The 113010-nt window shown below is 74.5% G+C and carries 112 protein-coding genes and 1 tRNA gene (2 of these 113 only partly in view); 29 read left to right on the top strand and 84 right to left on the bottom strand.

Annotation, left to right across the window (positions count from 1 at the left end; genetic code table 11):
* The 8 genes from J3473_RS07360 to J3473_RS07325 all read right to left on the bottom strand — a co-directional run.
* Positions 1-2387, bottom strand: partial view of an Ig-like domain-containing protein gene (locus tag J3473_RS07360; protein ID WP_207022510.1) — the 5' portion only. Its footprint begins 3802 nt before the window's first position; the window shows 2387 of its 6189 coding nt (coding positions 1-2387); its start codon is at positions 2385-2387; its stop codon lies off the left edge, out of view.
* A 207-nt stretch (positions 2388-2594) separates the two neighbouring features.
* Positions 2595-4649, bottom strand: coding sequence for a PhoX family phosphatase (locus tag J3473_RS07355; RefSeq protein WP_207022509.1), 2055 nt, complete (start codon positions 4647-4649; stop codon positions 2595-2597).
* Between the two features lie 132 nt (positions 4650-4781).
* Positions 4782-5150 carry a DUF2568 domain-containing protein gene (locus tag J3473_RS07350; protein WP_207022508.1) on the bottom strand — a complete coding sequence of 123 codons (369 nt, stop codon included), beginning with the start codon at positions 5148-5150 and terminating at the stop codon, positions 4782-4784.
* On the bottom strand, positions 5147-5728 hold the full coding sequence (locus tag J3473_RS07345; RefSeq protein ID WP_030526734.1) for an NADH-quinone oxidoreductase subunit B: 582 nt from the start codon (positions 5726-5728) through the stop codon (positions 5147-5149). Before J3473_RS07345 ends, J3473_RS07350 begins: the two co-directional genes overlap by 4 nt.
* A gap of 13 nt (positions 5729-5741) precedes the next feature.
* Positions 5742-6107: an NADH-quinone oxidoreductase subunit A gene (locus J3473_RS07340; protein ID WP_207022507.1), complete on the bottom strand. Its 366-nt coding sequence runs from the start codon at positions 6105-6107 to the stop codon at positions 5742-5744.
* A 46-nt stretch (positions 6108-6153) separates the two neighbouring features.
* Positions 6154-6714 (bottom strand): LppA family lipoprotein, encoded by a 561-nt coding sequence (locus J3473_RS07335; protein WP_207022506.1) that lies wholly within the window; start codon positions 6712-6714, stop codon positions 6154-6156.
* A gap of 26 nt (positions 6715-6740) precedes the next feature.
* Positions 6741-8471, bottom strand: a complete 1731-nt coding sequence (locus tag J3473_RS07330; RefSeq protein WP_030526731.1) for an alpha/beta hydrolase — start codon at positions 8469-8471, stop codon at positions 6741-6743.
* Positions 8468-8773 (bottom strand): hypothetical protein, encoded by a 306-nt coding sequence (locus J3473_RS07325; protein WP_207022505.1) that lies wholly within the window; start codon positions 8771-8773, stop codon positions 8468-8470. The genes J3473_RS07330 and J3473_RS07325 overlap by 4 nt, the downstream gene beginning before the upstream one ends.
* A 229-nt stretch (positions 8774-9002) precedes the next feature.
* Here J3473_RS07325 and J3473_RS07320 point away from each other — a divergent pair, with 229 nt between their 5' ends.
* Genes J3473_RS07320 through rarD form a run of 3 tightly spaced genes read left to right on the top strand, consistent with a single transcriptional unit; the run spans position 9003 to position 12939 of the window.
* Positions 9003-10868: a 2-oxoacid:acceptor oxidoreductase subunit alpha gene (locus tag J3473_RS07320; RefSeq protein WP_242525740.1), complete on the top strand. Its 1866-nt coding sequence runs from the start codon at positions 9003-9005 to the stop codon at positions 10866-10868.
* A gap of 17 nt (positions 10869-10885) precedes the next feature.
* On the top strand, positions 10886-11953 hold the full coding sequence (locus J3473_RS07315) for a 2-oxoacid:ferredoxin oxidoreductase subunit beta (RefSeq protein ID WP_207022584.1): 1068 nt from the start codon (positions 10886-10888) through the stop codon (positions 11951-11953).
* On the top strand, positions 11950-12939 hold the full coding sequence (gene rarD / locus J3473_RS07310) for an EamA family transporter RarD (protein WP_207022504.1): 990 nt from the start codon (positions 11950-11952) through the stop codon (positions 12937-12939). The genes J3473_RS07315 and rarD overlap by 4 nt, the downstream gene beginning before the upstream one ends.
* A gap of 31 nt (positions 12940-12970) precedes the next feature.
* Here rarD and J3473_RS07305 read toward each other — a convergent pair whose 3' ends face one another.
* The gene (locus tag J3473_RS07305) at positions 12971-13663 is read right to left on the bottom strand and encodes an alpha/beta fold hydrolase (protein WP_242525738.1); all 693 of its coding nucleotides are present in this window, start codon (positions 13661-13663) and stop codon (positions 12971-12973) included.
* Between the two features lie 87 nt (positions 13664-13750).
* Between J3473_RS07305 and J3473_RS07300 the strand changes: the two genes are divergently transcribed.
* Both J3473_RS07300 and J3473_RS07295 read left to right on the top strand, forming a co-directional pair.
* On the top strand, positions 13751-14038 hold the full coding sequence (locus tag J3473_RS07300; protein WP_242525737.1) for a hypothetical protein: 288 nt from the start codon (positions 13751-13753) through the stop codon (positions 14036-14038).
* Between the two features lie 84 nt (positions 14039-14122).
* The gene (locus J3473_RS07295; RefSeq protein WP_207022502.1) at positions 14123-15130 is read left to right on the top strand and encodes an ATP-binding protein; all 1008 of its coding nucleotides are present in this window, start codon (positions 14123-14125) and stop codon (positions 15128-15130) included.
* A gap of 18 nt (positions 15131-15148) precedes the next feature.
* Here the strand turns inward: J3473_RS07295 and J3473_RS07290 are convergent, their stop codons facing one another.
* The 4 genes from J3473_RS07290 to J3473_RS07275 form a co-directional block, all read right to left on the bottom strand.
* Positions 15149-16039, bottom strand: a complete 891-nt coding sequence (locus tag J3473_RS07290) for an SDR family oxidoreductase (RefSeq protein WP_030526723.1) — start codon at positions 16037-16039, stop codon at positions 15149-15151.
* Positions 16036-17220, bottom strand: coding sequence for a zinc-dependent alcohol dehydrogenase (locus J3473_RS07285; protein ID WP_207022501.1), 1185 nt, complete (start codon positions 17218-17220; stop codon positions 16036-16038). The genes J3473_RS07290 and J3473_RS07285 overlap by 4 nt, the downstream gene beginning before the upstream one ends.
* A gap of 222 nt (positions 17221-17442) precedes the next feature.
* Positions 17443-18747 (bottom strand): D-arabinono-1,4-lactone oxidase, encoded by a 1305-nt coding sequence (locus J3473_RS07280; RefSeq protein WP_242525736.1) that lies wholly within the window; start codon positions 18745-18747, stop codon positions 17443-17445.
* Positions 18744-19910: an alanine racemase gene (locus J3473_RS07275; protein ID WP_242525735.1), complete on the bottom strand. Its 1167-nt coding sequence runs from the start codon at positions 19908-19910 to the stop codon at positions 18744-18746. Before J3473_RS07275 ends, J3473_RS07280 begins: the two co-directional genes overlap by 4 nt.
* Before the next feature lie 29 nt (positions 19911-19939).
* Between J3473_RS07275 and J3473_RS07270 the strand changes: the two genes are divergently transcribed.
* Entirely contained in the window at positions 19940-21259 is a 1320-nt protein-coding gene (locus J3473_RS07270; RefSeq protein WP_207022499.1) for an MFS transporter, read from the top strand.
* On the opposite strand, the gene J3473_RS07265 is transcribed toward J3473_RS07270, so the two are convergent.
* The 16 genes from J3473_RS07265 to J3473_RS07190 all read right to left on the bottom strand — a co-directional run bounded on the left by J3473_RS07265 (position 21243) and on the right by J3473_RS07190 (position 39502).
* Positions 21243-22253, bottom strand: coding sequence for a polyprenyl synthetase family protein (locus tag J3473_RS07265; protein WP_207022498.1), 1011 nt, complete (start codon positions 22251-22253; stop codon positions 21243-21245). The two genes, J3473_RS07270 and J3473_RS07265, sit on opposite strands and share 17 nt — an antisense overlap.
* Before the next feature lie 11 nt (positions 22254-22264).
* A complete protein-coding gene (gene nuoN / locus J3473_RS07260; RefSeq protein ID WP_207022581.1) occupies positions 22265-23824 on the bottom strand; it encodes an NADH-quinone oxidoreductase subunit NuoN in 1560 nt (519 codons plus the stop codon).
* The gene (locus tag J3473_RS07255; protein WP_207022497.1) at positions 23824-25365 is read right to left on the bottom strand and encodes an NADH-quinone oxidoreductase subunit M; all 1542 of its coding nucleotides are present in this window, start codon (positions 25363-25365) and stop codon (positions 23824-23826) included. Before J3473_RS07255 ends, nuoN begins: the two co-directional genes overlap by 1 nt.
* Positions 25362-27275, bottom strand: a complete 1914-nt coding sequence (gene nuoL, locus J3473_RS07250; RefSeq protein WP_030526715.1) for an NADH-quinone oxidoreductase subunit L — start codon at positions 27273-27275, stop codon at positions 25362-25364. Before nuoL ends, J3473_RS07255 begins: the two co-directional genes overlap by 4 nt.
* Before the next feature lie 41 nt (positions 27276-27316).
* Positions 27317-27616: an NADH-quinone oxidoreductase subunit NuoK gene (gene nuoK, locus J3473_RS07245; protein ID WP_207022496.1), complete on the bottom strand. Its 300-nt coding sequence runs from the start codon at positions 27614-27616 to the stop codon at positions 27317-27319.
* Positions 27613-28383, bottom strand: a complete 771-nt coding sequence (locus tag J3473_RS07240; RefSeq protein WP_030526713.1) for an NADH-quinone oxidoreductase subunit J — start codon at positions 28381-28383, stop codon at positions 27613-27615. Before J3473_RS07240 ends, nuoK begins: the two co-directional genes overlap by 4 nt.
* A complete protein-coding gene (nuoI, locus tag J3473_RS07235) occupies positions 28380-28997 on the bottom strand; it encodes an NADH-quinone oxidoreductase subunit NuoI (protein WP_207022495.1) in 618 nt (205 codons plus the stop codon). The genes J3473_RS07240 and nuoI overlap by 4 nt, the downstream gene beginning before the upstream one ends.
* Positions 28990-30366 carry an NADH-quinone oxidoreductase subunit NuoH gene (nuoH, locus tag J3473_RS07230; RefSeq protein WP_207022494.1) on the bottom strand — a complete coding sequence of 459 codons (1377 nt, stop codon included), beginning with the start codon at positions 30364-30366 and terminating at the stop codon, positions 28990-28992. Before nuoH ends, nuoI begins: the two co-directional genes overlap by 8 nt.
* The gene (locus tag J3473_RS07225) at positions 30363-32837 is read right to left on the bottom strand and encodes an NADH-quinone oxidoreductase subunit G (protein ID WP_207022493.1); all 2475 of its coding nucleotides are present in this window, start codon (positions 32835-32837) and stop codon (positions 30363-30365) included. Before J3473_RS07225 ends, nuoH begins: the two co-directional genes overlap by 4 nt.
* The gene (gene nuoF, locus J3473_RS07220; protein ID WP_030526709.1) at positions 32834-34159 is read right to left on the bottom strand and encodes an NADH-quinone oxidoreductase subunit NuoF; all 1326 of its coding nucleotides are present in this window, start codon (positions 34157-34159) and stop codon (positions 32834-32836) included. The genes J3473_RS07225 and nuoF overlap by 4 nt, the downstream gene beginning before the upstream one ends.
* Entirely contained in the window at positions 34159-35343 is a 1185-nt protein-coding gene (nuoE, locus tag J3473_RS07215) for an NADH-quinone oxidoreductase subunit NuoE (protein ID WP_256437930.1), read from the bottom strand. The genes nuoF and nuoE overlap by 1 nt, the downstream gene beginning before the upstream one ends.
* Positions 35343-36722: an NADH-quinone oxidoreductase subunit D gene (locus tag J3473_RS07210; protein ID WP_207022492.1), complete on the bottom strand. Its 1380-nt coding sequence runs from the start codon at positions 36720-36722 to the stop codon at positions 35343-35345. Before J3473_RS07210 ends, nuoE begins: the two co-directional genes overlap by 1 nt.
* Positions 36722-37552 (bottom strand): NADH-quinone oxidoreductase subunit C, encoded by an 831-nt coding sequence (locus tag J3473_RS07205; protein ID WP_084696536.1) that lies wholly within the window; start codon positions 37550-37552, stop codon positions 36722-36724. The genes J3473_RS07210 and J3473_RS07205 overlap by 1 nt, the downstream gene beginning before the upstream one ends.
* Positions 37549-38148, bottom strand: a complete 600-nt coding sequence (locus tag J3473_RS07200; RefSeq protein ID WP_030526705.1) for an NADH-quinone oxidoreductase subunit B family protein — start codon at positions 38146-38148, stop codon at positions 37549-37551. The genes J3473_RS07205 and J3473_RS07200 overlap by 4 nt, the downstream gene beginning before the upstream one ends.
* A gap of 40 nt (positions 38149-38188) precedes the next feature.
* On the bottom strand, positions 38189-38551 hold the full coding sequence (locus tag J3473_RS07195; RefSeq protein ID WP_030526704.1) for an NADH-quinone oxidoreductase subunit A: 363 nt from the start codon (positions 38549-38551) through the stop codon (positions 38189-38191).
* Positions 38552-38797: 246 nt separating this feature from the next.
* Positions 38798-39502 (bottom strand): demethylmenaquinone methyltransferase, encoded by a 705-nt coding sequence (locus J3473_RS07190; protein ID WP_207022491.1) that lies wholly within the window; start codon positions 39500-39502, stop codon positions 38798-38800.
* A 60-nt stretch (positions 39503-39562) separates the two neighbouring features.
* Between J3473_RS07190 and J3473_RS07185 the strand changes: the two genes are divergently transcribed.
* The gene (locus J3473_RS07185; RefSeq protein ID WP_207022490.1) at positions 39563-40882 is read left to right on the top strand and encodes an isochorismate synthase MenF; all 1320 of its coding nucleotides are present in this window, start codon (positions 39563-39565) and stop codon (positions 40880-40882) included.
* 141 nt (positions 40883-41023) lie between these two features.
* Here J3473_RS07185 and J3473_RS07180 read toward each other — a convergent pair whose 3' ends face one another.
* From J3473_RS07180 to J3473_RS07165, 4 genes are read right to left on the bottom strand one after another with little or no spacing between them, the layout of a single operon-like run.
* Positions 41024-42259 carry a geranylgeranyl reductase family protein gene (locus J3473_RS07180; RefSeq protein ID WP_207022489.1) on the bottom strand — a complete coding sequence of 412 codons (1236 nt, stop codon included), beginning with the start codon at positions 42257-42259 and terminating at the stop codon, positions 41024-41026.
* A gap of 47 nt (positions 42260-42306) precedes the next feature.
* The gene (menD, locus tag J3473_RS07175) at positions 42307-44037 is read right to left on the bottom strand and encodes a 2-succinyl-5-enolpyruvyl-6-hydroxy-3-cyclohexene-1-carboxylic-acid synthase (RefSeq protein ID WP_242525734.1); all 1731 of its coding nucleotides are present in this window, start codon (positions 44035-44037) and stop codon (positions 42307-42309) included.
* A complete protein-coding gene (locus tag J3473_RS07170; protein ID WP_207022488.1) occupies positions 44034-45209 on the bottom strand; it encodes a hypothetical protein in 1176 nt (391 codons plus the stop codon). Before J3473_RS07170 ends, menD begins: the two co-directional genes overlap by 4 nt.
* The gene (locus J3473_RS07165) at positions 45206-45469 is read right to left on the bottom strand and encodes a hypothetical protein (protein ID WP_207022487.1); all 264 of its coding nucleotides are present in this window, start codon (positions 45467-45469) and stop codon (positions 45206-45208) included. The genes J3473_RS07170 and J3473_RS07165 overlap by 4 nt, the downstream gene beginning before the upstream one ends.
* A gap of 136 nt (positions 45470-45605) precedes the next feature.
* Between J3473_RS07165 and J3473_RS07160 the strand changes: the two genes are divergently transcribed.
* Positions 45606-47003 carry a mycothione reductase gene (locus tag J3473_RS07160; RefSeq protein ID WP_207022486.1) on the top strand — a complete coding sequence of 466 codons (1398 nt, stop codon included), beginning with the start codon at positions 45606-45608 and terminating at the stop codon, positions 47001-47003.
* 27 nt (positions 47004-47030) lie between these two features.
* Here J3473_RS07160 and J3473_RS07155 read toward each other — a convergent pair whose 3' ends face one another.
* From J3473_RS07155 to J3473_RS07145, 3 genes are read right to left on the bottom strand one after another with little or no spacing between them, the layout of a single operon-like run.
* Positions 47031-47807 (bottom strand): VOC family protein, encoded by a 777-nt coding sequence (locus J3473_RS07155; RefSeq protein ID WP_207022485.1) that lies wholly within the window; start codon positions 47805-47807, stop codon positions 47031-47033.
* Positions 47804-48802, bottom strand: a complete 999-nt coding sequence (locus J3473_RS07150) for an o-succinylbenzoate synthase (RefSeq protein ID WP_207022484.1) — start codon at positions 48800-48802, stop codon at positions 47804-47806. Before J3473_RS07150 ends, J3473_RS07155 begins: the two co-directional genes overlap by 4 nt.
* 32 nt (positions 48803-48834) lie before the next feature.
* A complete protein-coding gene (locus J3473_RS07145; protein WP_207022483.1) occupies positions 48835-50106 on the bottom strand; it encodes an Nramp family divalent metal transporter in 1272 nt (423 codons plus the stop codon).
* Between the two features lie 68 nt (positions 50107-50174).
* On the opposite strand from J3473_RS07145, the gene J3473_RS07140 reads away from it, so the two are divergent.
* On the top strand, positions 50175-51122 hold the full coding sequence (locus J3473_RS07140) for a 1,4-dihydroxy-2-naphthoyl-CoA synthase (protein WP_030526693.1): 948 nt from the start codon (positions 50175-50177) through the stop codon (positions 51120-51122).
* A 28-nt stretch (positions 51123-51150) separates the two neighbouring features.
* Positions 51151-52581, top strand: a complete 1431-nt coding sequence (locus J3473_RS07135; RefSeq protein WP_207022482.1) for a short-chain fatty acid transporter — start codon at positions 51151-51153, stop codon at positions 52579-52581.
* 11 nt (positions 52582-52592) lie between these two features.
* Here J3473_RS07135 and J3473_RS07130 read toward each other — a convergent pair whose 3' ends face one another.
* Positions 52593-53048 carry a hypothetical protein gene (locus J3473_RS07130; protein WP_207022481.1) on the bottom strand — a complete coding sequence of 152 codons (456 nt, stop codon included), beginning with the start codon at positions 53046-53048 and terminating at the stop codon, positions 52593-52595.
* A 103-nt stretch (positions 53049-53151) separates the two neighbouring features.
* On the opposite strand from J3473_RS07130, the gene menE reads away from it, so the two are divergent.
* Genes menE through J3473_RS07115 form a run of 3 tightly spaced genes read left to right on the top strand, consistent with a single transcriptional unit; the run spans position 53152 to position 55490 of the window.
* The gene (menE, locus tag J3473_RS07125; protein WP_207022480.1) at positions 53152-54312 is read left to right on the top strand and encodes an o-succinylbenzoate--CoA ligase; all 1161 of its coding nucleotides are present in this window, start codon (positions 53152-53154) and stop codon (positions 54310-54312) included.
* A gap of 4 nt (positions 54313-54316) precedes the next feature.
* On the top strand, positions 54317-54598 hold the full coding sequence (locus tag J3473_RS07120) for a PLDc N-terminal domain-containing protein (protein ID WP_207022479.1): 282 nt from the start codon (positions 54317-54319) through the stop codon (positions 54596-54598).
* 7 nt (positions 54599-54605) lie between these two features.
* Positions 54606-55490 carry a 1,4-dihydroxy-2-naphthoate polyprenyltransferase gene (locus J3473_RS07115; protein ID WP_207022478.1) on the top strand — a complete coding sequence of 295 codons (885 nt, stop codon included), beginning with the start codon at positions 54606-54608 and terminating at the stop codon, positions 55488-55490.
* A 370-nt stretch (positions 55491-55860) separates the two neighbouring features.
* On the opposite strand, the gene J3473_RS07110 is transcribed toward J3473_RS07115, so the two are convergent.
* The 8 genes from J3473_RS07110 to J3473_RS07075 all read right to left on the bottom strand — a co-directional run bounded on the left by J3473_RS07110 (position 55861) and on the right by J3473_RS07075 (position 62765).
* Positions 55861-56196 carry a DUF4229 domain-containing protein gene (locus J3473_RS07110; RefSeq protein ID WP_051750097.1) on the bottom strand — a complete coding sequence of 112 codons (336 nt, stop codon included), beginning with the start codon at positions 56194-56196 and terminating at the stop codon, positions 55861-55863.
* A gap of 13 nt (positions 56197-56209) precedes the next feature.
* Positions 56210-57196 (bottom strand): c-type cytochrome biogenesis protein CcsB, encoded by a 987-nt coding sequence (ccsB, locus tag J3473_RS07105; protein ID WP_207022477.1) that lies wholly within the window; start codon positions 57194-57196, stop codon positions 56210-56212.
* Complete coding sequence (locus J3473_RS07100; protein ID WP_242525732.1) at positions 57193-58800, bottom strand: cytochrome c biogenesis protein ResB; 1608 nt, start codon at positions 58798-58800, stop codon at positions 57193-57195. The genes ccsB and J3473_RS07100 overlap by 4 nt, the downstream gene beginning before the upstream one ends.
* The gene (locus tag J3473_RS07095; RefSeq protein ID WP_030526684.1) at positions 58797-59558 is read right to left on the bottom strand and encodes a cytochrome c biogenesis CcdA family protein; all 762 of its coding nucleotides are present in this window, start codon (positions 59556-59558) and stop codon (positions 58797-58799) included. Before J3473_RS07095 ends, J3473_RS07100 begins: the two co-directional genes overlap by 4 nt.
* Complete coding sequence (locus J3473_RS07090) at positions 59555-60154, bottom strand: TlpA disulfide reductase family protein (protein WP_207022476.1); 600 nt, start codon at positions 60152-60154, stop codon at positions 59555-59557. The genes J3473_RS07095 and J3473_RS07090 overlap by 4 nt, the downstream gene beginning before the upstream one ends.
* Positions 60151-60825 (bottom strand): histidine phosphatase family protein, encoded by a 675-nt coding sequence (locus J3473_RS07085; protein ID WP_207022475.1) that lies wholly within the window; start codon positions 60823-60825, stop codon positions 60151-60153. Before J3473_RS07085 ends, J3473_RS07090 begins: the two co-directional genes overlap by 4 nt.
* 107 nt (positions 60826-60932) lie before the next feature.
* Positions 60933-62261, bottom strand: coding sequence for a glutamate-1-semialdehyde 2,1-aminomutase (gene hemL / locus J3473_RS07080; RefSeq protein WP_207022474.1), 1329 nt, complete (start codon positions 62259-62261; stop codon positions 60933-60935).
* Between the two features lie 15 nt (positions 62262-62276).
* The gene (locus J3473_RS07075; protein ID WP_207022473.1) at positions 62277-62765 is read right to left on the bottom strand and encodes a MarR family winged helix-turn-helix transcriptional regulator; all 489 of its coding nucleotides are present in this window, start codon (positions 62763-62765) and stop codon (positions 62277-62279) included.
* 101 nt (positions 62766-62866) lie between these two features.
* On the opposite strand from J3473_RS07075, the gene J3473_RS07070 reads away from it, so the two are divergent.
* The 3 genes from J3473_RS07070 to J3473_RS07060 all read left to right on the top strand — a co-directional run bounded on the left by J3473_RS07070 (position 62867) and on the right by J3473_RS07060 (position 65475).
* Positions 62867-63403 (top strand): YceI family protein, encoded by a 537-nt coding sequence (locus J3473_RS07070; protein WP_207022472.1) that lies wholly within the window; start codon positions 62867-62869, stop codon positions 63401-63403.
* 242 nt (positions 63404-63645) lie between these two features.
* Positions 63646-64092 (top strand): hypothetical protein, encoded by a 447-nt coding sequence (locus J3473_RS07065; protein WP_207022471.1) that lies wholly within the window; start codon positions 63646-63648, stop codon positions 64090-64092.
* Positions 64093-64194: 102 nt separating this feature from the next.
* Positions 64195-65475: a hypothetical protein gene (locus J3473_RS07060; RefSeq protein WP_242525731.1), complete on the top strand. Its 1281-nt coding sequence runs from the start codon at positions 64195-64197 to the stop codon at positions 65473-65475.
* A 97-nt stretch (positions 65476-65572) separates the two neighbouring features.
* On the opposite strand, the gene hemB is transcribed toward J3473_RS07060, so the two are convergent.
* The 11 genes from hemB to J3473_RS07005 all read right to left on the bottom strand — a co-directional run bounded on the left by hemB (position 65573) and on the right by J3473_RS07005 (position 76203).
* Positions 65573-66571, bottom strand: a complete 999-nt coding sequence (gene hemB / locus J3473_RS07055; RefSeq protein ID WP_242525730.1) for a porphobilinogen synthase — start codon at positions 66569-66571, stop codon at positions 65573-65575.
* Positions 66568-68187, bottom strand: a complete 1620-nt coding sequence (locus J3473_RS07050; RefSeq protein ID WP_207022470.1) for a bifunctional uroporphyrinogen-III C-methyltransferase/uroporphyrinogen-III synthase — start codon at positions 68185-68187, stop codon at positions 66568-66570. The genes hemB and J3473_RS07050 overlap by 4 nt, the downstream gene beginning before the upstream one ends.
* Complete coding sequence (gene hemC, locus J3473_RS07045) at positions 68184-69134, bottom strand: hydroxymethylbilane synthase (protein WP_030526676.1); 951 nt, start codon at positions 69132-69134, stop codon at positions 68184-68186. The genes J3473_RS07050 and hemC overlap by 4 nt, the downstream gene beginning before the upstream one ends.
* Positions 69131-70441 (bottom strand): glutamyl-tRNA reductase, encoded by a 1311-nt coding sequence (locus J3473_RS07040; RefSeq protein ID WP_207022469.1) that lies wholly within the window; start codon positions 70439-70441, stop codon positions 69131-69133. The genes hemC and J3473_RS07040 overlap by 4 nt, the downstream gene beginning before the upstream one ends.
* The gene (locus tag J3473_RS07035; protein ID WP_207022468.1) at positions 70438-71103 is read right to left on the bottom strand and encodes a redox-sensing transcriptional repressor Rex; all 666 of its coding nucleotides are present in this window, start codon (positions 71101-71103) and stop codon (positions 70438-70440) included. The genes J3473_RS07040 and J3473_RS07035 overlap by 4 nt, the downstream gene beginning before the upstream one ends.
* Positions 71104-71269: 166 nt before the next feature.
* Positions 71270-71554, bottom strand: coding sequence for a glutaredoxin family protein (locus tag J3473_RS07030; RefSeq protein ID WP_207022467.1), 285 nt, complete (start codon positions 71552-71554; stop codon positions 71270-71272).
* A gap of 19 nt (positions 71555-71573) precedes the next feature.
* Entirely contained in the window at positions 71574-73106 is a 1533-nt protein-coding gene (locus J3473_RS07025; protein ID WP_207022466.1) for a lysophospholipid acyltransferase family protein, read from the bottom strand.
* Entirely contained in the window at positions 73106-74155 is a 1050-nt protein-coding gene (locus tag J3473_RS07020) for an SDR family oxidoreductase (RefSeq protein WP_242525729.1), read from the bottom strand. Before J3473_RS07020 ends, J3473_RS07025 begins: the two co-directional genes overlap by 1 nt.
* Before the next feature lie 159 nt (positions 74156-74314).
* Positions 74315-74413, bottom strand: coding sequence for an AURKAIP1/COX24 domain-containing protein (locus J3473_RS07015; RefSeq protein ID WP_003792170.1), 99 nt, complete (start codon positions 74411-74413; stop codon positions 74315-74317).
* A gap of 156 nt (positions 74414-74569) precedes the next feature.
* The gene (locus J3473_RS07010; RefSeq protein WP_030526670.1) at positions 74570-74770 is read right to left on the bottom strand and encodes a helix-turn-helix domain-containing protein; all 201 of its coding nucleotides are present in this window, start codon (positions 74768-74770) and stop codon (positions 74570-74572) included.
* A gap of 242 nt (positions 74771-75012) precedes the next feature.
* A complete protein-coding gene (locus J3473_RS07005) occupies positions 75013-76203 on the bottom strand; it encodes an acetoin utilization protein AcuC (protein WP_207022464.1) in 1191 nt (396 codons plus the stop codon).
* A gap of 74 nt (positions 76204-76277) precedes the next feature.
* Here J3473_RS07005 and J3473_RS07000 point away from each other — a divergent pair, with 74 nt between their 5' ends.
* Complete coding sequence (locus J3473_RS07000; protein ID WP_207022463.1) at positions 76278-76943, top strand: TrkA family potassium uptake protein; 666 nt, start codon at positions 76278-76280, stop codon at positions 76941-76943.
* A gap of 15 nt (positions 76944-76958) precedes the next feature.
* On the opposite strand, the gene J3473_RS06995 is transcribed toward J3473_RS07000, so the two are convergent.
* From J3473_RS06995 to J3473_RS06980, 4 genes are all read right to left on the bottom strand, one after another.
* Positions 76959-77489: a GNAT family N-acetyltransferase gene (locus J3473_RS06995; protein ID WP_030526667.1), complete on the bottom strand. Its 531-nt coding sequence runs from the start codon at positions 77487-77489 to the stop codon at positions 76959-76961.
* 73 nt (positions 77490-77562) lie between these two features.
* Positions 77563-78081 (bottom strand): GNAT family N-acetyltransferase, encoded by a 519-nt coding sequence (locus J3473_RS06990; protein WP_207022462.1) that lies wholly within the window; start codon positions 78079-78081, stop codon positions 77563-77565.
* Positions 78074-78874 (bottom strand): pyrroline-5-carboxylate reductase, encoded by an 801-nt coding sequence (proC, locus tag J3473_RS06985; RefSeq protein WP_207022461.1) that lies wholly within the window; start codon positions 78872-78874, stop codon positions 78074-78076. Before proC ends, J3473_RS06990 begins: the two co-directional genes overlap by 8 nt.
* Before the next feature lie 43 nt (positions 78875-78917).
* Complete coding sequence (locus J3473_RS06980) at positions 78918-79868, bottom strand: proline dehydrogenase family protein (protein ID WP_207022589.1); 951 nt, start codon at positions 79866-79868, stop codon at positions 78918-78920.
* A gap of 133 nt (positions 79869-80001) precedes the next feature.
* On the opposite strand from J3473_RS06980, the gene J3473_RS06975 reads away from it, so the two are divergent.
* A complete protein-coding gene (locus J3473_RS06975; RefSeq protein ID WP_207022460.1) occupies positions 80002-80736 on the top strand; it encodes a M15 family metallopeptidase in 735 nt (244 codons plus the stop codon).
* Positions 80737-80749: 13 nt separating this feature from the next.
* On the opposite strand, the gene J3473_RS06970 is transcribed toward J3473_RS06975, so the two are convergent.
* Positions 80750-81490, bottom strand: coding sequence for an ABC transporter permease (locus J3473_RS06970; RefSeq protein ID WP_030526663.1), 741 nt, complete (start codon positions 81488-81490; stop codon positions 80750-80752).
* Positions 81487-82260 (bottom strand): ABC transporter ATP-binding protein, encoded by a 774-nt coding sequence (locus J3473_RS06965; protein ID WP_207022459.1) that lies wholly within the window; start codon positions 82258-82260, stop codon positions 81487-81489. Before J3473_RS06965 ends, J3473_RS06970 begins: the two co-directional genes overlap by 4 nt.
* Before the next feature lie 91 nt (positions 82261-82351).
* Here J3473_RS06965 and J3473_RS06960 point away from each other — a divergent pair, with 91 nt between their 5' ends.
* From J3473_RS06960 to J3473_RS06950, 3 genes are read left to right on the top strand one after another with little or no spacing between them, the layout of a single operon-like run.
* Entirely contained in the window at positions 82352-83086 is a 735-nt protein-coding gene (locus J3473_RS06960) for a response regulator transcription factor (protein WP_242525728.1), read from the top strand.
* Positions 83083-84384 (top strand): HAMP domain-containing sensor histidine kinase, encoded by a 1302-nt coding sequence (locus J3473_RS06955; protein WP_207022457.1) that lies wholly within the window; start codon positions 83083-83085, stop codon positions 84382-84384. The genes J3473_RS06960 and J3473_RS06955 overlap by 4 nt, the downstream gene beginning before the upstream one ends.
* 52 nt (positions 84385-84436) lie before the next feature.
* A complete protein-coding gene (locus J3473_RS06950; protein ID WP_207022456.1) occupies positions 84437-85147 on the top strand; it encodes a DUF4232 domain-containing protein in 711 nt (236 codons plus the stop codon).
* A 39-nt stretch (positions 85148-85186) separates the two neighbouring features.
* Here the strand turns inward: J3473_RS06950 and J3473_RS06945 are convergent, their stop codons facing one another.
* Positions 85187-86014 (bottom strand): sugar phosphate isomerase/epimerase, encoded by an 828-nt coding sequence (locus J3473_RS06945; protein WP_207022455.1) that lies wholly within the window; start codon positions 86012-86014, stop codon positions 85187-85189.
* 2 nt (positions 86015-86016) lie between these two features.
* Complete coding sequence (locus J3473_RS06940; RefSeq protein WP_207022454.1) at positions 86017-86943, bottom strand: Ppx/GppA family phosphatase; 927 nt, start codon at positions 86941-86943, stop codon at positions 86017-86019.
* A gap of 77 nt (positions 86944-87020) precedes the next feature.
* Between J3473_RS06940 and J3473_RS06935 the strand changes: the two genes are divergently transcribed.
* Together J3473_RS06935 and J3473_RS06930 are read left to right on the top strand one after the other, a co-directional pair.
* The gene (locus J3473_RS06935; protein ID WP_242525727.1) at positions 87021-87959 is read left to right on the top strand and encodes a hypothetical protein; all 939 of its coding nucleotides are present in this window, start codon (positions 87021-87023) and stop codon (positions 87957-87959) included.
* Positions 87956-88654, top strand: a complete 699-nt coding sequence (locus J3473_RS06930) for a class I SAM-dependent methyltransferase (RefSeq protein WP_207022453.1) — start codon at positions 87956-87958, stop codon at positions 88652-88654. The genes J3473_RS06935 and J3473_RS06930 overlap by 4 nt, the downstream gene beginning before the upstream one ends.
* Before the next feature lie 88 nt (positions 88655-88742).
* Here the strand turns inward: J3473_RS06930 and J3473_RS06925 are convergent, their stop codons facing one another.
* Entirely contained in the window at positions 88743-89207 is a 465-nt protein-coding gene (locus J3473_RS06925; RefSeq protein WP_207022452.1) for an NUDIX domain-containing protein, read from the bottom strand.
* A complete protein-coding gene (locus J3473_RS06920) occupies positions 89207-89836 on the bottom strand; it encodes a flavin reductase family protein (RefSeq protein WP_207022451.1) in 630 nt (209 codons plus the stop codon). The genes J3473_RS06925 and J3473_RS06920 overlap by 1 nt, the downstream gene beginning before the upstream one ends.
* A gap of 51 nt (positions 89837-89887) precedes the next feature.
* Here J3473_RS06920 and J3473_RS06915 point away from each other — a divergent pair, with 51 nt between their 5' ends.
* Positions 89888-90250 (top strand): hypothetical protein, encoded by a 363-nt coding sequence (locus J3473_RS06915; protein ID WP_207022450.1) that lies wholly within the window; start codon positions 89888-89890, stop codon positions 90248-90250.
* A 4-nt stretch (positions 90251-90254) separates the two neighbouring features.
* Here J3473_RS06915 and nadC read toward each other — a convergent pair whose 3' ends face one another.
* From nadC to J3473_RS06895, 4 genes are all read right to left on the bottom strand, one after another.
* On the bottom strand, positions 90255-91148 hold the full coding sequence (gene nadC, locus J3473_RS06910; RefSeq protein ID WP_207022449.1) for a carboxylating nicotinate-nucleotide diphosphorylase: 894 nt from the start codon (positions 91146-91148) through the stop codon (positions 90255-90257).
* On the bottom strand, positions 91145-92884 hold the full coding sequence (locus tag J3473_RS06905) for an L-aspartate oxidase (RefSeq protein WP_207022448.1): 1740 nt from the start codon (positions 92882-92884) through the stop codon (positions 91145-91147). Before J3473_RS06905 ends, nadC begins: the two co-directional genes overlap by 4 nt.
* Positions 92877-93806: a pantoate--beta-alanine ligase gene (gene panC, locus J3473_RS06900; RefSeq protein WP_207022447.1), complete on the bottom strand. Its 930-nt coding sequence runs from the start codon at positions 93804-93806 to the stop codon at positions 92877-92879. Before panC ends, J3473_RS06905 begins: the two co-directional genes overlap by 8 nt.
* 67 nt (positions 93807-93873) lie before the next feature.
* Positions 93874-94758, bottom strand: a complete 885-nt coding sequence (locus J3473_RS06895; protein WP_030526649.1) for a Rossmann-like and DUF2520 domain-containing protein — start codon at positions 94756-94758, stop codon at positions 93874-93876.
* 43 nt (positions 94759-94801) lie between these two features.
* Between J3473_RS06895 and J3473_RS06890 the strand changes: the two genes are divergently transcribed.
* From J3473_RS06890 to J3473_RS06875, 4 genes are all read left to right on the top strand, one after another.
* Positions 94802-95758: an SAM-dependent methyltransferase gene (locus tag J3473_RS06890; RefSeq protein ID WP_207022446.1), complete on the top strand. Its 957-nt coding sequence runs from the start codon at positions 94802-94804 to the stop codon at positions 95756-95758.
* 113 nt (positions 95759-95871) lie between these two features.
* Positions 95872-96975, top strand: coding sequence for an NADH-quinone oxidoreductase subunit D (locus J3473_RS06885; protein WP_242525753.1), 1104 nt, complete (start codon positions 95872-95874; stop codon positions 96973-96975).
* A 281-nt stretch (positions 96976-97256) separates the two neighbouring features.
* A complete protein-coding gene (locus J3473_RS06880; RefSeq protein WP_207022444.1) occupies positions 97257-98072 on the top strand; it encodes a DUF6801 domain-containing protein in 816 nt (271 codons plus the stop codon).
* A gap of 5 nt (positions 98073-98077) precedes the next feature.
* Complete coding sequence (locus tag J3473_RS06875) at positions 98078-98758, top strand: class F sortase (protein WP_207022443.1); 681 nt, start codon at positions 98078-98080, stop codon at positions 98756-98758.
* Positions 98759-98858: 100 nt separating this feature from the next.
* On the opposite strand, the gene J3473_RS06870 is transcribed toward J3473_RS06875, so the two are convergent.
* The 9 genes from J3473_RS06870 to J3473_RS06830 all read right to left on the bottom strand — a co-directional run bounded on the left by J3473_RS06870 (position 98859) and on the right by J3473_RS06830 (position 108114).
* Positions 98859-99353, bottom strand: a complete 495-nt coding sequence (locus J3473_RS06870; protein WP_030526645.1) for a DUF3180 domain-containing protein — start codon at positions 99351-99353, stop codon at positions 98859-98861.
* On the bottom strand, positions 99350-100258 hold the full coding sequence (gene folK / locus J3473_RS06865; protein WP_242525726.1) for a 2-amino-4-hydroxy-6-hydroxymethyldihydropteridine diphosphokinase: 909 nt from the start codon (positions 100256-100258) through the stop codon (positions 99350-99352). The genes J3473_RS06870 and folK overlap by 4 nt, the downstream gene beginning before the upstream one ends.
* A complete protein-coding gene (gene folP / locus J3473_RS06860; protein ID WP_242525725.1) occupies positions 100255-101094 on the bottom strand; it encodes a dihydropteroate synthase in 840 nt (279 codons plus the stop codon). Before folP ends, folK begins: the two co-directional genes overlap by 4 nt.
* 8 nt (positions 101095-101102) lie before the next feature.
* Complete coding sequence (gene folE, locus J3473_RS06855) at positions 101103-101702, bottom strand: GTP cyclohydrolase I FolE (protein ID WP_207022575.1); 600 nt, start codon at positions 101700-101702, stop codon at positions 101103-101105.
* Positions 101703-101715: 13 nt separating this feature from the next.
* Positions 101716-103815 (bottom strand): ATP-dependent zinc metalloprotease FtsH, encoded by a 2100-nt coding sequence (gene ftsH, locus J3473_RS06850; protein ID WP_207022441.1) that lies wholly within the window; start codon positions 103813-103815, stop codon positions 101716-101718.
* Between the two features lie 159 nt (positions 103816-103974).
* Positions 103975-104526, bottom strand: a complete 552-nt coding sequence (hpt, locus tag J3473_RS06845; protein ID WP_030526640.1) for a hypoxanthine phosphoribosyltransferase — start codon at positions 104524-104526, stop codon at positions 103975-103977.
* A 36-nt stretch (positions 104527-104562) separates the two neighbouring features.
* Entirely contained in the window at positions 104563-105561 is a 999-nt protein-coding gene (gene tilS, locus J3473_RS06840) for a tRNA lysidine(34) synthetase TilS (RefSeq protein ID WP_207022440.1), read from the bottom strand.
* A gap of 33 nt (positions 105562-105594) precedes the next feature.
* Positions 105595-106635: a zinc-dependent metalloprotease gene (locus J3473_RS06835; RefSeq protein WP_207022439.1), complete on the bottom strand. Its 1041-nt coding sequence runs from the start codon at positions 106633-106635 to the stop codon at positions 105595-105597.
* Positions 106636-106656: 21 nt separating this feature from the next.
* Entirely contained in the window at positions 106657-108114 is a 1458-nt protein-coding gene (locus J3473_RS06830) for a D-alanyl-D-alanine carboxypeptidase (RefSeq protein WP_207022438.1), read from the bottom strand.
* A gap of 84 nt (positions 108115-108198) precedes the next feature.
* On the opposite strand from J3473_RS06830, the gene J3473_RS06825 reads away from it, so the two are divergent.
* On the top strand, positions 108199-108831 hold the full coding sequence (locus J3473_RS06825; RefSeq protein ID WP_030526636.1) for an inorganic diphosphatase: 633 nt from the start codon (positions 108199-108201) through the stop codon (positions 108829-108831).
* A gap of 108 nt (positions 108832-108939) precedes the next feature.
* Here J3473_RS06825 and J3473_RS06820 read toward each other — a convergent pair whose 3' ends face one another.
* The 5 genes from J3473_RS06820 to tmk all read right to left on the bottom strand — a co-directional run.
* On the bottom strand, positions 108940-109437 hold the full coding sequence (locus J3473_RS06820) for a DUF427 domain-containing protein (RefSeq protein ID WP_207022437.1): 498 nt from the start codon (positions 109435-109437) through the stop codon (positions 108940-108942).
* Positions 109438-109637: 200 nt separating this feature from the next.
* Positions 109638-109714: transfer RNA gene (locus tag J3473_RS06815), tRNA-Thr, on the bottom strand.
* Positions 109715-109896: 182 nt separating this feature from the next.
* Complete coding sequence (locus tag J3473_RS06810; RefSeq protein WP_207022436.1) at positions 109897-111444, bottom strand: alpha/beta hydrolase; 1548 nt, start codon at positions 111442-111444, stop codon at positions 109897-109899.
* A 79-nt stretch (positions 111445-111523) separates the two neighbouring features.
* Positions 111524-112663, bottom strand: a complete 1140-nt coding sequence (locus J3473_RS06805; RefSeq protein ID WP_207022435.1) for a DNA polymerase III subunit delta' — start codon at positions 112661-112663, stop codon at positions 111524-111526.
* Positions 112660-113010, bottom strand: partial view of a dTMP kinase gene (gene tmk, locus J3473_RS06800; protein ID WP_207022434.1) — the 3' portion only. It continues 303 nt past the right edge of the window; 351 of the gene's 654 nt are visible here — the last part of the coding sequence; the start codon falls outside the window, past its right edge — the gene reads right to left on this strand; its stop codon occupies positions 112660-112662. The genes J3473_RS06805 and tmk overlap by 4 nt, the downstream gene beginning before the upstream one ends.

Genomic DNA, 113010 nt, shown 5'->3' with positions numbered 1-113010 from the left:
ACGGCCGTCTTGCCGGCGCCGTTGGTCACCGTGTACCGGACGAGGATCGGGTTGGGCCGCAGCTCCGGGCGGTTCGGGACGATGCGCAGCCACCGGCCCCGCAGCACCGCGACCTGCACGGCGTCCGAGCTGTCGGCCTCGGCGCTCTGCACCGTGAGCAGACCGCCCGAGGGGTCGACGTCGTTGGCGAGGACGTCGGTGACCGTCGCGGTCTGGCCGTGGACGACGGCCTGGTCGAGCATCGCGGTGATGTCCCCGGTGCGCTCGGAGGCGGCGCGCACGTCGACGCGCATCGCGCCGCGCGCGGGGTTCGCCGAGCCGTAGCGCACCGTGTACGCGAGGAGGTAGGTGCCGGGGGCGCCCGCCGTGACCGTCACCGTGCCGGCCTCGATGCTCGTCGCGACGGTCGTGCCGTCGGGGGCGGTGACGTTGCCCGCGAGCTGGAGGCGGGCCGAGGGGTCGGTGGGGTCGGTGCCGGGGATGTCGTTCTCGAGCGGGCGCAGGACGATCGGCTTGTCGACCTCGCCGCGCCCGACGTCCGGCAGCGCCGTGGCCGGGGTCGTCTGGTCCGCGTCGGGGGCGAGGACGTCGAGGCTCAGCCGCCCGGTGCTCTCGGCGGTGCCGTCGGTCACCGTGTACTCGAGCGTGCGCGGGCCGGTCTCGCCGGTCGCGGTGTAGCGCAGCCGGCCGTCGGGGGTGACGCCGACGGAGCGGTCGCCGTCGCTGGCGCCGGTGACCGCGACGGGGTCGGAGTCGGGGTCGCGCCAGTCGCCGGCGACGGGGATCGTGACCGAGCCGCGGTTGGTCACCGACGTCACGGTCGGCACGTAGTTGCTCCGCAGGACGGGGGCCCCGTTCTCGTCCGGCGCGCGGACGGTCACGGTGACGCGCGCCGTGGAGCGGTTGCCCCGGCCGTCGTCGATGACGTAGTCGAAGCCGGTGGAGCGCGCCGCCGGCGGGAGGGTCAGCTGGACGGTCTGCCCGTCGGGCGAGATGTCGAGCGTGCCGTCGCGCTCCGGCATCCCGGAGACCCGGGTGATGGACAGGACGCTGCCGCTGGGGTTCGCGTCGTTGTCGAGGACGTGCAGGACGCTCGTGCGGTTGGCCCGGGCCCCGACCTCGTCGTCGCGCGCCTGCGGCGGCTTGGCGGTGCGGTCGACGACCGACGACGGGTCGGTGTCGTCCCGGGGCGCCTGCGAGGACGGGGGCGCGACGGCCGCCCAGTCGTCGAGCCGCTTGCCGGTGTCGGCGTCCCAGACGGCACCGGTCGAGGTGTCGTTGAGCGCGACGGTGCGGTGGTTGACCCGCAGGCGGGGGGAGCTGAGCGTGCCGGCGTCGGTGAGGGTCACCGTCTCGGGGGCGGAGCCGCTGCAGACCCGGACGGCGCGGCCGGGCGTGCCCGACCAGGCGGCGTACGCGCAGCCGTCGAGCACGACGGGCGCCGTGCCGGGGCCGGGGCCGCCCGGTGTGAGCGACCGGGTGACCCCGCTGCCCAGGTCGACCGCGAGGAGGGCGCGCGGGGTGCTCACGAGCACCTCACCCGTCGTCGTGACCTCCTGCGGCACGCCGCCGGCCACCGACTCGCCGCTGAGCACGACCCGGGCGCCGCCGGGCCGCACGAGGACCCCGGTGACGGTGTCGAGGACGACCGGCCCACCGGGGGTGAGGACGATCTGCGTCTCCTGGAGCGGGCCGCCGAGCGAGCTGCGGACCGGCCGGAAGCCGCCGTCCGCGGTCGGGCGCAGGGTCGTCAGGCGTCCCCCGGACCCGGCGGCGTAGGCCGTGCCGTCGGCGCCCACCGCCACGTCGGCCGGGAACTCGGTCGTGGCGTCCTGGGCGATGGGGACGTCGTCGGCGGCGCGGCCGTCGAGGCCGTCAACCGCCGCGAGGGTGGGGTTCGTGGAGTGCGCGACGTGGACGCTGCCGGTCTCGGTGTCGACGGTGGCGGTGGTGCTCCCGCCGACGGCGAGCAGCGTCCGGTTCGGGAGCGAGACCGCGCGGTCGGTGACGAGGGCGCCGGTGCGGACGTCGACCGCCGCGACCCGGCCGGTCTGCCGGTCGCGGGTGAGGACCGAGCTGCCGGACTGGACGACGTCGAGCGCGTAGCTCTGGCTCGGCTCGTCGCCCGCGGGCGGGAAGGCGGCGTCGAGGCGGGCGGCCGGGCCGTTGAGCCGCCCGAAGAGGCCGGAGCGGTCGTTGGTCACCCAGAGGGTGCCGTCGTTGGCCTCGGGGTGGTCGGTCGTGTACCCCTCGCCCTGCGTCGCGGCCCAGCCGTAGCCGCCGACGACGAGCGCGACGACGGTCGCGACGACCGTGCCCGTGCGGGGTCGCCAGAACCCGCGACGGGACCGCTGGTCACGCCGCGACGAGCTTCGCACCTCGCTCATGAACCCTCGGTCCATCGGCCTCGGGCACGGACCGACCTCCGTGCCCGCAGTCATTGTGGGCCATCCCGTTGGGTCAGGTGTGCCGGTTGGGACAAAGCCGCCCCGGCGTTTCGCCGGGTGACGAACGTGGGCCCGGCCGCGCCGCCGGAGCGACGGCGACGGGCCGGGGACGCCGTGCGGCGTCTCCGGCCCGTCGGGGGCGTGGGGTCAGGCGCGGTGCACCTGCACGACGCTCGGCCGGGGCCCGCCCCAGCGGCCGCGCGAGAGGGTCCCGGGCGCGACGTAGTCGGGGAAGTAGGAGTGCTGGTCGGCCCAGGACCCCTCCTCCCCCGGGTGCTGGACGGCCACGAAGACCGACCCGTCGCGGTCGTGGACGACCGGGCCGCAGGTCTCGGCCTCGCGCGGCACGGCGAGGAACTGCTCGACCTTGCCGCGCTGCCGCCCGGAGAGGGTGACGCGGTGCAGGGCGTCGTTGAGCCCGAGCGTGCCCGGCTGGCCGTCGGTCGAGATCCACAGGGCGCCGGTGGAGTCGAACGCCACGTTGTCGGGGCAGGAGATCGGCGAGACGGGGCCGTCGTAGCCGCCGAAGTAGGTCCCGGCCGAGCTCGGGTCACCGCAGACGAGCAGGAGCGTCCACGCGAAGCGGGTCGACGTCGGGTCGTTGCGGTGCTCGGTCAGCTCGAGGACGTGGCCCTCGCGGTTGGTGACGCGGGGGTTGGCCTCGTCGACGCCCGGGTTGGAGCCGACACCGCGGTTGGTGTTGTTCGTCAGCGCCGCGTAGACCCTGCCCGTCACCGGGTTGGGCTGGACGTCCTCGGGCCGGTCCATCTTCGTGGCGCCGACGCGGTCGGCGGCCAGACGGGTGAAGACGAGGACCTCGGCGACGCTCATCCCGGCGACCTTCGAGCGGCCGCCCTCGACGAGCGGGATCCACCGGCCGCTGCCGTCGAAGGCCTCGTCGGCGGGCAGGTCGCCGGAGCCGTCGATCTGCCCGGCCGGGCTGTCGCCGGTGAGCCTGGCGACGTAGAGGTCGCCGGAGGAGAGCAGGCGCTTGTTGGCCTCGCGCGCCGCCCGGGAGGAGCCCTTGACCATCGTCTTCGACGAGACGAACTTGTAGAGGTAGTCGAAGCGCTCGTCGTCGCCGGAGTAGGCGACGACCCGGCCGTCGGGGGCGACGCGGATGTTCGCGCTCTCGTGCTTGAAGCGGCCCATCGCGGTGTGCTTGACCGGGGTGGAGTCGGGGTCCTCGGGGTCGATCTCGACGACCCAGCCGAAGCGGTGGACCTCGTTCTCGTAGCCCGGCTGCCGGGCGTCGAAGCGCGGGTCGACGGTCCACCAGGCGCGGCCGCCGGCGGTCGTCGGGATGCCGTAGCGCTTGTTCTCGGGGGTGTCGTTCGCGACGAAGTACTGGTTGAAGTTCTCCTCGCCCGACAGCACGGTGCCCCACGGGGTCGTGCCGCCGGAGCAGTTGTTCTGCGTCCCGAGGATGCGGCGGCCCAGCGGGTCGTCCTGGGTGCGCAGGAGCGGGTGGCCGGCGGCGGGGCCGTCGACGGCGAACTCGGTCTGCAGGTGGATGCGCCGGTTGAGGCGGGCGCCGCGCACCATGCTCCAGGGGCGGCCCCGGCCCGAGCGGCGCAGCTCGACGACGGTCAGGCCGTGCGCGGCCATCGCGACCCGCTTCTGCTCGGCGAGGGTCTCCTCGTCGTCGGTCGGCGGGAACATGATGTTCTCGTTCGTGTACTCGTGGTTGAGCACCGCGACGGCGCGCCGTCCCCCGCTGCCCTTGCGCTCGATGATGTCGAGGTAGTCGCAGTTGTAGCCGACCTGCTGCCGCTGCGCCGCCTCGGTCTGGTGCTCCGGGTCGAACTCCGGGGTGTGCCGGAAGAGCGGGTCGCCCCAGCGGATCACCGGCGTCCAGGTCCAGCCCTTCGGGACCGTCAGGTCATCGACGTCGGCCGGCACCGGCGCGATGGGCGTGAAGCGCAGGCCCGCACCGTGGTGGGCGCTGCCGTGGCCGCCGGCGACGGCCTGCCCGGCCGGCGAGAGGGCGACCGCGAGCGCGCCGCCCCCGACGCCGCCGAGCATCCGGCGGCGGCTGAACGCCGCGCTCGCGATGTCGCGGAAGTAGCCGTTCTCGCTCGTGTTCGGGGCGGGGTGCGCGCAGGCGTTGCCGCACTTCAGCTCGCAGGTGACCGCGCTGCGCTTGCCGCGTGCGTGGGGCACGAGCGAGAGCATCCGGCGGTTCTCGGGGGCGATGGTCATGGGGTCTCCCGGGGCTCGGCGTGGGTGTCCGCGCAGGACGCTAGGTGCGCGAGGGGACCCTGCCCCCGACCTCCGGGGGAACAGCGGGTGACCATTGCGGGAGGCGCGGGTGACGCCCGGGTCAGGCGTCGGTCAGGACGCGGGGGCGCCGGGCTCCGCGGGGCGGTGGAGCACCGTCTGCGCCGCGACGACGACGAGCCCGGCGACGCCGACGAACCACGCCCACCCGGTCCACCCCGCGGCGAGCAGCCCGAACGCGACGCCGTAGACGAGCACGACCGCGGCCGCGGTGCGGGGACCGGGGGCGAGGCGCAGGCGGGCCTTCGGCGCCATGAACAGGCCCCAGAGGACGAGCACGAGCAGCGTGGCGACGACGGCCGCGGCCCAGCCGGCCGCTCCCCCGCCGACCGCGTGGTGGGCGAGCGCCCCGACCCCGCCGAAGAGCGCGAGCTCGGTGACGAAGGCGACGAGCGCCAGCAGCGCGAGGACGGGCGTGCTCACGGGCGCGCGACCAGCCCGCGGGTGACGTCGGCGGCCGTGGCCGCGCGGTGGCCGGCGAACCGGCCCCGCCGGCGCTCGGCGATGGCGGCGCCGCTGACCCGCTCGGCGGCGATCTTCTGCTGCAGCGTGATGATCCCCTGGAGCAGCGCCTCGGGCCGCGGCGGGCACCCCGGCACGTAGACGTCGACGGGCACGAGCTGGTCGACGCCCTTGGTCACCGAGTACGAGTCCCAGTACGGCCCACCGGAGTTGCTGCACGCCCCGAACGAGATGACGTACTTGGGCTCGGGCATCTGGTCGTAGAGGCGGCGGATGGCCGGCGCCATCTTGTCGGTGACGGTGCCGGAGACGACCATGAGGTCGGCCTGCCGCGGACCGGGCGCGAACGGGATGACCCCGAGCCGGATGAAGTCGTGCCGGCCCATCGACGTGGCGATGAACTCGATGGCGCAGCAGGCGAGCCCGAAGTTGAAGACCCAGAGGCTGTAGCGGCGGCCCCAGTTGAGGACCATCCGCACCGGCTTGGGTGCGTGCTCGGCGAGCGGCCCGACGCGGGGCATCGGCAGGTCGACGCTCATCGGCGCTCCCCCGTCATCGCAGGTCCCAGCGGAGCAGGCCGCGCCGGCCGGCGTGGACGAGCCCGAGGAGCAGGACGCCGACGAAGACGACGACCTCGACGAGCGAGGCGACCCCGAGGTCGGCGTCGCGCAGGACGAGCGCCCACGGGAAGAGGTAGACGGCGTCGACGGCGAAGACGACGTAGAGGAACGCGAAGGACAGGTAGCGCACCTGCGACTGCGCCCAGCCGGTGCCGACCGGGTCGACGCCCGACTCGTAGGTCGCGCGGCCGGCGGCGTCGGCGGCGCGGGGCGCGACGAGGCGACGGACGACCATCGCGGCGGCCACGAGGAGCACGCCCGCGAGGACGACCGCCGCGACGGCGAGGTAGCCCTCCATGACGCGCCAGCCTAGCCGGGTGCGCCGACGCCGGTCCCGGCCGCGGTCAGGAGCCCTGCGCGGGCAGGAAGCAGGCGCCGTAGAGCGTGAGGATGGTCCCGGCCTTGGTGCCGAACTCGACCCGCGCGCCCGTGGCGGGGTCGCCGACGGAGACCTGGTGCGCCCCCGGCTCGTCCTGGAGGACGGTCACCTCGCTGAAGCCCTGCTCGCGCAGCGGCACGAGCATTGCGTCGACCGTCGCCTGCCACCGCTCGTCGGGGACGACGCCCTTGGCGCCTCGGCCGATCGAGTAGTTGGCGTTCTCGGCGCCCTCGACGGTGTCGAAGGGGGCCGAGCAGACGCTCCGGCTGCGCTGCGACGGCGCGTCGGCCTGCCACTCCAGCCCCGGGGCCTGGGCGTCGATCGTGTCGCGCAGCTCCACGAGGAGCGCGAGGTACCCCTTCTCGGCCTCCTCGAAGGTGGGCCGCTGCGCCAGCTGCTCCCTGGGGTCCATGCTGCCTCCCGTGCTCGTCGTCGAAGAACATCCCGCCGTGGCCGCGAGCGCCACGGCGGCCAGCACCGTCGCGCCCCGACGCCACGCACCGCGCCCGCCCCGGTGACCGCCCATGGTCGGCCAGCCTAGGCGGCGGGCCGTCACCCCCCGAGCCACGAGGGCCACCAGTCCCAGGCGCGGGGGTCGTCGGTGATGCCGGTGTTGTTGCCCTCCACGGCGTCCTGCGGGTGGCCGGAGACGACGGTCGCCATGTTGTACTGGCTCGTCGAGTGCTGCTCGAGGTAGCTGGAGTGGCCGCTGACCCCCGCGTAGTCCTGCCCGTCGACCGTCGCGTCACCGGTCTCGAGGTGGTTGATGCCGTCCATCGCCGAGGGGTCGATGCCGAACCGGCCGAGGTCGCCGACCCCGTCCCACTTCGCCTCGGCGTAGTAGGCGCTGCCGCTCGGGATGTCGAGGTCGTCGACGTCGCTCGTGCCGAGGCCGGGCGAGCCGAAGAACACCGCCCGGTCCACCCCCGTGCCCTCGTGCTGGAGGCCGTACCCGGTCGTCGTCGACCCGTAGGAGTGGCCCAGCGCGGTGAGGTCGGGGTCGGTCGCGCGCGAGGAGTTGATCCCCCGGTAGAAGTCGGCGAGCGAGGCACCCCCGTCCTCGGCCGCGCCGGAGAGCGCGACCGAGTCGCCGGAGAACGTCGAGCCCCACTGCGGCGCCTGGTAGTCCAGCCACACGACCGTGGCGACCGTGCTGTCGAAGTCGCCGTTGCGGGCGAGCTGGTCCAGGGTCGCGTCGCGCAGGTCGGCCATGTCGTTGACGTAGCCGCCCATCCCCTCGACCGTGCTCGTCAGGCCGGGGGTGAAGACCCCGACGTGGTCGGCGGTGTCGACGTCGCCGATGGAGACCGCGGCCTGCGGGCGCTGCCCCGGGGTCAGGTCGAACACGAGCAGGTGGGTGTCGGGCTTGTCGAGCGTCTCCTCGAGCGTGCCGATGGCGCCCAGCTGCTCCCGGATGGTCTGCGCCTCGGCGAGCAGCGCGAGGTACTCGGGGTCGTAGGGGTCGGGGTCCATCGCGGCGAGCTCGTCCTCGATGTCCTGCTGCCGGTCGCGCAGCTCGGTGGCGGTCTCCTCCAGGCGGGTCCGGTTGGCCTCGTCGCGCACGCCCATCGGGATGCCGTCGAGGTTGCCGACCCAGTCCGGGTGCTCGTCGAGGACACGCTGCTGCTCCTCCGGCGAGAGCGACTCCCACCATCCGGTGTTGTCGGCGGGGGTGCCTCCGCTCGGCGGGCCGAGGAGCGAGAGGTGGCCGGCGGCGTCCCCGTCACGGGCGGCCTCGTCGAGCGAGAGGTCCGAGCCGTCGGCGATCGTGCCGTCGCGGACGGAGGTGAGCACGGCGACGAGGTCGACGTCGACGTCGTTGGCCTTCCGCAGCGCCTGCTCGACGCGGGCGACGCACTCGTCGACGAGCACCTGGCGCTCCTGGCGGGCGACCTGCTCGTCGTGCTCGGTGGCGTAGCACATCTGGAGGCCGGCCTCGTCGCTCACCGTGCCGTCGGCCGAGATCGTCAGGCCGTGGGCGCTCGCGTACTCGACCGCGGCGTCGACGGCGTGCTCGACACCGGTCACGGCGTCACCGGCCTCGATGACGGCCCGGCGGGCGGCGCTCACCTCGGCGACGAGGATCTCCAGGTCGTCGGTGACGCGGCGCAGCCGGGTGCTCGCGGTCGAGGCGGCCGAGCCGGTCCAGCGGGCCGGGCCGGCCATCGTGCGCAGGTCGTCGGCGCGGTCGGTCAGGGTGCGCCGGCTGGTCGTCAGCGCCTCCTCGGCCGTCGTGAAGGGCGCGGCCCTCCACTGCTTCACCTGGCCCCAGGTGAGGCTCATCGCGGCTGGTTGGGGCCGGCGGGCGTGAACGCGGCGCGGGCGGCGGCGTCGTCGCTCTCGTACTGCGTCGCCGCGGACTCCAGGCCCTCGGCGTAGCGGCGGGCGCCGCGGACCCAGGAGCGCACGTCGGCCTCCCAGCCGGTGGCGACGGTCTCGACGAGCGAGGCGGCGCTCGCGCCGGGGATCGCGGCGGCGATGCCGCGCAGGTCGTCCGGCGCCTTGGTGTCCTCGACGACGTCGAGCGCGTCGCGGGCCGCCTGCGCCGAGCTGCGCAGGTCCTCGATCTGGACCTCGTACCCCATGCCTCCCCCTCGTGCGGTGGACCTCTCGGCGTCCACCCTCCCGGCTGTCCCCCGACCGTACAAGGGGGAGCACTCCCCGCCGGAGCGGTCGCGACGACCCGTGGACGGGCGGGTGGCCGATGCGTGGATGCGAGGAAGGGTGCCCTCACCTGCGACGTACGATGGAACACGGTGCGCCCACCAGCGAGTTGGGCCCCACGAGAGCACTCCCGACACCCCAGGGACCACCGTGACCAGCAAGACCGTCCAGACCCTCGACCGCGTCGTCATCCGGTTCGCCGGGGACTCCGGCGACGGGATGCAGCTGACCGGCGACCGCTTCACCTCCGAGACCGCGGCGCTCGGCAACGACCTGTCGACGCTGCCGAACTTCCCGGCCGAGATCCGCGCGCCCCAGGGCACGCTGCCCGGCGTCTCGAGCTTCCAGCTGCACTTCGCCGACCACGACGTCCTCACGCCGGGTGACGCCCCCGACGTCCTCGTCGCGATGAACCCGGCGGCGCTCAAGGCCAACCTCGCCGACGTGCCGCGCGGCGCGACGATCGTCGCGAACACCGACGAGTTCACCAAGCGCAACCTCGCCAAGGTCGGCTACGACGCCAACCCGCTCGAGGACGGCAGCCTCGAGTCGTGGCACGTGCACCCGGTGGCGCTCACCTCGATCACCGTCGAGGCGCTCGCGCCGTTCGAGGGCCTGAGCCGTAAGGAGAAGGAGCGGGCGAAGAACATGTTCGCCCTCGGCCTGCTGTCGTGGATGTACACGCGGCCGACCACCGGCACCGAGGCCTTCCTCGCGAAGAAGTTCGGCGGCCGGCCCGAGATCCTCGAGGCCAACCTCACCGCCCTGCGCGCCGGCTGGAACTACGGCGAGACCACCGAGGACTTCGCCTCCTCGTACGTCGTGAAGGCCGCGCCGATGGCCCCGGGCACCTACCGCAACGTCACCGGCAACACGGCGCTCGCGCTCGGCCTCGTGGCCGCCGCGCACCGCGCCGGCCGCCCGCTCGTGCTCGGCTCGTACCCGATCACGCCCGCGTCCGACATCCTTCACGCGCTGTCGTCGATGAAGCGCCACGGCGTGACGACGATCCAGGCCGAGGACGAGATCGCCGGTATCGGCATCGCGCTCGGTGCGTCCTACGGCGGCTCGATCGGCGTGACGACGACGTCCGGCCCGGGCATCGCCCTGAAGTCCGAGACGATCGGCCTCGCGGTCTCGCTCGAGCTGCCGCTGGTCGTCGTCGACATCCAGCGTGGCGGCCCGTCGACCGGCCTGCCGACCAAGACCGAGCAGGCCGACCTGCTCCAGGTGATGTACGGACGCAACGGCGAGTCGCCGGTGCCCGTCGTCGCCGCGCAGACGCCGGCCGACTGCTTCGCCGCGGCGATGGACGCGGTCCGTATCGCCACGACGTACCGCACGCCGGTCATCCTCCTGTCCGACGGCTACCTCGCGAACGGCTCCGAGCCGTGGTCGGTGCCGTCGGTCTCGGACCTGCCCGAGATGGCGGTGGACCTCGCCGTCGAGCCGAACGCGGTCGACGACAAGGGTGCTGCGGTCTTCCGCCCGTACCTGCGCGACCCCGAGACGCTCGCGCGGCCGTGGGCCGTCCCGGGCACGCCGGGCCTCGAGCACCGCATCGGCGGCATCGAGAAGGCCGACGTCACGGGCGACATCAGCTACGACCCCGACAACCACGACCGGATGGTCCGGCTGCGCGCGGCCAAGGTCGCGGGTGTCACCGTGCCCGACGTCGAGGTCGACGACCCGAGCGGCGACGCGAAGGTCCTCGTGCTCGGCTGGGGCTCGACCTACGGGCCGATCGCGTCGGCCACACGGACGGTCCGCAACGCCGGCCACCACGTGGCCCGCGCGCACCTGCGCCACCTCAACCCCTTCCCCGCGAACCTCGGCGAGGTCCTGCGCCGCTACGAGCGCGTCGTCGTGCCGGAGATGAACACCGGCCAGCTCGCGCTGCTCCTGCGCGCCGAGTACCTCGTCGACGTCCGCTCGTACACGTCGGTGCGGGGGCTGCCGTTCACCACGGTCGAGCTCGCCGACGTCGTCTCGACCACCCTCGAGGAGATCCTGTGACCACCGTCGAGCTCGGCATGCCCGTGACCGGCCTCCAGCACGTCCCGCACCTGCCGGACGACGCCGCGAAGCAGACGAAGAGGGACTTCACCTCCGACCAGGAGGTGCGCTGGTGCCCCGGCTGCGGCGACTACGTCATCCTCGCCGCGGTCCAGTCCTTCCTGCCCGAGCTCGGGCTGCGCCGCGAGAACATCGTCTTCGTCTCGGGCATCGGCTGCTCCTCGCGCTTCCCGTACTACCTCGACACCTACGGGATGCACTCGATCCACGGCCGCGCCCCGGCCATCGCGACCGGTCTCGCGACCTCGCGGCCCGACCTGTCGGTGTGGGTCGTCACCGGTGACGGCGACGCGCTGTCGATCGGCGGCAACCACCTGATCCACGCGCTGCGCCGCAACGTCAACATGACGATCCTGTTGTTCAACAACCAGATCTACGGCCTGACCAAGGGGCAGTACTCCCCCACGTCGCGCACCGGGTCGGTCACGAAGTCGAGCCCGCTCGGGTCGGTCGACGCGCCGTTCAACCCGGTGTCGCTGGCGCTCGGGGCCGAGGCGACGTTCGTCGCGCGGGCGATGGAGTCCGACCGCGACGAGCTGAAGTCGGTGCTCAAGGCCGCGGCCGAGCACCGGGGCGCCGCGCTCGTCGAGATCTACCAGAACTGCCCGATCTTCAACGACGGCGCGTTCGAGGTGCTCAAGGACCGCTCGCAGCAGGCCGCGCGCATCGTGCGCCTGCGCTCGGGCGAGCCCGTGACCGTCGGGCCGGAGGACGACCGCCGCGTGCTCGTGCGGGTCGCCGGGGGCGCGTCGGAGTTCGTGCCGGAGGCCGAGGTCGGGGCCCGCGAGGTCGTCGTCCACGACGCCGCGGCCGAGGACCCGTCGGCGGCCTTCGCGCTCTCGCGCCTCGACTCCCCCGAGATGACGCACGTGCCGATGGGCATCTTCCGCCAGGTCGCGCGGCCGACGTACGACGACCTCGTGCGCGCGCAGGTCGAGGGCGCCGTCGACGCCGCCGGCGGGCCCGCCGGTGACGCGGACCTCGACGAGCTGCTGCGCGGCCGCGACACGTGGACCGTGGGGTGACCGCGGCCGGCGACGAACGGTCATCGTCGGGGGACACCGCGGCCGAGGCTGCGGCGGAGGTCCGCCGGGGCACCGGCTACGGCTTCCTCGCCTACGGCATCTGGGGGCTCTTCCCGCTCTACTTCGCGGCGCTCGAGCCGTCCGGGGCGTTCGAGATCCTCGCGCACCGCATCCTCTGGACGCTCGCCGTCTGCGTGCTCGTGCTGCTCGTGCGGCGCGACCTCGCGTGGATCCGGACGTTCGTCTCGCGGCCCCGGCTCGTCGCGGGCATCACCGTCGCCGGGCTGCTCATCGCCGCGAACTGGGTTATCTACGTCCTGGCGGTGCTGACCGGGCGCACCTACGAGGCGGCGCTCGGGTACTTCCTCAACCCGATCGTCACGGTGGCGCTCGGCGTGTTCGTGCTGCGCGAGCGGCTGCGGCCGCTGCAGTGGGCGGCGGTCGGCATCGGGGCCCTGGCCTCGGTGTGGCTGGCCGTGGCCGGCGGCGTCGTGCCGTGGATCCCTCTCGCGCTGGCGTTCTCGTTCGGTCTCTACGGGCTCGTCAAGAAGAAGGTCGGCGCCTCGCTCGAGGCGATGCACTCGCTCGCGGCCGAGACGACGGTGCTCGCGCCGGTCGCGGTGGTCGTCCTGTTCGTGCTCGCGGCGCGCGACGACATCACCTTCGCCGGGCACGGCGGCTGGCACACGACGCTGCTCGTGCTGTCCGGGGTCGTCACGGCGGTCCCGTTGCTGCTGTTCGCCGCTGCCGCGCGGCGCATCCCGCTCGTGACCGTCGGGCTCATCCAGTTCATCACCCCCGTGCTGCAGCTCGTCGTCGGCGTCACGCTGCTCGGCGAGCACGTGTCGGGCCGGCTGTGGATCGGGTTCGGCATCGTCTGGGTGGCGCTCGTGCTGCTCTCCTACGACTCCCTCACCGCGGCCCGCACCTCCCGTCGCGCCGCCGCGGCCGCCCGCTCGCCGGAGTGCCCCGAGCCCACCGTCTGACCCGTCGGGAACCGCACCCGGCCGGGTGCGGTCAGGCGTCGAGGAACGCGCGCACCGCGGCGGTGAAGCGCTTGGGCTCGGTGGCGTGGACGAGGTGCCCGGCGTCGATGGTCACGAGGCGGGCGTCCGGCAGCGTGTCGGACAGCTCCCGCACGTGCTCCTGCGGGACGTGGCTGGTCGGTCCTCCGCCGACGACGAGGGTCGGGGCCGCGAGGCGGCGCACCAGGTCCGGCCATCCGGGGTCGGGGTCGTCGACCTCGGGGCGGACCTGCTCGACGACGGCCCAGTCGAAGGGCAGCTCGCCGTCCGGCCGCGCGAGGGGTGCCGGCGTGCGTCGGTGCGGGACCCCGACGTCCTCGACGACGAGTCGCCGGACCGTCCCCGGGCGCTGGGCGGCCACCCGGCAGGCGACGAGGCCACCGAGCGAGTGCCCGACGAGGTCGACCACCGGCTCCCCGAGCACGTCGAGGAGGCCGGCGACGTCGTCGGCCATGAGGGCGGTCGAGTAGACGCCGGGCCGGTCGCTGCCGCCGTGGCCGCGGAGGTCGACGGCGTGCGTGGTGCGGTCGGCCGCCAGGTCGGCGGCGACGTGGTCCCAGTCGCGAGCGGTCATGCCGGTGCCGGGCAGGAGGACGACACGAGGCGCGCCCGTTCGCTCGCGCGGCGGCCTGACCCGGCGCGAGAGGTGCAGTCCCCCACCGACGTCGACCCTCTCCACGGTCACCACACCCCGACCCTGAGGCATGGGCCCGCGGCCGGCAAGGGTGTCCGCCGTCGGCTGAAGCCTCGGCCGGCGGTGCAGGATGGCCCGGTGGGCGACGAGGTCGAGGTCAGCGCGATGGCGATCAACGTCGCCGTGCCGGAGCACCTGCAGTGGACGGACTCGCGCCGCGGCGAGGAGTTCCTCCTGACGACGCTCAACGTCCGGATGCTCCCCGACGGCACGCTCGCCGCGAAGGCCTACGGGCGTCCCACGGCGGGTGGGCGCGGTGCGTACACGTCGTTCCGGGTGCCCGACTCGCCGGAGCTGCGGGCCCTCGTCGAGGCGGCCGCCACCCGGGCTGCGGAGCGGTGGTCCGCCCACCGCGGCCTGGCGTGACGCTCGTCGCGCCCTCTCCACCCCTGCCGGGCCGGTCCGTCACTGCGGTCCCCCCCGACCGGCGGGGCGCCCATGATGGGCTGCATGGACTGGTACCTCGACCGGCACGACCAGCTCGGCGAGCTGCGCCGCGAGATCGGCCGGTACCTGGCCCGGCACGCGCTCCCGGAGCGGGAGGCGGTCGAGGACGCCGAGCTCGTCGTCAGCGAGGCCGTCGGCAACGCGCTGCGCCACACCGCCGGCCCGGTGTGGGTGTCCCTCTCCTGGGCCGAGGAGCACCCCGCGCTCACCGTCTACGACGTCGGAGGCTCCCTCCCGCGGCCCCTGCCGCCGGGCACCGCGCCGGCCCCGCCGACGGACGCGGACGACCTCGGCGGGCTCGCCGACCTCGCGGAGTCGGGCCGCGGCATGGGGATCATCGGGCTGCTCGCCCACGACGTCGTCTCGCGGCTGCGACGTGAGTCCGGGACCGTGGTCTCGATGCGGTTGGCCGTCTCGCGCAAGCCGACCCACAGCGTCGACCCGCCACGACGCGACGGCGGGCTCCTGCCCGCGCTCGACGAGGCCGGCCCGGACGGCGGCTTCGGCCGCGAGTCGTTCCTGCGCGCCCTCGTGGTCGAGATGTCGCGGGCGGTCGAGCACCACCACGGGCCCGACGCGGCGGAGGCCACGGTCGCCCAGGTGGGCATCGACGTCGGGGGGCAGATGGAGGCCGAGTTCCGCCTCGCCGAGCAGGTCGTCGGCCGGCTCTCGCCGCAGGACCTCGGCCGCTGCTACGTCCGCCTCAAGCACGCCATCGACGGTGGGTTCAGCGTGCTCGAGGCCACCGACGAGCGCGTGGTCCTCGTCAACACCCGCTGCCCCTTCGGCGAGACGGTCCGCCAGGCGCCGGCCCTCTGCCGGATGACCTCGAGCGTCTTCGGCGGCATCGCCGCGCGCAACCACGACGTCGGCGCCTCCGTGCTCCTCGAGGAGCGGATCGCGGTCGGCGACCCCGGCTGCCGCGTCGTCGTCTACCTCGGGCAGGCGCCGGCCGACGTCTCGCCCTTTGCCCACCACTACGGCACGCCGGACGGCCCCGCCGTGGTGTGAGGCCGCCCGGACGAGCGCTCAGGACAGGCGGCGGCTCCAGCGGCCGTGGACGGCCTCGCCCTCCGGCGTGGGGTCGAGGACGTTGCCCGGCGAGTTCGCCACCTCCTCGCGGCCGAGGCCGCTCAGCCGCATGAGCGGGGTGACGAGCACGTCGAAGACGGCCGGCAGGAGCCGGAACCCCGCGACGACGACGCCGTTCAGCGGACCGACCATGACCTCCCGCTTCGGCGACCAGAGCGCGCGGACCGCCGCGGCGGCCACCTTCTCGGGCGGGTCGACCGGGGGCGGCGGACGGCCGTGCCGCTGCAGGTAGGTGCCGGCCTGGAGGTAGACGGGCGTGTCGACCCCACCGGGCCAGACGAGGCTCACGTCGATGCCCGGGGTGGCGCGCGCCTCGATCTGCAGGGTGCGCACGAGGCCGTGCACGCCCCACTTGGCCGTGACGTAGGAGCTCATGTAGGGCGTGCTGATCTTGCCGAGCAGCGACCCGACGACGACGAGGCTGCCCCGTCCTCGCGCGCGGAACGCCTCGAGCGCCAGGCGGGCCACGTTGGCGGTGCCCCCCAGCGTGCTCGCGAGCGCACCGTCGAACACCTCGGCCGGGACGTCCTCGAACCGTCCGTAGGTGAGCGCGGCGGCGGAGTGGACGACGCCGTCGAGCGGCCCGAGCTCGGTCCGCGCCCGCTCGAACGCGGCCTCCAGCGCGTCGCGGTCGGTCACGTCCGCGACGGTGACGACGGCTCGCACCCCGAGCTCCTCGCACTGCGCGCGGACCTCCTCGAGCACCTCCTCCGAGCGCGAGAGCAGGGCGACGTCGACGCCCGAGGCCGCCAGCTGCAGCGCCGTCGCGCGCCCGATGCCGCTCGACGCGCCGGTCACGAGCACGGTGCGCCCGGGGACGCCCCTCACGGCTGGAGCACCACCTTGACGCAGCCGTCGGACTTGGCCTGGAACATCTCGTAGCCGCGGGGCGCCTCGGCCAGCGGGAGCACGTGGGTCGCCAGGTCCTCGAGGCCGAGCGGGTCGGCGGAGTCGAGGACGTGCGGCATGATCTCGTCGATCCACCGCTTGACGTGGCACTGCCCCATCCGGACGGTGATGCCGCGGTCGAACATCTCCATCATCGGTAGCGGGTCGACCTCGCCGCCGTAGACGCCGCTGATGCTCACCGTCCCCGCGCGCCGCACCGACTTGAAGGACGCGGTGAGCGCCGCGAGCCGGTCGATGGCGACGCGGTCGATGAGCGGTCGGGCCAGCGCGTCGGGCAGCAGCCCCACCGCGGCCTGCGCGGTCGCGGCGAGCGGTGACCCGTGGGCCTCCATCCCGACCGCCTCGAGCACGCCGTCCGGGCCGCGCCCGCCGGTGAGGTCGAGCAGCGCGCCGGGGACGTCGTCGACCTCGCGCAGGTCCACCGTCTCGACGCCGTACCGCTGCGCGAGGGCGAGCCGCTCGGGCACGAGGTCGACGCCGATGACCCGCTCCACGCCCAGCTGCTTCGCGATGCGGGTCGCCAGCTGCCCGACCGGCCCCAGGCCCATGACGGCGAGCGTGCCGCCCGGCTCGACGTCGGCGTAGCGCACGCCTTGCCAGGCCGTCGGCAGGATGTCGGAGAGGTAGAGGAAGCGGGTGTCGGGGTGCTCGTCCGGCACCTTGACGGGCCCGAAGTGCGCCTGCGGCACCCGCAGGTACTCGGCCTGCCCGCCGGGGACCGCGCCGTACAGGCTCGTGTAGCCGAAGAGCGACGCGCCCTTGCCCTGGTCGCGCACCTGCGTGGTCTCGCACTGCGCGTAGAAGCCGCGCTCGCACATCCAGCAGGAGCCGCAGGAGATGTTGAAGGGGATGACGACCCGGTCCCCCGGCGCGATGTGCGTCACCTCGGGGCCGACCTCCTCGACGACCCCCATCGTCTCGTGCCCGAGGACGTCACCCGGCGTGAGGTACGCGCCGAGCACCTCGTACAGGTGCAGGTCGGAGCCGCAGATCGCCGTCGAGGTCACGCGGATCACCGCGTCGGTCGGTTCCTGGATGCGCGGGTCCGGCACGTCCTCGACCCGCACGTCCCGCTTGCCCTGCCACGTCAGTGCCTTCACGCCGTCGTCCTCTCGTCCCCGAGCGCGACGTGGTCGTCGCGCTCGTCACGAGGACCCCTCCCCCGGATCGCCCGTCCGCAAACGGTCCGGCGCAGGGTTCGTCGCAACGATGTCGAGGGTTGCCGGTCCGGTCGAGCGAACAGGACACGCCGTCCGCCGGCGCGCGGGACGGCGTGTCCTGCTCACTCGACGGGGTGCAGCCGCCGGGCGGGGGTGCTGGTGTCAGGCGTCCAGGAGGTGCGCGACGTGGGCGTTGGTGAAGAGGCGGGTCGGGTCGAGGCGGTCGCGAACGGCCCGGTAGTCGTCGAACCGGGGGTAGAGCGCCTGCAGCCGCTCGGCGCCGAGGGTGTGGACCTTGCCCCAGTGCGGCCGTCCCTCGTGCTCGGCGACGATCGCCTCGAAGGCGGCGAACAGGCGCGAGGGGTCCATCCGGTGGTACTGGTGCACGGCGACGTAGGCGTTGTCGCGCTCGTAGGCCGTCGAGAGCCAGACGTCGTCCGCCCCGACGAAGCGCACCTCGACGGGGAAGGGCACCGGCTCACCGGAGCGCTCGAACCAGGCGCGCAGCTCCTCGAGCACCGGCACGACCGACGCCCGCGGCACCGCGTACTCCGACTCCACGAACCGCACCTCGCGCGAGGAGCAGAACACCTTCCACGAGTCGTCGGCGTACTCCCGGGCCCCGAGCACCCGGGCGCTCAGCCGGTTGACGCGCGCCGTCGCGGCCGGCGCGCGGGTCAGCACCCGGTTGACCCCCTCGTAGAGGCGGTTGGCCAGCAGGTCGTCGTCGAGGCGCCGACGCCATCCGGGCAGTGGCCCCGGCCCCTCCCCCGGCGCGACCCGGTCGTTGCGCTTGAGCAGCACCCGGTCGGTGTGCGGGAACCAGTGCATGTCGACGTGGTCGTGCGCGTCGGCCAGGTCGTGGATGCCCTCGAGCACCGCCGAGAACGACTCCCCCGACTCGCGGGCGTGCAGCCGGAACGCCGGCACGCACTGCAGCTCGACCTCGACGACCACCCCGAGCGCGCCCAGCCCGACCCGCGCGGCCTCGAACACCTCGGGCGACTCCTCGGCCGAGCAGCGCAGCAGCGACCCGTCGGCGAGCACGAGCACCAGCCCGCAGACCGCCGCCGCGATGCCCTGCAACCGCACCCCGGTGCCGTGCGTCCCGGTCGAGATCGCCCCGCTGATGGTCTGCCGGTCGATGTCGCCGAGGTTGGGCAGCGCCAGGCCGAGCGCCTGCAGCGCGGGGTTGAGGCGGTGCAGCGGGGTGCCGGCCGCGACGCGCACGCGCATCCGGTCGCGGTCCACGCCGAGGACGCCGGTCAGGCCGTCGAGGCGCAGCAGCACCCCGTCGGTGGCGACGAGCGGCGTGAACGAGTGCCCGGTGCCCGCCACCCGCAGCCGGAGCCCGCGCCCGGCCGCCGACCGCACGGCGCCGACGACGCCCTCGACCGTCGAGGTGTCCGTGACGACGCGTGGGTGCGCGACGACGTTGCCGCCCCAGTTGCGCCAGGTCGCGCTCATCCGTGGTTCCATCCCTCTCCGCGGTAGGTCGGCACCGAGTCGACGAGCCGCCCGCCCCGCACGAGGTGGAGGGTGTCGAAGCGCTCGAGCAGCTCGCCGGCCTTCGCGCCGCGCATCCACACACGGTCGCCGAGCGCGAGGCCGTGGACGCCGTCGCCGCTGACGGGCGTCTGCACCTCGCCCGCCGCCTCGGTGCGCAGCAGCGACCACCCGCGCCGCACGGGCGCCGGCACCCGCGACCAGCCGGGCTCGCCGCTCGCGACGTACCCGCCGCCGAAGGCCGTGACGACGTCGCGGGCGGGCCGCCGGACGACGTCGAGCGCGTAGGCCATCGCGGGGCGGGGGCTGAAGGCGTCGTAGCCGTCGAACAGGGTCGGGGCGTAGAGGCCGGACCCGGCCGCGAGCTCGGTGACGGAGTCGTCGCCCGTGAACGTGTGCAGGCTGCCGGTGCCGCCGCCGTTGACGAAGCGCAGGTCAGCCTCGGCCCGCACCGCCGCCACGACGGCCGCCCGCCGCTCGCGCAGCTCGGCCACCGAGCGCCGCTTGAGCAGGCGGACCGGCGGGGTGTCGGGCAGGCCGGCCACCTGCGCGTCGTAGAACATCAGGCCACGCACCTCCAGGCCGATGCCCTGCGCAGCCCGCGCGACCGCGAGGGCCTGGGCCGGCGTGCGGGTCGGCGAGCGGCGCACCCCGAGGTGCAGCCGGCCGACGCGCACGGAGCAGTCGACGTCGACGGCCACCCCGACACCCCGCACCGCCGGGCCGAGGGTGTCGCGCAGCCACCGGACGTGCTCGACCGAGTCGACGGTCAGCGTCACCTCGCGCCGCAGGTCGTCGTCGCCGGCCACGTCGCCGACGGCCGCGGCGTCGACGGAGGGGTAGGCGACGTAGAGGTCGCGCAGCCCGGCGCGTCCGAGGCGCACGGCCTCGCGCACGGCGTAGGCCATCACCCCGGCGAACCCCGGGCGCCCCAGCACGTCGTCGAGCACCCACCGGCAGCGCAGCGACTTCGACGCGACCCGGACCGGCCGGCCGCCCGCCCGCCGCACGAGGTCGGCGGCGTTGGCCTCGTAGGCGTCGAGGTCGAGGACGACGAGCGGCGCGGGCAGGCCCGCGGTCGCCGCGTCCCACTGGGCGGTCACGCCGTCGGGCACCGGTTCCACGGGGCCGACCCTAGTGCGATGCTGGCGCCGTGACACCGGAGGACGGGGACTTCGTCGGGGAGCGCGTGCTCCCGCCGCGCGGTCTCCCCCACCGTGCGTGGCTCGTCGCCGCCGTCACCCTCGCCGCGCTCGTCGCCGCCGCGGCCTTCCGCTCCTCGACCGGGGTGCTGCTCGAGCCGGTCGAGGCCGAGTTCGGGTGGTCGCGCGCGACGACCTCCGGCGCGGTCAGCCTCAACCTCGTCCTCTACGGGCTGACGGCCCCGTTCGCCGCCGCCTTCATGGAGCGGTTCGGGGTGCGGCGCACCGTCGCCGTCGCGCTCGTCGTCGTCGGCCTGTCGAGCGCCGCGACGACCGTGATGACCTCCGCGTGGCAGCTCTGGCTGCTCTGGGGCGTGCTCATCGGGATCGGCACCGGCGCGATGGCGCTCGTCCTCGGCGCCGTCGTCGCCAACCGCTGGTTCGAGCGGCACCGCGGGCTCGTCACCGGCATCTTCTCCGCGGCCAACGCCACCGGCCAGCTGCTGTTCCTGCCGGTCATCGCGCGGGCCGCGGCGGGGCCGGGATGGCGCTGGGCCGCCGGCGTCGTCGCCGTCCTCGCCCTGCTCGTCGCCGTCCTCGTCGCGCTGCTGCTCACCGACGACCCGCGCGACCGCGGCCTGCTGCCCTGGGGCGCGACCTCGGCCGCCCCTCCGGTGGCCGCCTCGACCGAGTCACCGGCCCGCCGCGCCGTCTCGACCCTCGTGCGCGTCTCGCGCCGCTGGACGTTCTGGGCGCTCGTGCTGACCTTCTGGGTCTGCGGCTGGTCGACCAACGGCATCATCCAGACGCACTTCGTCCCCGCCGCCCACGACCACGGGATGCCGGCGACGACCGCCGCCGGGCTGCTCGCCGTCGTCGGCGTCTTCGACATCGCCGGCACGGTCGGGTCCGGCTGGCTGACCGACCGGGTCGACCCCCGGCTCCTGCTGGCCGGCTACTACGGCGGGCGCGGGCTGTCGCTGCTCGCGCTCGACGCCGTGCTCGCGCCGGGTGTCGAGCCGGGGATGTGGGTGTTCATCGTCTTCTACGGCCTCGACTGGGTCGCGACCGTGCCACCGACGGTCGCCCTGTGCCGCACGCACTTCGGGGTCGCGGACTCCGGCGTCGTCTTCGGGTGGGTGTTCGCGTCGCACATGGTCGGCGCCGGGGTCGGGGCGAGCGTCGCGGGCTGGGTCCGCACCGCGCAGGGCGACTACCACTGGGCGTGGGTCGGGGCCGCCGTCCTCTGCTTCGCCGCCGTCGCGCTCGCGCTGGCCATCCCTCGGCGGCCGGTGCGCGAGCAGGAGCCGGTGCTCAGCCCACTCGGGTGACGACGCCGGTGGCGAGCGCGTACAGCGCGTCCTTGGCGTCGCCGGCCGGCAGCGGCTCGAGCACCGACTGGGCCCGGCTCGCCACGGCGAAGGTGTGCTCGCGCGCCCGGTCCATCGCGGGGTGGGCGCGCAGCAGCTCCAGCGCCTCGGCGAGGCGCGCGTCGTCGTCGAGGTCGCCGCGCAGCAGCTCCTGGAGCCGCGCGTCGGCCGGGTCGGTGGAGGCGAGCACGTGCAGCACCGGGAGGGTGCGCTTGCCCTCGCGCAGGTCGGTGCCGGGGGTCTTGCCGGTCTCGTCGGCCTCGGAGGAGATGTCGATGAGGTCGTCGGCCAGCTGGAAGGCGACCCCGAGCCGCTCGCCGTACTCGCGCATCACCTCGACGGTCGCGTCGTCGCAGCCGCCGAACATCCCGCCGTAGCGGGCGGCGGTGGCGATGAGGACTCCGGTCTTGTCGGCGAGCACCCGCAGGTAGTACTCGACCGGGTCCTGCCCCTCGGGGCACGGCCGGTCGTCGCGGATCTGCCCGGCGCACAGCCGGACGAAGGTCTGCGCCTGGATCTTGACCGCCTGCGGCCCGAGGTCGGCGACGATGTCGGACGCCGTGCCGAAGAGCAGGTCCCCGACGAGGATCGCGGTCGAGTTGTCGTACAGCGCGTTGGCCGAGGGGGCCCCGCGGCGCACGTCGGCCTCGTCCATCACGTCGTCGTGGTAGAGCGACGCGAGGTGGGTCAGCTCGACGCCCGCGGCCGCCGCGACGACCTCGTCGGACACCCCCGTGCCGAGCTCGGAGGCGAGCAGGGTGAGCAGCGGCCGGAACCGCTTGCCCCCGGCGGCGGTGAGGTGCGACGACGCCTGCGCGATGAACGGGTCGTCGTGGTCGACGCGCTGCGTGATGAGCGCCTCGACCCGGGCGAGCCCGCCGGTCAGCCGCTCGCGCAGCGCGTCCCCGGCGCCGGGCAGCGCGAGGACCGACGGGGTCCCCCGCTGCGCCGTCACCCCACCGGTGCTCACAGCAGGAACTGCGAGGCGTTGTTCGCGAGCTGCAGCACCACGGCCGGGGCGACGCCCGCGACGACGGTGATCGCGACACCGAGGGTGATGCCGATCGTCGACGGCACCGACGGCTGGAGGGCGACGACGCCCTCGGCCGGCTCAGTGAAGTACATGAGCACGATGAGCCGCACGTAGACGAACGCGGTGACCGCGGAGGCGAGGACACCGACGACGACCATGACGACACCCGAGGTGCCCGACTCGACGGCCGGCGCGAACGCCGCGAACTTGGCCGTGAAGCCGCTGGTCAGCGGGATGCCCGCGAAGGCCAGGAGCAGGAAGGCGAAGACGCCGGCGACGACCGGGTGGTTGCGGCCCAGGCCCGCCCACTGCGACAGGTGCGAGGCCTCGGAGCCGTCCTGGCGGACCATCGCCACGATGGCGAAGGCGGCGATGGTCGTCGCGCCGTAGGCCAGCAGGTAGAACATCACGCCGCCGATCGCGCTCTGCGAGAACGCGAGCACACCGACGAGGATGAACCCGGCGTGGGCCACCGACGAGTACGCGAGCAGGCGCTTGACGTCGGTCTGCGTCACCGAGAGGACCGCGCCGACGACCATCGTGAGGATGGCGATGACGACGACGCCGATCTGCCAGTCCCAGCGGTTCGCGCCGACACCGACGTAGGTGAGGCGCAGGATCGCGCCGAACGCCGCGAGCTTGGTGCAGGCCGCCATGAAGCCGGTGACCGGGGTCGGCGCGCCCTGGTAGGCGTCCGGCGTCCACGAGTGGAACGGCACCGCGCCGACCTTGAACAGCAGGCCCACGAGCACGAGCACGACGCCCGGCAGGAGCAGGCCGTCGAGGTCGCCCGAGTTGGTGCGGATGGCCGTCGCGATGGCCGCGAGGTCCGAGGAGCCGGCGTAGCCGAACAGCAGCGCCGCCCCGAAGAGGAAGAACGCGCTGGAGAAGGCCCCGAGGAGGAAGTACTTCAGGGCCGCCTCCTGCGAGAGCAGCCGGCGCCGGCGGGCCAGGCCCGTCATGACGTAGAGCGGCAGCGAGAGGACCTCGAGCCCGACGAAGAGCGTGATGAGGTCGTTCGCCGAGACGAAGACCATCATCCCGAGCACCGCGAAGAGCGTCAGCGGGAAGACCTCGGAGGTCGCGTACCCGGCGCGGGTCGCCGCGTCCTCCTGGTGCGAGCCCGGCGTCGAGGCGCCCATCGGCGTGAACGCGTCGGAGCCGGTGCCGCCGAAGCGCTCGGCCATGACGAGGACGCCGATCGTCGCGAGGAGCAGCAGCGTGCCCTGGAGGAAGAGCGAGACCCCGTCGACGGCGACCGAGCCACCGAGGGTGATCGACTGGTGGTCACGGCTCCACACGGCGAGGACGACGAGGGCGGCCACGAGGACGCCCGTCGTCAGCCAGACCTGGATGGCGTGCCGCTTCGCCCGGGGCGCGAAGGCCTCGACGAGGACACCGACGAGGGCGCCCGCGACGACGAGGAACATCGGCAGGACCGCGAGGTAGTCGATGCTCACGGCCTTGAACTCGGCCGGCATCACGCTCGGCATCACTTGGCACTCCCGGAGGCGTCGGTGGCGGCGGCCGGGTCGGTGACGCCGACGATCTGCAGCGTCTTGTCCACGGCCGGGTTGATGATGTCGAGCACCGGCTTCGGGTAGAAGCCGAGGACGACGAACGAGGCGATGATCGGCGCGACGACCCACCGCTCGCGCGAGGAGAGGTCGCGCGGGGCGCTCCCCTCGGCGAAAGAGGGCTTCGGGCCGGTCATGACGCGCTGGTACATGAGGAGGATGTACAGCGCGGCGAGCACGATGCCGAGCGCCGCGATGACGGCCGCGACCTTGTAGCGCATGAACGTGCCCTGGAGCACGAGGAACTCGGAGACGAAGCTCGACAGGCCGGGCAGCGCCAGCGAGGACAGGCCCGCGATGAGGAAGGTGCCGGCGAGGACGGGCGTGACCCGCTGCCAGCCGCCGTAGTCGGGGATGCGCTTGCTGCCGTGCCGGGTCACGAGGAAGCCGGCGATGAGGAACAGGCCGGCCGTCGAGAAGCCGTGGTTGACCATGTAGAGGGTCGACCCGGCGCCGCCGACGCTCGTCATCGCGAAGATGCCGAGGACGATGAAGCCGAAGTGGCTGATCGAGGTGAAGGCGATGAGCCGCATCATGTCGGTCTGGCCGATCGCGAGCAGCGCGCCGTAGATGACCGAGATGACCGCGAGGGTGATGACCACCGGGGTCGCCCACTGCGAGGCCTCCGGGAAGAGCTGGAGGCAGAAGCGGATCATCCCGTAGGTGCCGACCTTGTCGAGGACGCCGACGAGGAGCACGGCGGTCGCCGGGCGCGACTCGGTGGCGGCGTCCGGCAGCCAGGTGTGGACCGGCCACATCGGGGCCTTGACCGCGAAGGCGATGAAGAAGCCGACGAACATCCAGCGCAGGGCGGCCGTCGAGCCGTCCATGCCGCCGATGAGGTTCTCGACGAGGAAGCCGTCCTGGCCGCCCGGGCCCGCGAAGTACACCGCGATGACCGACACGAGCATGACGAGCCCGCCGGCGAGCGAGAAGAGGAGGAACTTGACCGCCGCGTACTGCCGCTGCGGGCCGCCGTACAGCCCGATGAGGAAGTACACCGGGATGAGCATCGCCTCGAAGAAGACGTAGAAGAGGAAGACGTCGGTGGCGGCGAAGACGCCGACCATGAACGCCTCGAGGACGAGCATGAGCGCGAAGTAGCGCTTGAGCCGCCCGGCCTCGGCCTCGGGGACGTCGTTCCAGGCCGCGAGGAGGCAGACCGGCACGAGGATCGCGGCCATGACGATGAGCGCCAGCGCGATGCCGTCGACCCCGAGCGCGTACGAGACGCCGAACTGCGGGATCCACGCGTGCGTCTCGGTCAGCTGGAACATCGCGGTCGACCCGGAGTCGAACGCCACCCACGCGAGGACCGCGAGGACGAGGGTCACCAGCGAGGCCCCGAGGGCGACCGGGCGCGCGAGGCGCACCGAGCCGTTCGGCAGGGCCGCGACGACGACCGCGCCGAGGACCGGCACGACCATCATCAGGGTGAGGAGGGGCAGGGAGGTCACTGGATCACCCACAGAGCACCGAGGACGGCGACGACACCGGTGAGCATCGTCAGGGCATACGACCGGGCGTAGCCGGTCTGGAGGCGACGCAGCCTCGAGGAGAACCCGCCGACGAGGGCGGCGAGGCCGCCGGCCGCGCCGTCGACCCCCTTGCCGTCGACGTAGACGAGCGAGCGGGTCAGGTGGATGCCCGGCCGCATGAACAGGCCCTCGTTGACGGCGTCCTGGTAGAGGTCGACGCGCGCCGCGCGGGTGAGCACCGAGCCGCGCGGGGCGACCTCGGGCACGTCCTCGTTCCAGTACTGCCGCCACGCGAGGAAGATCCCGACGGCGACGAAGAGCAGGGTCAGGCCCATGAGCACCGGCACCGCGAGCACCGGGTGCTCCTCTCCGTGCTCGCCGACGACCGGCGCGAGCCACGAGACGATCGGGGCGGTCTCGGCGAACGGCCACGCCAGCAGGAGGCCGAGGAAGGCCGAGCCGCCGGCGAGGACCATCATCGGGACGGTCATGATCTTGGGCGACTCGTGCGGGTGCACGTCATCGGTCCAGCGCTTCTCGCCGTGGAAGGTCATGAAGAACAGGCGCGACATGTAGAAGGCGGTGACCCCGGCGCCGACGAGCGCGGCGGTGCCGAGGACCCAGGGCTGCCAGCCCTCGCCGACGAAGGCGGCCTCGATGATCTTGTCCTTGGACCAGAAGCCCGAGAACGGCGGGACGCCGAGGATCGCGAGCCAGCCGAGGCCGAAGGTTGCCCAGGTGATCTTCATGGCGCCCGACAGCCCGCCGAAGCGGCGCATGTTGACCTGGTCGTTCATGCCGTGCATGACCGACCCGGCGCCGAGGAACATCCCGGCCTTGAAGAAGCCGTGCGTCAGCAGGTGGAAGATCGCGAAGGCGTAGCCGACCGGGCCCAGGCCCGCCGCGAGCATCATGTAGCCGATCTGGCTCATCGTCGAGGCCGCGAGGGCCTTCTTGATGTCGTCCTTGGCGCAGCCGACGACCGCACCGAAGACCAGCGTGATCGCGCCGACGATCGCGACGGCGAGCGCGGCGTCCGGGGCGGCGTCGAAGATGACGTGCGAGCGCACGACGAGGTAGACGCCGGCGGTGACCATCGTCGCCGCGTGGATGAGCGCGGACACCGGCGTCGGGCCGGCCATCGCGTCACCGAGCCAGGACTGGAGCGGGAACTGGGCCGACTTGCCGCAGGCCCCGACGAGCAGGAGCAGGCCGATCGCCGTGAGGGTCGACTGGTTCGCGCCCGCGACGCCCTCGTTGACGGTCGCGTAGTCGACGCCGCCGAAGGTGATGAACATCGTCATGATCGCGATGGACAGGCCGAGGTCGCCGACGCGGTTGACGAAGAACGCCTTGTTGGCCGCGCTCGCGTAGGCCGGGTTCCAGTTCCAGAAGCCGATGAGGAGGTAGGACGCCAGGCCCACGCCCTCCCAGCCGACGAAGAGGAGCAGGTAGCTGTCGGCGAGGACGAGGACGAGCATCGCCGCGACGAAGAGGTTGAGGTAGGCGAAGAAGCGCCGCTTGTCGGGGTCGTGCTCCATGTACCCGAGCGAGTACACGTGGATGAGCGAGCCGACGAACGTGATGAGCATGACGAACGCGACCGACAGCGGGTCGACGAGCATCCCGAGGTCGAGGTCGAACGACCCCGCCGGCACCCAGCTCCACAGCGTCAGGTGGTGGGCGCGCGCCCCCGCGTCCTGGCCGAGCAGCTGGACGAGCACGACGACGCCGACGCCGAAGCTCGCCCAGGACAGGCCCGTGGCCAGCGCGGGGCCGACCTTGTTCGTGCGGCGTCCCCCGAGGAGGAGGATCGCCGCACCGAGGAGGGGCAGCGCGACGAGCAGCCACGCGACCGACGCGGCGCCGGTCGCGGGGGCCGCGGTCATCGCGTCGCCCTCGGTGATCAGAGAGTGCACGTCCTACTCCTTCAGAGCTTCAGCAGGTTCGCGTCGTCGACCGAGGCCGACCGGCGGGACCGGAAGATCGCCATGATGATCGCGAGGCCGACGACGACCTCCGCGGCCGCGACGACCATGACGAAGAGGGCGAGGACCTGGCCGTCGAGCGAGCCGTGCATCCGCGCGAACGTCACGAAGACGAGGTTCGCGGCGTTGAGCATCAGCTCGACCCCCATGAACACGATGATCGCGTTGCGCCGGGTGAGGACGGTGGCCGCCCCGACGGCGAAGAGGATGGTCGCCAGGTAGATGTAGTTGACCAGGCTCATCGCTCGCCTCCTTCGCGCACGTCGCGCTCGATCTGGCGCTCGCCCTCGGTGTAGACCTCGGGCGAGCGGTTCTGGTCGCGGGCGGTGAGCACGCGCGAGACGGACAGCTCCGACGGGGTGCCGTCGGGCAGGAGGGCCGGGGTGTCGACGGCGTTGTGGCGCGCGTAGACACCGGGCGCCGGCAGGCCGGCGAGGTGCTCGCCGCCCTGGAAGCGCCGCTTGCTCCATTCCTTCTGGTTCGGGCCCTTGCCGAGGCGCTCGCGGTGGGCGAGGACCATGGCGCCGAGGGCCGCGGTGATGAGCAGCGCGCTCGTGATCTCGAAGACCCAGACGTAGCGGCCGAAGATCAGCTGCGCGACGCCCGACACGTTGCCCTGGTCGGCGTTGATCGACGCGACGCCGACCGGGTCGCCGAGGGCGACGTGGCCGACCGAGAACCCGAGCAGTCCGCCGAGGCCGAGCACGAGGACGACGGTGGCCCAGCGCTGGCCGGACAGCGTCTCGACGAGGCTGTCGCTGGAGTCGACACCGACGAGCATGAGCACGAAGAGGAAGAGCATCATCACGGCGCCGGTGTAGACGAAGATCTGGATGACGCCGAGGAAGTCGGCGTCCTGCGCGATGTAGAAGACGCCGAGGATGATCATCGTCAGGGCCATGCCGAGGGCGGCGTGGACGGCCTTCCTCGCGAAGACCAGGCCCAGGGCCCCGAGCACCGCGAGGGGCCCGAGGATCCAGAACATGACCTCCTCACCGGTGCCGGTCACGAGCCCACCTCCGCGTCCTGCTCGCCGCCGGCGCGGGCCGCGACGACCTCGCGCTGGCTGTCCGTGGCCTCGGTGACCTTGCCGAGGTAGTAGTCGCGCTCCTCCATGCCGTCGGCCATCGGGAACGGCGGCTGGAGCATGCCCGGCTGGAGCGGGGCGAGGAGCTGGTCCTTGGTGAAGATGAGGTCCGCGCGGTTGTTGTCGGCGAGCTCGTAGAAGTTGGTCATCGTCAGCGCACGCGTCGGGCACGCCTCGATGCACAGCCCGCAGAAGATGCAGCGCAGGTAGTTGATCTGGTAGACGCGGCCGTAGCGCTCGCCCGGGCTGAACCGGCCCGCGCCGCCCTCGGCGTCGTCGTTGTTCGCGCCCTCGACGAGGATCGCGTCGGCCGGGCAGGCCCACGCGCACAGCTCGCAGCCGACGCACTTCTCGAGCCCGTCGGGGTGGCGGTTGAGCTGGTGGCGCCCGTGGAAGCGCGCCTGGGTCGGGCGCTTCTCCTCCGGGTACTCCTCGGTGATGACCTTGCGGAACATCGTCGAGAACGTGACGCCGAAGCCGGCGACGGGGGCGAACAGGTCGGAGAAGAAGCCGGACTTCTTCTGCTCGTCAGCCACGAGTGGCCTCCTCGGTCTCGGGACGGGCGGCGAGGGCGGGGGCGAGCGAGGGCTCGCGCAGGCGCTGCCCGGGCATCGGAGGGACGGGGTGCCCACCGGCGTAGGGGTCGATCTCGTCGGGCACGCCCGGGTGCATCGAAGCCTCCTTGCGCTCGGCCCGGCTGTCCCACAGCCAGCCGGCGACGAGCGCCGCGACCGCGATGATGCCGACGAGGGCGAGCGAGAAGGTCGGGAAGCTGCGGCCCGCGACGACGACGTCACCGCCGAGCCAGCCGTTCTGGCCGGCGCGGAAGAACGCGACGAGGACGACCCAGCCGAGCGTCGTCGGGATGAGGAACTTCCACCCGAAGCGCATGAACTGGTCGTAGCGGACGCGCGGGAGGGAGCCACGCAGCCAGACGAAGACGAACATGAAGGCCCACAGCTTGGCGGTGAACCACAGGACGCCCCACCAGCCCTCGTTGAACATGCCGCCGTTGATGGCCGCGATGCCGGGAGGCGCCTCGGGCCCGCCGAGGAACATCGTCGTCGCCAGGGCCGCGACGGTGAACATGTTGATGTACTCGCCGAGGAAGAACATGGCGAAGCGCATCGAGCCGTACTCGGTGTGGAACCCACCGGTCAGCTCGCCCTCGCCCTCGGCGAGGTCGAAGGGGAGGCGGTTGGTCTCGCCGACCATCGTGATGACGTAGACGAAGAAGCTGAAGAACGCCGGGACGATGAACCAGAGGTCGCGCTGCGCGCCGACGATCTGCGAGGTCGACATCGAGCCGGCGTAGAGGAAGACCGCCACGAGCGAGAGGCCCATCGCGATCTCGTAGGAGATCATCTGGGCCGACGCGCGCAGGCCACCCATGAGCGGGTAGGGCGAGCCGGAGGACCAGCCGGCGAGGACGACTCCGTAGATGCCGATGCCCGCGACGGCGAGCACGAGGAGCACCGCGACGGGGGTGTCGGTCAGCTGGAACGGCGTCGTGTGCCCGAACATCGACACCTCGCCGGCCAGCGGCATGATCGAGAACGAGACGAAGCACATCGTCGCCGTGATGAGCGGCGCGAGGGTGAAGACGAACGCGTCGGACGCCTTGGGCCGCACGTCCTCCTTGAGCATCGACTTCATGCCGTCGGCGAGGGTCTGGAGCAGACCGAACGGGCCGTTGCGGTTCGGGCCCGGACGCTGCTGCATCCGACCGATGACGCGGCGCTCGAACCAGATGACGAGCAGCGTCGAGACCAGCAGGTAGACGAAGATGATCAGCGCCTTGACCAGGCTGAGCCACAGCGGGGTGTCGCTGAAGTCGGCCGCGGGGTTGTCGGTGCCCGCCGTGGCGAGCGTGCCGAGACCGGCCAGCGCGGTGACGGTGCTCATCGCGCACCCTCCTTCGAGACGGTGACGAGCGCACCGGGTGCGCCCGCGAGGGTCGCCCGCAGGTCGCAGCCCTGCGAGTTGGTCGGGAGCCAGACGACGTGGTCCGCCATCTCGCTCACGAGGACGGGCGCGGTGACCGTGGTCTGCGCCGCGCGCACGGTGAGGTGGTCGCCGTCGACGACGCCGAGCGCCTGCGCGGTGGACTCCGAGATGCGGGCCACGGGCTTCGGGGCGGTGCCCGCGAGGAACGGCTCGCCGTCCTGGAGGGTGCCGCGGTCGAGCAGGTGGCGCCACGTCGCGAGGACGAGCGTGCCCTCGGTCAGCTCCGGGACCTCGCCGGCCTCGGCGACCGGGGCCGCCGGACGCGCGCCGGCCCACGGGCCGAGCGACTGCATCTCGGACCGGACCTCGCGCAGCGTGCGGGTCCCGAGGAACTCGCCCATCTCGTCGGCGAGCATCTCGAGCGCGCGGTAGTCGCTGACGTAGGAGGTGTCGAGCGCGGCCTCGAAGGCGCGGACCCGGCCCTCCCAGTCGACGAACGAGCCGCCCTTCTCGGCGTGCGCCGCGACGGGCAGGACGACGTCGGCGTGCTCGGTGACCGCCGAGCGGCGGATCTCGAGGGAGACGACGAACGGGGCGGCGAGGGCCGCGGCCGCGGCGTCGCTGCCGAGGTCGGCCGGGTCGACACCACCGACGACGAGGGCGCCCAGCTCACCGGAGGCGGCCGCGGCGACGATGCCCGCGGTGTCGCGGCCCGGTGCCTCCGGCAGCGCGGCGACCTGCCACGCGGCGGCGATCTCGGCGCGGGCGGCGGCGTCGGCGACCGGACGGCCACCGGGCAGGAGGGTCGGCAGCGCGCCGGCCTCGAGCGCCCCGCGCTCGCCCGCCCGACGCGGCACCCACGCGAGGCGCGCGCCGGTGGACTCGGCGAGGGCGGCCGCCGCGCTCAACGCGCCGGGGACCATCGCGAGCCGCTCGCCGACGAGGACGATGCCGCCCTCGCGCAGGCCGCGGGCGGCCTCCTCGACGACCTCGGTGCCGGACCCCTCGGCCAGGGCGCCCAGCACCTCGGGCTCGGTGCCCGGGGCGGTCGGGATGAGGGTGCCGCCCATCTTCGCCAGCCCGCGCGTGGCGACCGCGGAGACGGCGAAGACGCGGGTCTTGTGCTTGCGGTAGGCCTTGCGCAGGCGCAGGAACACGATCGGGGACTCGTCCTCGGGCTCGAAGCCGACGAGGAGGACCTGGCCGGCCCGCTCGAGGTCCGTGTACGTGACGGCGCCACCCTCCGGCCCCGTGCCGACGACGGTCGAGGCGAGGAAGTCCGCCTCCTCGGCCGAGTGCGGGCGGGCGCGGAAGTCGACGTCGTTCGTGCCGAGCACGGTGCGGGCGAACTTGCCGTAGGCGTAGGCGTCCTCGGCGCTGACGCGACCGCCGACGAGCACGCCGGCCTTCGCGCCGCGCAGGCCCTCGGCCGCGCGCTCGAGCGCCTCGCGCCACGACGCGACGCGCAGCTCGCCGTCCTCGCCGCGGACCATCGGGTACTCCAGGCGGTCGGCGGTGCTCGCGTAGGCGAAGGCCCAGCGGCCCTTGTCGCAGTTCCACTCGTCGTTGACGAGCGGGTCGGCGGTCGCCATCCGGCGAAGGACCGTGCCGCGGCGGTGGTCGGTGCGGGTGGCGCAGCCGCTCGCGCAGTGCTCGCAGACGCTCGGGGTCGACACGAGGTCGAACGGGCGGCTGCGGAAGCGGTAGGCCGAGCCGGTCAGCGCGCCGACCGGGCAGATCTGGACGGTGTTGCCCGAGAAGTAGGACTCGAACGGCTTCTCCTCGTAGATGCCGACCTGCTGCAGCGCACCGCGCTCGACGAGGGCGATGAACGGGTCACCGGCGACCTGGTCGGAGAAGCGGGTGCAGCGCGCGCACAGGACACAGCGCTCGCGGTCGAGCAGCACCTGCGAGGAGATGTTGATCGGCTTGGGGTAGGTGCGCTTGACGTCCTCGAAGCGCGAGGTGCTGCGCCCGTTGCTCATCGCCTGGTTCTGCAGGGGGCACTCGCCGCCCTTGTCGCAGACCGGGCAGTCCAGCGGGTGGTTGATGAGCAGCAGCTCCATGACGCCCTTCTGCGCCTTGTCGGCGCCCTCGGACGTGTACTGCGTCTTGACGACCATGCCGGGGGCGACGGTCATCGTGCAGGAGGCCTGCGGCTTCATCCGGCCGGGCGGGCCCTGCATCTGCGTGGGCTCGCCGGGGGTGCCGTCCGGGCCCGGGCGACCGGGCATCCAGACCTCGACGAGGCACTGGCGGCAGGCACCGACGGGGTCCAGGCCCGGGTGGTCGCAGAAGCGCGGGATGTCGATCCCGGCGGTCTCGGCGGCGCGGATGATGAGGGTGCCCTTGGGCACCGACACCTCGACGTCGTCGATGGTCAGCGCGACGAGCTCGACCGGGGCCTGGGTCTCGGGCGTGGCAGTCATGCGGAGACGGTCTCCTTCGCGCCGCCGGCCGTCGCCCACAGGGTCGAGGCGGCCCGGTCGAACGGGCAGCCTCCGTGGGTCAGGTGGGCGACGTACTCGTCACGGAAGTACTGGATCGAGCTCGTGATGGGGCTCGTCGCGCCGTCACCGAGGGCGCAGAAGCTGCGGCCCAGGATGTTGTCGCAGATGTCGAGGAGCTTGTCGAGGTCCTCCTCGCTGCCCTCCCCGTGCTCGAGCCGGCCGAGGATCTGCTTGAGCCACCACGTGCCCTCGCGGCACGGGGTGCACTTGCCGCAGGACTCGTGCTTGTAGAAGTCGGTCCACCGGTCGACGGCGCGCACGACGCAGACCGTCTCGTCGAAGACCTGGAGGGCACGGGTGCCGAGCATCGAGCCGGCCGCGGCGACGTTCTCGAAGTCGAGCGGCACGTCGAGGTGCTCGTCGGTGAAGAGCGGGGTCGAGGACCCGCCGGGGGTCCAGAACTTCAGCTTCTTCTCCGGGTCGCGCATCCCGCCGCAGAGCTCGATGAGCTCGCGCATCGTGATGCCGAGCGGGGCCTCGAACTGGCCGGGGTTCTTCACGTGGCCGGAGACCGAGAAGATGCCGAAGCCGGTGGACTTCTCGGTGCCCATGCCGGTGAACCAGTCGACGCCCTCGAGGATGATCCCGGGAACGGAGGCGATGGACTCGACGTTGTTCACCGACGTGGGGCGGGCGTAGAGGCCCGCCGCACCCGGGAACGGCGGCTTGCTGCGCGGCTGGCCGCGGCGGCCCTCGAGCGAGTCGAGGAGCGCGGTCTCCTCGCCGCAGATGTACGCGCCGGCGCCGGCGTGGACGGTGATGTCGACGGTGCGCCCGGAGCCCTTGATGTCGGCGCCGAGCAGGCCGGCCTCGCGGGCCTCCTCGACCGCGCGCAGGAGGCGGCGGTAGACGTGGACGACCTCGCCGCGCAGGTAGATGAAGGCGTGCTCGCAGCCGATGGCGATCGAGCTGATGATGATGCCCTCGATGAGGACGTGCGGGTTCGCCATCATCAGCGGGGTGTCCTTGCACGTCCCCGGCTCGGACTCGTCGGCGTTGACGACGAGGTAGCGCGGGCCGCCGTCCGGCGGGGCCATGAAGGACCACTTCATGCCGGTCGGGAAGCCGGCGCCGCCGCGGCCGCGGAGGCTGGAGTCCTTGACCATCGCGAGGATGTCGGCCGGCTCCATCGAGAGGGCCTTGTCGAGGGCCCGGTAGCCACCGCCGTCGCGGTAGGTCGCGAGCGTCCAGGACGTGGGGTGGTCCCAGTCGCGGGTGAGGATCGGGGTCAGCGCGGTCATCACTTGCCCTTCCCGTCGCTGTCGTCGGTGTCGTCGCCGGTGGCGTCGAAGAGGGTCGCCTCGGGCGAGGCGTCGTGGTCGGTCGGGACGCTGGCCGTCTGGGCCGAGACGACGGCGCGGCGGGCCTTGCCGGTCGGCTCGGACTTCTGGCCGGGGGCGACGTCGACGGCGTCGGCCTTCGCCTCGGCCTGGCGGGCCACGCCCTGGACGCCGTCACCCGTCGAGACGACGGCGGGGCCCTCGTCCTTCGTGGGGGTCGCGTCGTCGCTGTCGTCCGCGGCCTTCGCGTCGCCCTCGTGCTTCTCGCCGGGGGTGTCGTCGGTCTCGTCACGCTGCGCGGCGGGCTCGGTCTTGTCGGCCTTGGCGTCGTCGCTGGCCGGCGTGGTCTCGGTGCTGCCCGGGGCCTCGTCGGTGGCGGCGGGCGCGGACCCGGAGCCGTGCGCGGAGGCGGAGGCGTGCGCACCCTCGCCCTCGGGGGCGCTCCAGCCGTTGCGCTGGGCGATCTCGAGGCCGAGGAGCGAGGCCGGACCGGCGCCCACGCCCTCGTCGGCGAGCCCGTCGGAGAAACCGGCGAGCGTGCGGCTGACCTGCTTGAAGGTGCACAGGCGGTTCGGGCCGCGGGTGGGGCGGACCTCCTTGCCGGCGCGCAGGTCGTCGACGAGCTCCTTGGTGGAGTCCGGCGTCTGGTTGTCGAAGAACTCCCAGTTCGCCATGACGACCGGCGCGTAGTCGCACGCGGCGTTGCACTCGACGCGCTCGAGGGTGATCTTGCCGTCCTCGGTCGTCTCGTCGTGGCCGATCCCGAGGTGCTCCGAGACGGCGTCCCAGATCTCGTCGCCGCCCATGACCGCGCAGAGGGTGTTGGTGCAGACGCCGACCGTGTACTCGCCGTTGGGGTGGCGCTTGTACTGCGTGTAGAACGTCGCGACCCCGCTGACCTCGGCGGTCGTCAGGTCGAGCAGCTCCGCGCACAGGTCGATGCCCCGACCGGTGACGTAGCCGTCGACCGACTGCACGAGGTGCAGCAGCGGCAGGAGCGCCGAGCGCTTCTGCGGGTAGCGGGCGATGACCTCCGCGGCGTCGGCGCGGAAGGTCGCCTCGACGTCGGCGGGGTAACGCTCCTTGGACTCCTCGGGCACCGTGAGGTGACCGGAAGCGGACTGCAGACCGAAGTCGCCGGCCATCAGCGGTCGACACCTCCCATGACGGGGTCGATGGAGGCGACGGCGACGATGACGTCGGCGACCTGCGAGCCCTCGCACATCGCGGCCGTGGCCTGGAGGTTGTTGAAGCTCGGGTCGCGGAAGTGCGCCCGGTAGGGGCGGGTGCCGCCGTCGGAGACGGTGTGGCAGCCCAGCTCGCCCTTCGCGGACTCCACCGCGACGTAGGCCTGGCCCGGGGGGACCCGGAAGCCCTCGGTGACGAGCTTGAAGTGGTGGATCAGCGCCTCCATCGAGGTGCCCATGATCTCGCGGATGTGGTCGAGGCTGTTGCCCTGGCCGTCGCCGCCGACCGACAGCTGCGCCGGCCACGCGATCTTCTTGTCCTCGACCATGACCGGCTGGCCGTCGGTGCGCTGGAGGCGCTCGAGGCACTGCTCGACGATCTTCAGCGACTCGTACATCTCGTCGATGCGGATGCGCAGGCGGTCGTAGGCGTCGCAACCGGTGCGGGTGACGACCTCGAAGTCGTAGGTCTCGTACCCGCAGTACGGCGTGGCCTTGCGCAGGTCGTGCGGCAGGCCGGTCGAGCGCAGCACCGGGCCGGTGACGCCGAGGGCGATGCAGCCGGTGAGGTCGAGGTAGCCGACGCCGACGGTGCGGCCCTTGAGCAGCGGGTTCTCGTTGAGGAGCTTCTCGAGCTCACCGAGGCCGGTGCGCAGCTCGGCGATCACCTCGCGGACCATGTCGACCGCGCCGTGGGGGACGTCCTGCGCCACGCCGCCGGGGCGGATGTAGGCGTTGTTCATCCGCAGGCCGGTGATGGCCTCGAAGACGCGCAGGATGCGCTCGCGCTCGCGGAAGCCGACGGTCATGACCGTCGTCGCGCCCATCTCCATGCCACCGGTGCCGAGGGCGACGAGGTGGGAGTTGACGCGGGTGAGCTCCATCATCATGACGCGGATGATCGAGGCGCGCTCCGGGATCCGGTCCTCGATGCCGAGCAGGCGCTCGACCGAGAGGCAGTAGGCCGCCTCCTGGAACATCGGGGTCAGGTAGTCCATCCGGGTGCAGAACGTCACGCCCTGCGTCCAGGTGCGGAACTCCATGTTCTTCTCGATGCCGGTGTGCAGGTAGCCGATGCCCGCGCGGGCCTCGGTCACCGTCTCGCCGTCGAGCTCGAGGATGAGCCGGAGCACGCCGTGGGTCGACGGGTGCTGCGGGCCCATGTTGACGACGATCCGCTCCTCGTGGAGGGCGGTGGCCTCGTCGACGAGGTCGTTCCAGTCGCCGCCGGAGACGGTGAAGACGCGCGCGCCCTCGGTGTCGTCGTCGACGGATGCGCCGTAGGGGTCGGTGACCGTGAGGTCCTCGGCGACGGTGTCGTGCTCGTGGGTCGTCATCAGCTGTACGCCCTCCGCTGGTCCGGCGGCGGGACGGTGCCGCCCTTGTACTCGACGGGGATGCCGCCGAGGGGGTAGTCCTTGCGCTGCGGGTGGCCCGGCCAGTCGTCGGGCATGAGGATGCGGGTCAGGGCCGGGTGGCCGTCGAACTCGATCCCGAACATGTCCCAGGTCTCGCGCTCGTGCCAGTCGTTGCCCGGCCAGATGCTCACGAGCGAGGGGACGTGCGCGTCGTCGTCGGGGCAGGTGACCTCGAGGCGGACCCGGCGGCTGCCGTGGGTGATCGACAGCAGCGGGTAGACGACGTGGAGCTCACGCCCGGTCTCGCCGGGGTAGTGGACGCCGGAGGCGCCCATGCACATCTCGAAGCGCAGGCCCGGGTGGTCGCGCAGGACGCGGGCGACCTCGAGGAGGTGCTCGCGCCGCACGAAGACGGTCATCTCGCCGCGGTCGACGACGACCTTCTCGACGGCGGCGCCGAGACCGGGGCCGGCCTCGAGGGCGGTGCCGAGGAGGTCGGCGACCTCGTCGTAGTAGCCGCCGTACGGGCGGGGGGAGGCGCCGGGCAGGAGCGTCGGGGTGACGAGGCCGCCGTAGCCCGTGGTGTCCTGGCCGCGGGTCGCGCCGAACATGCCGCGCCGCTCACCGATCTGCACCGGCTCGGAGTCGGCGCCGGCGAGCTCGACGACGCGGCCGCCGCCGGTGTGCTGCGCGGTGTCGGACGAGCGGGGGTCGTCGTCGGTGCGGGTGGCCGCGGTGTCGAGGGCCTTGTCGGGCACCGGGGCGCCCTCGCCGCTCTCGAGGTGCTTGGGGTCCTTGGCGTCGCTCATGCGAGGAGGTTCTTCCCGGCCGGCGCCGCGAGGTGCGCGAGGTGGTCGTGGGTCGGCGCCATGAGCGAGGTCGGGGTGGCGCGCAGGGCGGCCTCCTCGGCGGCGCGGGCCGCGGCGACGCGGTTGACGCCGAGCTTGCTGTTCTGGATCTGGTCGTGGAGCTCGATGATCGCGTTGAGCAGCATCTCGGGGCGCGGCGGGCAGCCCGGCAGGTAGATGTCGACCGGGATGACGTGGTCGACGCCCTGGACGATGGCGTAGTTGTTGAACATGCCGCCCGAGGAGGCGCAGACGCCCATCGAGATGACCCACTTGGGGTTCGGCATCTGGTCGTAGACCTGGCGGACGACGGGCGCCATCTTCTGGCTGACCCGCCCGGCGACGATCATCAGGTCCGCCTGGCGCGGCGTGGCCGAGAACCGCTCCATGCCGAAGCGGGCGATGTCGTAGTCGGGCGTGCCGACGGCCATCATCTCGATCGCGCAGCAGGCGAGCCCGAAGGTCGCCGGCCAGATCGAGGCCTTGCGCATGTACCCGGCGACGTTCTCGAGCGTCGTCAGGACGAACCCTGCGGGCAGCTTCTCCTCGAGTCCCATCACGCCTCCTCGGCGGTGTTGACGGTTGTGCGGGCGGTGCTCAGTCCCACTCGAGCCCACCCCGCTTCCAGACGTAGGCGTAGGCGACGAACACCGTGATGATGAACAGGACCATCTCGACGAGGGCGAACAGGCCCAGCTGGTCGAAGGCCACGGCGAACGGGTAGAGGAAGACCGACTCGATGTCGAAGATGATGAAGAGCATCGCGGTCAGGAAGTACTTGATCGGCACGCGCCCACCGCCGGCGGCGCGGGGCGTCGGCTGGATGCCGCACTCGTAGGCCTCGAGCTTGGCGCGGTTGTAGCGCTTCGGTCCGACGACCAGGCTCGTCCCCACCGACAGCGCCGCGAAGCCGAAGCCGAGCGCCAGGAGGATGAGGAGGGGGACGTAGGGGTTGCTCATCGCGGGCGAACTCCCCTTTCGCTGCTCGGGTGCGACGGGTGGTCGACGGGCGCCGGGGCCGCACACGGCGTCCCCGCCATCCTAGGGGCGATGACCGACGGCGCACCCAGGGGCGTCTCGCCCCCGGCCACGGCGCGTCGAGACGCGCGGTCAGTGCAGGTCACAGGTCCCTCGGATGCTTGTGAACGTGTTCACGAACGGTCGGAAGTCTAGGACGCCCCTCGCGACGCCCGAACTGAGGTATGCCTAACCCTCGACGACCGGCTTGGTCGCGCGGTGCAGGGCGACGATCCCACCGCTCAGGTCGCGCCACTGGACGGCCCCCCAGCCGGCGTCCGCCACCTGCCGGGCGAGACCCCGCTGGTCCGGCCAGGCCTGGATGGACTCGGCGAGGTAGACGTAGGAGTCGGGGTTGGAGCTGACCGCGCGGGCGATCCGCGGCAGCGAGCCCATGAGGTAGGTCGAGTAGACGCGGCGGAAGGCCTTGTTCGTCGGGCTGCTGAACTCGCAGACCACGAGGCGGCCTCCGGGCCTGGTCACCCGGAGGAACTCGCGCAGGGCGACGGACGGCTCGGCGACGTTGCGCAGGCCGAAGCTCATCGTCACGACGTCGAAGGAGTCGTCGGCGAAGGGCAGGCGCATCGCGTCGGCGGCGGTGAACCCGAGGTCCGAGCGGCGCCGGTGGCCGACGCGGAGCATCCCGAGGGAGAAGTCGGCCGGGACGACGTCGACGCCGGAGTCGGCGAACGGCTCGCTGCTCGTGCCGGTGCCGGCGGCGATGTCGAGGACGCGCTGGCCGGGCCTCGCGTCGCACGCGGCGACGACGGCCCGGCGCCACAGCCGGTCCTGGCCGAGGGAGAGGACGTCGTTCGTCACGTCGTAGCGGTCGGCGACGTCGTCGAACATCGACGCGACGTCGCGGGGGTCCTTCTCGAGGGAGGCGCGGGACATGGTGGCCATCCTCCCACCGATGCCGGAGGGCCCCGCACCGCGCCGTATCGTTGTCTGCTGATGACCTCGCTCCCCGCGGGCCGGCCGGCCCCCTCCGCACCGGCGGTGCACGCCCCGGCGGCCCCCCTCGTGGCCCGGACCGTGCCGCTGGACGCCGCGCTCGCCGCGGACCTGCTGGCCGTCCTCCCGGCGGGCGGCCCGACCGACGCGTGCTCTTGGGTGCGCCGCGGCGAGGGCCTCGTCGGGTGGGGCCGCGCCGCGTCGCACGTCGCCGTCGGGCCCGACCGGTTCGGCGAGCTCGAGCGCTGGTGGAGCGGGCTCGTCGACGGCGCCGTCGTGCGCGACGAGGTCGACCTGCCCGGCACCGGCCCGGTGGCCTTCGGGTCCGTCGCCTACGCGGCCGGGTCGGCCGAGGGCGGCACGCTCGTCGTCCCCGAGGTCGTCGTCGGACGTCGCGGCGACGTCGCCTGGCTGACGACGATGAGCGCCGGCGCCGCCGTCCCCGGTGCGGCCGAGGTCGCCCCGCAGCCGGCGCCCCCGCGCCCCGTCGACGTCGCCTTCTCCGACGGCGCGCTCTCCCCCGCCGACTGGTCCGCCGCCGTCGCGACCGCCGTCGCGCGCATCACCGCCGGCGAGCTCGACAAGGTCGTGCTCGCCCGCGACCTCGGCGTGACGACCCGCTCGCCGCTCGACGTCCGCTGGCTGATGCACCGGCTCGCGGAGCGCTACGACACGACGTGGGTCTTCGCGGTCGACGGCCTCGTCGGCGCGACGCCCGAGCTGCTCGTGCGCCGCGAGAAGGGGCTCGTGACGTCGCGGGTGCTCGCGGGGACCATCCGGCCGACCGGGGACGACGCCCACGACCTCGCGCTCGCGGCGTCGCTGGCCCGCTCGTCGAAGGACCTCGAGGAGCACGAGTACGCGGTGCGGTCCGTGGCCGACGCGCTGGCGCCGCACTGCTCGTCGATGAACGTGCCCGAGGCGCCCTTCGTCCTGCACCTGTCCAACGTCATGCACCTGGCCACCGACGTGGCCGGGGTGCTCGTCGACGACACCTCGTCGCTGACCCTCGCAGCCTCGCTCCATCCCTCCGCGGCCGTGTGCGGCACGCCGCGGCTCGTCGCCGACGACGTCATCACCGAGCTCGAGCACATGGACCGCGGGCGCTACGCCGGCCCGGTCGGGTGGATCGACGCCGCCGGCGACGGCGAGTGGGGCATCGCCCTGCGGTGCGGGGCGGTGGACCGCGACGACGCCTCGCGGATGCGGCTGTTCGCCGGCTGCGGCATCGTCGCGGGGTCCGACCCCGACGACGAGCTCGCCGAGTCCTCGGCCAAGCTCGTGCCGATGCGCGACGCCCTCACCGCCGACGCCCCCTGACCGCGGCCCCTTCGCGTCGAGTGCGGAAGCGGCGGCCCCGGCGACCGCCTGCGCCCTCGACTCAACGGAGTCTCGCGTCGAGTGCGGAAGCGGCAGCCCCGGCGACCGCCTGCGCCCTCGACGCCACGGGGTCGGGGTCGGTCAGGTGAAGGGCGGGCGGGCGTCGACGGCGACCGAGCGCCGTCCGGCCCAGCGCCAGATGCGCGCGGAGGCGTCGCGGTCCTCGTCCGTGATGAGGTTGCCCATCCAGCGCAGCGCGAGCGTCATCAGCCAGTCGCTGCGCATGCCGACCGGGCCGAGGGCGGCGAGCGTGCGCGGCACCGTGAAGATCGCCGCCATCCGCCGGGCGATGGAGAACGCCTCGCCGTAGTGGTCGCGCAGCAGCGCCGGCCACACGGTCGCGAGGTCGTCGTCGAGGTGCAGCGCCGCGAGCCGGCCGGTCTCGAGGCCGTAGTCGATGCCCTCGCCGTTGAGCGGGTTGACGCACGCGGCGGCGTCGCCGACGAGCGCCCAGTTCGGTCCGGCCACGTTCGACACGGCGCCGCCCATCGGCAGCAGCGCGCTCGTCGGCATCCGCTGCTCGCCGGTCAGCCCGAAGTCGGCGCGGCGCTCGTCGGTGTACCGGCGCATGAGCGGCTTGATGGCGACCTCCGCCGGGCGGCGGGTCGTGGCCAGCGTGCCGACGCCGACGTTCACCTGCCCCCCGCCGAGCGGGAAGATCCAGCCGTAGCCGGGCAGCGCCTCGCCGGCGTCGCCGCGCAGCTCGAGGTGGCTGGAGATCCAGGGGTCGTCGGCCCGGTCGGAGTCGACGTAGCAGCGGCCGGCGACGGCGTAGACGGTGTCCTTGTGCCACTCGCGGCCGAGGACCTTGCCCAGGCCCGAGCGCACCCCGTCGGCGACGACGAGGCGCTCGCACTCGATCTCGTGCGTGCTGCCGTCGTCGCGGCGGAAGGTGACCGACCGGACGCGGCCGCCCTCGAGCGAGGCGTCGACCGCCTTGGCGCCCTCGACGCCGGTCGCGCCGGAGTCGAGCGCGGCCTCGCGGATTCCGGCGTCGAGCTCGGTCCGCGGCACGGCCGAGCCGTGCGACGGCAGCGTGCCCCCCGGCCAGGGGAGGTGCAGCGTCTGGCCGAAGCCGTGCGCGCGCAGGCCCTGGTTGACGGTGTGCGAGCGCACCCAGTCGCCGAGGCCGAGCCGGTCGAGCTCGGCGACCGCGCGCGGGGTCAGCCCGTCGCCGCAGGTCTTGTCACGCGGGAAGGTGGCGGCGTCGGCGAGCACGACGTCACGGCCGGCGCGCGCGGCCCAGGCCGCGGCGGAGGCGCCCGCGGGGCCGGCGCCGACGACGAGGACGTCGGTACGGGTGGGGGTGGTCGGCACGGGTCGATTCTCGCAACCGCGGGCGCCGTGGCCGAATCGGCCCCCGGTCAGCTGTCGAGGGTGCGGGCGGCGAGCGCCCGGAGCGCGGCGTGCGCGTCGCGATGGGTCGAGCGGTCGAGGCGGACCTCGACGACGCGCAGCCCGTCGGGGCGGCGGGCGACGGCGGCGGCGAGCGCCTCGCGGTCGGCGACGCGCTCGTGGGCGACCACGTGCGCCCGGCACACGGCGGCGAGGTCGGTACCGGTCGGCGTCCCGAAGACGCGCTCGAACGAGTCCGCACGCTCGGGTGCCCCGTGCTCGAGGGTGGTGAAGATGCCGCCGCCGTCGTCGTTGACGACGACGAGCGTGAGGTCGGGGCGCGGCTCGTGGGGTCCGACCAGCAACCCGTTGGCGTCGTGGAGGAAGGTCAGGTCCCCGAGCAACGCGTGGGTCGGGCGGCCGGTCCCGAGGGCGACGCCCACGGCCGTCGAGACGACGCCGTCGATGCCCGCCAGCCCGCGGTTGGCGTGGACCCGGACGCCGACGTGCGGGTCACCGGTGCGACCGGCCGTCGCGAGGTCGAGGTCGCGCACCGGGTTGGACGAGCCGAGGACGAGGACCCCGGCGGCGGGGAGGGCGTCGTGGACCACCGCCGCGACCGCGAGGCCGCTCGGCCAGGGCAGGCCCTGCGCGGCGACCGCCTCGGCGAGCCGCCGGCCGGCCTCGTGCCACGACCGCGCCCAGTCGCCGGGGGCGACGGGGTCGGCACCCGCGTCCGCGTGCAGGGCCGCCAGGGGATGGACCACCGCCGCCACGTGCGAGGGGTCGGGCCACGTGGTCGCCCCGGTGACGACCTCGACCCGCACCCCCGGCCGGCGGAGCACGGCCGCCACCGGCCGGGCGAGGGTGATCCGTCCGACGACGAGGACGCGCTCGGGCAGGTGCGCGTCGACCCACCCGGTGGCGGTGAGCAGGAGGGGCCCGTGCGGCAGCGTGGCCGCCCGCGCGGACGGACCGGCGAACGGTTCCGCGACGACCGGGTACCCGCGCGACGCCGCCCAGGCGACGGCCTCGTCGCCACCGCCCCCCGGCAGGTCGCCGACCACGACGAGGGTGCGCTCGACGTGCTCGATGCTCCCTGCCGGCGCCGTGGCGACCGCGGGCCGCACCGCGGTCCACGGCCCGTCGTCCGGCCGCCCGGTGAGGTGCTCCGGCAGCGGCTCGGGCCCTCCGGCCCCGGGCGCGAGCGGGTCGCGGAAGGCGACGTCGAGGTGGACCGGCCCCGGCTCGCCGCCGGTCGAGCCCTGCGCCGCGGCGAGCGCCCGGCAGACCGTGGCCCGCCACCAGGCGCCCCGGCCGTCGCCGTCCACCGGGACGGCGTCGGGGGCGGGCACGTCGGCCTCCCAGCGGACGGCACCGGCGAGCATGCCCGGCTGGCGGGTCGTCTGGTTCGCGCCGCTCCCCCGCAGCTCGTGCGGGCGGTCGGCCGACACGACGACGAGGGGCACGCCGGTGTGGGAGGCCTCGAGGACGGCCGGGTGGAGGTTCGCCACCGCGGTGCCGGAGGTCGTGACGACGAGCACCGGGCGGCCGGAGCCCTTCGCGAGCCCCAGCGCGAGGAAGCCCGCCGACCGCTCGTCGACCCGCACGTGCAGCCGCAGCCGACCCGCCCGGTCGGCCGCGAGCAGCGCGTAGGCGAGCGGGGCCGAGCGCGAGCCCGGAGCGAGGACGGCGTCGCGGACCCCGCCGCGCACGAGCTCGTCGACGAGCACGGTGGCGAGCGCGGTGGAGGGGGTCACGGGCCGCGATTCTGCCAGCCGGCCCCGGGCGGTGTCCGGGCCCCGCGCGTGACGACGACCTCGCTGACCCCGAGCACCGGCCGCCCGAGCACGGACCCCGCGGACGCCTGCCACGCGCGCAGGCCCGGCACGGTGCCGAGGGGCGCTCCGGCCGCCGCTCTCACCGTGCGCTCGTAGCCCTCGAGGCCGTGGCGGGCCACGTCGACCGGCGGGCCGGCGCCGACCCGCAGCGTGAGCCAGGACGCACGCGCCGGGTTGGGGGCGAGGTCGAGCGTCGGCACCGGGTCGTCGGCGTGCTCGACGGACAGGACGCGCACGTCGTCCGGTATCTCCACGAGCCCGATGGGTGCGCCGGTGGTCAGGACGTGGGTGACCCGGTGCCCGCGCCGGAAGCCGTCGTCGGCCGCGAGGGACGCGGCGTGCAACCCACCCTGGCTGTGCCCGACGAGGATCACCGGCTCGGTCGCGAGCGCACCCGGCGGCAGCGCCCGGCGGCGGGCGGACGCCGCGCGGGCCGCGTCGAGCGCGGCCACGACGCCGGCCCCGGCGACCGTCGCGTCGCCGGTGACCGCCGCGAGGTCGGTCGTCAGGTCGAACGGCTGCGGCCCGGCCCGCGGGGACCACGACTGCGTGCCCGGCACGACGACGACCCAGGCCGACCCGCCGCCCGGGGCCGCGACCTCGACGACCCGCACCCGCCCCCCTGCGAGCCCGTCGCCGAGCGCCACGAGGTCGCCGGGGGCGGCGAGCGTGCGGGGCGGCCACCGCGGCGGCACCTGCTCGACCACCACCCGGGCGCCGGTCTCGTCGAACCACCCGACCGAGGCGCCCCGTGCGACCCCGGAACGCACCCCCGCGAGCGCCGCCGCCGCGAGGTCCTCGGCCCCGGCGTACGCCACGGCCGCCAGCCGCAGCCGGACCGCCAGGGCGTCGAGCGCGAGCGCCTCGCCCCACAGGCCGGCCGGACCCGCCACCCGCGCGGCGTCCGCCTCGACCCCGATCCACGCGCCGAGCACGCCGACCCCGGGCAGCCCGCCCCGGCCCAGGCTGGTCGCCAGCCGGGCCGCCCCACCGGCGACGGCCGACCCCTCGTCGCGCAGGACCTCGGCGGTCGAGGCCAGCGCACCGGCCCAGGCCAGCAGGGCCTCGGACCGCACGGCCACCCGCGTCACGAGGCCCTCCCCAGCCCGTCGTCCGCCGAGGCCCGCAGCGCCGACGCGAGCGCGCGCAGCGAGCGTGCCAGCCACGCGAGCTCGTCGGCGAGGGCCACCAGCCGGGTGCGACGCGTGTCCACCGACGCGCGCAGGGCGTCCGCCGCCGGGCCCTCCCACCACTCGCCGGACGACCGCGCCAGGGCGCCCGCGCGCAGCCCGACGACCTCGACCGCCTCCTCGACCCGCCGGGCCAGCGCCTCCACCTCCGCCACGTCCACCGCGGCCTCCTCCCGTCTCGCCTGCCCCGACCCCACCCCACGGGCCCGTGCCCGCACCAGCACCGGCGCGCGGTCTGTGGACGAGAGGCCGCCCACCGCCGCCCTGTGGACGACCGGCACCACGTAGCGTGGCGCCATGCCCCACCACGACCTCGTGATCATCGGCAGCGGCTCGGGCAACTCGCTCCTCACCCCGGAGCTCGAGGGCCTCGACGTCGCGATCGTCGAGAAGGGGACCTTCGGGGGGACCTGCCTCAACGTCGGCTGCATCCCCACGAAGATGTTCGTCCTGCCCGCCGACCGCGTCGTCGAGGCCGAGGACGCCCACCGGCTCGGCGTCACCTTCGACCGGCCGCAGGTCGACTGGCCGGCCATCCGCGACCGCGTCTTCGGCCGGATCGACCCGATCTCGCACGGCGGTGAGGACTACCGCGCCGGCCAGGAGCACGTCACCCTCTACCGCTCCCGGGCACGCTTCACCGGCCCCCGGACCCTCGTCCTCGACTCCGGCGAGGAGGTCACCGCCGAGCGCGTCGTCGTCGCCGCCGGCAGCCGGCCCGTCGGCCTCGCCCTCGACGGCCTGACCGGCGCCGACCCCGCGAACGGCGTGCACACCTCCGACACCGTCATGCGCCTGGACGCCCTGCCCGCACGGATGGCCGTCGTCGGCGGCGGCTTCGTGGCCTGCGAGATGGCCCACGTCTTCTCGGCGCTCGGCGTCCACGTGACGCAGGTGCAGCGCTCGGGCCGGCTGCTCATGGCCGAGGAGTTCGAGGTCTCCGAGCGCTACACCGAGGTCGCGCGCTCGCGCTACGACGTGCGCCTGTCGACGACCGTCACGAGCGCCGAGCACGTCTCGGGCGTCTGGCGGCTGGGCACCGAGGGGCCGGAGGGCGCCGCGCACGTCGAGGCCGAGGTCGTGCTCCTCGCCGTCGGCCGCCGTCCGAACAGCGACCTCCTCGATGCCGCCACGGGCGGGCTCGACACCCACCCCGACGGGCGGCTCGTCGTCGACCGGCAGGGGCGCACGAGCGTCCCGCGCGTCTGGGCGCTCGGTGACATCAGCTCCGAGCACCAGCTGAAGCACGTCGCCAACGGGGAGGCGCGGATCGTCGCGCACAACCTCGCGGTCGACCTCGGCCGGCTCGACGGCCCGCCGCACGAGGCCGACGACCGGCCGGTGCCCCACGCCGTCTTCGGCCACCCGCAGGTCGCCTCGTTCGGCCCGACGGCGGCGCAGCTGGAGTCCGACGGCACCGAGTTCGTCACGTACACGCAGAAGGTCGGCGACGTCGCCTACGGCTGGGCGCTCGAGGACACCACCGGGGTCCTGACCCTCCACGCGACCCCGGACGGCCGCCTCCTCGCGGCGCACATGGTCGGGCCGCAGGCGTCGAGCATCGTCCAGCCCCTCGTCCAGGCGGCGAGCTTCGGCCAGCACGTGCACGACGTCGCGCGCGGGCAGTACTGGATCCATCCCGCCCTCGCCGAGGTCGTCGAGAACGCGCTGCTCGGGCTGCCGCTCGAGCGCTGAGCGCGGCCGGCAGGACCGGCGCGGACGTCAGCGCGCCGGGCTCGGCGGGCGGTCGGTGAGGCAGTGCACGCGGCCGACCGGGTCGAGCAGCACCGTCCAGAACGAGCGCTCCTCGAGCACCACGGCGCCGGCGGCGACGTGCCGCGCGGTGTCCGTGGCCCGGTCCGCGCACGCGAGGTCGACGTGCCCGCGCACCTCGCCGTCCTCCTCGCCGAGGGTCTGCAGGAGGATGCGCACCGGCATCGCGGCGCCGGCGCTGACCGACGCGTACCCGGGCTCGTCGGAGGCCCGCCAGGCCCATCCGGTCAGCCTCTGCCAGTACGTGTTCTCCGCCTCCCACCGCGAGCGCGGCACGTCGAGGCAGCACTGGTCGAGGATGCTGGTCAGCCCGTCGCGTGGCTGGCCCCGACGGCCGGCCCGACCGTCCCACGTCGTGAGGCAGTGGACGAACCCTCCGGGCGAGCGCAGGACGACGACGGTGTCGCCGATGGCGCCCACGCGCGTGGCCCCGAGCGCCTCGGCCCGCGCGGCGGCGAGGTGCACGTCCTCGACGTCGAGGTCGAGGTGCACTCCCCCGCGACCGGAGCCGACGGCCTGCAGCTTGAGCCACGGGTCTCCCTGCGGCGGTGCGAGGGTGGCGAACTCGTCACGCTCGCCGCGGCGGTCGACGACCTCCTGCCCGGTCACCTCGGACCAGAAGGCCCAGGACCGCTCGGCGTCGGCCACGGGGGTGTCGAGAAAGAGCCAGACCCACCGGACGGCCGCGCCGCCGGGGACCTCGTCGTTCGTGGTGGCTCCGGTCATGCGGGTGCTCCCGTCAGCTGGTCGTGGGCGGCCGCGATGCGCTCGCGCCACCAGTCGGTCCGTTCCGGGGGCGCCGCCCATCGCTCGAGCAGCCCCGGGTCGGCGGCGACGCGGCGCACCGGCAGCGCGCCGTCGGCGGGCCTCATCGGCTCGGTCGTCACGTCGCCGGCGAGCAGCGCCACCGTGCCGAGCCCGCACGCGAACGGCAGCTCGGGGAGGGCCGCGGCGAGCGCCACGCCGGCGGCCATCCCGACGCTCGTGTCGAGCGCGGACGACACGACCGCGGGCAGCCCGCAGGCCTCGACGACCTCGAGCGCCTGCCGCACGCCACCGAGCGGCGCCACCTTGACGACGACGACGTCCGCGGCCTCGAGGTCGCGCACGCGCAGCGGGTCGGACGCCTTGCGGATGGACTCGTCGGCCGCGACCGGGACGTCGAGCCCGCGGCGGCCGAGCAGGAGCCGCAGGTCGCGCAGCTCCTCGACCGTGGCGCACGGCTGCTCCGCGTACTCGAGGTCGTACCGGGCCAGCCGGCCGAGGACCTGCGCGGCCTCCTCGACCCCCCAGCCCCCGTTGGCGTCGACCCGGACGCGGCCGCTGCGCCCGAGCACGGACCGTACGGCGGCGACCCGGTCGACGTCGGCGGCGGACGGCTGGCCGCGTTCGGCGACCTTGACCTTCGCGGTCGTGCAGCCCGGGAAGCGCGCGAGGACCCCGGCCACCTCGTCGGGCGCGACGGCGGGGACGGTGGCGTTGACGGGCACGCTGTCGCGCAGCGGCTCCGGCCATCCCGTCCACGCGGCCTCGATCCCGGCGGCCAGCCAGCGCGCCGCCTCGGCCGGCCCGTACTCGAGGAAGGGCGCGAACTCCCCCCACCCGCGGGGTCCCCGCAGGAGCGCCGCCTCGCGGACGAGGACCCCCCGGAAGGGGACCCGCATGGGGACGGCGACGACGTGGAGGCCGGCGAGGACCTCCGGCAGGGCTGCGACCGTCACCGCACCACCGTAGGACGGACCGCGCGCCGCGGTCAGTCGCCCGTGACGACCTTCACGAGCTCGTTGGCCGCGAGCGCGACGAACGCGACGGCGGTGATCCCCATCCAGAGGTTCGACCACCACTTGTTGCGCCACTCGCGCGGGACCCGGTCGGTGTTGAGCAGCCAGATGAGCGTCACGGCGAGGAACGGCATGAAGAACGCCCCGAGGACGCCGTAGGCGAGCAGCAGCCAGACGGGGCGGCCGACGAGGATGAGCGCGATCGGCGGCAGGGTCAGCCAGAGGATGTACGCGCGGTACCAGCGGCCGCCGATGCCGCGCTCGGGCGCGTCCTCGGGCAGCTTGCGGACGTGGCCGACGAAGTCGGCGAACATCAGGCTGACGCCGTTCCAGACACCGAGGAGCGAGGACATCGCGGCGGCCCAGAAGCCGACGAGGAAGACCTTGCTCGCCCACGTGCCGTAGCGGTCGTCGAGGACGTTCGCGAGGTCGAGGAGCCCCTGGTCGCCGGTCTGCACGGCGATCTTCGCGGAGTAGAGCAGCTCGGCCCCGACGATGAGCGTGGCGACGACGAAGATCCCGGTGACGATGTAGGCGACACGGTTGTCGAGACGCATGACGCGCATGAACCGAGGTGTCGTCCACCCCTTCTCGCGGATCCAGTAGCCGTAGGCCGCGAGCGTGATGGTGCCGCCGACGCCGCCGGCGACCGACAGCACGTTGACGACCGACCCGGCGGGCACGGTCGGCGCCAGCCCGACGAGCAGGTCCGGGACGTTGGGGACGGTCAGCACCGCAGCGCCGACGACGGTGACGAACATCAGGCCGACGAGCGCGGCGCAGAGCTTCTCGAAGAGCTCGTACCGGCCGAACCAGACGAGCAGGGCGCCGACCACGCCGGACCCGATGCCCCACACCGGGACCGACACGGCGGGGAAGAGCGAGTGCAGCGGGAGCCCCGTGCCGGCCATCGCCGCGGCGCCGTAGACGAAGCCCCAGACGACGATGTACGGCCCGAAGTAGAACGTCGTCCAGCGGCCGAGGCTCGACCATCCCTCGTAGATCGTCGAGCCCGTCGCGAGCGTCCACCGGCCGGCGCCCTCGACGAGGACGATCTTCATGAGGCAGCCGACGACGACGGCCCACAGGAGGGCGTAGCCGTACTTCTGCCCGGCGATGAGGGTGGCGACGAGGTCGGCCGCCCCGACGCCGGTGGCGGCGACCACGAGGCCCGGCCCGACGAGGCGCCATCGCGGCGAGGAACCGGACTCGGACTGCTGGGGCGGCGAGGTCGTCGTCGACATGCGTCCCCACCCTGCCGGACGAGGCAGCCCGTCGGGGCTTTGCGCGCTGCCCGGCTAGCCTTGCCGCCGTGAGCGCGATCCCCGGAGTCAGCGAGACCTTCGACCCCTCGGCCTGGGAGGACGTGCCCGGCTTCGAGGACCTCACCGACGTCACGTACCACCGCGCGGTCGGGCTCGGTTGTGTCCGAGTCGCGTTCGACCGGCCCGAGGTGCTCAACGCGTTCCGGCCGCACACCGTCGACGAGCTGTACCGCGTCCTCGACCACGCCCGCCGCACCGCCGACGTCGGCGTCGTCCTCCTGACCGGCAACGGCCCGACGCCGCGCGAGGGCCAGTCGGCGCGCACGGCCGGCTGGGCGTTCTGCACCGGCGGCGACCAGCGCATCCGCGGCCGCTCGGGCTACCAGTACGCCGAGGGCGAGACCGCCGACACCGTCGACGAGCGCCGGGTCAAGGCCGAGGGCGGGCGGCTGCACATCCTCGAGGTGCAGCGGCTGATCCGCACCATGCCGAAGGTCGTCGTGGCCGTCGTGGGCGGCTGGGCGGCCGGCGGCGGGCACAGCCTCCACGTCGTCTGCGACCTCACCGTCGCCTCCCGCGAGAACGCCCGCTTCAAGCAGACCGACGCCGACGTGGGCTCGTTCGACGGCGGCTACGGCAGCGCCTACCTCGCGAAGATGGTGGGGCAGAAGTTCGCCCGCGAGATCTTCTTCCTCGGCCGCGAGTACACCGCCGAGGACATGCACCGGATGGGCGCGGTCAACATCGTCGCCGACCACGCCGAGCTCGAGGCCACCGCGCTCGGGCTCGCCCGCGACGTGATGTCGAAGTCGCCGCAGGCGCAGCGGATGCTCAAGTTCGCCTTCAACCTGCTCGACGACGGGCTGATGGGCCAGCAGGTGTTCGCCGGCGAGGCCACCCGGCTCGCGTACATGACCGACGAGGCCGTCGAGGGGCGCGACCAGTTCCTCGAGAAGCGCGACCCCGACTGGTCGCCCTTCCCCTGGTACTTCTGAGACCCCGACCCCTGACGCGAGGACGACCATGTCGACGACGACCGCTCCCACGACCGACGAGCGCGGGCTCGCCCGCGTCGCCCAGACCTTCGCCGCGTTCACCGAGAAGTGGTTCCCCGACGCGTGGGTCTTCGCCGCGCTCGGTGTCGTCATCGTCTCGGTCGCCGCGCTGGCCAACGGGTCCACGCCGGCCGCCGTCGTCGAGACCTTCGGCACCGGCTTCTGGGACCTGACGGCCTTCACGCTCCAGATGGCGATGGTCGTCCTCACCGGCTACGTCGTGGCGACCGCTCCCCCGGTGGCCCGGCTCATCGAGGCGCTGGCCCACCTGCCCAACGACCCCCGCCGCGCGGTGGCGTTCGTCGCGTTCCTGTCGATGAGCGTCTCGCTGCTCAACTGGGGCCTGTCGTTGATCTTCGGCGGCCTGCTCGCCCGGGCCGTCGCCCGCCGCGAGGACCTCACCGTCGACTACCGCGCGCTCGGCGCCGCCGCGTTCATGGGCCTGGGCGCCGTCTGGGCGCTGGGCCTCTCGTCGTCGGCCGCCCAGCTCCAGGCGACGCCGGCCTCGCTGCCCGCCCCGCTGCTCGAGATCACCGGCGTCCTCGACTTCGGGAAGACCATCTTCACCTGGCAGTCGATGGTCTCGGCGCTGCTCCTCATCGTCCTGACCACCGTCATCGCGTGGGCCTCGTGCCCCCGAGGCGCGTCGGTGCGCACGGCGCAGGACATGGGCATCGACACCGAGGACCTGCCCGAGGCGCCCCCGGAGCGCGAGCGCCCCGGCGAGTGGCTCGAGTACTCGCGCGTGCTGCCGGTCCTGCTCGGGGTCATCACGCTCGGCTGGCTCGTCGGGCAGCTGCTCGAGAAGTCCGCGGTCGCGGTGCTCAGCAGCCTCAACGGCTACCTGCTCGTCTTCCTCGTCCTCGGGCTCGTCCTGCACGGCACGCCGCGGCGCTTCCTCATGGCCGTCCAGAAGGCCGTGCCCGCGACGGCCGGCATCCTCGTGCAGTTCCCGCTCTACGCGGCGATGGCGGCCGTCCTCACCAAGGCCGAGGGCCGCGGCGGCGAGACCCTCTCGGACCACCTGTCCTCGATCTTCACCTCGTTCGGCGGGGGCGGCGGGTTCGCCGTCGCGCTGGCCGTCTACACCGCCGTGCTCGGCATCCTCGTGCCCTCCGGCGGCGGCAAGTGGCTCGTCGAGGCCCCGTACGTGATGCAGGCCGCCACCGACGTGCAGATGAACCTCGGCTGGACCGTCCAGATCTACAACATGGCGGAGGCGCTGCCCAACCTCGTCAACCCGTTCTTCATGCTGCCGCTGCTCGCCGTGCTCAAGCTGCGCGCCCGTGACCTCGTCGGGTTCACGTTCCTGCAGTTCGCGATCCACCTGCCGGTGGTGCTGCTGCTCGTGTGGCTGCTGGGCAACACCTTCGACTTCGTGCCCGCCGTCCAGCCGTAACCGGCGCTCCCTCAGCCGGACCCGCCGAGGTCGACGTCGTAGGCGGCGTAGACGAGGTCGGACCCGCGCTGACGGTGGCGCACGAGGCGGCCGAGCAGCTGCGTCGCCGCCTCGCGGTGGACCCGGACGGCGTCCTCGTCGGCGAGCCCGTCGTCGCGCTCGTCGAGGAGCCGCTCGACCTCGGCGACGACCTCGACGTGGTCGACGAGCTGGCGGGCCACGTCGTGCGCCAGCCGCGGGGCGCGGGTGCGCAGGTCGGCGTAGAGGCCGTCGGGCGCCTCCGTCAGCGCGACGTGGTCGCGCAGGTCGTGGGCGAGCTCGGTCAGGGCGGCGCGCACCCGGCGCCGCCACACCGGCCCGAGCCCGACCGGCAGCGCGAGCGCCGCGTCGAGGGCGGCCATCGACTCCCCGAGCTCGGCGCGGTGCGCGCGCAGGCGCTCCAGGTCCGTCGTCGTGGTCCCGAGCATCCGGCCACCTCCTCGCGCTCGCCCCATGGTCCCGCGGGACGCCGCGGATGACCAGCCCGGGGCGGCGGCCGGGCGGCGCGCTGCGGCTGGGTACGGTGACCGCATGGACGTCGAGCCGCTGCCCGTGCCCGCGGGCGAGGAGGCCGTCGCGGTCCTCCCCCGGCTGCGCCGGGCCCTCGCCGGCGGCGGCGCGGTCGCGCCCTACGTCGCCGGGTCGCAGCCGCCGCAGCTGCCCGCGCGGGCGGCCGCGGCCGACGACCTCGCCGTCGTCGTCGGCACCTCCGGCTCCACCGGCGCACCGAAGCTCGCGATGCTCGGGGCCTCCGCGCTGGGCGCGAGCGCCCGCGCCACCCACGAGCGGCTCGGGGGTCCCGGCCAGTGGCTGCTCACCCTGCCCGCCGGCCACGTCGCCGGCCTCCAGGTCCTCCTGCGCGGCCTCGACGCCGACACCGAGCCGGTCGCCACCGACCTCTCCGCCGGCTTCACCCCCGGCGCCTTCGTCGCGGCCGTGCGGCGGATGGACCCCCGCCACCGCCACTACACCTCGCTCGTGCCCACCCAGCTCGTCCGGCTGCTCGCCGACCCCGCCGCGACCCACGCCCTGACGACGCTGCACGGCGTCCTCGTCGGCGGCGCCGCCACTCCCCCGGTGCTGCGCCGCCGGGCCGAGGCCGCGGGCGTCCGCGTCCTCACGACCTACGGGATGAGCGAGACGTGCGGCGGCTGCGTCTACGACGGCACCGCCCTGCGCGGCGCGGAGGTCCGCCTCGACGACGACGGGCGCATCCGGCTCGGCGGCGCCACGCTCGCGCACGGCTACCTCGGGCGGCCGGACCTCACCTTCCGCGCCTTCGAGGTCGACCCCGACGGCTCGCGCTGGTACCGCACCGACGACGCCGGGCACCTCGACGACGACGGCCGGCTGCACGTGGACGGCCGGCTCGACGACCTCGTGACGACCGGCGGGCTCAAGGTCGCGCCCCGCGTCGTCGAGGAGGCCGCCCTCGAGCACGTCCCCGGCGTCCTCGAGGCCGTCGTCGTCGGTACGCCGGACCCGGAGTGGGGTCAGGCGGTCAGCCTCCTCGTCGTCCCGGCCCCCGACGCGCGGCCGCTCTCGCTCGCCGAGGTCCGCGACCTCCTGCGCCCCCACCTGCCGGCGCACGCCCTGCCGCGGCGGGTCACCGCGGCGGGCGCCGTCCCCCTGCGCGGGCCGGGCAAGCCGGACCGGGCCGCCGTGGCCGCGTTCTTCCCCGTGGGAGGATGACGGGGTGCTGCGGTTCCTGCCCGTCGTCCTCAGCCTCGCGCTGACGATCTGGACCCTCGTCGACTGCATCCAGACCGACGACGGGTCCGTCCGGAACCTGCCCAAGATCGCCTGGATGCTCCTCATCCTCCTCTTCCCGGTCGTCGGGCCGGTCGCCTGGCTCGTCGCCGGGCGCCCTGCCGGGCCGCTCCTCGGGGGCGGTCGGCCGGGCCGCGGCACCCCCGGGCCGACGCGGCGCCCGCCGCGCGGCCCCGACGACGACCCCGACTTCCTCAAGGGACTCTGACCGACCGATGGCCACTCTCGCCCAGTGGGTGGCGGGCGCCCGCCCGCGCACCCTGCCCGCCGCCGTCGCCCCCGTCGTCCTCGGCACCGCCGCCGCCCTGCGCGTCGGCGAGGCGGACGCCGGGCTCGCGCTGCTCGCCCTGCTCGTCGCCCTCGCGCTGCAGGTCGGCGTCAACTACGCCAACGACTACTCCGACGGCATCCGCGGCACCGACGAGGTGCGCTCGGGCCCGGTGCGGCTCGTCGGCCAGCGGCTCGCCGACCCGCGCAACGTCAAGGTCGCGGCCTTCCTGTCCTTCGGAGCGGCCGGGGTCGTCGGGCTGGCGCTCGTCGCGCTCTCGCAGGCCTGGCTGATGCTCCCGCTCGGCGCGCTGGCCGTCCTCGCGGCGTGGCGCTACACCGGCGGCGACAACCCCTACGGCTACCGCGGCCTCGGCGAGGTCTACGTCTTCGTGTTCTTCGGCCTGATGGCGACGCTCGGCACGGAGTACACCCAGGCCGGCGCGGTCTCGTGGTTCGGCCTCGCGGGCGCCGTCGGCGTCGGGGCCGTCGCCTCGGGCATCCTCGTGGCGAACAACCTGCGCGACATCCCCACCGACGTCGAGCACGGCAAGCGGACCCTCGCGGTGCGGCTCGGTGACGCCCGGACGCGCGCGTTCTACGTCGGGCTCGTCGGGGTGTCGGTGCTGGCCCTGCTCGTCATGGCCCTCTGGCAGCCGTGGGCGCTGCTCGGCCTGCTCGCGCTCGTCGTCGGGTGGCGCGGGGTGCGGGTCGTGCGCGCCGGCACGACCGGGCCCGGGCTCATCCCGGTGCTCGCCGCGACGGGGCTGTACGAGGTGGCGTACGCCGTCCTCGTCCTCGCCGGCGTCGCCCTCGGCCGCGCCCTCACCTGACCCTCCCGCCCCACCCGCCTCGACATTTCGGGGTCACCCCGAAATGTCCACGAGACACGAGCTCGGAGCCGGGGTCTCGTGGACGAACCCCTGTCTCGAGGTGATGCTCGACCTCCGGAGGGTCGGGTTTCACCTCGACCCGGGACCGAGGCCGCGGGTCGAGGTATCCGGGCACCACCGGGCAGCGGCGGCACACCTCGACCCGTCCGCGCCCCCCACTGATTGCGAGTTCCGCCGCTCGACGCGCCGCCCGGCGGCGTGTCGAGCGGCTCAACTCGCAATCAGTCGGATGCTCTCCGCCGGCGCGCGCGGGTCGAGGTGAAAAGCGACCACGGGAGGGTCGGGTTTCACCTCGACCGGGCGGAGCGGGTCAGCGGAAGTCGTCGTCCTCGGCAGTGGCCGGGCGCGCCGCGGTCGACGGCCGGACGATGACCTCCTCGTCCTCGGCCTGCTCGTCGGTGCGCCGGTCGCCGCCCTTCTCCCGGCGGGCGGCCGCGCGCCGCTCGATGGTCTCGGACAGCTGCGCCGAGTAGTCCTGGCGGAAGCGCCGCAGCGCCACGTACGAGATGGCCATCGACGCCAGGGCCGCGAGGACGACGAGGAGCAGCAGCTGCTCCTCGTCGCGCAGCCCCGCGAGCCACAGCGCGAGGACGCAGCCGAAGAAGATGAGCAGGCGCAGGACGGTGTAGCGCAGGAAGGCGTTCATCGAGCGGGGTCCCTCACATACCCGAGTAGGAGTGCTGGCCGACGAAGAACACGTTGACCACGGCGAAGTTGAGCAGCACGCAGACGAACCCCGCGAGCGAGATCCACACGGCGTTCTGACGCTTCCAGCCGGTCGTCGCGCGGGCGTGCAGGTAGGCCGCGTAGACGGTCCAGATGACGAAGCTCCAGACCTCCTTCGGGTCCCAGTTCCAGTACGAGCCCCAGGCCTGGCGGGCCCAGATGGCGCCGGCGATGACGGTGAAGGTCCACATCGGGAAGGCGACGATGTGCGTCGCGTACGTCAGCCGCTCCAGCGCCCGGGCCGTGGGCAGCCGCCGCATGAAGGCCGCCCGGCCGGTCGCCCCGCCCTCGCGCGCCTCGACGCGGTCCTGGATCAGGTAGAGGATGCCGAGCGAGGCGCCGATGGTGAACACCGCGACCGACATCGTCGCGACCGTGACGTGGATGGCCAGCCACACCGAGCGCAGCGACGGCATGAGCTCGGAGGCGTCGGTGTACCAGACGGTGATGGCCGCGCCGAGCACGAGCAGCACCGGGCCGGTGACGAAGACCCCGAGCCAGCGCAGGTCGCGGCGGGTCGACCACGCGACGTAGGCGAGCAGCGTGAACATCGCCCCGACGATGGCGAACTCGTACATGTTGCCGAGCGGCCAGCGGTGCACCTCGAGAGCGCGCAGCACGACGCCGGCGACGACCAGCAGCGTCCCGAGGACGGTCAGCGAGTGCCCGATGCCGGCGGCCTTGCGCGCGCCGGCCGGCTCGTCGGCCTTCTCGGTGGGGACGGCGGGCGCGTCGTCCGCCGGCGCGGAGCCGCCACCGGCCGCGACGAGCTCGCGCTCGGGCGCCTCGACGGCGACGGCCTCCCGGGCGGGCACGACGCGGGCCAGGTACAGGCCGTGCGCGAGCATCGCGAGGGTCAGGACGACCATCGCCGAGTAGACGGACAGGTTCGACAGCTGCGCGAGCGTCAGGTCGGTCATCGGGTTCCTCCGGGTGCGGTGAGGACGGCGGCGACCTCGTCGGCCATCCCCTCGTCGTCGTCCTTGGCCAGGCCGCCGACGGAGACCACGGTACGACCCGTGCCCTCCTCGGGGCGAACCCGGACGAAGACCCGGCGGCGCCGGACGACGAGGCTGAGGACGAGCCCGGCGAGCGCGAGCAGCGCCGAGACGAGGGTGAGGGTCTTGCCGGGGTCGGTGCGGATCGAGAGGCCGGCGAAGCGCTCGACCCCGTCGAAGGTGATGGAGCCGCGCCCCTCCGGCAGCTCGTAGGTCTGGCCGGGCTTGAGGAGGATGCGCAGCTGGTCGGCGCCGTCCTTGCCGGGCAGCGGCTTCATCTCGGCCGTGTCGAGCGTGTAGACCGACTGCGGACCACCGCCCGGGAAGAGCGTCCCGCTGAACGCGGTGAGCGCCAGCTGCGGGTCGAGCGTGTCGGGGAAGGTCGAGTGCGGGCCCTGCTCGGAGTCGATGACGCCGGTCGGGAGGAAGAACCCCGCGAAGCCGAGCTCGTCGGGCTGGGCACCGGGCACCTTGATGGCGCCGACCGACGTGTAGTTGTTGTCCTGCGGGAGGAACGGCGTCGCCGAGGTGTAGATGGCCTTGCCGGCGGCGTTGCGCACGGTCACCTTCGGGGCGTAGCCGTTGCCGAGGAGGAAGACGCTGCCGCCGCCGGTCTCGAGCGGGTGGTTGACGGCGATCTCGCGCGCCTCGGTGCGACCCTCGGGCGTGGTGAAGGTCGTGTACGCCCGGAAGTCGCGCGGCATCCCGAACTGCCCGCGGCCGGTGTCCTCGGTCTCGAACTTCACGTCGAGCCGGTCCAGGCGGATGGCGTACGGCGAGAGGTCGTTGACGTCGACCCACGGGCCGGGGCTGAAGGTGTCGTAGGACGAGAGGCTGTTGGCGAAGGTGTCGCCGACCGGGACGATGACGTCGCCCTTCCAGCCGAGCAGGTGCCCCCACGCGACGCCGACGAGGACGCCGATGAGCGCGAGGTGGAAGACGAGGTTGCCGGTCTCCTTGAGATAGCCCTTCTCGGCCGACAGCGAGGTGTCGTCGTGGGCGTGCACCCGGTAGCGCTTGGAGCGCAGGACGCCGCGCAGCCGCTCGCGCACCTCGTCCGGGGTGCCGTCGACGACCTCCTCGGTGTGCGCGGCGAGGCGCTCGAGGCGACGCGGGGCCCGCGGCGGCCGCGAGCGCAGCTGGTGCCAATGGATGCGGCTGCGGGGCGCGACGCACCCGATGAGCGACACGAACAGGAGGAGGTAGATCGCGGCGAACCACGGCGACGCGTAGACCGCGAAGAACCCGAGCTTGTCGAGGATGGGCCCCGCCGTCGGGTGGTCGGTGATGAACTGCGTCGTGCGCGCGGCGTCGATGGAGCGCTGCGGGAAGGTCGAGCCGGGGATGGCCGCGACCGAGAGCAGGAGCAGCAGGAACAGCGCGGTGCGCATGCTCGTCAGCTGTCGCCAGAGGAAGCGCAGCCAGCCGACGGCGCCGAGCCGCGGCTGGGTGACCGGCGTCCGAGGGGGCGTGCCGTCGCCGGCGGGGGCGGTCTCGGTCGTCGGACGGTCGTCGGTCGTGCTCACAGGGACACCTCGAAGCCGGAGACGAGCTCGGTCTGGACCCAGCGGTTCATCGTCTCCCAGACGCCGGTGAGCATGAGCAGCCCGACGACGACGAGCAGGACGCCGCCGAGGAGCTGGATGGTGCGCATGTGCCGGCGCAGCCAGGCGGACGCGCGGCCCGCGCGGTCGAGCCCGGCCGCGACGAGCAGGAACGGCAGGCCCAGCCCGAGTCCGTACGCGAGCGCGAGCGTGACCCCGCGGGTGACCTGGGCGTCGCCGGACGCGGTGGCCATCACGAGGACGGCGGCCAGGGTCGGGCCGGTGCAGGGAGCCCATCCCAGCGCGAACACCGCACCGAGCAGGGGCGCCCCGAGCAGGCCGGCCCGCGGGCGCCAGTGGATGCGCACCTCCCGCTGGCTACCGAGGCCGACGAAGACCAGCCCCATGAGGACGACGACCGCGCCGCCGACCCGCAGCAGCACCTCGCGCTGCTCGACGAGGACGCTGCCGACGCCGGTGACGAAGATCGACCCGAGGACGAAGACGACGGTGAACCCGACGACGAACAGCAGCGCGCCCGCAAGGGTGCGCCCGCGCGAACGGTCGGCGGCGGACTCGCCGGTCAGCCCCGTGACGTAGCCGAGGAAGCCGGGGACGAGGGGCAGCACGCAGGGGCTCGCGAACGAGACGAGCCCGGCGAGCGCGGCGACACCGACCGCGAGCGGGAGCGCCCCGCTCGTCACGGTGTCGCCGGTGGCGGCGACGAGGCCGGCGGTCACTTCTCCGCGACCACGTCGTCGACGAGGCCGGAGAGGGTCGTGGCGTCGACGGGGCCGTTGACCCGGGCGGCGATGCGTCCCTCCCGGTCGAGGACGAGGGTGCTCGGCGTCGTCGGGGCCTTGCCCTGGAGGCGCAGGATGAGCAGGCCCGGCTTGTCGCTGAGGCTCGGGTAGGTGATGCCCGCCTTCTCGACGAACGCCGCGCCGCGCTCGGCCTCCTCGCGGAAGTCGATGCCCATGAACTGCACCGGCGCCTTCTTCGCCTGCTGCTCCTCCCAGGCCTTCTGGAGGTCGGGGGCCTCGGCGACGCACGGGGCGCACCAGGAGCCCCAGACGTTGAGGACGAGCACCTGCCCGCGGGTCGAGGTGATGTCCCACGCGGTGCCGTCGAGCAGCTGCCCGTCCATCGTCACCGGCTCCAGCCGGTCGGCGACCGGGATGGTCTCGACGGCGCCGTCGCCGCTGATGTACCCCTTCTGGTCGCCGGCCTTCGCCTGCGCGGCCACCGAGTTGGGGTCGCTGCTGCAGCCGGCCAGCACGAGGGCGGCCAGCGCCGCGGCGCCGAGCGCGGCCCGGCGGGACGGCGTCCGGCTCATGCGCCGGCCCCCTTCTGGGCGCGGGGCAGCAGCTGGGCGGCGGGCTCGGCGTACGACAGCGAGAGCAGCTCGTCGCCGAGGAAGGTCAGGGAGGTGAGGCTCGCGAGGGAGCACTCACGGCGGGCGGGGTTGTGCACGAGGGGGCGTCCTTCGGTGGCGAGCCGGATCATCCAGATCGGCGCCTGGTGGCTGACGATGACCGCCTCGTGGCCGCGGGCGGCGGCCCGGGCGTCGACGATGGCGGAGCGCATCCGCTCGACGATCTCGCCGTAGGGCTCGCCCCACGACGGCCGCAGCGGGTTGAGCATCTTCGGCCACAGGCGCGGGTGGCGCAGCAGTCCCTGGCCGCCGGCGACCGGCAGTCCCTCGAACTCGTTGCCGGCCTCGAGCACCCGCTCGTCGAGGGTGACGGGGAGGTCGTGCGCGGCCGCGACCGGCGCCGCGGTCTCCTGCGCCCGCTCGAGGGGGCTGGAGACGACGTGGACGACGTCGTGGTCGGCGAGGTGCTCGGCGGCGAGCTCGGCCATGTGGCGCCCGAGCTCGGAGAGGTGGTACCCGGGCAGCCGCCCGTAGAGGACCTGCCCGGGGTTGTGGACCTCGCCGTGCCGCAGCAGGTGCACGGTCGTGCGCTGCGGCTCGGCGGGGACGGCGCCACCGGCGGTCGGGGTCATGCTCGCGATTGTCGCAAACCCACCTGAGTGCCGCGGACGGGGTTCGACACCGCCGCGGCGACCCGGCGGGCCGTCAGACCCGGCGGGCCGTCAGACCCGGCGGGCCGTCAGCCGGCCGCCGCCGCGGCGGCCGCGCCGGGCAGGGCGTCGAGCACGCGCTGGACGGCCGCGTCGTCGTGCGAGGCCGAGACGAACCAGCACTCGTAGGCGCTCGGCGGCAGGTAGACGCCGGCCGAGAGCATCGCGTGGAAGAACCGACCGAAGGCGGCGGTGTCCTGGTCGCGGGCGTCGTCGTAGTCGCGCACCTCTCCGTCACGGAAGAAGACGGAGAACATCGAGGAGGCGTACTGGACGCGGTGCGCGACGCCGGCGGCCGAGAGCGCCTCGGACGCAGCGGTGCTGATGGCGCGGGACACCTCGTCGAGGCGGGCGTAGACGGCGTCGTCGCAGTGCTGCAGCGTGGCGAGGCCGGCGGCGGTCGCGACGGGGTTCCCGCTGAGGGTGCCCGCCTGGTAGACCGGCCCGTCGGGCGCGAGGAGCGCCATGACGTCGGCGCGGCCGCCGAACGCCGCCGCCGGGAAGCCGCCGCCCATCACCTTGCCGAAGGTCAGCAGGTCCGGGGCGAGGTCGAGGCCCTCGTGGCCCCACCAGCCGGCGCGGCTGCAGCGGAAGCCGGTCATCACCTCGTCCGAGACCAGCAGCGCGCCGTGCTGCGCGGTGACCCGGCGCAGCGCCTCGGTGAACCCGGGCTGCGGCGCGACGACGCCCATGTTGCCGGCGGCGGCCTCGGTGATGACGCACGCGATCTGGTCACCGCGGGCGGCGAAGAGCTCCTCGAGGGCGGCGACGTCGTTGTACGGCAGCACGATCGTCTCGGCGGCCATCTGCTCGGGCACGCCGGCGGAGTCGGGCAGCGCGAGCGTGGCGACGCCCGAGCCGGCGGCGACGAGGAGGGAGTCGACGTGGCCGTGGTAGTGCCCGGCGAACTTGACGACGAGCGGGCGGCCGGTGAAGCCGCGGGCGAGGCGGATGGCGCTCATCGTCGCCTCGGTGCCGCTGCTCACGAGGCGGACCTGCTCGACGGGCCGGACGCGGGCCACGATCTCCTCGGCGAGCGCGACCTCGTTCTCGCTCGGGGTGCCGAAGGACGTGCCGCGCGAGGCCGCGGTGTGCACGGCGTCGAGGACGGCCGGGTGGGCGTGGCCGAGGATCATCGGGCCCCAGCTGCCGACGAGGTCGACGTACTCGTGGCCGTCGGCGTCGGTGAGGAGCGGTCCCTCGCCGCGGACCATGAAGCGGGGCGTGCCGCCGACCGAGCGGAAGGCGCGGACCGGGCTGTTGACGCCACCGGGGGTGACGGCGCGGGCCCGGGCGAGGAGGGCGGCGGAGGCGGGCGCCTCGTCAGCGGCGGCGGGGGCGGTGGAGGTGTCGGTCACCTCCCCATTGTCGGGTCAGCAGGGCTCGCAGGGGGATGCCGGGGTCGTCGGGTCGCTGGCGTACGCGTCGCGGACGGCCTCCATCGCCTCGCCGAGGGCGCGGAACTGGTACGGCGTGAGGACGTCGACGAGGTGGCGGCGGACGCTGGCGACGTGCGCGGCGGCGAGCCGCTCGACGGCGCCGAGGCCGTCGTCGGTCAGCTCGAGGACGACCCCGCGGCCGTCGTCGGGCGCCGGGGTGCGGCGCACCCAGCCGCGGCGCTCGAGGCGGGCCGCGGTGTGTGTGACCCGGCTGCGCGACTGGACGATGAGCTCGGCGAGGGCGGACATCCGCAGCCGGCGGCCCTCGGCCTCCGAGAGCATCGAGAGCAGCTCGTAGTCCGAGAGGCTCACACCCTCGCGGGAGAGGTCGCGGTCGAGGGCGACGTCGAGCTCGCGGTTGCCGCGCAGGTAGGCGCGCCACCACCGCTGCTCGTCGCTCGCCAGCCACCGGGTCGTCTCCACGGGGTCATCGTCCCACGACCCGGGAGGCGGAATAGTCGGAGATGGTGCATAGTTGAAGCGTCAACTACCGCATGCCCCACCCTCTCGAAGGAGCACCACCCATGACCGACACCCTCACCGGCCTCTCCACCGGCACCTGGACCATCGACCCCACCCACACCGAGGTCGGCTTCGTCGCCCGCCACCTCATGGTGAGCAAGGTCCGCGGCTCGTTCACCGACGTCGCCGGCACCGTCGTCGTCGGCGAGACCCTCGCGGACTCCACCGCCGAGGTCACCATCAAGACCGCCTCCGTCGCCACCGGCACCGCCGACCGCGACGGCCACCTGCGCAGCGGCGACTTCTTCGACTCCGAGAACCACCCCGACATGACCTTCCGTTCGACCTCGTTCGACGGCTCCACCCTCACCGGCGACCTCACGATCAAGGGCGTCACCAAGCCGGTCTCGCTCGACGTCGAGTTCGGCGGCGTCGCGACCGACCCGTGGGGCAACGAGAAGGCGGCCTTCGAGGCCTCCGGCGAGCTCGACCGCACGCAGTGGGGCCTCACCTGGAACGCCAACCTCGAGAAGGGCGGCGTCCTCGTCTCCGAGAAGATCAAGCTCGTCATCGACCTCCAGCTCGCCAAGCAGGCCTGAGCGAGGTCCCTCCCCGGCTCCGCTCCCTCCGGCGAGCCGCCCGGGCATCCCGTCGTGCAGGGACGACGGGATGCCCCACCCCGGACCGCCCGTCACGCAGCGCGTGGCGGGCGGTTCGCCGTCCCCGCCCCATCCCGTCCGGAGTCGAGTGCGGAAGCGGTCGCCCCGGCGACCGTGTGCGCCCTCGACCCCCGGTGGATGCCGCCGCGGCCCCGTCGGTGGCGGCCCGTAGCGTCCGCGGCATGACGGAGTGGAGCGAGGTCCTGGCCGGCGTCACACAGTCGCTCGGCGGCGGGCGCGACGCAGGACGGGCCCGGATGCTCGCCGCCTGGGATGGGGCCGGGCCGGGCGAGCACGCCCCGCGCTGCGTGCTCGCGCACTACCTCGCCGACCTCGAGCCCGCCCTCGCCGACGAGGTGGCGTGGGACGAGGTCGCGCTGCGCGAGCACGCGTACCTGGCCGACGACGCGCTGGCGCCGGTCGGCATCCCCTCGGCCGCGGCCCTCGCGCCCAGCCTCCACCTCAACCTCGGCGACGGCTACCGCCGCCAGGGGCGTATCACCGAGGCCCGTCGCGAGCTCGAGGCGGCCGAGACCACGGCCCACCTGCTCGGTGACGACGGCTACGGCGAGCTCCTGCGCGGCGGCATCGAGCGCCTGCGCGCCCGCCTCGACGCCGGCGACGACTGACGCCCGCCGTCGAGTGCGGAAGTGGTCGCTTCGGCAGCCACTTCCGCACTCACCATCGAGTGTGTTTGAGAATGATTGTCATTCTGGTTTAGGGTCGCCGCCATGCGACCACGCCTCCGCGCCCTGCGCCCCGCCGTCCTCCTCCTCGCGCCCGCCGTCGTCCTCGCCGGCTGCGCGTCCGACCCCGCCTCCCCCTCGTCCGCGACGAGCGCCACGCCGTCCGCGACGGTCGGGGGCGACGAGCGCGAGGTGCGGGGCGTCGAGCCGCGCGTGCTGCTCGCCCACGAGGGCGGCCTCACCCTCGTCGACGCGACGACCGGCGAGACCGTCCGCCAGGACGCCCGCGAGGGCTTCCTCCGGCTCAGCGACGCGGGCGACGGGCGGCACGTCGTCGTCGCCGACGGTGATGCGTTCCGGGTGTACGACACCGGGATCGAGCGCCAGCCGCACGGCGACCACGACCACGCCTTCGAGTACACGCCGGGCCTCACCGACGTCTCGTACGCCGCAGCCCACGCCGGGCACGTCGTGCCGCACGAGGGGATGACCGCCCTCTTCGGCGACGGCGACGGCTCGGTCCAGCTCGTGCCGACCGAGCAGATCGGCTCCGACGTCGCCCCCGTGCAGCGGTCGACGACACCCGCGCCGCACCACGGGGTCGCGGTGCCGGTCGAGGACGGCCTCCTCGTCACCGACGGGACCGAGGAGTCGCGCTCGAGCGTCCGGCTGGTCCGCGACGGGCAGGAGGTCGCGCGGACCGACGACTGCACGGGCGTCCACGGCGAGGCGGCGGCCGCCCCGGACGAGGACGGCGACGTCGTGCTCTTCGGCTGCGAGGACGGCCCGGTCGTCTACCGCGGCGGCGAGTTCCACAAGGTCGCGGTGCGCGACGACTACGCCCGGACCGGCAACGCCGCGGGCAGCCCGGAGTCGCCCGTCGTCCTCACCGACTACAAGGTCGACCCCGACGCCGACCCGGTGGAGAAGACGACCCGCGTCGCGCTCGTCGACACCCGCACCGACCGTCTGCGCCTGGTCGAGCTCGGGTCGTCGTACTGGTTCCGCTCGCTCGCGCGCGGCGCCGACGGCGAGGGCGTCGTGCTGACCTACGACGGGTCGCTGGCCGTCGTTGACGTCGACTCCGCGGCGGTCACGCGCCGCATCCCCGTCATCGCGCCGTGGCAGGAGAAGGACGACTGGCAGCAGCCGGGCCCGGTCCTGCGGGTCGTCGGCGACACCGCCTTCGTCACGGACGCGGAGCAGAAGGAGCTCGTCGTCGCCGACCTCGGTACCGGGAAGGTCCTCGCCCGGCACGCGCTCGAGCACACGCCCGTCGAGATGGTCGTGGTCACCGGCGAGGCCCCGCACGCCCACGAGCACTGACGCGGCACCCGTCCGAGCGCGGGCTACACCGCAGTAACTGACGCCTCAGCGTCACGTACTGCGGTGTAGCCCGCACCTGGACAGGCTGCGTGGGCGCTCAGAGGCGCTGGGCGGCCTCGATGGCGTGGTAACTGAGGATGATGCTCGCGCCGGCCCGGCGGATGCCGAGCAGCGCCTCCATCATGACCCGCTCGCGGTCGACCCACCCGCGCTCGGCGGCGGCCTCGATCTGGGCGTACTCGCCGGAGATCTGGTAGGCCGCGACGGGCACCGGCGAGACCGCGGCGGCCGCGGCGACGACGTCGAGGTGCGGCCCGGCGGGCTTGACCATGACGATGTCGGCGCCCTCGGCGATGTCGGCCTCGAGCTCGCGCAGCGCCTCGCGGCCGTTGGCCGGGTCCTGCTGGTAGGTCGCGCGGTCCCCGACGAGGGAGGACTGCACGGCCTCGCGGAACGGCCCGTAGAGCCCCGAGGTGTACTTCGCGGCGTACGCGAGGATCGAGGTGTCGGTGTACCCGGCGGCGTCGAGGGCCGCCCGGACGTACCCGACCTGGCCGTCCATCATCCCGGACAGGCCGAGGACCGGCGTGCCGGTCGCGGCCTGCGCGAGGGCCATCGACGCGTAGCGCTCGAGCGTCGCGTCGTTGTCGACCGAGCCGTCGGCCGCGAGCACGCCGCAGTGGCCGTGGTCGGTGAACTCGTCGAGGCAGAGGTCGCTCATGACGACGAGGTCGTCACCGACCGCCTCGACGACCCGCGAGAGCCCGACGTTGAGGATGCCGTCGGGGTCGTCGGCGCCGGAGCCCCGACCGTCCTTGGCCGATGGCACACCGAAGAGCATGATCCCGCCGAGCCCGGCGTCGACGCAGCGCCGCGCCTCCTCGACGAGCGAGTCGAGCGTGTGCTGGACGACGCCGGGCATCGACGAGATGGCGACCGGCGCGTCGATGCCCTCGCGGACGAAGACCGGCAGGACGAGCTCGGCCGGGTGCAGCCGCGTCTCGGCGACGAGCCGCCGCAGCGCCGGGGTGCGGCGCAGCCGGCGCGGCCGGCCGACCGGGAACGGCGCCCCCGGCAGCGGCAGGCCCGCCGTCACGTGGCGCGCTTCCGGCCGCCGGCGCGACGCTGGCTCGGACGCACGACCTCCTCGCCGGCCTCGGCGGCGTCGAGAGCGATCGAGCGGCCGTGGTCGGCGAGCGCGTCGACGAGCGCCGCGGCGCTCGGCTCCGGCGCGAGGACGTCGACCCGCAGGCCGTGCTCCTCGGCCGTCTTCGCCGTGGCCGGGCCGATGCAGGCGATGACCGTGCTCGGGTGCGGCTTGCCCGCGATGCCGACGAGGTTGCGCACGGTCGAGCTCGACGTGAAGAGCACGGCGTCGAAGGCCCCGGACTTGATGGCGTCGCGCACCGGCGCGGGCGGCGGGGCGGCCCGGACGGTGCGGTAGGCGGTGACGTCGTCGACCTCCCAGCCGGTGGCCTGCAGGCCCGCGACGAGGGTGTCGGTGGCGATGTCGGCGCGGGGCAGGAAGACCCGGTTGATGGGGTCGAGGTCGGCGTCGAAGGGCGGCCACGCGTCGAGCAGGCCCTGGGCGGACTGCTCGTCGGTGGGCACGAGGTCGGGGTTGATGCCCCACTCGCGCAGCGCGTCGGCCGTGACGCCACCGACGGCGGCGACCTTGAGACCGGCGAACGAGCGCGCGTCGAGCCCGAACTCGTCGAACTTCTCGCGGATGGCGCGCACGGCATTGACCGACGTGAAGCCGACCCACTCGTAGCGGCCGGTGACCATGCCCTTGACGGCGCGCTCCAGCTGCTGCGGCGTGCGCGGCGGCTCGACCGAGATGGTCGGGACGATCTCGGCGTGCGCGCCGTGGTGCTCGAGGCGGGCGGTCATCGTGCCCGACTGCTCCTTCGTGCGCGGCACGAGGACCGACCAGCCGTAGAGCGGCTTGGTCTCGAACCACGAGAGGGCGTCGCGCATCCGGACGGTGTCGCCGACGACGGCGAGGACGGGGAAGCGGCTGTCGGCCATGACGCCGGGCGCCTCGCCGAGGGTCGTGACGAGCGTGCGCTGCTCGGTCGTCGTGCCGCGCTCGGTGAGGGCGACCGGGGTCGCGGCGTCACGGCCGGCGTCGAGCAGCGCCCGGAGAGCGACGGCGGCGCGGTCCGGGGCGCCGAGGACGACGACGGTGACCGAGGCGTCGACCCCGCCGGCGACGGCCGGCGCACCGGGACCGGCGACGACGACGTGGACGGCCGAGGTGGACTTGGCCGTGAGCGGCACGCCGGCGTAGGCCGGCACCGCGCTCAGGCTGCTGACACCGGGCACGACCTCGAAGGAGATGCCGGCCTTGACGAGCGCCTGCGCCTCCTCGGCCAGCCCGTTGAAGACGGCCGGGTCGCCGTCCATGAGGCGGACGACGAGGCCGCCCGCGTGCGCCTTGGCCGCCTTGACGACGAGCTTGGCGCGCGAGGCCTGGGTCAGGGCCTCGCCCTGGTCGCCGTGACCGGCGTCGACGACCTCGACGTCCTCGCGGGCGTGCCGCAGGGCGATCGCCTCGCGGGCGACCTGGTCGATGACGACGGCGTCGGCCGCGGCGAGCAGCTCGACGGCACGCACCGTGAGCAGGCCGGGGTCGCCCGGCCCGCCGCCGACGAAGGCGACGCGCGCGGGGACGCGGGAGGGGCGGGTGGACGAGCGCGTGGGGCTCACTGGGCACGCTCCGTGACGGATCGGTCGGTGGACGTGGGCATGAGGTCGGCGGCGCCGTCCTCGAGGAGGAGGCGGGCCGTCCTCCGGCCGAGGTCTGCGGCCTCGGCGGGGTCACCGGTCAGGGACCGGCGCAGGTCGTGGGAGCCGTCCGGGGCGGCGACGACGGCCCGCAGCGACAGCTCGGGCCCGTCCACCCCCTCGACGACCTCGGCGAGCGCGCCGACCGGGGCGGAGCACCCGGCCTCGAGCTCGGCGAGCAGGGTGCGCTCGGCGGTGACGCAGGCGCGGGCGTCGGCGTCCTCGAGCGGGGCGACGGCGGCGCGCGTGGCGTCGTCGTCGCGGCGGACCTCGACCGCGAGGGCGCCCTGGCCGGGGGCCGGCAGCACCTGGAGCGGGTCGAGCAGCTCGGTCACCTCGTCGGCCCGGCCGAGCCGGCGCAGGCCGGCCGCTGCGAGGACGACGGCGTCGAGCCGGCCCTCGTGCACGGCGCGCAGCCGGGTGTCGACGTTGCCGCGCAGGTCGGTGAGGACCAGGCCGAGGCCGAGGGCCTCGAGCTGCGCGCGGCGGCGCGGCGAGCCGGTGCCGACGGTGGCACCGGCCGGCAGCTCGCCGAGGGTCAGGCCGTCGCGCGCGACGAGGGCGTCGCGGACGTCCTCGCGGACGGGGACGGCGGCGACGTCGACGCGGGGGTCGGGCGCGGTCGGGAGGTCCTTGAGCGAGTGGACGGCGAGGTCGACCCGGCCGTCGGCGAGCGCCTCGCGCAGCGCGGAGACGAAGACGCCGGTGCCGCCGAGCTGGGCGAGCGGGGTCGTGCGGTCGCGGTCGCCCTCGGTCGTGATCTCGACGAGCTCGACCTCGTGCCCGAGGGCGCGCAGCCGGTCGGCGACCCAGGAGGACTGGGTCGTCGCGAGGGCGGAGCGGCGGGTGCCGAGGCGCAGCGCGGTCATGCGTCCTCCCCCGGGATGGCCGGCGGCGCCGAGACGAGCGAGACGTCGCGCGGGTCGAGGTCGAACAGGTCCGAGAGGGCGCGAGCGTAGCTGCCACCCTGGCCGTCCCGGGCGAGCTCCTTGACCCGGACGGTCGGGGTGTGGAGCAGCTTGTCGACGACGCGCTCGACGGCGCGGCGGACCTCGGCCCGCTCGTGGTCGTCGAGGCCGGGCGTGCGTCGCTCGAGGCGGGTCAGCTCGGCGTCGACGACCTCGCCGGCGCGGGCGCGCAGCGCGGTGACGGTGGGGGCGACGGCCTGCGCGGAACGCTGGAGGAGATAGGCGGCGACCTCGGCGGTGACGAGCTCGCGCGCGACGGCGACCTGCGGGGCGGAGCCGGCCTCGGCGAGGTCCTCACCGAGCTCGGCGAGACCGACCCGGGTGGCGCCCTCGAGGGTGTCGACGTCGAGCTCGACGTCGTGCGGCAGCGCGAGGTCGACGTAGACCTGCGGGCGTCCGCCGCGGGTGGCGAGGGCGGCGGCGACGTGCTCGGCCGTGACGACCTGGCCCCGCGCGCCGGTGGAGGCGATGACGAGGTCGGCGTCCGCGAGCGCCTCGGTCAGCTCGGCGAGCGGGCGGGCGCGACCGCCGACCCGCTCGGCGACCCCGACGGCACGGTCGGGGTTGCGGTTGACGACGACGACCTCGCGGGCGCCGTGGCGCGAGACCGTGGTCGCGGCGAGCGCGCCCATCCCGCCGGCGCCGACGACGAGGACGGACCGGGCGCCGAGGCCCCCGAGCACGGCCTCGGCGCGGGTGATGCCCGCCTGCACGAGGGAGCCGCTCACGAGGTCGATCTCGGTCTCGGAGTGGACGCGCTTGGCGACGCGCAGGCCCTGTTGGAGCAGCCCGTTGAGCGCCGGACCGACGTGGCCGTGCTTCTGGGCGCGCGAGAGGCTCCGGCGCACCTGGCCGAGGATCTGCGCCTCGCCGACGGCCATCGAGTCCAGGCCGGCCGCGACGGTGAACGCGTGCGCGATGCCGCGGTCCTCGTAGTGCACGTACAGGTGGGGCTGCAGCTCGGCGCGGTCGACCGAACAGGCCTGTGCGAGAGCGTTGGTGATGTCGACGAGCGCGCCGTGGAAGGTCAGGCTCTCGGCGTAGACCTCGGTGCGGTTGCACGTCGAGAGGACGACCGCCTCGGTGACGTGCTCCGAGCGCAGGACGGCGGTCTCGAGGTCGGTCGCGGCGGGACCGTCGAGGGCCACCGACTCGAGCAGCCCGAGGGGCGCCCCGTGGTGGGAGAGGCCGAGGACGACGAGGCTCACGGCGCCACCGCCTCGGCGACGGCGTTGCGCTGGCCGTGGAAGGCGAGGATCTGGAGCTCGGTCGAGAGGTCGACCGTGCGCACGGCGACGTCCTCGGGGACCGACAGCAGCACGGGCGCGAAGTTGAGCACGGAGCGGATGCCGGCCGCGACGAGCGCGTCGCAGGCGTCCTGCGCGCCGTCGGAGGCGGTGGCGATGACGCCGACCGAGAGCCCCTCGTCGCGCACGAGCGTCGTGAGGTCGGCCATCGGGCGCACGACGCGGCCCGAGACCTCCTGCCCGACGACCCGCGGGTCGCGGTCGAGCAGGGCGATGACCCGGAAGCCGCGCTCGGCGAACCCGCGGTAGGCGGCGAGCGCCCGCCCGAGGTTGCCCATCCCGACGATGGCGACCGGCCAGTCCTGGGTCAGCCCGAGCGCCGCCGCGATCTCGGAGGCGAGCCGCTCGACGTCGTACCCGACCCCGCGCACGCCGTAGCTGCCGAGGTGCGAGAGGTCCTTGCGGAGCATCGCCGAGCTGACCCCGGCGGCGCCGGCCAGCTCCTCGGAGCTGACCGAGGCGATGCCGGCGTCGGCGAGGGCGGTGAGGGCTCGCAGGTACCCGGGCAGACGGGCCACCGACGCGTCCGGGATGCCCCGGCGGGTGGCTGCTGCGGTGGACACAGGCGGTCACCGACTCCTTTCGCGGGTCACGGGCTGCGGCGAGAGGCACGGCGAGACGCCGCACGGTCGCCCGCGGAACCCGGTCAGCCTACGACTTTGTGAAGGGAGGCACAAAGTTGCGCGGGACCCCGGTGACGTGCCTCACGACGACGATGTGCTAGTGCGCTCAACGTCCGGTCGGGCCGGATGCTTCCCCTCGGGGCGGGGTGGCGAGGGCCGCCCGCAGCCGGGTCTCGTCGACCCGCCAGAAGTCGTGCTGGCGCCCGTCGACGAGGGTGACCGGCACCTCCTCCGACCAGCGTCCGAGCAGGTCGAGGTCGCCGTCGACGTCGAGCTCGCGCCACCCGACGCCGAGGTCGGCGCACACCCGGGCGACCGTCTCGCGGGCGCTCGTGCACAGGTGGCAGCCCTCGCGGGTCACGAGGGTGACGCGGGGCTCGGGGGTGCTCACGGCGCGGTACCCACGGCGCTCAGAAGAAGACCGACCGGCGCTGCATGAGCAGCGTGTAGAGGGTCTGCTGGATGGTCTCGCGCACCTGGTCGGTGAGGTCGAAGACGAGCATGGGGTCCTCGGCGGCCCCCTCGTCGTGGCCGGAGGTGTCGATCGGGGCGCCGAACTCGATGATCCACTTGCTCGGCAGCGGGACCATCCCCAGCGGGCCGAGCCACGGGAAGGTCGGGGTCACCGGCGCGTACGGCAGTCCGAGCAGCCGCGCCAGGCTGCCCATGTTGCCGATGATCGGGTAGGTCTCCTCGGCGCCGACGACCGAGCACGGGACGATGGGCACCCCGGCGGCGAGCGCCGCGGAGACGAAGCCACCGCGGCCGAAGCGCTGCAGCTTGTAGCGCTCGCTGAAGGGCTTGCCGGTGCCCTTGAAGCCCTCGGGGAAGACGCCGACGAGCTCGCCGCGGCCGAAGAGACGCGCGGCGTCCTCGCTCGCGGCGAGGGTCGAGCCGGAGCGGCGGGCCATCGTCCCGACGAACGGGGTCTGGAAGACGAGGTCGGCCCCCAGCGCGCGCATCGTCCGGTGCTGCGGGTGCTCGTCGTGGATGGCCAGCTGCACCATGAGCGAGTCGAGCGCGATCGTGCCCGAGTGGTTGGAGACCACGAGGGCGCCGCCCTTCGCCGGGATGTTCTCGATGCCCCGCACCTCGACCCGGAACCAGTGCCGGTAGAGCGGCCGGAGCATCGGGTAGAAGACGTTCTCGGTGAAGTGCTCGTCGTAGCCGAAGTCGTCGACGTCGTAGTCGCCCTCGACCCGGCGGCGCAGGTACGCGAGCACCTGCGCGACCCGGCGCTCCACGTCCTCGGGCGCGACGCCGGCGGCCTCGGCCGCGACCCGCAGGCCCACGACGAGCGCGTCGAGGACGTCGGCGAGGTCGGGCACCGGCAGGCCGGAGCGGCCGGGCGCCGACGCGGTGGTGGGGTCGAGCGGAGGCACGGCGGCCAGCGGCGGGGCGGCCGCCGGCGGCGTGGCCGGGGCGGGCGGCGCGGGTCGCGCGGTCCGGCGGCGGGGCGCGGCGGGCGGAGCGGCGGGGTCGGCGACCCGCAGGTGCGGACGGCGCGCGGCGGCGTCGCGGCGGGCCTTCTCGCGCGGGGTGAGGCGGCCGGCGCCGGTGCGCTCCCCCGCCTGCGTCGTCGCGCGTGGCGAGGGGGCGGAGGTGACCTTGGGCGCCGGACGGTGCTTGCGGACCGACGCGACGGGGGCGGGCGCGGCCTTCTTCGCCGGCGCAGCCTTCTTCGCCGGCGCAGCCTTCTTCGCCGGCGCAGCCTTCTTCGCCGGCGCAGCCTTCTTCGCCGGCGCGGCCTTCCTGGCGGGCGCGGCCTTCTTCGCGGGCGCGGTCTTCTTCGCCGGGGTGGCCTTCGGCGTCGCGCTCGTCGTCGCCGCCACCGGTGCGGCCGCCACCGGCTCGGCCCCGATGAGCGGCGTCGAGCGGCGGCGGGCCCGCTCGCCACCGGCGCGCGCGGCACCGGCCGCGAGGGCTCCCGGGCGGGCGGCCATCAGCGCACCCTCCCGGCGCCGAGCGCCGTGAGCACCGACTGGCTCGCGGCGCCGGCGACCCCGCTCACGGCGTCGACGACCGAGCCGAGGCCCGGCCCCTGCGAGCCGAGGGTGGCGGCGAAGGCCTCGAACGCCTCCCGGGTCGTGTACCGGGGCTCGAACCCGAGCCGGTCGCGCATCCGCGTCGTGTCGAGGCCGCGGCCGTAGGCGAGGAAGGACATCTGGTCGGGCGAGAAGTCGGCGAGCCCGAGCCGGCGGGTGACGCCGCCGACGAACGAGGCGCTCCCGAGCGGCAGCGGGACCGCGGGCCGGCCGGCGAGGGCGACGGCCTGCAGGACGGTGACCACGCCGTCGCCGGCGACGTTGACGACCCCGGTCGCGTCACCGGTGGTGCCGAGCACGAGGGCGTCGATGGCGTCCTCCTCGTGGAGGAACTGCATCCGGGCGTCGTAGCCGAGCGGGACCGGCACGGCCGGCATCGAGAAGTAGTCGGTGATCGAGGTGCGGATGCGCGGGCCGATGACGTTGGCGAGGCGGAGCATGAGGATGTCGACGTCCGGGCGGCGCCGGGCGAAGCCGCGCACGTACCCCTCGACCTCGATGGAGTCCTTGCCGAAGCCGCTGCTCGGGGTGCGGCGCGCGTCCATGTCCTCGGTGAACAGCGCGGGGTCGCGCGGGGTCGAGCCGTAGACCGCGGCCGAGGACTTGACGACCAGGCGCCGCACGGTGGAGGACTTCTGGCACGCCGCGAGGAGCTGCATCGTGCCGATGACGTTGATCTCCTTCTGCGGGGTCCGGCCCCCGACGAAGGTCGGCGTCGCGATGACGTTCATGTGGACGACGGTGTCGACGCCCGACGACTCGATGACGCGGGAGATCATCGGGTTGCGGATGTCGGCGCGCACGAACTCGACGCCGGGGACGGGGTGCGGCGGCGGGATGACGTCGACGCCGACGACGCGCTCGACGCCCGGCTCGGCCGCGACCCGCCGCGCGAGCAGCCCCCCGAGGTACCGGGACACCCCGGTGACCAGCACCACCTTCGCCACCGCGACTCCTCCCATGCCGGTCCGACGGGACCGAGACTACCGGGGCGCTCCCGGGACCCACAGGGGGAGCCGGGACGTGGTCGCGGGGAGGGCTCCCGGGGGACGACAAAGGTCCCCGGCAACGGCCGGGGACCCTCGACGCTCAGAGGTGACGCGTGGTCACTTCTTGTTGCGACGCTGGTGACGCGTCTTGCGCAGCAGCTTGCGGTGCTTCTTCTTCGCCATCCGCTTGCGCCGCTTCTTGATGACAGAGCCCATGGGTGTTCCTCACGGTGGTACGGGGGTACGGCGGCCCACCCTACCGGCGGGCCCCCACCGGCCCCAAACCGCGGGGGCCGGAGACGGTGTGCGGGTGACGCACGAGGGGCGCCCCGCCGGCCGGCGGGGCGCCCCTCCTCGGTCCGCGGGACCGGGTCACGCGGTGTCGACGAACGAGCTGCGCAGGTAGGCGTGCACCTCGTCCTCCGGGACCCGGAAGGACCGGCCGACCCGGATCGCCGGCAGCTCACCGGCGTGGACCATGCGGTAGACCGTCATCTTCGAGACGCGCATGATCGTGGCGACCTCGGCGACGGTGAGGAAGCGCACCTCGCCGAGCTGACGCTCCGTGGACATCTGGACCTCGATCTTCTGCTCGCCGCAGTGCCGGATCCAGCCCGGACAGCTCCCTGTGGCGTGCTGTCGCAACCATAGGGGCAGTTGTGACCACTGTGAAGGGGAATGAACGCACTCGTGGACGTTGTCCAGCCGACACGCCGTCTCCGACAGCAGAATTTCGGCGTGTCGAGCCGATCGGCCGAACCCCCGCTCGGGCGCTCGGCCCCGGCCGGACGGCCGAACCCCGGGGGCGTGCGGGGTCAGTCGAACCAGGGGTCGAGGCCGTGCAGCGGGAAGACGGCCTGCCGGGTCGCGAACACCGCGCGGTCGAGCGGGCTGTCCGGGTTGTGCCCCATCCCCCACGGCTGCACCCAGATCGGGAGCCGGTCCTTCGGCAGGTCGCCCATCCGGCGCGGCCCGGGCCGCCCGAGCAGCGACTCGACGTGGTCGAGCCAGTCCTGCGGCACCGGCGTCTGCACGTCGACCGGCGCGTGCGCCGCGATCGCCGTCAGGTGCGTCCACGAGCGCGGCACGACGTCGACGAGCTCGTAGCCCCCGCCGCCGAGCGCGACCCAGCGCCCGCCGCACACCTCGTGGGCCAGCGAGTGCAGCTCGTCGTGGGCGCGCCGCTGCGCGTCGACGGTGATGGCGAGGTGCGCGAGGGGGTCCTCGAGGTGGGTGTCGCAGCCGTGCTGGGTCACGAGGACGTCCGGCGCGAAGGCGCGCACCAGGTGCGGCACGACCGAGTCGATGGCCCGCAGCCACGACGCGTCGCCGGTGCCCGGGGGCAGGGCGACGTTGGCGACCGTGCCGCGCGCGTCGGGCCCGCCGACGTCGGCCGGCCACCCGGTGCCGGGGAAGAGGTGCTGGCCGCTCTCGTGGAGGGAGATCGTCATCACCCGCGGGTCGTTCCAGAACGCGCGCTCGACGCCGTCGCCGTGGTGGACGTCGATGTCGACGTAGGCGACGCGCTCGGCGCCGTGGTCGAGCAGCCACTGGATGCCGACGGCGATGTCGTTGTAGATGCAGAAGCCGCTCGCGTGCGTGCGCATCGCGTGGTGCAGGCCACCGCAGTAGTTGACGCCGTGCTCGGCCTCGCCCTCCCAGACGCGCCGGCAGACCTCGACGGTGCCCTGGACGATCCGGGCCGAGGCCTCGTGCATCCCCCGGAAGGCCGGGTCGTCGTCGGTCCCCAGGCCGCGGTGCACGTCGGCCCGCGCCGGGTCGGCCGAGGCGACCTTGACCGCCTCGACGTAGGCGGGGTCGTGGACGGTCGCGAGCAGGTCGTCGTCCGCCACACCGGGGCTCACGAGGTCGACGTGGTCGAGGACGCCGAGGGAGCGCGCGAGGCGCGTCGTGAGGTCGAGGCGGACGGGGCCCATCGGGTGGCCGGGACCGAAGTCGTAGGCGGTGAACACGTCATCCCAGATGACGCTCGTCCGTGGGGCCATGGCTGCACGCTACTCGGTGGTCGGTCCGTGGCAGGCTGGGACCGCACGGACCCACCACCGGGAGGAACGCACCCATGGGCAGGAACGCCCGCGACGACGAGGTCCTCGTCATCGGCCTCGGCCGCTTCGGCGCCGCGGCGGCCCTCGAGCTGCGACGGCTCGGGCACAAGGTCACCGCCATCGAGAAGGACGGCTTCCTCGCCGAGAAGTTCCTCGGCCGCATCTCGCAGGTCGTCCACGGCGACGCGAGCGACGCCGGCGTCATCCGCGACGCGAAGGCCGGCCGCTTCCAGATCGCCGTCGTCGCCATCGGGTCCTCGGTCGAGGCCTCGGTGCTCGCGGCGGCCAACCTCGTCGACGCGCAGGTGCCGGCCATCTGGGCCAAGGCGCTCTCGCCGGAGCACGCCCGCATCCTCGACCGGATCGGCGTGCACCACATCGTGCGTCCCGAGGCCGACACCGGCCGGCGCGTGGCCCACCTCGTCGGCGGGCGGATGCAGGACTACATCGAGTTCGACGACGGCTTCGCCATCGTCAAGATGCGGCCGCCGACCGAGACGATCGGGTTCACGCTCGAGCAGAGCCAGGTCCGCAGCAAGTACGGCGTCACCGTCGTCGGCGTCAAGGCGCCCGGCGAGGACTTCACCTACGCGGTGCCGACCACCAAGGTCTCGGCCCACGACACGCTCATCGTCAGCGGGCCGACGACGCTCATCGAGCGGCTGGCCGCCCGGCCGTAACCGGGCCGGCCGGGCTCAGATCGCGCTGGGGATGCCCCCGCGGTCACCGGCGAGGGAGAGGGTCATCGCGACCTCCTCCTCGCCGTCGTCCTCGGAGACGACGCGCATCGGACGGCGGCTCTCGGTCGGACGGAAGCCGAAGCTGCTGGCGAAGGCCACGGCGCGACCGTTGTCGGTGCCGACCCAGTAGAGGAGCTGGCGGCGGCCGTCCTCGGCGGCGACGCGCGAGGCGGCCCGCACGAGCGCGGCCGCGACGCCGGTGCCCCGGGCGGCCGGGGTGACGAAGAGGCCGAAGAGCTGGGCGTGGTCCGGGCGGTCCTCGTCGACGTCCCCGACGCTGGCGATGCCGAGGGGCTCGCCGTCGCGCTCGGCGAGCAGGCGCGTCGAGCGCTCCATCCGGGCGCGCCAGAAGTCCTCGGGTTCGGCCTCTTCCTCGTCGTGGGAGGCGACGAACGCCTCGGGCGACTCGCGCAACGCCGTGAGGCGCATGGAGCGGTAGTGCTCCCACTCCTCGGCGCCCAGGGTGCGGACCGTGATGTCGCTCATGGCCGTCACTCTCCCACGACACCCACGGTGTGCGGCAACCGGGGAGGTGAACAGCGGGTGCGCCCCGGGTCCGTCACGCGAGCTCGAGGACCATCCGCTCCTCGACGCACGTGGGGTCCCACGGCATCGTCCCGGTCGCACCGGTGAGGGCGAAGCCGCGCCGCAGGTAGAAGCGCAGCGCCCGGGAGTTCTCGCGGGCGACGTCGAGGACGACGCGGCGCCGGCCGTCGGCGCGGGCCCGCGCCAGCGCGGCGTCGACGAGGTCGGCGGCGGCGCCGCTCCCGCGGGCGGCGCCGGCCACCCACATCCCGACGAGGTACACCTCGTCGTCCGGCTGGTCCTCGCCGTGGGCGAGGCCGACGGTGCCGACCGGGCGGTCGAGGTCCCAGGCGAGCCACAGCGCCGGGCCGGTGGCCACGAGCGCGCGCCAGTCGTCGTCGGTGCGGGCCGCGCTCTGCGCGTACGTCGTCCAGAAGGCGCGCGGGCTGTCGATGAGGGCGGCCTGGCGCACGTCGCGGTAGGCGCGCCACGTGGCGTCGGTGACCGGCTCCACCCGCAGGCCGGGGTGCACGCCCGGCGCCGCCTCAGCCACCGGCGAGCTCGCGGCTGCGGGTGGCAGCGGCCTCCATCGCGCTGATGAACGCGGCCCGCACCTTGTGGTCGTCCATGACGCGCAGCGCGGCCGCGGTCGTGCCGCCCGGCGAGGTGACCTGCTCGCGCAGGACGGTCGGGTGCTGGCCGGTCTCCTTGATCATCGTCGCGGCGCCGAAGAGGGTCTGGACGACGAGCTCGGTGGCCGTCGAGCGCGGCATCCCGAGGACGACGCCGGCCTCGATCATCGCCTCGACGACGTAGAAGATGTAGGCCGGGCCGCTGCCGGAGATGGCGGTGACGGCGTCCTGGAGCTTCTCGGGGACCTCGAGGACCTTGCCCGTCGCGGCGAGCAGCGACTGCGCCTCGGTGAGGTGCTCGGGCCCGCAGTGCGCCCCGGCCGAGACGGCGGCCATCCCCTGGTCGACGAGGGCCGGCGTGTTGGGCATCACCCGGACGACCGAACGGCCCTGCGGCAGACGGGACTCGACGAACGAGGTCGTGATGCCGGCCGCGAGGCTGACGACGAGGTCACCCGCCTCGACGTGCGGCGCGATCTCGTCGAGGAGCGCCCCCATGTCCTGCGGCTTGACGACGAGGACGAGCGTGCTCGCGGCGGCGGCGGCCTCGGCGTTCTCGAGGACGCGCACCCCGTAGCGCTCGGTCAGCTCGGCGGCGCGGTCGGCCCGGCGCTCGGTGATGACGAGGGAGTCGGCCGGCCGCCCTGCGCGGAGCAGCCCCGAGAGGAGCGTCTCGCCCATGACACCGGCACCGAAGATCGCAGTCGTGGCCATGGCGCCGAGTATGCCGTCCGGCCGCGTCGGCGGCGCGGGGGTTTCAGCTGCTGCCGGCGAGCGAGCGCAGGAAGAAGCGCAGGTTGGCCGGCCGCTCGGCGAGCCGGCGCACGAGGTAGCCGTACCAGTCCTCGCCGAAGGGCAGGTAGACGCGCATCTGGTGGCCGCGGTCGGCGATCCGCTTCTGCTCGGTGGAGCGCACACCGAGGAGCATCTGGAACTCGTAGGAGTCGGGCGTGCGGCCGTGGTGCGACGCGAGCGCCTCGGCGATCTCGACGAGGCGGGGGTCGTGGCTGGCGACCATCGGGTAGCCCTCGCCGGCCATGAGCACCTTGAGGCAACGGACGTAGGAGAGGTCGACCTCGCCGCCGTCCTGGTAGGCGACGGACGCGGGCTCCTTGTAGGCGCCCTTGCACAGCCGCACCCGGCTGCCGGGGCCGGCGAGGTCGCGGCAGTCGGCCTCGGTGCGGTGGAGGTAGGCCTGGAGGACCGCCCCGACCCACGGGAAGTCGGCGCGCAGCGCGCGCACGGCCTCGAGGGTGCGGTCGGTCGTCGTGTGGTCCTCCATGTCGAGGGTCACCGTCGTCCCGGCGCGGTCGGCCGCCTCGCAGATGGCACGGGCGTTCTCGAGGGCGATGGCGTCCCCGTCGCCGGGGATGGCCTGCCCGACGGCGCTCAGCTTGACGCTGACCTCGGCCGCGCCGAAGCGGGCGAGGTCGGCCTCAGCGAGCGCGTCGAGGAGCGCGAGGTAGGTGTCGCGGGTGCGCTCGGCCTGCGCGCGGTCGGTGACGTCCTCGCCGAGGTAGTCGATCGTCGCGAGGCGGTTGGTGCCGCGCAGCTCGCCGGTGACGGCGACGGCCTCGGGGACGAGGTCCCCGGCGACGTAGCGCTGGACGACCGACCGGCTGACCGGCGCCTTCGTCACGGCGGCGCGCACCGCGTCGGAGCCGGAGATCTGGAGCAGGGCTCCACGGAGCAGGTCGGAGGCGTCCACGACGAGCAGGCTAGCCCGGCCGCGGGCCCGCCCCGGACCGCAGGGGCGCCCGGGACCGCTCGACGCGCGCGGCGGGCGGTGCGCGCCTAGCGTGGCCGGGTCCGTCCGACCCCCTGCTCCGGAAGGCCCACCGATGCGCCTGCGCCCCACCGCCGTCCTCGCCACCGCCACCGCCCTCCTCGCGGCCCTCGCCGCGCCGGCGACCGCCCGGCCGTCGGCGCCCGACGTCGCGGCCGCCTCCGCGGCAGGCCTCGACCGGGCGGTCGCCCACTGGCGCCCGGGCCACCACCTGCCCTTCCTCGCGGTCGTCACGCCGGTCGACCGCCGGACGCGCGCCACGATGGTCGGGGTCAGCTGGAAGCCGGGGTGCCCCGTCCCGATCGAGGACCTGCGGATCGTCACCATGACGTACTGGGGCTTCGACGACCGCCCGCACCTCGGGCGGCTCATGGTGCACGAGGACGTCGCCCGCGACGTGGTCCACGTCTTCGGCGACCTCTACCGCGACCGCTTCCCGATCCGGCGGATGGAGCTCATCGAGCGCTACGACGCCGACGACGACGCCTCGATGGCCGCGGACAACACCTCGGCGTTCAACTGCCGGCCGATCACGGGGACGACCGACCGCTTCTCGATCCACAGCTACGGCAAGGCGATCGACGTCAACACCATCGAGAACCCCTACGTCAAGGGCGACCTCGTGCTGCCGGCCGCCGGGTCGGCCTACCTGGACCGCACCGACGTGCGCCCGGGGATGGTCGTCGCGGGCGACGAGGTGGTCCGCGCGTTCGCGGCCCGCGGGTTCACGTGGGGCGGCGACTACACGAGCCTCAAGGACTACCAGCACTTCGAGATCGCGACCCCCTGAGGCGCGGCCGGGATCAGGGGGTGCGGCGGCGCAGGGTCAGGCTGCCGAGGACGAGCGCGACGACGATCCAGACCAGCATCACCCCGAGGCTCGGCAGCACGTCGCCGAGCGGGTCGGTCCGCGTCGCCACGTCCTTCATCGCGTCCACGGCGTACGACAGCGGCAGGACGTCCGACACCGCCTCGAGCACCCCGGGCATCCGGTCGCGCGGCACGATGAGGCCGCAGAGCAGGAACTGCGGCAGGACGAACGCGGGCATGAACTGCACGGCCTGGAACTCGGTGCGCGCGAACCCGCTCGCGAGCAGGCCGAGCGCCGTGCCGAGGACCGCGTCGACGACCGCGATGACGACGAGCAGCCACAGCGGGCCGGCGACGCCGAGCCCGCACACCCACACCGCGAACGCGCTGGCGACGACGGCCTGGACGAGCGCCATCACGCCGAAGGCCAGGGCGTAGCCGAGCATGAGGTCGCCCTTGCCCAGCGGCGTCGTGAGCAGCCGCTCGAGCGTGCCCGACGTGCGCTCGCGCAGGGTCGCGATGCTCGTGACGATGAACATGACGACGAGCGGGAAGACGCCGAGCAGCGCGGGCCCGACGGAGTCGAACACGTCGACCGGGGAGTCGGCGTAGAGCCAGGCCAGCAGGCCGAGGAGCACGCAGGGGACGACGAGCATGAGGGCGACGGTGCGGTGGTCGCCGCGCAGCTGGCGCAGGATGCGCGCGGCGGTCGCGAGCGTGATGCGCGCGTTCACGACCCCTCCCCCGCGTGCCGTCCCCGGTAGCCCTCCGGCGGTGGGTCGACGGCCCGCCCGTCGTCGGCGTCGACGAGGGCGAGGAAGGCCGACTCCGCGTCGGTGGTGCCGGTGCGCTCCAGGAGACCGGGCAGCGTCGAGTCGCTGAGCACCCGTCCGGCCCGCAGCAGCACGAGCCGGTCGCAGCGGACGGCCTCGTCCATCACGTGGCTGGAGACGAGGAGGGTGCGGCCGTCGGCGGCGAGCCCGCGGAAGATGCGCCACAGGTCGCGGCGCAGCACGGGGTCGAGGCCGACCGTCGGCTCGTCGAGCACGAGGACGTCCGGGTCGCCGACGAGCGTGCACGCCAGCCCGGCCCGCGACAGCTGCCCGCCCGAGAGCGCCCCGGCCCGCGCGTCGGCGTGGTCGGTCAGGTCGACGGCGGCGATGGCGCGCTCGGCGGCCGCGGCGTCGGCGCCGACGACCCGGGCGAGGTAGCGGACGTTCTGGCGCACGGTGAGGTCGGCGTAGACGCTCGGGGCCTGCGTGAGGTAGCCGACCCTGCGCCGCAGCGCGGGCGAGCCGGCGGGCTCGCCGAGCACCGTCACCGTGCCGCTCGCGACGACCTGGACGCCGACGACGGCCCGCATCAGCGTCGACTTGCCGCCACCGCTCGGACCGAGGAGCCCGACGATCTCGCCGCGCGGCACGGTCATCGACAGGCCGGGGAGCACCTCGCGCCCGCCCCGGACCACCCGGAGGTCGTCGACCACGATCGCGTCGTCGGTCATGACCCGACGATGGCACCGCCCGCGCGCCGTGTCGAGCACCGCCGGCGTCCCGTCGGGCCACGGGGCGCGACGACGCGCCTACTGTGGCCGCGTGAGCGAGAGCACCACCGCGACCGGACGGCGCCGCGTCCTCCTCGTCGAGGACGACGCCGTCATCGGGGAGGCCACGGCCGCCCACCTCGAGCGCGACGGCTACGACGTCGTCTGGCACACCGACGGGCTGGAGGCGTGGGACGCCTGGCGCTGTGCCGCACCGCCGTTCGACCTCGTCGTGTCGGACGTGATGCTCCCAGGCCTCGACGGCGCGAGCCTGACGCGGCGCATCCGCGAGAGCGACCAGGTGCCCGTCGTCCTCGTCTCGGCGCGCACCGACAGCCTCGACGTCGTGGGCGGGCTCGAGGCCGGCGCGGACGACTACGTGACCAAGCCCTTCGACGTGCAGGTCCTGCTGGCTCGGCTGCGCAACGCCCTGCGCCGGTCCGCCGCCGACCGGGCGCCCACCGCCACCGAGCGCTCTCCCTCGTCCGCCGACGGGACGGGCCCGGAGACCTTCGGCGACCTCGTCCTGGACCGCCGGGCCGTCCAGCTGCGCCGCGGCGACGAGGTGCTGCGCCTCACCCCGACCGAGATGCGCCTCTTCCTCGAGCTCGCCGACGAGCCCGGCCGCGTGCTCTCGCGTCGGGCGCTGCTGGAACGGGTCTGGGGCTACGGCGACACCGAGGACGACGACCACGTCGTCAACGTCCACGTCCAGCGGCTGCGCTCCAAGGTCGGCGCCGACCGGGTCGAGACCGTCCGCGGCTTCGGCTACCGGCTGGTGCGGTGAGCCGGCGGGCGCGCGGCCTGCGCGGCCGGATCGCGACGGCCGTCATCGTCGTCGCCCTCGCCGCGGTGGCCGCGCTCGGGGTCGCCGTCCACCTCCTCGTCCTGCGCGAGCAGGTCGACACCGCCCGGCGCACGGCCGCCGACCGGATCTCCGCCGCCGTCGACGTCCGGACGGCCACCGGGCTGCTCGCCTTCGACGCGCGCGTCGACGACCCGTCCGTCCCGGCCGAGCTGCGCGACGCGGTGCGTGCCGACGGCGCCCGCGCCACCCTCGTGACCGGTGGCTCGGTGCGGACGGTGTGGGCGGCGACACGGGACGGCGAGGTGGTCCTCTCGACGCGGACGCGGTTCGTCCCGGCCGACGGCACGGTCGCGCAGGTCGACCGCGCGCTGCTGCTCGCCGGGGCGGTCGTCGTCCTCGTCGCCGGGCTCGTCGGCTGGGTGACCGCCGGACGGCTCGCGCAGCGCCTGCGCCGGGCCGCGGACACCGCGCGCGGTGTGGCCTCCGGCGGTGACCCCGCGTCGCTGCGCCGCGTCGTCGGCGAGCGGCACGACGAGGTCGGCGCGCTGGCCGACGCCGTCGACGCGATGGCCGCCCGGCTGGCCGACCGGGTCCGCGCCGAGCAGCGCTTCACCGCCGACGTCGCCCACGACCTGCGCACCCCCGTGACCGGTCTGCTGACCGCGGCCGAGCTGCTCGAGCCCTCACGCGCAGCCGATCTCGTGCGGGACCGGGCCCGCGCCCTCGCCGCCCTCGTCGAGGAGCTGCTCGAGGTCGCCCGCCTCGACGGTGGTCGCGAGCAGGCCCTCGCCGAGCAGGTGGACCTCGGCGAGGTCGTGCACCGCGTGGTCCGCCGCGGTGTCGCGTCAGGGGAGCTGCCGGAGGGCGCCGTCACCGTCCGCACCGGCGGCGGGACCGAGGTGGTGACCGACCCGCGCCGCGTCGACCGGGTCGTCAGCAACCTCGTCCGCAACGCCCTGCGGCACGGGGCGCCCCCGGTCGAGGTCGTCCAGGACGGTCGGGTCGTGGAGGTGCGGGACCACGGCCCCGGCTTCGAGGCGTCGCTGCTCCGCGAGGGGCCTCAGCGGCTGCGGCACAGCCGGACCGCCGGCGACGGGCACGGCCTCGGGCTCGTCATCGCGACCGGGCAGGCCCGCGTGCTCGGGGCGACGCTCGAGCTCGACAACGCCGCCGGTGGCGGTGCCCGGGCGCGGCTCCGGCTGCCCGAGAGCCCGTCCGGTGGACCTCACGACGAGGTCACGGCCGGGTCACCGGACCGTGAGCGGACCGGTGCGTGACGGTGACCGCGGTGAGGCGCGCCGGAGACCTCGCCGTCCTAGCGTCGTCGGCATGAGCACACGACGCCTCCGTCCCGTCCTCGCGGCGACCGCCCTGGTCGCCGCCCTCGGCCTCACCGCCTGCGGCAACGGCCTCGAGTCCTCCGGCAGCGCCTCCACGGGCCTGTCCGGCAGCCCGAGCGAGACCAGCAGCGCCGACCCGTCGGCCTCGCCGAGCACCTCCTCCACGGGCTCCACGCCGTCGAGCTCCGCCACCTCCACCGGCGGCTCGTCGCCGACGACCTCCTCCGGCTCCGGCGCCTCCACGACGTCGACCTCGTCGACCGGCCGGGTCGGTCGGTGCCCGATCGGCTCGCTCGACGTCGGCGTCCGCAGCCCGTCCGGCGGCGCGGCGGCCGGCAGCACCTACCTGCTGATCAGCTTCCGCAACACCGGGTCCCGCAGCTGTGTCCTCGACGGCTTCCCGGGGGTGTCCTTCGTCGGCAAGGGTGACGGCACGCAGCTCGGGGCCGCCGCCGAGCGCACCGGCACGGCACGCACGGTCACCCTCGCCCCGGGCCGCTCGACGACCTCCCTCCTGCAGGTCGCCAACGCGGGCAACTACCCCCAGCGCAGCTGCGCCCCGACGACGGCGGACGGGTTCCGGGTCTACCCGCCCGGGTCGACCGAGGCCGCGTTCGTCGAGCAGTCCGTCCAGGCCTGCCAGGGCTCGACCGGCGGCTCGCCGCAGCTCGTCGTCTCGTCGGTCGGCACCTCGGGCTGACCGACCGCCGCCGCACACGCGCAGCCCCGGTCCCTCTGCTCAGGAGGGCACCGGGGCGAGGTGCAGCCGGGCGAAGGCCAGCGACTCCGCGAGGTCGAGGTCGCGGCGCTCGTCGTCGGCCCGGCGGGTCGAGACCTCGACGACGACGTCGCCCGCGAACCCCCGCGTCGCGAGGGCCTCCAGCACCTCGCCGCAGGGCTGGGTGCCCCGTCCGGGCACGAGGTGCTCGTCGCGGGGCGCCCCGGAGCCGTCCGCGAGGTGCAGGTGGACGAGCCGGGGTCCGAGGTCGGCAGCCATCGACAGCGCGTCCGAGCCCGCGGTCGCGGTGTGCGACAGGTCGAGCGTCACGTGGTCGTAGGGCTGGGCCACCGGGTCCCAGTGCGGCAGGTAGGCCTCCACCTCGCGCGAGCGGGCCCCCGCCTTCCACGGGTACATGTTCTCGACGGCCAGCCGCAGCCCGGCGCGCTCCTCGCGCAGCGCCACCCCGTCCGCGAAGCCCCGGGCGTAGTCGCGCTGCCAGCGGAAGGGCGGGTGGAGCACGACCGTGCCGGCGCCGAGCTCCGCGGCGAGGTCGAGCGAGCGGTCGACCTTCTCCCACGGGTCGGTCCCCCACACCCGCTGGGTCACGAGCAGCGTCGGCGCGTGCACCGAGACGACCGGCACGCCGTGGTGCTCCACGAGCCGGCGCAGCGCCCCGGCCTCCCGGGTCAGCGGGTCCGTCCACACCATGACCTCGACCCCGTCGTAGCCCAGCCGGGCCGCCGTGGCGAAGGCCGCGGCGCAGCCGAGCGGGTAGACCGACGACGTCGAGAGCGCGACCCGCGGCGCCGCCGGTCGGCGGCGGCGCGGGGTGCGCGGGCCCGGCACGGTCACTGCATCCGGTCGAGGTGGCGCAGGAGGATGCCCTCGCGCAGCGCCCACGGGCAGATCTCGAGGGCCTCGAGGCCGAGCAGGTCCATCGTGGCGTCGGCGACGACGGCCGCGGCGAGGACCTGCCGCGAGCGCGAGGCCGACACCCCGGGCAGCTCCGCCCGCTCGCGCGCGGTCATGGCGGCGATCTTCGGCAGCCACTCGAGCAGCGCCTCGCGCGGCAGGAGCCGGCGCGCGTACATCCCCTCGGAGCTCGGCGCGGCGCCGCAGATGCGGGCGAGCGAGCGCATCGACTTGCTCGTGCCGACGGCGAGGTCGGGGGCGCCGGCCTTGGCGAGCGGCCGCAGCTCGGCGGCGATGGTGGCGCGCACCCGGCGGCGGGCCTCGCGCAGGTCGTCGGGCGAGGGCGGGTCGCCCGGCAGGATGTCTCGTGTCACGCGGCCTGCACCGAGGGGGACCGAGATCGCGACGTCGGGCTCCTCGTCCATCCCCATCGCGAGCTCGAGCGAACCGCCGCCGATGTCGGCGACGAGCAGCGTGCCGGCCGACCAGCCGAACCACCGGCGGACCGCGAGGAAGGTCAGCCGGGCCTCCTCCTCGCCCGTCAGGACGTCGAGCCGGACACCGGTGCGCTCGGCGACGTGGGCGAGCACCTCCGTGCCGTTCGGGGCCTCGCGGACCGCGCTCGTCACGAAGCCGCGCAGGTCCTCGACGCCCTGGTCCTCGGCGACGCCGAGGCACTCCGCGACGAAGTCGGCGAGCGCGTCGCGGCCCTCGTCGGCGATGAGGCCCCCGTCGGTGACGTGCTCGGACAGGCGCAGGTCGATCTTGTGCTTGCTCGCCGGCAGCGGCTGGGCCCCGGGATGGGCGTCGACGACGAGGAGGTGGACGGTGTTCGAACCGACGTCGACGACCCCGAGGCGCATGGGCACAAGGTAGCCGCTGCGGGGTGGCGCGGCCCCACCGCGCCCATCCCGCGGCCGACCGTGCATAGGGTGGGCGCGTGCCCGAAGCGTCCCTCGACATCCCCCGCACCTGGGCCGAGTTCGCCGACCCCGACGACCCGGGGCAGCGCTTCCGGGTCGACCTCACCTGGCTGACCTCGAGCTGGAGCTGCATCTTCGGCTCCGGCTGCCGCGGCATCTACGCCGACCGGCCCGACGACGGGTGCTGCACCCTCGGCGCGCACTTCACCGACGACGACGACCTCGAGCGCGTCCGCGCCGTCGTCGCCGAGCTCGGCGAGGACGAGTGGCAGCACCACCCGGGGCACGGCAAGCGCGGCGACAAGAGCCCGGCCCGCCGCTCGGCGTGGACCGAGGTCGACGACGAGGGCGACCGCAAGACCAAGGTCGTCGACGGTGCCTGCATCTTCCTCAACCGCCCGGGGTTCCCCGCCGGGGCCGGGTGCGCGCTGCACCAGCACGCGGTCCTCACCGGCCAGCAGCCCCACGAGGTCAAGCCCGACGTCTGCTGGCAGCTGCCGATCCGCCGCTCCTACCGGACGGTCGAGCAGCCCGACGACACCTCGTACCTCGAGGTGACCATCGCCGAGTACACGCGCCGCGGCTGGGGCCCGGGCGGGCACGACCTCGACTGGTACTGCTCCTCCAACCCCGAGGCGCACGTCGGGCGGGAGCCGGTCTACCGCAGCAGCCACGCCGAGCTCGTCGCCCTCATGGGGCAGGCCGGCTACGACGAGCTCGTCGTCCGCTGCGAGGCGCACCTCGCCGTCGTCCGCCACGCGCAGTCGGCCGGCGCCCGCAAGCTCATCCCGCTGCTCGTCCACCCCGCCACGGCCGAGGCCGGGACCATCGGGGGCCGGCGCGAGCGGGTCAAGCGCCGCCGGGGCACCAACGCCCTGCCCGGTGACGAGGACGGCGCGAACGAGCCGGCCCACCCGGTCGCCGCCCGGCCGGCGCGGGGACGCCGCGAGGGGTGAGCGGGTCCGGGCGGGCCATCCGCAGCCCGAACATCTGGGACACCCCCGAGGTCTACGAGCTCGAGAACCTCGCGTCCGACCGCGCCGGCGTCATCGACGCCGCGATCGCCGCGCTGCACCCCCTGCGCGGGGCGGTGCTCGTCGACGTCGGCTGCGGCACCGGGTTCCACCTGCCGCGGTTCGCGGAGCGCGGCGCGACCGTGCTGGGTGTGGAGCCGTATCTCCCGCTCGTCCGTCGGGCGGCGAACCGGCTGCGCGCCAAGGGGTCCCGCGCCCGGGTCGTGGCGGGGAGCGCGGAGGCGCTGCCGGTGGCCGACGCCTCCGTCGACGTCGTGCACGCACGCTGGGCGTACTTCTTCGGCGCCGGGTGCGAGCCGGGGCTCGCCGAGCTGGAGCGCGTCCTGCGGCCCGGCGGGGTCGCCTGCCTCGTCGACAACGACGCGACGCGCTCGACCTTCGGCGGGTGGTTCGCACGCGCCTACCCCGCCTACGACCCCGTCGCCGTGCAGCGCTTCTGGGACCGGCAGGGCTTCACGACGCAGGCGCTGACCATCCGGTGGACCTTCGACCGGCGCGAGGACCTCGAGGCGGTCGTCCGCATCGAGCTGCCGCCCGGGCCCGCCGACGCCGTCCTCGCCGAACACGAGGGGCTCGAGGTCGACTACGCCGTGGCCCTCCGCTGGCGCCGCTCCTGACCTCGACCCCTCCCCCACCTCTCCCCGAACGTGTGTGAACTCGCCGGGGTCCTCCGGCGGTTTCACACGTGTTCGCGGGGAGGAGGGGTCAGGTGAGGCGGGTGGGGCCGGTGTGCGCGACGGCGGTGCGGATGCGCTCGCGGTGGTCCGCGGCCATGTGCGGCAGCGCCCGCAGCGGGAACCAGGCCACCTCCGACGACTCGTCGTCGGCGACGCGCGCGTCCCCGCCGAGCCAGCGGCAGCGGAAGGTGTGGTCGACGTACTGCGACCGGTCACCGTTCGGGTACTCGATGACCGGCGTGACGTCGACCCACGCGAGCAGCTCGACCTCGCAGCGGACGCCGGTCTCCTCGAGGCACTCCCGCACGGCGGTCGTCGCCGGGTGCTCGCCGGGGTCGCAGATGCCCGTGACCGGCGTCCACTCCCCCGTGTCGGCGCGGCGCACGAGCAGCACGTCGTCGCCGCGCAGCACGACCGCCGTGATGCCGGGCAGCCACAACAGCTCGTGACCGACCGAGCGCCGGAGCGAGACGATGAAGTCGGGCGTCACCATCAGCCGTCGTACCTCGGCCGCTCGATCTCGCGGATCTCGCCGAGCAGGCCCCACTCGTCGGCGCCGAGGCGCGACCAGGGCTGCAGCGCACCGATGTCCACGTGCGGACGGCGCACCATGTCGTCGCTGGCGGCGACCGAGGCGTCGACGGCCGCGTGCAGGACGAGCCCGACGACGACGAAGCAGTTGCCGGTCGGGCGCACCTCGTGCAGCCGGCACTCGAAGGCGACCGGCGACCCCGCGACGCGGGGCGGCGCGACGGTCAGCGACGGCTCGCGCGCCACGCCCTCGGCGTCGAACTCGCCGACCTCCGGCGGGTAGTCCGCACTCGTCGCGTTGACGACCTCGAACAGCGGGCCGGGCGCGACGTTGACGACGAACTCGCCGGTGGCCTCGATGTTGTTCAGCGTGTCCTTGCGACCGACCGAGGTGAACGCGAGCATCGCCGGGTCGGTGCTGACGATGGTGAAGAACGAGTGCGGCGCCAGGTTGTCGACGCCGTCGGCGGACCGGCTGCTCACCCACGCGATGGGCCGCGGCACGACGGCCGACGTCATCAGCCGGTAGGCGGCGCCGGGGCGCATCCGGTCGTCCTCGGGGCCGTGCTGGACGGCGAGCTCGTGGCGCATCCACCGAGCCTAGGTCTTCCGTGGGGCCTGCTCCGCCCGCAGACTGGCGGGATGCTGACCCGGTTCGTGGCGACCGTCTTCTACGCCGACCTCGAGGTCGGTCTCGACCTGTTCGTCGGCGGCCTGCGGATGGAGGTCGTGCACCGCGACGGCGGCTTCGTCGTGCTGGAGCGGGACGGCGCGAAGATCCAGCTCGCCGAGAACGCCGAGGCCGCGGCCCACAGCGAGCGTCCCGAGCTCGGCCTCGAGACCGACGACCTCGACGCCGTGTTCGAGGACGTCGCCGCGCGGCGCCCGGACCTGCTGCACCCCAACCTGCCGAGCCCCACCCTGCGCCCCTGGGGCGCCCGGGAGTTCGCGATGCTCGACGCGACGACGGTGTGCGTCGTGGTGCGCGAGTGGCCCCGCGCCTGACGCGTCAGGCGTCCGACGGGTCGAGGTCGAGCGCGATGTCGACGATCGGCGAGGAGTGCGTCAGCCCCCCGACCGACAGGTAGTCGACCCCGGTCTCGGCGTACTCGCGCACCACCCCGAGCGTCAGTCCTCCGGTGGCCTCGAGCTCGACGACCTCACCGGTGGCGCGCACGGCCTCGACCGTCGCCCGCAGCAGGTCCGGGGACATGTTGTCGCAGAGGAGGAACCGGGCGCCGACCGCCACCGACTCCAGCGCCTCGGCCGTCGTCGTCACCTCGACCTGCACCTCGACGTCGGGGTAGGCGTTCCGCACCGCCGCGTAGGCCGCGCCCAGCCCACCGGCCGCGAGCTTGTGGTTGTCCTTGATCATCGCGACGTCGTACAGGCCCATCCGCTTGTTCGTGCCGCCGCCGCAGCGCACCGCGTACTTCTCGAGCGCCCGCATCCCCGGGGTGGTCTTCCGGGTGTCGAGCACGGTCGCGCCGGTGCCGTCGAGGGCGTCGGCCCACCGCCGGGTGTGCGTCGCGACGCCCGAGGTCCGGGAGAGGACGTTGAGCAGGGTCCGCTCGGCGACGAGCGTCGTCCGGGTCGACCCCCGCAGCGTCGCGAGGTGGTCGCCGCGGGCGATGCGCGCCCCGTCGGCCACGTGCTCCTCGACCTCGACGGCACCCGTCCCGAGCCTGCGGGCCACCGCCTCGCAGACGAGTGCGGCGACCGGCAGCCCGGCGAGGACGCCGCCCGCGCGGGCCGCGACGTGCGCCACGGACCGCTGCTCGATGGGGATCGTGGACAGCGTGGTCACGTCGCGTCCACCGGAGCCCGACGTGCCGAGGTCCTCGTCGAGCGCGCGCTCGACGACGAGCCGGGCGTCGTCGAGGGGGAAGCCGAGGTCGCTCACAGGGGTCCTCCGAGGGGGTCGAGGGCGGGGCGCTCGAGCACGTCGAGCCGTCCGTCGGCAGCCCGCACGACGGACTGGTGCACGAGCCAGCGCTCGTCGTCGCGCCGCGGGACGTCGGTGCGCACGTGCCCGCCGCGCGTCTCCTCGCGCCGGTGGGCCAGGAGCGCGAGCGCCTGCCCGAGGTGCAGGAGGTTGGTCGTCTCCCAGGTGCGCGGACCCGGCTCGGCGTCGCTCGCCGCCACGGTCGAGAGGGCCTCGAGCTCGCGCAGCGTCTCCACCGTCGACGCCGCGCTGCGCAGCGGGCCGCATCCACGGGTCATGCTGCGCTGCACCGAGATCCGCTCGGAGGAGTCGAGCAGGTCGGCGCCACCGTCCTCGCCCTCGGCCGGCTCGCGCCACGGCAGGTCACCGGCCGCGAGGCGCTGGGTCACGTCGTCCGCGATGCGGTGGGCGAAGACGAGGCCCTCCAGCAGCGAGTTGGAGGCGAGCCGGTTCGCCCCGTGCACACCGGTGCACGAGACCTCGCCGCAGGCGTAGAGGCCCTCGAGGGAGGTCCGCCCGCGCAGGTCGGTCTCGACCCCGCCGGAGGCGTAGTGCTGCGCCGGCGCGACGGGCAGCAGCTCGGTCGCGGGGTCGAACCCGAGCTCGCGGCACCGGGCGACGATGGACGGGAAGCGCTCCTCCAGGAAGTCGCCGCCGAGGTGCCGGGCGTCGAGCCAGACGTGGGCCAGCCCGCGCTCCCCCATCACGTCGAGGATCCCGCGCGCCACGACGTCGCGCGGCGCGAGGTCGGCGAGCTCGTGCCGCCCGATCATGAACCGCTCGCCGCGGTCGTCGACGAGGAAGGCGCCCTCGCCGCGCACGGCCTCGGAGATGAGCGGCTGCTGGCCGGTCGAGCCCTCGCCGAGGAAGAGGACCGTCGGGTGGAACTGCACGAACTCGAGGTCGGTGGTGCGGGCGCCGGCGCGCAGGGCGGCCGCCATCCCGTCACCCGTCGCGACCGGCGGGTTGGTCGTCGAGGTGTAGATCTGGCCGAGTCCTCCGGTCGCGAGCACCACCGCGCGCGCCCGCGCGGCCCCCACGCCGTCGACCTGGCCCTCGCCGATGACGTGGAGCGTCACGCCGCCCACCGCCCCCTCCGCGTCGGTCAGGAGGTCGACGACGAGCGCGTGCTCGACGACCTCGATGCCGGGGTCGTCGACGACGGCCCGCAGCGCGGCGATGAGCGCCCGCGAGATCTCGGCGCCGGTGGCGTCACCCCCGGCGTGCGCGATGCGGTCGCGGTGGTGCCCGCCCTCGCGCGTCAGCTTGATGTCGCCGCCGGCGTCGCGGTCGAACTCGGCACCGAGGGCGACGAGCTCGCGGACGCGGTCGGGCCCTTCGGTGACCAGCGCCCGGACCGCCTCGACGTCGCAGAGCCCGACGCCGGCGACGAGGGTGTCGTCGAGGTGCTCCTGCGGGGTGTCCTCGGGGTGCAGGGCCGCGGCGATGCCGCCCTGCGCCCAGGTGGTCGAGCCCGCCGACAGCACCGTCTTCGTCACGAGGAGCACGCGCTCGACCCGCTCGCGCAGCCGCAGCGCACAGGTGAGCCCGGCGATGCCCGACCCGACGACGACCACGTCGGCCTCGACCGTCCAGCCCGGGGCGGGCGCGGCGAGGCGGCGCGGGAGCAGCGGCGAGCCGGGCAGCACCACGGGGCCCGCGGCCTCCCCCGCGACCGGCGCGGGCTCAGACATCGGCGCGGGCGTGCGGGACGTCGGAGAAGACGTCGACGGCCCCGCCCCCCGGCCCGACGACGAGCGGGGTGTTGTCGATGAGCCGGGTCGTGCCGATGCGCGCGGCGACGGCGAGGAGCGCCTCGCCCCGGTACCACTCGGGCACGTCGGCGAGCGTGTGCGGGTGGACGAGCACGAGGTAGTCGACGAGGGCCAGCGGCTCCTCGACGAGCACCTCGCGCGCGGCCCGCCGGACCGCCGACGGGCCGAAGGGCGCGGCGTCGGCGCCGGCGCGCAGCGCACGGCTCAGGCAGAGCGCGACCTCGCGGTCGGACGGGGTGAGGTAGGTGTTGCGGCTGCTCATCGCGAGGCCGTCGCCCTCGCGGACGGTCGGCACCGACACGACGTCGACCGGCACGTCGAGGTCACGCACCATCCGCCGGATGAGGAGCAGCTGCTGGGCGTCCTTCTGGCCGAAGTACGCGCTCCGGGCGGCCGTGAGGTGCAGCAGCTTGCCGACGACGGTGAGCACGCCGTCGAAGTGCCCGGGGCGCGAGGCCCCCTCGAGCAGCTCGCCGAGCGGGCCGGCCGAGATGCGCACCCCCGGGTCACCGTCGGGGTAGACGACGTCGGGCGTCGGCGCGAAGACGACGTCGACACCCGCGGCGGTGCAGATCGCCATGTCGTCGTCGAAGGTGCGCGGGTAGCGCGAGAGGTCCTCCTTCGGCCCGAACTGGAGCGGGTTGAGGAAGATCGTCACGACGACGTGGTCGTGGCGCTGCCGGGCGGCGCGGATGAGCTGCGCGTGCCCCTCGTGGAGGGCCCCCATCGTCATGACCACCGCGACGTCCCGGCTGGGCAGGGCCTCGCGCGCGGCCTTGAGCTCCTCGCGGGTCATCGCGACCGTCGGGACGGCACGGGTGTCGGTCGACTGCGACGTCATGCCCGCATCCTTGCGCACCCACACGCGGACGGGACGGGCGGGAGGCCCGGCGTGACCACGCCCACGCTCACTCCGTGCCGAGGACACCGAGCAGCGGCTCGGCGGCGGCGGGCGACAGGCGCCCGCTGTCGAGCGCCCGCAGCGCGGTCGCCCGGGCGAGCGCGACGTAGGTGCGTCGGACCTCGGGCGCCGTCCGGTCCAGCTCGCGCAGGTGGTCCGCCACGGTCCCGACGTCCCCGCGCGCGACGGGCCCGGTGAGCGCGGCGTCACCCATCCGCAGGGCGTTGTCGAGGGCGGCGTGCATGAGCGGGGCGAGGACCGCCCGGGGGTCCGGCACGCCGGCGCGCGCGAGCACCTCCATCGCCTCGGCGGTCAGGGTGACGAGGTGGTTCGCGCCGTGAGCGAGGGCCGCGTGGTACGCGAGCCGGTCCTCCTCCGGGACCCAGACGGGGGTGCCACCCATCTCGAGGACGAGGGCCTCGGCGACCGGCCGCAGCGCCTCGTCGGCGGTCACCCCGAAGGCGCAGTCGACGAGCCGGTCGAGGTCCATCGCCGTGCCGGTGAACGTCATCGCCGGATGGAGCGCGAGCGGCATCGCGTGGTGCTCGCGGACCGGCTCGAGGACGGTCGTGCCGTGCCGCCCGCTCGTGTGGACGACGAGCTGGCCGGCCTGCCACGCCCCCGTGGCCGCGAGCCCACGGACAAGGTGGCCGAGGGCGTCGTCGGGGACGGCGAGCAGCACGAGCTCGGCCCCCTCCACGACGGTGGGGACGTCGGCGACCGGGACGCCGGGCAGGAGGCTCTCGGCGCGGTCGCGGCTCGCGTCCGAGACGGCGTAGGCACCCGTCACCCGGTGGCCGGCGCGGGCGAGGGCCGCCCCGAGGACCGCCCCCACGCGGCCGGCGCCGACGACGCCGACGGTGAGGCGGGCAGGGTGCTCGAGGCCGTCCACCCGTCGCACGCTACCGCCGTCGCGCACCGGTAGCGTGCGGTGGGTGGACCCGGTGCCGTGGCGTGACGCGTGGCAGGACGCGCTCTACGGCCCGGACGGCTTCTACCGGCGACCCGAGGGACCGGCCGGCCACTTCACGACCTCGGCGCACGGTGGGCCCGGCGCCGTCCTCGCGCAGGCCCTGGCCCACCTCGCGGACGCCGAGGGAGCGACCCGTGTCGTCGACCTCGGCGCCGGTCGCGGCGAGCTCCTGGAGGCGCTGCACGCGCACCGGCCGGACCTGCGGCTCACCGGCATCGACATCGTCGGCCGGCCCGCCTCCCTGCCCGCCGCCGTCGGGTGGACGACCTCGCCCGGCGGCGCCGCGCTGCCCGACGCGCTGCTGGACCTGGACGGGGTCCTCGTCGTCGCCCACGAGTGGCTCGACGTCGTTCCCTGCACGGTCGCCGAGGTCGACGAGTCCGGCCGGCTGCGCACGGTGCTGGTCGACCCCCGCTCGGGCGAGGAGTCCCTCGGCGGCCCGCTCGACCCCGCCGACGCCGCATGGTGCGCGGCCCACTGGCCCACGGACGACGCGGCCCCCGGCGACCGCGTCGAGGTCGGGCTGGCGCGCGACCGCGCCTGGGCGGACCTGCTCGCTCGCGTCCGGCGCGGGGCGGTGCTCGCCGTCGACTACGGCCACACGCGTGAGGACCGTCCGGACGGCGGCACCCTCGTCGGCTACCGCGACGGCGTCGTCGTGGACCCGGTGCCCGACGGCTCGTGCGACGTCACCGCGCACGTCGCGGTCGACTCGCTCCGGCACGACGAGCTGACGACCCAGCGGGAGGCCCTGCACCGGCTCCTCGGCCGCCCCCTGGTGCCCGACCACGGCCTGTCCCGCACCGACCCGGCCGCCTACCTCGCGGCGCTGGCGGGCACGTCGGCGCTCACCGCGCTGACCGACCCGAGCGGGCTCGGCGGCTTCCGCTGGGTGCTCGCCCGCGTGCGGGCCGGATGACCCCGCCGGGCGTGCGGCAGACTGGCCGCGTGAGCCCCGACGCCCCCACCGAGCAGCACGCGCCACGTGCCCTCGACGTCGCGGTCGGGGCCGGCGGGCTCGCGACGGCCGACATGGTGCTCAACATCGGTCCGCAGCACCCGGCGACGCACGGGGTGCTCCGGCTCAAGGTCGTCCTCGACGGCGAGCGCATCGTCGCCGCCGAGCCGGTCGTCGGCTACATGCACCGCGGGGCCGAGAAGCTCTTCGAGGTCCGCGACTACCGGCAGATCACCGTCCTCGCCAACCGCCACGACTGGCTGTCCGCGTTCTCCAACGAGCTCGGGGTCGTGCTCGGTGTCGAGGCGATGCTCGGGATGGAGGTGCCCGAGCGCGCGGTCTGGCTGCGCACGCTGCTCGCCGAGCTCAACCGGGTGCTCAACCACCTCATGTTCCTCGGCTCCTACCCGCTCGAGCTCGGCGCCATCACGCCCGTCTTCTACGCGTTCCGCGAGCGGGAGGAGCTGCAGGCCGTCATGGAGGAGGCCTCCGGCGGCCGGATGCACTACATGTTCAACCGGGTCGGCGGCCTCAAGGAGGACGTCCCGGCCGGCTGGCTCGGCCGGGTCGCCGACGCGGTGGATGCCGTGCGCCGTCGCCTGCCCGAGCTGGAGTCGCTGCTCGTCGGCAACGAGATCCTCCTCGCCCGCACCCGTGGCGTCGGGGTGCTCGACCCCGCGACCGTCCACGCGTACGGCGTCTCGGGCCCCATCGCCCGCGCGAGCGGCGTCGACCTCGACCTGCGCCGCGACGACCCCTACCTCGCCTACGCCGAGCTCTTCGCGCCCGGGGGCCCCGGCCGGGTCGTCACCCGCGCCGAGGGCGACTGCCTGGCCCGGCTCGAGGTGCTGCTCGAGCAGGTGCACGTCAGCCTCGACCTCGCCGACGCCTGCCTCGACCGGCTGCGGACCCTGCCGCCCGGGCCCGTCAACCAGCGCCTGCCCAAGGTGCTCAAGGTGCCGGAGGGCGAGCGGTACACGGCGACCGAGAACCCGTTGGGGCTCAACGGGTACCACCTCGTCTCACGCGGCGAGAAGACGCCGTGGCGCCTCAAGCTGCGCTCGGCGTCGTTCAACAACGTGCAGGTGCTCACCGAGGTGCTGCCCGGCTGCCTCGTCGCCGACATGGTCGCCGTGCTCGGGTCGATGTTCTTCGTCGTCGGCGACGTCGACAAGTAGCCACCGGGGGAGCCGCGGCGTGGCGCGGGTCGCCCGCCGGTGTACGAAAGTCGACACATTCGTCAGTTCCTGCACACCCGCGAGACCCGTCAGCCCAGCCATCCGTGTGCAGGAATCGACGCTTTCGTCGATTGATGCACGGGGCGGGGGCGCCGGCCTCAGGGGCGGGGCGCAGGTGCTGCACGATCCCGCAGCCGGGGTGGCCGGACCCCGACCCCTCCGCTACGTTCGCGGAACCGTCGGTCGCCTCGCGACCGGTTCCGTCATCGAGGGGGAGACTCGTGTCCACGCTGCTGCACACCACCGTCCGCGCCGCGCTCGTCGGGGGGCTCGCCGTCCTGGCGACCGCCGGCGCCGCGACCAGCGCCCAGGCCCGCTCCGGCGACCTGACCTACACCTGTGACGTCCGTCAGGACGTCACAGGCGGCCCCGACTTCTCGACGACCTTCTCCGCCCGCTTCGACTCACCGGTCCGCGACGACGGGACGGCGACGGCGCCCGCCGGCTCGGGCCTGTCGCTCGACCCCTTCACCGGCACGGTCGTGCTGTCCGAGCAGGCCGCGGACGTGCTGCGGGACCACGGCACGACCGAGGCCTCGGTGGGGGCCAGCCTCGTCGCGGCCGTCGCCGAGGACCCGCAGGACACGGCCACCGACATCGACCTGCGCATCCCGGACACCGCGGTCCCGGAGACCGGCCCCATGACGCTGCAGGTCCGCAACGACGACCCCGGTATCCGCACCGCCGTCCGCCGGGGCCCCAACACCCTCGTCGCGGACTCGCTGACCCTCAACGTGTTCGACGCGGGAGGGACCGACGACCTCGTCCTCAACGCCGAGTGCCGGCTGGTCGACGAGGGCGACGTGTCGTTCGACCGGCTCACCGGGACGGCGGCCGCGACCGCCACGCCGACCGAGACCGCGACCGCCGACCCGAGCACGACCGCCTCGCCCGTGCGCCCCGGGCTGGTGCAGACCGACGACCCCGAGGACGAGGGCACCCCGCTCCTGCCCGCCGCGCTCCTCGGTGCCGCCGCCCTGACCGCCGCGGCCCTCGGCGCGCGCAGCCTGCGCTCGGCCGCCACCCGGCGCCACTGAGGCCCGTGCCCGCCGGACCCCCGGGAGCCTCCCGCCGCAGCCTGCTCGTGGCGGGGCTCCTCGGCGTCGGCGTGCTGACCGGCTGCGGCGGCCGTCCCCGCTCACCGGCGCCCTCGCCCGCCCCGGCGCGCACCACGGCCGTCCCGAGCCCGGTGGCGCTCACGACTCCGACCCCCACGCCCTCCCCGACCGCGGCCGCGACCCGCCGGGCGTCCCGCGACCTCGCCGGCTCACCGGACCGGGTGGTCCTCGTGCGCGCCGACGGCACCACGCTGGTCGACGCCCCCGTGCGCCCCGTCGGCCTCGACGAGCGCGGCGTCCTCTCCCCGCCGGGCGGCGTCGTCGGCTGGTACGACGAGCCCGGCTGGCCCCGGCCCGGCCACCCCGGCGCCGCCATCCTCGCCGGGCACGTCGGCACCCCGGGCAACGGCCCCGACGTCTTCCGCCGGCTCCCCCAGGCCCGCCGTGGGGACACGGTCACCGTGCGCTACGACTCCGGCGACGTCGTCCGCTTCGTCGTGCGCCGCTCCGCCGGGATGCCCAAGCAGCAGACCCCGACCGACGACACCATCTGGGACGCGGGGAACCCGGTGCCGCTCCTGCGGCTCATCACGTGCGACCCCCGCACGCCCCTCGCGCGCGGCCACTACGAGGGCAACTGGGTCCTCTGGGCCGACCTCGCCTGACCTCCTCGCACGGGGCCCCGGGCCGGTGCGCAGGAACCGTCACATTCGTCGACTGCTGCACGGGGCGGGGGCGGCGGTGGGAGCGGGCGGGATGCCGGCGTCAGTGGCGGGGCGCGGGCTCGTCGGCCTGGCCGGACCGGTCTTCGTCGTCGTCGCGGTCGATGCGGCACCACGCCTGCGCCACCATCCCGGCGACGACGAGCAGCACCGAGGCCAGCAGCATCAGGCCGAAGACGAGCAGCCGGTCGCGGTTGGCGACGAGCGAGAGGTCGCCGAGCAGGCTCGCGAGCTGCCCGAGGTACCAGCCGGCGGCCGCGGCCCCGGTCAGCGCCGCCGCCTGGGCGAGGACGACGGTCCGCGCCGCCCGCAGCGCCTCGACCGACGTGCGGTGGCCGCTGCGCACGTGGCGCCGGACCGGGCGGGCCAGCCAGAGCACGAGCCCACCCATGACGACGAGCAGGACGCCGGCCGCCCACGGGGGACGCTGCAGCAGCGTGCCGTCGCGGGTGACGACGAAGGCCACCAGCCAGCCGACCACTGCCGTGACGAGCGCGACGAGGGCCAGCACCTGGAGGCGGATGCCGTTGCGGCTCAAGAGGTCTCCTCGTGCAGCGGCGTGATGTCGGAGGTGTCGAGACCCGTCAGCAGGTCGGCCACGGCGACGACGCCGCCGTCGTGCCGCAGCACCGCCGACGGGTCGGCGTCGTGCCAGGGCGCGAGCACGAAGCCGCGCTCGTGCGCCCGCGGGTGGGGGAGCTGCAGGTGCGGTCGGTCGGACACCACGTCGGTGCCGTCGGCCGGGTCGCCGTACTGGACGAGGTCGAGGTCGAGGGTGCGGGCGCCCCACCGCACCTCGCGCACCCGGTCGAACGCGGCCTCGAGCCGGTGCAGCTCGCGCAGGAAGGACGCCGGCGAGAGCGCGGTGCGCATCGTCGCGACGGCGTTGGCGTAGCGCGGCTGCTCGGGCCCGCCGACCGGGTCGGTGCCGACGACGCCGGAGGCGTGCAGCCCGTGCACGGCGGGGTGGTGGGCCAGCGCCTCGAGGGCCGAGCGCACGGTGTCGGCGGGCGCGCTGGCGCCGTGCGGCAGGTTGGCCCCCACCGCGACGACGACCGGCACCGGCTCCCGGTGGCGCACGACCCGGACGGTGACGTCGCCGAACGGCACGCCGACCGGCGCCTGCGGCTTGTGCACGGTGACGACCACCTCGTCGACGGCGGTGTGCCGCAACGCGTCCTGTGCGACGACCTCGGCGAGCCGCTCGATGAGGTCGAACGGCTCGCCCTCGATGCGGGCCAGGGTCGCGGCCCCGATCTCGCCGTAGTTGACGGTGTCGCCGAGGTCGTCGGTACGACCGGCCGGCGCCAGGTCGACGGCGATCTCGACGTCGACGACGAACTCCTGGCCCTCGCGCTTCTCGTGCTCGAAGACGCCGTGGAACCCGCGCCCGCGCACCCCGCTGAGGGTGACGCGGTCGCGCGAGGTGCCGGCGGGGATCACGCGTCGACCCCGGGGCCGCGCAGGGCCAGCGCGACGTCGAGGGAGTCGACGGCCGCGACGACGTCATGAACGCGAACGCCCCACGCGCCGTGGGCGGCCGCGTGCGCGGTCGTCACCGCGGTCGCGACGTCGCGCTCGAGCGGCGCCCGCTCCGCGCGACCCTCGCGGCCGACGAGGCCGAGGAACTTCTTGCGCGAGGTGCCGACGAGCACCGGCTGCCCGAGGGCGAGCACCTCGTCGAGGCGGCGCAGCAGCTCCCAGTTGTGGGCCGCGAGCTTCGCGAACCCGAACCCCGGGTCGAGGACGAGCCGCGAGGCGTCGACCCCCGCCGCCAGCGCGGCGTCGAGGCGACCCTGCAGCTCGCGACCGACGTCGGCGACGACGTCGTCGTACCGGGCGCGGTCCTGCATCTCCGCGCTGTGGCCGCGCCAGTGCATCGCGACGTAGGGGACGCCGCGCTCCGCGACCAGCGGCAGCATGTCGGAGTCGGCGAGGCCGCCCGAGACGTCGTTGACGAGCGTGGCGCCGGCGTCGAGCGCCGCGGCGGCGACCGAGGCGCGCATCGTGTCGACCGACACCGGGCCGTCCGCGGCCAGCGCCTCGACGACGGGCAGCACCCGGCGCAGCTCCTCGGCCTCGGAGGGCCGCTCGGCCCCCGGACGGGTGGACTCGCCGCCGACGTCGAGGACGTCGGCGCCCTGCTCGCGCAGCAGCCGGCCGTGCGCGACGGCGTCGTCGGGCTGGAACCACTCGCCGCCGTCGCTGAAGGAGTCGGGCGTGACGTTGACGACGCCGAGGACCAGCGGCCGGCCGGGCCGGCCGGTGGGGAGGGGCACCGCCCCGGTCACCGCTTCCCGCCGAGCAGCAGCGACATCGCCTCTGCCCGGGTGGCCACGTCGCGCAGCTGCCCACGCACCGCGGAGGTGATCGTCCGCGAGCCCGGCTTCTGCACGCCGCGCATCGACATGCACAGGTGCTCCGCCTCGATGACGACGATGACGCCCTGCACCCCGAGGTGCTCGACGAGCGCATCGGCGACCTGCGTCGTGATCTGCTCCTGCACCTGCGGGCGCCGGGCGTAGACCTCGACGAGCCGACCCAGCTTCGACAGGCCCGTCACGCGGCCGTCGGTGCCCGGGATGTACCCGATGTGCGCGACGCCGTGAAAGGGCAGGAGGTGGTGCTCGCACGTCGAGTACATCGGGATGTCCCGGACGATCACGAGCTCCTCGTGCTCGATCGGGAACGTCGCCGACAGCACCTCGGCGGGGTCCTGCCACAGACCGGCGTAGAGCTCGTGCGCGGCCTTGGCCACCCGCTTCGGGGTGTCGAGCAGGCCGTCGCGGTCGGGGTCCTCGCCGATGGCGTAGAGGAACTCCCGGACCGCGGCCTCGGCGCGCGCGACGTCGACCGGAGGTCGCGTCGTGCTGGTGCCCTGCGTCATGACGACCTCCTGGTCAGGGTTCGACACGCCCACCCTCCGGCACCTCGACGGTCTCGGACGCGGGATGCTCCGAGGGACCGGCACCGTCCTGGGCCCGGGCGTCGATGGCGGCCTCGGTCGCCGGGTCGCCCGGGGTGACGACGGCGCCGTGGGGGGCGCCGGAGCCGTTGGCGCGCCCGGCGAGGGCGGCCTCCTCGGCCGGCGTGAGGACCGGCGGGATGTCGGAGAGGGTGCGGTGCTCGCTCGAGAGCCACTGGGGGCGCCGGGGGCGCTTGTTGATGTCCTCGAAGATCGTCGCGAGCTCGGCCGCGTTGAGCGTCTCCTTCTCGAGGAGCTCGAGGACGAGGCGGTCGAGGATGTGGCGGTTGTCGTTGACGACGTGCCACGCTTCGTCGTGCGCGGCGTCGATGAGCTTGCGCACCTCCTCGTCGACGACCGCGGCGACCTGCTCGGAGTAGTCGCGCTGGTGCCCCATGTCGCGGCCGAGGAACGGCTCGCCCTGGCTCTGGCCGAGCTTGATCGCGCCGACGCGCTCGCTCATGCCGAACTCGGTGACCATCTTGCGGGCCATCGCCGTGGCCTTCTCGATGTCGTTGGCGGCGCCGGTGGTCGGGTCGTGGAAGATGATCTCCTCCGCGACGCGGCCGCCGAGGGCGTAGGAGAGCTGGTCGAGGATCTCGTTGCGGGTCGTCGAGTACTTGTCGTCGACCGGCATGACCATCGTGTAGCCGAGGGCCCGGCCGCGCGGCAGGATCGTCACCTTGGTCACCGGGTCGAGGTGGTTCATCCCCGCCGCGACGAGCGCGTGGCCGCCCTCGTGGTAGGCCGTGATCTTGCGCTCCTTGGCCGACATGATGCGCGTGCGCTTCTGCGGGCCGGCGATGACGCGGTCGATGGCCTCGTCGAGGACCTCGTCGTCGATGAGCTTCTTGTCGCCGCGGGCGGTGAGCAGCGCCGCCTCGTTGAGGACGTTCGCGAGGTCGGCACCGGTCATGCCGGGGGTGCGCCGCGCGACGGCGAGGAGGTCGACGTTGGCACCCATCGGCTTGCCCGCCGCGTGCACCTGGAGGATGCGGTGGCGGCCGATCATGTCGGGGTTCTCGACCGCGATCTGCCGGTCGAAGCGGCCCGGGCGCAGCAGCGCCGGGTCGAGGATGTCGGGGCGGTTGGTCGCCGCGATGAGGATGACGTTGGTCTTGACGTCGAAGCCGTCCATCTCGACGAGCAGCTGGTTGAGCGTCTGCTCGCGCTCGTCGTGACCGCCGCCGAGCCCGGCGCCGCGGTGGCGGCCGACGGCGTCGATCTCGTCGACGAAGACGATGGCGGGGGCGTTGGCCTTGGCCTGCTCGAAGAGGTCGCGGACGCGGCTGGCGCCGACACCGACGAACATCTCGACGAAGTCCGAGCCGGAGATCGAGTAGAACGGCACGCCCGCCTCGCCGGCGACGGCGCGCGCGAGGAGGGTCTTGCCGGTACCGGGCTGGCCGTAGAGCAGCACGCCCTTGGGGATCTTCGCGCCGACGGCGAGGAACTTCGCCGGCTCGCGGAGGAACTCGACGATCTCGTGGAGCTCCTCGACGGCCTCGTCGGCGCCCGCGACGTCGGCGAAGGTGACCTTGGGGGTGTCCTTCGTCGCGAGCTTGGCGCGCGACTTGCCGAACTGCATGACGCGCGAGCCGCCGCCCTGGGCCTGGGTCATGAGGAACCAGAAGAGACCGACGAGCAGGAGCACGGGGAAGAAGCTGATGAACAGGGTCCAGAAGGCGCTGTCGCCCTCGACCTTGTCGTCGTAGCCGTCTGGGAGGTTGGACTTGAGCTCGGCGACGAGGTCCGCGGCGCGGGCGTCGACGTACTCGGCCCGCACCTGCGTGGCGCCGGAGATCTTCTTCTCGGGGTCGGAGAAGGTCTGGCCGCTCTTGAGGTCGAGGGTGAGCACGTTGTCGGTGCTCATGACCGCCGACTCGACCTTCTTGTCGGTGATGAGCTTCTCGGCCTGGGCCGTCGTGATCGTCGTGTAGCTGCCGTTCCCGCCCACCGTGAAGACGAGGAGGAGGAGCACGAGGGCGGCGAGCACCCAGAACACGGGGGCCCGGAGAATGCGTTTGAAGTCCATCTGGTCGCGGGGCGCGGGGCCCCACCCTCCTGGTGCTCGTCGAGAGTGGCCCGGGCGGTCCGTCCGGGACTGGTACACGCTAGCAACGAGCCCGTCCGCGCTCGTGTTCCGCCGTCGAACCCGGACCCGGTCGGTCACGGGTCGGCGGCGGGCGCGGGGTCAGCTGTAGACGTGCGGGGCGAGGGTGCCGACGACGCGCAGGCCGCGGTAGGCCTCCGCGTAGTCGAGGCCGTAGCCGACGACGAACTCGTTGGGGATGTCGAAGCCGACCCACTTGACGTCGACCTCGACCTTGGCGGCCTCGGGCTTGCGCAGGAGGGTGCAGATCTCGACCGAGGCGGGGCTGCGCGACTCGAGGTTGGACTTGATCCACGACAGCGTGAGGCCGGAGTCGACGATGTCCTCGACGATGAGCACGTGGCGGCCGCTGATGTCGGTGTCGAGGTCCTTGAGGATGCGGACGACACCGCTGCTCTTGGTCCCCGAGCCGTAGGACGAGACGGCCATCCAGTCGACCGGCGCGGTCATCGGCAGCGCGCGCATGAGGTCGGCCATCACCATGACGGCGCCCTTGAGGACCCCGACGAGGAGGAGGTCCTTGCCCGCGTACTCGTCGGCGATGAGACCGGCCAGCTCCTCGAGCTTGGCGTGGATCTCGTCCTCGGTGATGAGGACTCGTTCGAGGTCGGCTCCCATGTGGGCAGCGTCCACGTCGGCTCCTGGTGAAGGGGATGGGTGGGTCGCGCCCTATTCAACCCGAGCGGGGGGACCGATGGACACCCGGCCGTCGACCCGCTGCACCCTCAGGTCCCCCGGCGCGTGGACCGCGCCCTGCCCGCGCCAGTGGGTCAGCAGCCGGTCGCAGGCCTCGACGTGGCGGGACGAGACCTGCCCGGCCGGGGCGCCGGCGGCGACGAGGAGCCGACGCCAGACCCGGGTGCGGACGGCGCGCGGCAGGGTCACGAGCGCGTCGGCCGCCCACGGGCCCGGCCCGAGGGTCGCGGCCGCCTCGTCGGCGAGGGCATCGAGGTGGTCGGCGTCCTCGCGCAGGAGGTCGGCGCTGCGGGCCAGCGCCGCGCCGAGCCCGGGGCCGAGGTCGGCCTCGAGGGCGCGCAGGGCGCGGCGGGCGCGCACCCGCGCGAAGGCCGGGTCCTCGTTCATCGGGTCCTCCCACCACGCGAGGCCCTCGGCCGTGCAGGCGGCGCGGGTCTGCTCCCGGGTGAGGCCGAGCAGCGGCCGGCGGTAGGGGCCGCGGGCGGCGGGCATCCCGGCGAGGCTGCGCGCGCCGGAGCCCCGGGCCAGGCCGAGGAGCACCTGCTCGGCCTGGTCGTCGCGGGTGTGGCCGAGGAGGACCAGGCGCGCCCCGTGGTGGCGCACGGCATCGTCGAGGACGCGGTAGCGGGCCTGCCGGGCCATCGCCTCGAGCCCGTCCGGGCCGTCGGCCGGCACCCACGTCGAGGCGACGGACACGGGGTCGAGCCCGAGCGAGCGCAGGCGTGCACCGGTCTCCTCGGCGACCTCGCGCGAGCCCTCCCGGAGCCCGTGGTCGACGACGACCGCCCCGACCCGCAGGCCGGCGCGCTCCCCCTGGTACCGGGCGGCGTCCGCGAGCGCCGTCGAGTCGGCGCCGCCGCTGCACGCCACGAGGACGAGGTCACCGGGGTCGCACCCCGCGAGCACGGCGCGCACCGCCGAGCGCACGGCGGCGACGGCCGGGTGCGGGCGGCCCCACGCACGTCCCGTCATCCCGGCAGTGTGCCGCAGGCGGGGCGCGCCGCGTCAGGCGTGGACGCGGCGGACCCAGGCGGCCGGGTCGGCGATCTCCTGCGGCAGCGGCAGGGTCTCGGGCGAGGTCCACACGGCGTTGAAGCCGTCGACGCCCACCTGCTCCTGCACCCCGCGGACGAACGCGGCGCCGTCGCGGTACTGGCGCATCTTGGCCTCGAGGCCGAGCAGGCGGCGCAACAGGCGGTCCGGCGCCCCGGAGCCGCGCCGGCGGTCCGTGAAGCGCGAGCGGATGTCGGCGACGGTCGGGATGTGCGCCGGGCCCACGTCGTCCATGACGACGTCGGCGTGGCCCTCGAGGAGGGACATGACGGCGGTGACGCGGGCCAGCTGCTCGCGCTGCTCGGGGGTCGCGAAGAGCTCCGTGATGCCGGTGCCGCCCTCGGAGAAGACCTCGGGCAGCCGCTCGGTGACGCGCGAGACGATCTCCTGGATGCGCTCGGAGTCGGGCGCGAGGTCGACCGCGAGGCGGCGGGCCTGCGTGACGAGGTGGTCGCGCAGCCAGGGGTTCGCCGTGAACTGCACGCGGTGGGTCTCCTCGTGCATGCAGACCCAGGCGCGGAAGTCGGCGGCGTCGACCCCGAGCTCGCGCGCCGTGGCGACGAGGTTGGGCGCCACGAGCAGCAGCGCCGGGGTGCCCCCGGGGGCGATGTCGTACTGGCCGAGCACCTTGCTCGCCATGAACGCGAGGAGGGCCCCGGCCTCGGCGCCGGTCACCTTGCCGCCGATGGCCTGCGCGGTCGCGCCCGGGGTCACGCCGCGCTTGCCGACGATCGCGTCGACCGCGGGGTCCAGTAGGGCCGACATCGAGTCGGCGTTGACGGTGATCCACGTCGCCCGGTCGACGACGAGCGCGTCGGGCGCGTCGGCGGGCGTGTGCATCCGCGCGGTCTCGGCGACCGGCTGCCGGGCCGCCCGCGCCGCGGCGCGGATGGCCTCGACCTCGGCCCTCGCCTGCGTCGGTGACACCACGGGACCGGCCGGCACGAGCGTGCGGCCGGTGCTCTTCGCGAACTCCCAGTCGACGTATCCCACGGGCTCAGCCTCTCATCCGCGTCAGCCGGTCGTGCCGCTGCAGCCGCACCGGGTCACGGCGGCGACGACGCGGTCCATCGCGGCGCGGGCGCGCAGCGTGCCGTCGTAGGTCCGGGGGAAGCCGTCGACCTGCACGACGAAGGTCAGCGGTCGGCCGTCGGCGTCGACGGTCGTGCCGGCCAGTGACGAGCCGGCCCGCAGGGTGCCGGTCTTGGCGCGCGGCACGCCCAGCACGTCGCGCGTCGCGTCCGCCGAGAAGCGGTGCCGGAGCGTGCCGGACAGCCCGGAGACCGGCAGCCCGGCGACGACCCCGCGCAGCTGCTCGGGCTCACCGCGCACCGCGAGCCCGAGGACGGCCGAGAGCGTCGCGGGCGCCACGGCCTGCCCGGGGCTGAGGCCGCTCGCGTCCTCGAGGCGCATCCCGGCGGTGGGGACGTCGGCGGCCTCGAGGCGCGCGGTGATGAGGTCGGCGTTGGCGTCGGCGTCCTCGGTCGGCCGGCCCAGCGTCGCGGCGGCCTGCCGGACGAGGCTCTCGGCGAGGGAGTTGTCGCTCTCGGCGAGCGCGAGCCCGAGCAGCTCGCCGTAGGTGGCGGACTCGACCGTGCCGAGGGCGACCGCGTCGGCCGGGGCGGGCCGCGACCACGTCGAGGTCGGGCGCAGACGGGCCGTGACCCCCTCGGCGCGCAGCCGCTGGACGAGGGTGCGGGCGACGACGTCCTCGGGCCGGGTGGGCGCCGGGCGGGCCGGGGTCGCGCGGGTCGTCGTCAGGCCGGTCATGACGACCGGCCCGGCGAAGCCGTCGCGGACGTCGTTGGGGTTCCACGTCGGCGGCACCCGGGGGCCGGGCGCGAACGAGGTGTCCAGGCGCAGGGTGACGGTGGTGCGTCCGTCGGCCACCAGCGTGCGGGCGACGCGGCGGGCGAGGTCGGTCAGGCCCGCGCGCCCGGCGACCGCGTCGGCGTCGCCGCGGCCGGGCGCGAGCAGCATGTCGCCGCGGACGACGAGGACGAGGTCGCGCGAGCCGGGGGCGGCCACGACGCTCGTCGGGACCCGCTCGTCGAGGTCGAGGGTGTCGGCGACGGCGTAGGCGGCGAGCAGCTTGGCGGTGGAGGCCGGCGGGCGCGGGGTACCGCCCGCGCGCGACCACAGCTCCTCCCCCGTCACGCCGTCGCGGATGCTCACGCCGAGGCCCTTCCGCAGCGCGGGGTCGTCGTCGGCCGCCGCGACCGCCGCGGCCAGGCCGGCGGCCGAGGGGACCGGCGCACTCGTCCCGTCGGTCGCCGCGAGGGAGGGTGCGGCGGTGGGCAGCAGCGAGGGGACCTCGCCCTCGTCCGCGTCGGCTCCCGGTGCCGGGGCGAGCGCCACCGGGCGGTCGAGGGTGAGCACGCCGGGGACGACGTCGTACACGTCGGCGGTCACGTAGCCGGCGCCCGCGAGGAGGACCAGGGCGCTCGCGCCGGCGAGCATGACACGTCTCACCCGGCCTCCCTTCGTCCCCTGGGCCCTCCATGCGCCAGACTGTCGGACGAGCCTAGGTCACGCAGCAGAGGGAGTCTTTCCACCGTGGAGTTCGACGTCACCATCGAGATCCCCAAGGGTCACCGCAACAAGTACGAGGTCGACCACGAGTCGGGCCGCATCCGGCTGGACCGCATGCTGTTCACCGCGATGTCGTACCCGTCGGACTACGGGTACATCGAGGACTCGCTCGGCGAGGACGGCGACCCGCTGGACGCGCTCGTGCTCCTCGACGAGCCGACCTTCCCGGGCTGCGTCGTGCGCGCCCGGCCCATCGGCATGTTCCACATGCGCGACGAGGCCGGTGGCGACGACAAGATCCTCTGCATCCCGGCGGGCGACCCGCGCAAGGCGCACATCAGCGAGCTCGAGCACGTCACCGAGTTCGACCGCCTCGAGATCCAGCACTTCTTCGAGACCTACAAGGACCTCGAGCCCGGCAAGTCGGTCGAGGGCGCGCACTGGGCGGGGCGCGTGGAGGCCGAGGCCTGCATCACCGACGCCATCGAGCGGGCCCGCGCGGCCGGCCTGAGCACCGCCCGCTGGCGGATGCCCCCGCACGCCGAGGTCCCCGCGAACGCGTCGACCTCCGCCCACACGAGCGACGAGCTGGCCGCCGCCTCCGAGCGGGCCCGCGCCGAGCTGGCCACGAAGGACAAGCCGCTCAGCGACGACTGACTCCCCGCGCCGCCCGGACGTCCCGGGCGCGACGGCGACAGACCCCCGGGCGCACCGACGTGGTGCGACCGGGGGTCCGTCGTCTCCCGGGGTGGCGGCGGTCCGGGCTCACCATCCCCAGGTGCCGGGTCCGCCCTTGAACGGCCCGACGACGCGGCTGGTCACCCATCCCCCGTAGAAGCCGCCCTCCTGCGGGGTGACGACCTCGCCCGCCACGACGCAACGGTCCATCGCGGCGGGCATGACGGCGACGTGGTCGACGAGGGCCGTGAAGCCGGGGTTGGGGTGCGGGTAGGTCCACGCGGCCGACTCGGCCACCTCGCGCCGGCCGAGTACGTCGAAGTAGACCGCCTCGCCCTTCCACTCGCAGTACGACGAGCCGTGCGCCCGCCGCAGGGCGCCCTCGGTGAAGTCCTCGCGCGGCAGGTAGTAGGTCGGGGGGTGGCTCGTCTCGAGGACCCGCAGGCTGCGGGTGGAGCGGGCGACGAGGACGCCGCCGAACCAGACCTCGACCGGCTCGTCGCTCGGCTCGACCGCGGGCGGGCGCGGGTAGTCCCACACCGACTCCTGGCCGGGGGCGGTGGGCAGCGGCACGGGTCTGGTCATCTCGCCACGCTATGCCCGGCGCCGCGCCCGTGACCCGCCGTCCGCCGACGTTCGACAACCCCTGCCCGCGCCACCCGACTTCTTGCGAGTTCGGCCGGTCGACACGCCTGCGCACGGGGTGTCGGGCGGCGGAACTCGCAATCAGTGAAGAGAAGGATGCGCGAAGGCCCCCTCGACGCGGGGTCGAGGGGGCCTTCGGGTGGAGCCGCCTATCGGAATCGAACCGATGACCTATTCATTACGAGTGAATCGCTCTGGCCGACTGAGCTAAGGCGGCGTGCGCACGCGGCGGACCGGGCGCGCCGGACGAGTATATGGACATCGGCGCGGCGATCGCGAATCGGCCCGTCGGACACCCCGCCCGAGCCGCTCCCCCGGGTGCCTCGAGCGCGTCCTACACCGCAGTACGTGTCGCTGGGACGACAGTTACTGCGGTGTAGCCCGCGACGAGGGCGCGGGTCAGCAGCGCAGGCCGTCCTTGGGCAGCTTGCCGTCGACGTACCAGCCGTCGACGGCGTCGTCGACGCAGGAGTTCGATCGGGTGTACGCCGTGTGCCCGTCGCCGTCGAAGGAGATGAGCGAGGCCTTGGCCAGCTGGTCGCGCAGGCGCACCGACCACTCGTACGGCGTCGCGGGGTCGCGGGTCGTGCCGATGACGACGATCGGCTCCGCGCCCTCGGCCCGGATCTCGTGCGGCTCGTTCGTCGGCTCGAACGGCCACGACCCGCACGGCAGCGAGCTCCACGCGAGGTAGCGACCCCACGTCGGCGCCTTCTCGGCGGCGGCGTCGGCGAGCGCCTGGTGCTCGGGGACGGAGTCGGACTCCGGCTTGTCGAGGCAGTTGACCGCGTAGATGACCTCCATGATGTTGCCCGCGTAGCCGCCGCCCGGGTTGCGGTCGGCGTACTGGTCGGCGAGCTGCATCAGGGCCGTGCCGTCACCGTCGACGGCGTCGGTCATCGCGTCGACGAGGGTCCGCCAGGCGCCCTGGTCGTACATCGCGGCGGCGATGCCGAGGGAGGCCCAGCCCTCCGTGAGCGCCGGCACCGAGCCGTCGCCGGTCTTCGGCAGCGGGGAGGCGTCGACGTCGGCGAGGAAGCCGCGCAGGCCCTCCATCACGGAGTCGACCGAGTCGCCGAGGGGGCAGTCGCCCTCCGAGACGCAGTACTGCGCCCACGCCCGCGTCGCGCGCTCGAAGCCCTCGGCCTGGCCGAGGTTGATCTCGGCGGAGGTGAGGTCGGGGGCGACGACGCCGTCGAGGACGAAGCGGCCCACCTGCTGCGGGAACAGCTCGGCGTACGTGGCCCCGAGGTACGTGCCGTACGACTTGCCCAGGTAGGTCAGCTTCTCCTCGCCGAGCGCGGCGCGCAGCACGTCCATGTCGCGCGCGGCGTCCTCGGTCGAGACGTGGGCGAGCAGCGGGCCGGCGTTCTTGGCGCAGGACGCGGCGAACCCGGCTGCGCCGGCGGAGAACTGCTGCTCCTCCGCGGCGTCGTCCGGCGTCGGGTCGGCCCCGAGGAACGCGTCGAGCCCGGCGTCGGAGAGGCAGTCGATCGGCGAGGAGCGGGCGACGCCGCGCGGGTCGAACCCCACGACGTCGTAGCGGTTGCGGACGTCCTTGCCGACGATGAAGTCCGCGGCACGCGCGTAGTCGACCCCCGAGCCGCCGGGGCCGCCCGGGTTGACGACGAGCGAGCCGAGCCGCTGGCCCGACTTCTTCGCCGGGACGCGCAGCACGGAGATCTCGATGGTCGCCCCGGTCGGCTGCGCGTAGTCGACGGGCACGGTCAGCTGGGCGCACTCGGCGCCGGAGCACCCCGTCCAGGCGAGCTGCTGGGAGTAGAACCGGTCCAGCCCCTGAGTGCCCGGGGGCGGTGACTGCGGGCTGACGGACACCGACGGGCGGGCGCTGCCCTGACCGCGCAGGCCGTCGACGACCGAGCATCCGGCGAGGGCGGTGGAGACGGCGACGGCGCCCGCGACGAGGGCGAGGCGGCGCGGGGTCATGGGCGCACCCTAGGCGAGCAGCATGGGAGCCTTCTCGCCGGGGAGGTCACGAATCGGCCGCAACCGCGCACGCGTCGGCTCAGCGGGGCAGCCGCAGGGAGAGCGCCATCGCCTCGAGCGCCAGCAGCGGCGCCACGTTGGCCCCGATGCGCTCGCGCGCCGTGCCGACGGCGTCCATCGCCCGGAGGAGCTGCTCGGGCGTGAACGCCTCGGCGACACGGGTGACGACGGCCCGGCTGTCCTCGTTGACGAGCGCGGCGCCGGCGCGGGTGCGGTGCACGAGCGCGTCGCGGTAGACCGACAGCAGGTCGACGAGGGCGCGGTCGACGACGTCGCGGGTGAAGCGCGTGGCGCGCGTCTTCTGCTCGCGCTCGAGCGCCGCGACCTGCGAGCGCACGTGCGGCGGCTGCGTGCGTGCGGTGGGGTCGGCGCCGAGCACCTCGAGCAGGCGGGCCCGCTCGGCGGCGTCGCGCTCCCCCGACGCCGCGGCCGACTCCTCCTGGGCGATGGTGACGATGTCCTGCGCCGCCCCGACGGCCTCGCCGACCGAGACGATCTTCCCGGCCATCGACACGACGTCGTGGCGGCGGATGCGGGCGTGCTCGTCGCGGGCGAGGCGGCGCGCGAGCCCGACGTGCGACTGTGCGGCGCGGGCGGCGTAGAGGGCCATCGAGTGGTCGACGCCGTCGCGGCGCACGAGGAGGTCGGCGACGGCCTCGACCGACGGCGTGCGCAGCCGCACGTGCCGCGAGCGCGAGCGGATCGTGATGATGACGTCCTCGACCGACGGCGCGCAGAGCATCCAGACGGTGCGCGGCGCGGGCTCCTCGAGGGCCTTGAGGAGGGCGTCGGCGGCGCGCTCGGTGAGCCGGTCGGCGTCCTCGACGACGATGACGCGGTAGCGACCGACGCTCGGCCGGTGGGCCGCGAGCTGGACGAGGTCGCGCGCCTGCTCGACCTTGATCGAGAGCCCCTCGGTGGCGATGACGTCGACGTCGGCGTGCGTGGCGTCGAGGGCGGTGCGGCACTCGCGGCACTCGCCGCAACCGCCCTGCGGGCAGAGCAGCGCGGCCGCGAACGCGCGCGCGGCGACCGACCGGCCCGACCCCGGCGGCCCGGTGAACAGCCACGCGTGGGTCATCGACGCCGGGTCCCGGACGGCCCGCTCGAGGACGGCGACCGCGGCCTCCTGGCCGATGACGTCGCGCCAGACGCTCACGGCGATGCCCCGTCGGCGGCGTCGAGGGCGTCGAGGGCACCGGTCGCGCGGACCCGGTCGAGGACGGACGCGTGGACCGCGTCGGGCGGCTGCGTCCCGTCGACGACGAGGTAGCGCTGGGGGTTGCCGCGCGCCATCGCGAGGAAGTGCTCGCGGATCGCGGCGTGGAAGGCGTCGGCCTCCGCCTCGAGCCGGTCGTGGACCTCGCCGCGGCGCCGGCGCCCCTCGGCGGGGTCGACGTCGACGACGACGGTGAGGTCCGGGACGAGGGCGTCGACGGCCCACATCTGCAGGTCGTGGACCTCGGCGGCCCCGAGGTCGCGCCCGGCCCCCTGGTAGGCGACCGA

This window comes from Phycicoccus sp. DTK01, from assembly GCF_017312765.1.
Taxonomy (GTDB): domain Bacteria; phylum Actinomycetota; class Actinomycetes; order Actinomycetales; family Dermatophilaceae; genus Phycicoccus; species Phycicoccus jejuensis.
Note: the sequence above shows the minus strand (reverse complement) of the source record. Positions and strands in the feature narration are given on the sequence as shown.

Excerpts from the sequence above, each read along its gene's own strand:
- J3473_RS07085 (WP_207022475.1), bottom strand. The coding sequence starts at position 60,825 with ATGACCCCGACCGCCGGTGGCGCCGTCCCCGCCGAGCCGCAGCGCACG.
- J3473_RS07070 (WP_207022472.1), top strand. The coding sequence starts at position 62,867 with ATGACCGACACCCTCACCGGCCTCTCCACCGGCACCTGGACCATCGAC.
- J3473_RS06975 (WP_207022460.1), top strand. The coding sequence starts at position 80,002 with ATGCGCCTGCGCCCCACCGCCGTCCTCGCCACCGCCACCGCCCTCCTC.
- J3473_RS07330 (WP_030526731.1), bottom strand. The coding sequence starts at position 8,471 with ATGAGCCTCACCTGGGGCCAGGTGAAGCAGTGGAGGGCCGCGCCCTTC.
- J3473_RS06965 (WP_207022459.1), bottom strand. The coding sequence starts at position 82,260 with ATGACCGACGACGCGATCGTGGTCGACGACCTCCGGGTGGTCCGGGGC.
- nuoN (WP_207022581.1), bottom strand. The coding sequence starts at position 23,824 with ATGCCGAGCGTGATGCCGGCCGAGTTCAAGGCCGTGAGCATCGACTAC.
- nuoF (WP_030526709.1), bottom strand. The coding sequence starts at position 34,159 with ATGACCGCGCTGACCCCGATCCTCACCCGCGACTGGGACCACCCCACG.
- J3473_RS06915 (WP_207022450.1), top strand. The coding sequence starts at position 89,888 with ATGCTGACCCGGTTCGTGGCGACCGTCTTCTACGCCGACCTCGAGGTC.
- J3473_RS07200 (WP_030526705.1), bottom strand. The coding sequence starts at position 38,148 with ATGGGACTCGAGGAGAAGCTGCCCGCAGGGTTCGTCCTGACGACGCTC.
- J3473_RS07205 (WP_084696536.1), bottom strand. The coding sequence starts at position 37,552 with ATGAGCGACGCCAAGGACCCCAAGCACCTCGAGAGCGGCGAGGGCGCC.
- ccsB (WP_207022477.1), bottom strand. The coding sequence starts at position 57,196 with ATGACCGACCTGACGCTCGCGCAGCTGTCGAACCTGTCCGTCTACTCG.
- J3473_RS07210 (WP_207022492.1), bottom strand. The coding sequence starts at position 36,722 with ATGACGACCCACGAGCACGACACCGTCGCCGAGGACCTCACGGTCACC.
- panC (WP_207022447.1), bottom strand. The coding sequence starts at position 93,806 with ATGACGTCGCAGTCGACCGACACCCGTGCCGTCCCGACGGTCGCGATG.
- J3473_RS07185 (WP_207022490.1), top strand. The coding sequence starts at position 39,563 with ATGACCTCGCTCCCCGCGGGCCGGCCGGCCCCCTCCGCACCGGCGGTG.
- J3473_RS07065 (WP_207022471.1), top strand. The coding sequence starts at position 63,646 with ATGACGGAGTGGAGCGAGGTCCTGGCCGGCGTCACACAGTCGCTCGGC.
- J3473_RS06820 (WP_207022437.1), bottom strand. The coding sequence starts at position 109,437 with ATGACCAGACCCGTGCCGCTGCCCACCGCCCCCGGCCAGGAGTCGGTG.
- ftsH (WP_207022441.1), bottom strand. The coding sequence starts at position 103,815 with ATGGACTTCAAACGCATTCTCCGGGCCCCCGTGTTCTGGGTGCTCGCC.
- J3473_RS07000 (WP_207022463.1), top strand. The coding sequence starts at position 76,278 with ATGGGCAGGAACGCCCGCGACGACGAGGTCCTCGTCATCGGCCTCGGC.
- J3473_RS07340 (WP_207022507.1), bottom strand. The coding sequence starts at position 6,107 with ATGGAGGGCTACCTCGCCGTCGCGGCGGTCGTCCTCGCGGGCGTGCTC.
- J3473_RS07155 (WP_207022485.1), bottom strand. The coding sequence starts at position 47,807 with ATGACCGGAGCCACCACGAACGACGAGGTCCCCGGCGGCGCGGCCGTC.
- tilS (WP_207022440.1), bottom strand. The coding sequence starts at position 105,561 with ATGACGGGACGTGCGTGGGGCCGCCCGCACCCGGCCGTCGCCGCCGTG.
- nuoH (WP_207022494.1), bottom strand. The coding sequence starts at position 30,366 with ATGAGCACCGTCACCGCGCTGGCCGGTCTCGGCACGCTCGCCACGGCG.
- J3473_RS06950 (WP_207022456.1), top strand. The coding sequence starts at position 84,437 with ATGAGCACACGACGCCTCCGTCCCGTCCTCGCGGCGACCGCCCTGGTC.
- J3473_RS07090 (WP_207022476.1), bottom strand. The coding sequence starts at position 60,154 with ATGAGCCGGACGCCGTCCCGCCGGGCCGCGCTCGGCGCCGCGGCGCTG.
- nuoE (WP_256437930.1), bottom strand. The coding sequence starts at position 35,343 with ATGGCCGGCGACTTCGGTCTGCAGTCCGCTTCCGGTCACCTCACGGTG.
- J3473_RS07160 (WP_207022486.1), top strand. The coding sequence starts at position 45,606 with ATGCCCCACCACGACCTCGTGATCATCGGCAGCGGCTCGGGCAACTCG.
- J3473_RS07295 (WP_207022502.1), top strand. The coding sequence starts at position 14,123 with ATGGACTGGTACCTCGACCGGCACGACCAGCTCGGCGAGCTGCGCCGC.
- J3473_RS07060 (WP_242525731.1), top strand. The coding sequence starts at position 64,195 with ATGCGACCACGCCTCCGCGCCCTGCGCCCCGCCGTCCTCCTCCTCGCG.
- J3473_RS07010 (WP_030526670.1), bottom strand. The coding sequence starts at position 74,770 with ATGTCCACGGAGCGTCAGCTCGGCGAGGTGCGCTTCCTCACCGTCGCC.
- J3473_RS06920 (WP_207022451.1), bottom strand. The coding sequence starts at position 89,836 with ATGCGCCACGAGCTCGCCGTCCAGCACGGCCCCGAGGACGACCGGATG.
- nuoK (WP_207022496.1), bottom strand. The coding sequence starts at position 27,616 with ATGAGCCTGGTCAACTACATCTACCTGGCGACCATCCTCTTCGCCGTC.
- J3473_RS07025 (WP_207022466.1), bottom strand. The coding sequence starts at position 73,106 with ATGGCCGCCCGCCCGGGAGCCCTCGCGGCCGGTGCCGCGCGCGCCGGT.
- J3473_RS06925 (WP_207022452.1), bottom strand. The coding sequence starts at position 89,207 with ATGGTGACGCCCGACTTCATCGTCTCGCTCCGGCGCTCGGTCGGTCAC.
- J3473_RS07145 (WP_207022483.1), bottom strand. The coding sequence starts at position 50,106 with ATGTCGACGACGACCTCGCCGCCCCAGCAGTCCGAGTCCGGTTCCTCG.
- menE (WP_207022480.1), top strand. The coding sequence starts at position 53,152 with ATGGACGTCGAGCCGCTGCCCGTGCCCGCGGGCGAGGAGGCCGTCGCG.
- J3473_RS07195 (WP_030526704.1), bottom strand. The coding sequence starts at position 38,551 with ATGAGCAACCCCTACGTCCCCCTCCTCATCCTCCTGGCGCTCGGCTTC.
- J3473_RS07225 (WP_207022493.1), bottom strand. The coding sequence starts at position 32,837 with ATGACTGCCACGCCCGAGACCCAGGCCCCGGTCGAGCTCGTCGCGCTG.
- J3473_RS07315 (WP_207022584.1), top strand. The coding sequence starts at position 10,886 with ATGCCCGTGACCGGCCTCCAGCACGTCCCGCACCTGCCGGACGACGCC.
- J3473_RS07130 (WP_207022481.1), bottom strand. The coding sequence starts at position 53,048 with ATGCTCGGGACCACGACGACGGACCTGGAGCGCCTGCGCGCGCACCGC.
- J3473_RS06885 (WP_242525753.1), top strand. The coding sequence starts at position 95,872 with ATGGTGCTCAACATCGGTCCGCAGCACCCGGCGACGCACGGGGTGCTC.
- J3473_RS06810 (WP_207022436.1), bottom strand. The coding sequence starts at position 111,444 with ATGACCCCGCGCCGCCTCGCCCTCGTCGCGGGCGCCGTCGCCGTCTCC.
- J3473_RS07345 (WP_030526734.1), bottom strand. The coding sequence starts at position 5,728 with ATGAGCGTCGACCTGCCGATGCCCCGCGTCGGGCCGCTCGCCGAGCAC.
- J3473_RS07115 (WP_207022478.1), top strand. The coding sequence starts at position 54,606 with ATGGCCACTCTCGCCCAGTGGGTGGCGGGCGCCCGCCCGCGCACCCTG.
- folE (WP_207022575.1), bottom strand. The coding sequence starts at position 101,702 with ATGACGCAGGGCACCAGCACGACGCGACCTCCGGTCGACGTCGCGCGC.
- J3473_RS06905 (WP_207022448.1), bottom strand. The coding sequence starts at position 92,884 with ATGTCTGAGCCCGCGCCGGTCGCGGGGGAGGCCGCGGGCCCCGTGGTG.
- J3473_RS07005 (WP_207022464.1), bottom strand. The coding sequence starts at position 76,203 with ATGGCCCCACGGACGAGCGTCATCTGGGATGACGTGTTCACCGCCTAC.
- J3473_RS07110 (WP_051750097.1), bottom strand. The coding sequence starts at position 56,196 with ATGAACGCCTTCCTGCGCTACACCGTCCTGCGCCTGCTCATCTTCTTC.
- nuoL (WP_030526715.1), bottom strand. The coding sequence starts at position 27,275 with ATGACCGCGGCCCCCGCGACCGGCGCCGCGTCGGTCGCGTGGCTGCTC.
- J3473_RS07135 (WP_207022482.1), top strand. The coding sequence starts at position 51,151 with ATGTCGACGACGACCGCTCCCACGACCGACGAGCGCGGGCTCGCCCGC.
- J3473_RS07015 (WP_003792170.1), bottom strand. The coding sequence starts at position 74,413 with ATGGGCTCTGTCATCAAGAAGCGGCGCAAGCGGATGGCGAAGAAGAAG.
- J3473_RS07355 (WP_207022509.1), bottom strand. The coding sequence starts at position 4,649 with ATGACCATCGCCCCCGAGAACCGCCGGATGCTCTCGCTCGTGCCCCAC.
- J3473_RS06940 (WP_207022454.1), bottom strand. The coding sequence starts at position 86,943 with ATGCGCCTCGGGGTCGTCGACGTCGGTTCGAACACCGTCCACCTCCTC.
- J3473_RS07325 (WP_207022505.1), bottom strand. The coding sequence starts at position 8,773 with ATGGGGTACGAGGTCCAGATCGAGGACCTGCGCAGCTCGGCGCAGGCG.
- proC (WP_207022461.1), bottom strand. The coding sequence starts at position 78,874 with ATGGCCACGACTGCGATCTTCGGTGCCGGTGTCATGGGCGAGACGCTC.
- J3473_RS06995 (WP_030526667.1), bottom strand. The coding sequence starts at position 77,489 with ATGAGCGACATCACGGTCCGCACCCTGGGCGCCGAGGAGTGGGAGCAC.
- J3473_RS07335 (WP_207022506.1), bottom strand. The coding sequence starts at position 6,714 with ATGGGCGGTCACCGGGGCGGGCGCGGTGCGTGGCGTCGGGGCGCGACG.
- J3473_RS07190 (WP_207022491.1), bottom strand. The coding sequence starts at position 39,502 with ATGTCCCGCGCCTCCCTCGAGAAGGACCCCCGCGACGTCGCGTCGATG.
- J3473_RS07280 (WP_242525736.1), bottom strand. The coding sequence starts at position 18,747 with ATGAGCGCGACCTGGCGCAACTGGGGCGGCAACGTCGTCGCGCACCCA.
- hemC (WP_030526676.1), bottom strand. The coding sequence starts at position 69,134 with ATGACCGCGCTGCGCCTCGGCACCCGCCGCTCCGCCCTCGCGACGACC.